The sequence below is a fragment of the Aquimarina callyspongiae genome (genome assembly GCF_034322225.1).
GTDB lineage: Bacteria > Bacteroidota > Bacteroidia > Flavobacteriales > Flavobacteriaceae > Aquimarina.
Map to the genome: position 1 here is coordinate 288358 of NZ_JAXLPA010000004.1, position 115343 is coordinate 403700.

Sequence of the window (115343 nt, forward strand, 5' to 3'; positions counted from 1 at the left end):
ATCTTTCTTAACCGCTCTTCAAGAACCTGAAAAGGTAAAATGGCTTGATTTGGACTGTAAAGAATTGACTGATTTATCTAGTAACATAAAAAAATTGCCAAATGTAAATTCTTTCTACCTGACTGATTGTAAGTTAAAAGAAGTCCCAGAAGGTATAGAGGGTTTAAAGAACCTAACGTTACTAAATCTTCAAGGAAATAATTTATCATCTTTACCTGATAGATTAGTAAAATTGCACAAGCTTTCTGTTATAAACATGCGTAATAACAGCTTTAGTACTTTACCCAAAATACTGACAAGTTTTTCTAATCTAAGAGAGATTGACTTAGCTGAAAACCATAAATTAGATTTTGAACAAGCCTGTAAGGTTTTATCAGAGGTGAAAAATTTAGATTTCCTATATCTGAGTAGAAATAAACTAACAGCACTTCCTTCTGGAATATCTACTTTAAAAAAATTAAAAGAACTTCATTTAGAAAACAATCCTGATCTTAACTTTGAACAAGCCTTTGAAGTTATGTCTCAAGTCAAATCATTACGGATTCTTGTAATCGCTGATAATAATTTGAATAAAATTCCTCAGAATATTGACTTTCTTCAACAAATTGAAGGTTTGGTACTTGACAATAATCCCAATATTCAAATAGAAGATTTAGCCCACCGGATTCAAAACTTAACAAATTTAAAAGTCCTTTTATATCGAAATAATAACGTAGAACATTTACCAGATAACTTGAGCAAGTTTTCATCTCTCAAATTACTAGAACTAAGTAATAACAAGTTTTCAGAAAAAGAAAAATCACGCATCATTAGCGGATTACCAGACACAAAAATAATATTCTAAAAACTGTGTGTAATTTGACCAAAAATGAATAAAGCAGAACAATTAATTCAAAAATTTAAATCAAAATTAGACATATTTAACCTGTTCCTTTCAGAAAGAGCTACTGACGAAGAAATAACAAAAGCAGAAAAAATAATTGGAATAACATTTCCTAAAACTCTAAAAGACTTATTAAGAATAACTAATGGTGAAGGAAATAAAAAGTATAAATACGGAATAGGTCTTGGGATTCTAGGGCTCTATTTTCTTTCTATTGATGAAATTATTATGGAATGGCAACGTTTTAAAGAATGGGATGATTATGAAAAAGAAGTTTACCAGGAACGATTACTAATAACAAATATTTATAACCCAAAACGAATTCCTTTTGCTTCAGATGGGTCAGGTCAATTGTTATGTATTGACTTTGATCCTAATACTCATGGAGATAAAGGACAAATTATATATTTACCTTGCGGAGAACCAGAGCCAACCTCGGTTATAGCCAAAAATTTTGATGACTATGTTGAGTTTATTATAAAAAGTATTGAAACTGAAAGAATAGTTTTAGTAGATGAACGAGAGGATTGGGACGAAGAAGATTGGGAAAATGCAGAACTCTATTTTGAAAAAACTTGGAAAGATGATTGGACAGATGTTGCAGATGAATATAACGCTAATATGAAATAAAAGCTATACACAACAATTATGTGTAATGAATATGCATCCATCGGGATGCAAAAGTATTATTCAAGAGATGTTGTGATACAGATAAAAACACATATAAAATTGAAAATAAGACAAGAAAATAGAAACGATTTTAAAGAAGTTTTTAGTCTAATTGAAAAAGCATTTAAATCAGAACAGTTTAGTGATCATAAAGAACAGTTTTTAGTAGAACGATTAAGAAAATCAAAAGCCTTTATTCCCGAATTGTCTATGATTGCTGAAACTGAAGGGAAAATTGTCGGACATGTTTTAGTAACTAAACTGAAAATTAAAAATGAGTTGAAAGAATTTGACTCCTTAGCACTTGCTCCAATTTCTGTTTTACCTGAATTTCAAAATAGAGGAATTGGAGGAAAACTAATAATTGAAGCACACCAAAAAGCAAAAGAATTAGGGTATACATCTATTGTTCTTCTTGGGCATGAAAAATATTATCCAAGATTTGGCTATGAACAAGCAGACAAGTATGAAATTAAATTACCTTTTGACGTTCCTAAAGAAAATTGCATGGTAATCGAACTGGTAGAAAATGGATTAAAAGGAGTCAGCGGAACCGTTGAGTATCCTAAGGAATTTAATGAGTAAGAAAAATATAGCACCACAACAATGTGTATATATTTGTAAAACGTTAGATATAGTTTGGGTATATATACTGTTACATATTCTTACGTTGTGGGTAATTTGAGAAAAATAAAACATATGAATAAACATCTTTGGGCTTTATTGGCTTTTTTTATAATTTCCAGTACATCAACAGCTCAAGAAAAAAAAGAAAAATTCTTAAATGAGCTAAAACAAGAGGTTCAAAAAGAAAAAATTCCAGGATGCGGAGTGGTCGTAATCAAAAATGGACAAGTAGTAATTTCCGAATCTCTTGGGATGTCTGATTTTGCTTTTTCCGTACCCGTTGACAGTACTACGATTTTTTCTATCAACTCACTTTCAAAAATATTTGCGGGTACAGCAATCATGCAATTAGTAGAAAATGAAAAAATAAACCTGTCAAACCCTATCTCAGATTATTTGGGTGACTTGCCTATAAAATGGCAAAAAATTACCCTTCGCCAACTATTGAGTCATACGTCAGGGCTACCTGATATCGAAGACACCAAAAATGGAGGTCTCATTGGAGGAAAAGGAGAAATATTTGCTTTGGAAAAAGTAAAAAATGAGAACATTCGATTTAAGGCAGGTGAAAAATTTGACTATATCCAGACAAATTATGTTTTGATTTTAAAACTGATCGAAAAAATAAGCGGAATGACGTACTTACAGTTTTTGCAAGAAAATCAGTTTGACAAAATTGGAATCAACAAAGAGATTGTTTTTGGTAGTTCTTTTGAGATTGTTCAAAATAAAAGTTCCACTTATAGCTATTACCAAAAAAACAAACTAACTAACAAATACGAAAAAGGAGAAAAATTATTCGAAATTTCAGAAGATTTCTCTCCACTTGTTTGGGCAGATGCTGGAGCTTTCGCAACAACTTACGCTTTGACCAAATGGATAATAGCTTTAGAAAATGAAGTATTCATAACAAAAAGAAGTATAGAAGAAATGTGGACCGCCGTACCATTAAATAGTAATCAATATGGCGGATTTGGTGGATTTCTCAACGGATATGGATATGGATGGCCTGTTATAATGCGAGAAAATCATTCAGCCGTTGCACCCATTGGAGGTGGGCGTGCATCTCTGATTGTATATCCCAAAGATAAGCTTACAATTATTCTTTTGACAAACTTAACAGGTAGTTCTCCACAAAAAATAATTGAGAAAATAGCTTACCATTATTGGGAATAGAAAAACTATCTGTAACGAGATGTATAAGTAATAAAATGAAAACTTTGATAGAAACAGAAAGATTATTGTTAAAGGAAATTACCTTGGATGATGTCGAGGAAATGTTTCTGTTGCATTCTAATGCTGACGTACAAAAGTATACAGGAGAACCTCTGGTTGAATCTATAGAAAAAATGGAACAGCTAATACAAACAAGAATTAAGAATTATGAGAAATATGGATACGGAAGATGGGCTACCTTTTTAAAAAAAGAGATGCAGTTTATTGGCTGGGCTGGTTTAGCATATCTGCCTGAATTTGATGAAATCGATCTTGGTTATAGATTCTTACCCAAATATTGGGGAATGGGTTTTGCAACAGAAGTATCACATGCAATTTTGAGATATGGATTTGATAAACTAGAATTAAAACGAATAATAGCAATTGCCATGAAGGAAAATAAAGCATCTATAAGAGTGATGGAAAAAGTTGGGATGCAATTTGACAAATTTGCACCCTATGAAACTGGAGGTGCAGATGTTGCTTGGTATTGGTGTAACAAAAAGCTTATAGCAAAAAATAAACACCGTTAAAAAAACACTTATTCAAGCTGTTAGCAGTAATTATCAAAAAACAGGAAAGGTTAAAAGTAACAAAAAGAGCCAATTCGAATATTCCGAACTAGTTTCATAATATACCGATAAACAACCTTTTACATATTAATTTATTACTCTAAACCTATAAAAATTCTCAAAAAACCTCTACCCCTATCCATCTCAAGAACTTTCATGTTCAGAAAAATTTCGTTTCTTTCTAAAATTCATTAATTACAAAATAATCGTAGATTATACGTCTATAAATGGTTAAATATAATTTGGGTATATCTTATAAAGTTAGATACTGTTTAAAACGAAAATTATGAAACCAATTACAAAATTGTACATAAAGACTTTTTTATTCACAGGGATACCATTTGGACTAATTATGTTGGGGTTTGATTTAATAGATGGAGATGGATTTAAATTATGGAAATATTTGTTTATGACTTTCTTTTTTGGAATTACTATGTCATTAATTTTGGTTTCTTTTCATAGGTTTAGGTTAAAAAAGAATGGAATTCAGGAAATTACTAATGAAAATGCAGGAGTAAATCAAACGAGGAATCTGAAAACGGAATTAAATAAATCCGACCTCATTGAAAAACTAAAAAAAGATCCGGTTATAGGAAAAATGAAGATAACAGAAATTGATAATGGAATCTTATTAAAAACTGGTACGACGTGGAAATCCTGGGGCGAAGAAATCAAAATTTCTCTAAAGTCTGCTAACAAAAATGATTTTGAATATACTGTTTCAAGTAGTCCAAAATTAAAAACAACATTATTTGATTATGGAAAAAATCTTGAAAATGTGACCAGAGTAGAAAACGTAATAAAAAACATTACCTAACAATATATAACAAATCATAGCTAACTTGGGTAATCCAAGCTAGTTATATGAGACGTTATGCCTAATTTGAAAAATACCCAAATAACAGGCAACCTTTTCTATAACTTTTTGCGTCTCTACTAATATTACATAATAGTAATTATTTAATATGAAACAAAATCCAATGAAAGCCCTAAGTACTTTCCTTCTAATTTTTCTTAGTTTTTGTAATACTTTTTCCCAGACTAATAACATTAATATCAAAAATACAATTGAATATTTTCATCAAAGAAATGAAGCTGTAAACTTGGTGAAGAATAAAAAATGGAAAGAGTCCGCTGTGATCTTAGAAAGTCTAACGGAGCAATATCAAAACGATGCCGATTTATTTTATTTATTAGGACTTTGCTATTATCAAATTGAACAGTATCAAAATGCTATTATCTCTTTAAAAAAAGCTCTAGACTTTGGAGGAACTATTTTACGAGGAATTCCTACAGGTTCTGCACCATCAAACGATATTATGATAAAAATTGCTAAAGCATATGCTAAGGATGGCGATAAGAATAATTCTATATTATGGTTACAAAAAGGATTTGCATCACGTTATGACGAAAAACCGTTCTTAAAAAACAATTCTACTTTTAAGGATTTTAAAGAAGACGCAACTTTTCTAAAGCTATTTGGAATTGATAATCAAGAAAATATAACCCGTAAAGAAGCCTGGATTAGAGATATTACTTATCTAGAAAAACGAATAAATGAGTTGCACTATAGTCCTAATCATACCATTTCTAAAAAAGATTTATCTAAAGAAATAACAGATATAAAATCCAAAATTGAATCGTTACCTAATGAACAGATTGTAGTAGAACTAATGAAATTGATTGGACGTTTAGGCAACGGACATAATTTAATTATCCCAACGTCTCCTAAAGAAGGGGCTTTAAAAAAATTACCTGTTCAATTTTATCAATTTAACGATGGTATATTTATTATTGATACTGAAAAAGGCTATGAGCAATGGCTTGGTTATAAAGTAGAATTAATTGAAAACACACCAATTGAAGAAGCTCTTAAAAAAACAAATACTGTAAATGCAAGAGATAATGATATGCAAACAATTTGGTTAGGTTCTTATTATTTAGGATTACCAGATGTATTGCAAGGTTTAGGAATCATTAAGAATACTAGTGAAGTAACAATTACTATAAGTGATACAAAAGGAAAACTTACTAAAGTAACCATGAATCCTATTGCCTGGAATTTTTCTGGCTTCCCCAAAATGCCAAAACTAAAAACTAAAAAACAACCACTATTCCTATCAGAAATTAAAAATCCATATTGGTATAAATTACTACCTGAAAATAATAGTATTTATGTTCAGTTTAATGTGGTCACACAAAAGAAAACACAGTCGTTAAAGGATTTCAATATAGAAATCCGCAGTCAAATTACTGAAAATAAGATTCAAAATTTGATTTTAGATTTAAGGCACAATCACGGTGGAAACGGTTCAATATTACCACCTATGCTAAAAACAGTCATCAATTTTGAAGTTATGAACCCTAAAGGGAAAATTTTTGTGATAATCGGATCACAAACTTTTTCTGCAGCACAAAACTTATTAACTGATATTACAAAATACACAAATTCAATTCTAGTAGGCGAACCTAGTGGTTCAAAACCAAATCACATTGGAGAGGCCGGTTGGTTTCAGTTACCATATTCAGGACTAATGGGAGTGATTTCCACACAATTTCATCAAACATCAAAAGCAGAAGATAATCGCAAATGGATTGCTCCACATATTCCTGTTAGTTTATCATCAACAGACTACTTTACTGGGAACGATAAGGCTTTGAATAGTATAATGGAAGCAATAAAAACTTCAGAAACAGGAAATAAAAACTAAACATAATATCGTATATAAATAATTGCTACATTTAGAACTTAAAAACAAAAACATAGTCCCACTTTCATCGGCTGACTTTTATACTGAAAATCATTCTCACAAAATCGCAATTATTCATTTACAAGACCATTGTATGACATCGAGCTTTTAGAATAGAATTTATGATATGAAAAGACTTTTGATTAGTTTATGTGTTATTATTTATGGATTTTCATCATTGATGGCTCAAGACATAATTGATAGTGGAGATATTACATTAATTAAAGAATTCCGGGTTGATAATGAAAAAAGGTTTTCTTTTGGTCAAGTTTACAAAAAAAATGATTTTGAAGATCTAACAAAATTTGTCAAGCGAATTCTGGATGACAAAAGTATCATTCACCATGGAGTATTTGAACTTAATGAATTTCGTAACTGTATCGTGTCGTTTGCTACTTATAAATTTCAGAAAACTTCAATCATCATTGGCTTACTACTTGAACCTACAAGTTCTAAAGACAAGTATAAACTCCTAAAAATCATGGAGATGAGTTCAGGTTGTGGAGAACAACCTGAAGTAGTATCAGTATTTCTTCATAATGCAGATCCTAATGCTATTGGACGAGAATTAATAATACACGCATCGGATTATTGTGGGAAACACGGAGAATACAATTATGTATTTGTATACAATGGTTTAATCTCAAATAACAAACTAGAGCTAAGCAACTATTTATCTGAACATTGTGATTATTCAGAAGAAAAAATAGATGGTAAATGGGATTATGACATGGGAAATGAAAATGCAGAAGAAAAAAGATATAATAAATGTAAATATTCTAATTTAAAGTCAATTAGAACTTATTTTAATAATTTGGTAAAAGAATGAACTGCATAAACGGCAAGTATTGCACATGTCTTATCAAACACATATCATATCTAAACCGTTCTCATCAATCAAAAAAACACAATCAAAAACAAAACTTTAGGATGAAATTGAAAAAACTGTTACTACTACTTTTTTTAAGTTATCTCCATAGTTTTCATATAGAAGCGCAATCTTTAAAATCAAGTGGATTAGATGTTTTAGAATATCATGTGCATCTAGAACCATTTTTTTCTAAGAATACAATAGAAGGTAGCGTATCCATAAAATTCAAAACATCAACACAAACAGAAAAAGTAGTATTTGACTCAGGAGAATTAACAGTTACCAAATTAGAAGGAAAGCATACTAAAGGATTTACCCAGAAAGGAAAAAAAACAACGATTTCATTATTTCCAAATGAAAACAATATTTATGAAATAAAGCTACATTATAATGGAAGCCCGAAGAAAGGTTTAGTCTTCTTAGATAATTCTCAAAAACTATATACGGTCTATTTTACAAGTGAATGGATGATATGTAACGCAGCTCCTGATGATAGAGCAACCATAAAACTTGATTTATTAGTACCAAAAGAAACAATAAGTGTAGCAAGTGGTAATTTAAAAGGTACTAATAAAATAGGGGATAAAATTAAATATTCATGGCATCAGAATTATGAGACTCCCGCATATACCTATGGATTTACGGTTGGCTCTTTTAATACGTTAGAGAAAGAGTATAATGGAATAGCCTTGAAATATTATTCAGCAGATTATAGCAAGGAAGAGCTTAAACAGATCTTTCAATACACAGAAAATATGATGAAATTTTTTGAGGAAAAGACAGGAATTACTTTTCCACAAAAAGCATATTCTCAAATTTTAATTGGCAATCATTATCAAGAAATGTCAGGGTTTGCCATATTAAGAAAATCATATGGCAAACTGGTCTTAAAGGACAGTACAGAAACAAACTTAATATCCCATGAATTGGCACATCAATGGTGGGGCAATATGATTACCTGTAAAAACTGGAAACACTTTTGGTTAAATGAGGGGTTTGCAACATTTATGTCTGCTGCTTATAATGAATATAAATTTGGAACCGTAAAATATCAAGCAGATATAAATTCATACAAAAGAGTTTATGAAAAAATAAAATCAAAAGGAAGAGATAAACCTTTAGTATTTAAGAGATGGTTAAATCCATCAGGAGATGATAGAAATATAGTATATTTTAAAGGAGCCTATGTCTTACATTTATTAAGAAAAGAACTTGGCGAAGAAGCATTTTGGAGTGCAATAAAATATTATACGCAAACCTATTATGGAAAATCAGTGACTACAAAAGATTTTCAGCTAGCAATGGAAAAATCTTCAGGAAGATCATTAGAGAATTTCTTTAAAAAATGGATATATTGAATGCTTATTTACTCTTAAAAAATGGTCTGATAAGGATATTTATATTAGTGTAAAATGCAATTGTGAATGGGAAGAAGAGCACGGACTTCAAATAGTTTTTAGATAACGTAAAATGATTACACGAATTAGTGGAATTGATGGACATATAACGGAAGCTGATGCGTATGAGAAAGATGAGATAGTGAAAATAATTTATTAAATGAATATAATAAAATCTATGGTTAACAAAAAATAAACTATATAGAAAAGCATTTTACATTATACCTTTGTCGCAATTAAAAAATGAATCCAAAAAATGAGAATAAGAACTAAAAAAGATATTGAAAAATTAGATAATAAAATAAAAGATGAACTTGGAGTAGATGTACAAAAATATAGGAATGAAGAAGTTGTAGAAAATTTTGTAGAACTATTGGTTTTTCCTAAATATATTATTAATTGGGTAATTAGACCAGTTTTAATTTCAATAGTAATTTTCATTATAGGATTCTTTATTTTCGATTTAGTCCATATCGAATATGTCATTTATGGAATTATTGGGCTTATCCTTTTTTTGGCAGCCGGAATCTTAAGTGGTTTGCTTTTTCTGATGTGGAAAATGAAATCGGATATGTGGGGAATTATAAATTATTCCCTAGAGATTATGAAATCAGCAGTTGCAGATATTAATCAAGTTAACAGCCAAGTAAATAAAGAAAATAGAAAGGATGTCCTTGGTCTACTTTTCAAAGGGATAATTCATATAGTTACAATTCCAATGATTTCAAAAGTAATATCGGGCAAAGTTCCATTTATTGGCGGAATTGTAAACAAAATAGTTAAAAAGATTTTAACGTTAGTTTCTGATAAAGTTAAATTTGATGAAGAAAAACTAAAACAAGAATTAAATAAAGGAGAAGGTGAACCTGACGCTTTAAAGGCTTATTTAAATTCAATCTCTTCGGCTACCAAAGGATTAGAAAAAATTATGAATTTCACCTTCGGTGTAGCACAGTTCCCTTTGAAAATAGGGTTTGTAATTACATTACTATTTCTTGTATTTTTCCTTTATCTGATAAACTAAATTAGAAAAGAAAACAGCAACTAACAAAGTGTATAAATATAGTAGCTTCGTCACAATAATTTCTAAAAGCAATGCTTTAGGAAGGCAAAAACAGATTACTCATGAAACTTCTAATTAATTTTACCTTATTCTTATCTTCCTTTACGATTCTAGGACAAAAGTTTCATACCGAGTTTAAGTACGCTGATTCTATACATAAAGGCATCTCAATTCAGAACAGTTATCCAAAAGGCGGACTAAAATATACAGACTTCTATGGCAAAGAATATGTTTATGTGATATTTTGGACTTCGGTGACTAATCAAACTGCCTCAGACATAGAACTAACCATTGATTTTCCGATTAATCTATTTACAATTTCCATCTCACAAGGCGCAACATTTCAATTATATGTACCAAAGGAAAAAATGACGCTCAAAAAACATACTTTGTTCGATTATGGTCTGGATATAAAATCATTTTTAGATGAGAACATAGATATACCATCTGCAATATCCACCACCATTTGTGCCAATGATTCTTATCATTTTTATGTCGTTGCACTTTCTAATCGAGGAGCTAATGGAGTGGTGAGAGCCGGATTCGAGTTACAAAAACAAGATCTGTTTTATAAATTTAACGATTACAAAATCCGTTGCGGACAAATTGTAACCATACATTAAAATGAATAATATATTTTTTAAAGTATGGTTTTGAATGTGGTTTGAATAGCAAATAATCATTGCTCAATATTATGCAAAGCTAGTTGCTCGTCAATAAAATTCTAGCGGAATTTTCTCTGGTTAGTTTCTGTTTGTTACTTTTAAGGTTTAACCTTACACTAAACAATTAGCATTAATCAAAAAAAGAACAAAATTGAAAAAAGATAAAATAATAGATTTTGGAGTTTTAGCACTACGCTGGTATTTAGCATTCTATATGATTAGTTATGGCTGGAGTAAATTGACATTAAGCCAGTTTGGGGTGTATGATCCCTCAATTTTAGAACAGCCGATTAAGGATATAGACAGTTTTTACGTGGCTTGGCATTTGTATGGGAGAAGTACATTTTTCAATATTTCGACTGGTGTTTTAGAAATTATAGGTGGCATACTACTGATTTTCAATAGAACTGTGTTAATTGGAGCTTTATTAGTGCTATCAATATTGGCTCAAATTTTAATCATAGACATTGCTTTTACTACAGGAATCCATGGATTTGCACTTCCGGTCAGAATTGGAGGAATGATTATAGCCGACCTACTCATTCTATACTATTATAGGCACAAAATCGTAATCGTCTGGAAAACCCTCACCAATGGAATATCTACAAAATTCAAATACAAATGGTGGGTATTTTTGATTTTACCAATCGTTGGTTTCTTAATGGATTTTGTATTGGGTATTTTAACTTTACCTGTAAAAATACTTTTAAATTGGATAACAAAATAAACCGAAAAGCAACAATTACTGTAGGTTCAACTATTTCTGAATTCGTTCAGAATTACAAAAGTCAGTTCTTAGCTAAAAAATTACTAACTTAAAATTTGTAACTTTTCATACAAACACATTGGTAGTAAGACAAGGCTTTTAGATTAAAGCACCAACCCTATAAGATATGAGCACAACACCAGAACACGATGAGAGAATTGCAAAAATAACGTTTGTATCTGTATATCCTCACTATGTTACAAAAATTGAGAAGAAGGGTCGCATAAAAGAACACTACAAAAACACACTACTACTAACACAACGTATACACTAGAATGTCTGCTATAGATCGCACTCTAGATATATACAGCACTTACAATAATTTGAATATAAGATGGATAACATACGTAATATCATTAAAAAAGCACAGGACGATTTATTTCCTGAGTTAGAAGCAAAAATCCGTTCAGAGTTGGAGAAGAAAGATAAAGATTGGCTTATAGACCAGATTATTTATCTTACTTGTGAGCGACACAGTTTGCAAGAACAACGGAATGATCTTGAAGATATAAAGAAGCGTTTGACTCGAATTAATAACACAGGTTACGATGATCAATCTGTAGTAGATTTTATAGATACCTATCAAAAAATGAACAGAGAGAACCTCGAAGCGTCTGGTTTTCTTATAAATCCACCTCATCTGGGCTTAGCAACTATTGAATCCCATCAAAGATCAAAAAAAGGAGAAAACCTGCTTGAAGAAGCTCAGGATATACTCTATGTGGCTTTATATGGTGATAAAACGATAAATGTTCATCTAACACGCGAACAAGAAGAAATTTTAACTATAACACTACCACAAAGTAAATCAGAAGTGCTGTCTTTTCTTAAAGCAGTAACAGAAGTAAATACTACAGGAACCTGGAAAGATCCAGAAGGAGTTTCAAACGATGATCATGCCAATAACGTCGGACTACAGGTCGAGTTTAGTAATAATAAAAAAGGTACTACGGGAACTGCAGTGTTTGTAGCATTAAACCTAATCAACCTCTTACAAGTAAATGAACAAATCCTTTATGCCCATATGGAAAAAGTAGAACGTAGCTCATTACAGTCGTTATAAGAAAAAAATACGTCAGTCAGAGGCGTCCAATAAAATTTTATCCAGTGAATCTATTGACGTTCCAAAGCAGAGCTTTGAAAACCTTTTTTCACCAGTATAAGATTTGTTTTGTGTTAAAAAATCTTGAAGCCTTGGAAAGATTTTAGCAAAACAAATCTGATTTTCAGTGAAACTGAAAAATACCTTGAAAAAAGCGCCTTTTCTTTTGATTCGTTTTCTTTGGGCGGGCAAAGAAAATGAATAGAAAGTTAAATCAAAGAAAATTAGATAAATTTTTAAGAATACTTAAGTCTATAAAAAACAAATTGTTATGAAATACGTCAATGGTAGTATTTTTGTGGTAGCAAATTAGCCTGTCCTCAACTTGATTGGGGATATCGAAAACTAGTGTTTTTTAACCCAACCTCGACCTAAGAAAATTTACGTCAGTCTGAGTGTCCTGAACTCATTTCAGGATATATCGAAGACTAGTAAATTTTCAATCAAAGCCTTCTTATGCTATGCCTACCCAAAAACACGTCAGTCAGAGGCGTCCAATAAAATTTTATCCAGTGAATCTATTGACGTTCCAAAGCAGAGCTTTGAAAACCTTTTTTCACCAGTATAAGATTTGTTTTGCGTTAAAAAATCTTGAAGCCTTGGAAAGATTTTAGCAAAACAAATCTGATTTTCAGTGAAACTGAAAAATACCTTACGACATAGCGTAAGCTGTGGGCGAGTTGGTGAGATGGAGCGCCTTTTCTTTTGATTCGTTTTCTTTGGGCGGGCAAAGAAAATGAATAGAAAGTTAAATCAAAGAAAATTAGATAAATTTTTAAGAATACTTAAGTCTATAAAAACAAATTGTTATGAAATACGTCAATGGTAGTATTTTTGTGGTAGCAAATTAGCCTGTCCTCAACTTGATTGGAGATATCGAAGACTAGTGTTTTTTTTACGCACTCCCCTATCATTCCTAACTTATCAAAATCTCTAATTCTCAAAAACCTTCACCCCTACTCACTCCCACAACTTTCATTTTCGGGAAAATTTCCTTTTCTTTAAAATTAGTTAATTACAAAATAATCGTAGATTATACGTGTATTATACATTTATAAATGATTAAATATAGTTTGGATATATGTAATGGTATGTATATCTCTAAGTTGGCGGTAATTTGACAAAAACGAAAAAATTGAATTTAAATATAAAACATATAACATTTGGACTTCTGGTAGTTGGGCTGATAAGTTGTAATTCAATACAGAAAGAAAATAATTCAAAAGAAGTAAAAACTTATCCTGACATTAAAGTTGTTGGGGCAATGAAAAATGTGATGTGGAAAGGAGAATTAGGCAGTAGTATCAGCATTGACACTATTTCGAACAAAACTGGACTTTTTGGACTTGGACCTGTAAGCTACTTAACAGGGGAATTGCTTATTAATGACGGAAAAAGTTATGCGTCTAAAGTAACTTCCGACACGACAATGACAGTGAAAAAAACATTTGATGTTTCTGCACCTTTCTTTGTCTACGGTAACGTGACTGAATGGAATGAAATTGAGCTACCAACAAATGTAAAGACCATTAAAGACATAGAAAAATTTATTGATAGCAAAACAATTGATTTCAAAAGACCTTTTACCTTCAAATTAATCGGTCAAGTTTCAAGTGCAATTATTCATATTCAAAATTTACCCGAAGGAACGAAAGTATCATCGCCTGATGAAGCACATCAAGGACAAACCAATTATGAATTAGAAAATGAAAATGTGGAAATAGTTGGATTTTTCTCAACAGAACACAAAGGAGTTTTTACACATCACGATTCGTTTCTACATATGCATTTGATAACAAAAGACGAAACCAAAATGGGGCATTTAGACGAGCTAAAAGTCGAAAAAATGAAATTGTATTTACCCAAAAAATAAAAACTACCGCCAACAAGATGTATAATTAATTACCTGATTAAGTGTCACTTGGTAAATCCTTCGGATTTTCCTAAGGTTCGGTTTCCTTTTGCTAAGTTAGTTGTGCGAGACTCGCAACTATCCATACACAAACGGTTGTATATCATTTAAATTATGAAAAATAAGATAGGATTTTATATCGGAATATTTTTTTTCATTTTGTTCCTTTTTTCCTGTAATTCAAAATCAAATGAATTAGAGGAATATATTATTATTTCGGAAATCATAAATCATTCTTACGGAAAGAAATCAGATGACGAAAATAGATTAGGTTGGATTGACTCAACAAAAACATATAATTCACTTCTTGTTCTTGACCATACAAATCTCAGAGAATTTGATCTTGAAACTCTTAATCAATATTTGATTTTTAATAATCTTAAAGATTTTTCAATTGAGGATTTCAAAGTAAAAAAGAAATGGGATATGACAAAAATCAAAGAATTCAATCGTTATAAACTCGAAGTAATGAACGGCCAATCCATTAAGAGCCCATATATTGGAATGATACAAATTTCTTCTATAAGCTTTAACAAAGAAATTAATAAAGCCATAGTTTATACTTCTTTCCTTTGTTCAGGAAATGCAGATTGCGGTGAAGGTCTAGTTTATCATTTAAAAAAAGGAAATAAATGGGAAGTCAAAAAAGTTGAAAGTTTATGGGAATCCTAAAATAAAAACAGTAAGCAACAATTTATATATTGCATATACCATAGGCAAACGCAACCTACACAAACCGTTGTCTTTAATATTGAAGATATCACTAAACTCCAAAATTTAGATTTTAGTTCAATGTCGTTTTAAGAAAAAAATTGAAAGTAATTATAGAATATTGTTATATAAAATCTGAATTCTTACTCAAACGTGAACTGAAAATCGATTTAAAAATAAGCGAATATTAGAATTTAATTATATGTTGCGCTTTTTTATTTATCATTAAAGAATGGTGTCATAGTACTGTCATATTTTTGTCATAGCTGTGTCCCATAACTTACGACATCAAAAAAAGTTTACTATTTAGCTTTGCATCATAATAATATTAAACGAACAAAAAATAATGGATTCTAATACAACTAGTTTAAGAGATATTAAAAAAATGAGATTAGAGCGACATTGGTCACAAGAACAATTAGCAGAAATGAGCGGGTTAAGTATAAGAACTATTCAACGAATTGAAAATGGAGAAAATGCAGGTTTAGAATCATTAAAAGCTTTAGCATCTGTTTTTGAAACTAATATTACAGATTCTAATAAGAAAGAAGAAATAGAACAAATTAGAAAAGAAGAAGAATATGTTGAAAAAGTAAAAGGGTTTTACAAACTTCTTGGGCTGGCTATATTCAGCTTGATTATATTCTTCATTCTTGCTGTTTTTAATTCAGAAGCTTGGTTTTTATTCTTTTATATGTTGATTTATTGGGCGCTTTTTCTGGGAATTTATTCTCTTAATTATTTTGATTTCTTTGGAGAAGAATGGAAGAGAAAAATTATCAATAAGAAGTTTAAAAAGAAAGAATGATTTTTAATTAGTAATAACGAATTACAAAGCTGATAAAAACACTAAAGACAACAACGTATAAAAATAATGGAAAAAATTCTGATAAAACAAAAGATAGTAACAACAATAAACTTTGGTTCAAGCTGAAAGGTTTGTGAGTAGAAGTTCGCTACTATTGATAGCCGGGTCGTTATCCGTAATTATAAATAAATCAAAAATGAAACGAATTTGTCTGATTACTCATTGTGAAGCCACACATACCGTAGACGGAAGAGTTGGTGGATGGTTCAACTCTGATCTGACAGAAAAAGGAAAACAGCAAGCATCTCAATTGCCAGGTAAGATCAGAGAATTAGGTTTTGATTTTCAAAATTTAACCGTTTATAGTTCAGACTTAAAAAGAGCTACCCAAACAGCTCAGATTTTGACAAGCGGGACAAATACACCACCCATTCTCGATCAAAGGCTTAGAGAAATGTCTTTTGGAACACACGGCGGAATGATACAAAGTGAGCATAATAAAATTATGATACCTGTTAGTCCCAATGGAAACAGACTAGATCATCAGATATGTAAAGGAGCAGAAAGCAGAAGAAATGTAGCAGAACGCATATGTCAATTTGTTGATGAGATCATGCAATTAGAAAAAGATAAAATAGTAGTAACACATGGATTTGCCGCAACTTTTTTTATCGCAGCTTTTCAAAAAATTGAAATTTCATCGATGGGTTATATCAATTACATGCTTAATCCTGGTAGTATTTCAATACTCGAAGAAGATAGTATATTTAGAAATAGAGTTGTCAAGCTTTTAAATGGGTAAAACCCACATAACAATATATATAAAATCATAGCCCCCATTCTATTGTTACACTTCACATACTAGCCAATAAACTAAATCACTGAACTTTAAAACAAACTGAATATCAATAGAAAAACAAAAAAACCTTAACTCAAAAAAACTAAAAATTAAGTGAGTAATAAAAGTTTTTTTAATCCAACCTCAGCTAAGAAAATTTACGTCAGTCAGAGTGTCCTCTACTCTATTCGGAATATCAAAAACTAGTGTTTTTTAACCCAACCTCAACCTAAGAAAATTTACGTCAGTCTGAGTGTTCTGAACTTGTTTCAGGATGTATCGAAGACTAATAAATTTTCAATCAAAGCCTTCTTGCTTTAAACTTACCTAAAAAAACACGTCAGTTTGAGTGTTTTTGTGATAGCAAATTAGCCTGTCCTCAACTTGATTGGGGATATCGAAGACTAGTGTTTTTTTCACGCACTCTCCTATCAATCTTAACTTATCAAAATCTCTAATTCTCAAAAACCTTCACTCCTATCCATCTCCACAACTTGCATTTTCGGGGAAATTTCCTTTTCTTTAAAATCGATTAAGTACAAAACAACCGTATATTATACGTGTATTATACGTGTATTATACGTTTGTAAACGGATAAAAATAGCTTGGATATATGTAATGGTATGTATATTCCTAAGTTGGGCATAATTTGACAAATGATTGAGAAAATTCAAATAACAAACATAAAGGGAATTGGTAATAACACATCTAATTCAACATTTGAATTCGAATTGCGGCCTAATAGACCGCATATTTTCGTTGCGCCAAATGGTTTTGGGAAAAGTTCTTTTGCTACTACATTTAAAAAGCTAAAGCCAACAAAAATTGTTTTAGAAAAAAATGATTTTTACAAGAAAAACGAAGCAAACAAACCACAAATTGAATTGACTTATTCTGATGGTGTGAATAGTTCTACAATTATCGCTAATGAAAATTCAAATCAGTTAAGAGCAAATTTTAGTTGGTTTGTAATTAATAATCAAATTTTTGCGAAAGCAAAAAAGAATAGAATTGGAGGAACAGTTATAGCTTCTGCTTCATTAGAAACACCACCTATAGTTCTATCCAGTTCAATACCCGAAAATTTGGCATTCTCATACTTAGTCAGCGACCAAAGAAACATTTTCGGAGCAAATGGAAAAGTTCTTAAGAATCTAACAGGATTATATGCAAATAGTGAATTCATAAAACAATTAAGTTCTCATTATACAACCCTTCAAAGAATTAATGGGCCAACTTTCCAGAATCGAATTAATGCTTTTAAAGATCGAGTAAATCAACAAAATGAAACAGCTGAAAACATTTTGAACTGGATAGAAGCTAATGAGATTGATTTTCTTAATGCTACAAATAATCTGTCCACACTTGCTAATTTCATTTCAACATTTGATTTAGGATATACAACAACAGCTGATAACTATTTAACTGCAATACAACTTTCAGTAGATTATAATCGCGACCCTAATCATTTTAAAAATGCTTGTACCAGAAAAATTTATGATTTAGAAAAATCTAAATACACAAAAGTATTTGAAGATTTCAACTCAAGTTGGCAGGATTTTAAACCAGAGGAAAAAGATGGAAAACTTATTATATCTATTCCAAAGACTGTACACATTTCTAACGGACAGCGTGATGTAATGTGCTTCATTGCATTATTGAAAAAAGCTGAATTAAGCCTCGAGAAAGATAATTGTATACTTATTATAGATGAGATTTTTGATTATTTAGATGATGCAAATTTGGTAGCAGTGCAATATTATGTTACCCAACTAATAATGAAAATGAAGGCTAAAGGCAAAAATTTGTATCCGATAATTTTAACTCATTTAAACCCACTCTTTTTTAAAAATTTTACTTTCAGTAAACAAAAAGTACATTTCATTGAAAAGAGAGAAGCAAAAATAAATGCTCATTTTAAAAAAATTCTTTTGAATAGAAGTCATGTATCTATTGAAGGTAATCTTTCTAAATATCATTTACATTATCAACCCAATCCCATAAACATTAGACCAGAGTTTGAAGCTCTGAATTTAAAACCAACTTGGGGCAATTCTTCTGTATTTGATGCTTACACTGAAGGTGAATTTGATAAATACTGTAATAAAGAGGATGAATATGATCCTTTTGCAGTCTGTTGTCAGATTCGTAAAAAAGTAGAATTATACGCTTATGATAAAATAGGTGACCCTGTTTTTAAACAAGAGTTTCTTGACACACACAGAACTTCAGAGAAATTAAAATATGCTGAAAGTAAGGGAATAGTAATTCCCGAAACATATTATCTATTAGGAGTAATATATAATGATGGAATGCATTATAAAAATAACGATGATGCTATTGCTGGAAAGCTGGAAAATTTAACCATAAGAAAAATGGTTAGTGAAATAAATTAAAAACTATGCCAAACAATGACTATTAACATTTATTGAAAATGGAAATCGAAGAAGCCATCTATAACTATTATCTGAGTCAAGAATCAGCAAGGTTTATTCCCGAATCTAAATGTGAAAAATTCGAAGTTTCCCTGAACAAATTTGAAGAGGTGTATATCGATACGGAGGAAAGACTAAAGATGAAATTGACAAATGGAAAGTGCAGTAGATTATTAAAAGAACAAATAACAAGACATAGATTGAACCTAGGAGAAAAATTTTCTCAAAAAATTGGTTTCTATAATGCCTCAGAAATCATAGATATAATTGGTCACCTAGAACAAGACGAACTGAGTGGTTCTGACTTTACAGGAGAAACCTTGATTGGTTTTTCTAAAGTACACCACGGAACTTATTCTGGAATTGGTTATTCTGTGATAAGGAACATAAAAGAGTACTGGTTTAAAAGAGGAAAAATAAAAGATAATCGAAGGAGAATATTCAATGACTTTCTTAAAAAATACGAACAGCATGGAATTGTATCTGTAGCGAATGCGATGCATACCCATGCCATGCACTCCAAAGACTTAAAGGGTGAATGGATAATTTACAAGAAAGTTGATGGAAAGAAATACTTTTTATGCTTAGCAACACATAAAGAAGGAGATGAAGTCATTTATGACAAGAAAATAAAAACATGCTTGGAAGAATTTCCAGAATTGAAAAAAAACGAATGCTAACAATTTTTATAGTTCATTTGCTCCCTTCTGGAAGCAAACGCACAATACAAGAGACGTTGTAGCACATTTAAAACAAAAAACTAAATTATGAAATACAAAACCGTAACCGTTCAAGTCTCTTCTACAATGAGTAGAGATTTAGATTTTAAAGAGTATGAATTTCCAAAAGTGAATGAATATTTAGAAACTGATTGGATGATTAAAGAAGTTATTCCATCAACAACAAATCAGAACGTTGGATTTTTATATTTGACATTTATTCTGAAAAAGGATTAAACTAAAAATGACTATCTACAACAGTAATGGGCGTCTCAAGTTTTATAGTCAAGATGCCATTCATCTTTACGTCTTCAATAGAGATCATTTAGATTGGTTTAATAATGGGAGATAAAGGACAGATAATATGTAATAGTAGATATATTTCTACTCTACAGATAATTAACAAGAAAATAAATATAAAAAGATGGATGCTATAACGAAGAGTTTTCTAAACGAATTCACAGATAGTAAAGGCTATGATTCATTAACCCAGAGTGAACAATTTGAAATGTTTACTAATTTTTGCATAGTTAATAAAGAGTACGATTCTGTTTCATTTGATGAGAAGGAAATTTCAACAGGGAAAAACACTCAGGGAATTGATGGAATTGGTATTATTGTAAATAATAAGCTTTGTAATTCAAGTAATGAAATTCAAGAGTTAATTGATTTAAATAGAACTTTAATCGTATCTTTTGTTTTGATTCAATCCAAAACATCATCTAAATTTGATGGTAAACAAATTGATAATTTCTTTAGGTGGACAAAATCATTTTTTAAAGATTCTCCTGACTTATTTGTTACTGACGAAATGAAGAATTTCATAGATATGAAAGAGTTTATTTATAGTAACTCTAAATATATGAAAGAAAGAAATCCTATTTGTAATCTTTATTTTTGTTCAACTGGCAAATGGGTAGAAGATTCAAATTTACTTGAAGTAATAAATGGAAACAAAGAAGAACTTGATAATTTAAATTTATTTGAAGACATTAACTTTACTCCTTGTGATTCAAAAAAGCTTCAATATCTTTATAGAAAAACCAAAGAACCTGTTGAAGCATCAATTAAATTTGAGAGAAAAGTAACTATTCCAACAATTTCAAATATCAAGGTTGCCTATTCCGGAATGATACCTTTTTCAGAATTTAGAAAAATTATAATTGATGACACTGGAAAAATGAAATCGGTTTTTAATGATAATATTAGAGATTATTTAGAACAAGAGAATAATGCAGTGAATTCAGATATTGCTCAGACTCTAAGAAATGGAGATTTAGATTCATTTTGCATCTTAAACAATGGAGTGACAATTGTTGCTGATGAAATATCAGGAGCAGGAGATAATATTACGATTACCAATTATCAAATAGTTAATGGTTGTCAAACAAGCAATGTTTTGTATGAAAATAGAAGTGTAGAAGGTATTGAAAAAATGCACGTTCCAATAAAAGTTATTGTAACCAACAAAAACGATATTAAAAGTCAAATTACAAGAGCTACAAATAATCAAACTGCTGTTGATGCGGTTGAACTTGAAGCTTTAACAGAATTTCAAAGAAATCTAGAATATTATTACAATGCTCTTCCTAATGATGACTTTAAGCTTTTTTATGAACGAAGAACCAATCAGTTTAAGAATTCTGACATTCCAATGAACAGGATTATCAATAGAGAAACTCAAATTAAAGTATTTTCATCAATGTTGCTAAATAAACCACATCTAGTTGCCGGTTATTATGGTAAGTTAATAAAAGAAATGGGGGAAGATATTTTTAATGCATCACATGATTATTTACCATATTATACAAGTGCTATGACATATTTTAAGCTAGAACAGTACTATAATCAAAACAAACTTGATAAGACATCTCGTAGATTTAGGTATCAAATCTTGATGATTTTTAGATTTATTGTTTCCCCTCAATCAGTACCTTCTTTAAAAGATAAAAAGAGAATAGATGCATTTTGTAATCAAATACTCGCAATTTTGAAAAATGAAAAATTAGCAATTGAAAAATTTAAAAAAGCTATTAACTTTCTGAGGAGTGAACAACTAGATCTGAATTTCAATGATAGAAAAACTGTTGAAAGAAAAAATACGACAGATATCATTGAATTCGGATTGAAAAATGAATATTTAGTGAATAATTAGATATAAATCTATAACAATTTATATGAAATTATAGCACGCTTAGGGATATAACAATTTATATATTAACTGTAACAAGTAATATAGAAAAGAAAAATGAAAATTCTTAATCTAATTTTTACTAGGCATTATAATATAGGAAATTGTAATTCAAAAGAATTACTTAAGATTATCGAAAGTATAAATCCTGACGTTATTTTTGAAGAACTTGAAAAAGCTACTTTTAACAGGATATATAAAGAGAATAAACAAACTACATTAGAAACTGATGCTATAAAGAAACATTTAAATAAACAAGATATTCCTCATATTCCTGTTGATACTTTACCTAGACCATTAAACTTCTACGAGAATTGTAAAAGAATGCGAAATAAAATATCCGGAGCAACATCTCGAGATGCATTTGATTATAGAAACTCTATAGATAATCTAATTTTAGTAACAAACAAATATGGATTTGATTTTCTAAACAGTGATACTAATGATAAATTACTTCAAGAAATAGACGTTGCAAAAGAAAAGGTATTGAAAACTATTGGAGACAAAAAATTACACCACATTTCTACGTTGGAAAATAAAATAAATGAGAAACGAGAAGATGAAATTCTTAATAATATTTATACTTATTGTAAGCATCGCACTTTTAATCAAGCAATAGTATTTATCGGTTCAGGTCACAGGAAATCTATACTTAAAAAAATTGAAGAACGAAGTAAGGTCGAAGACATAAAATTAAATTGGCAACTCTTAAAAAGGCAAAACCCCGAATAAACGGGGTTTTAATAATCAAAATCTAATTCTTTTAATTAGCCAAACTAGACATTAAGTCTTTGTCAAATATTATTCTTGATTTTTGAAAAGTATCATTTTTATCTCCTATAATCACTTGTATATCATATGCTTCTTTTTGCCAGATAAATGTAAGAGGTGATTCATCAAAGGTACATTCCTGTAATTCATAAGTCGTACTTGATGATTCAAAAAAATCAACTTTTACCGGTTCTCCTATTGATATAATTTCACCTTTTTTATACATACTATCAGGTTCTCCATATTCTTCTACCATACTATCGTAAAAGGGTCTGTCTATGATTTCATCAATATATATAGTAAAATTTATAATCAAATCATTCTTATCTGTAGCAATAAAAATCATTTGATACGGTTTGCCTAAAAAATCATTCACTACATCAAGCATATATATGTCTCTCTCAAGAGATTGTCCTTCTGTAGTAGAATATGCTTCAGGAATTTCACTGATATGTCTTCCAAGTAAATCTAATGGTATGTTATTGGTCATAAGTAAAAATAGTGAGTTAAACAGTTTTTATAAAGAAGTGGTTATTCTTAATGTATCCAATAGAGTATTAATCATACAAACTCAATGCTTCTTAAAAAAATTATTCTCCTCTTTTATTTCTTTGATTTCATGCAGCTTAACAAAACCGTCCTTACCATGAACACCATAAATCACTAAATGTCCCTCATTTATTTCTTTTATAGGCACCATCCACTTTCTATAGGTACGATCAGCATAATAAATAATAAAGTACGTTTTATCTAGTTTTTTTAATTTGTATTTGGGACAACTATCTTCTCCAGCAATAAGTTTAAATTGATCAGAACACATTAAATCGTCGAACCTAATATTATTATGCGGTCTTAAAAAAGTAGCACCATAAAAATGTTCATAGTTTTTATTTAATATTTTCTCAATAGGATGATTAATAATGGTTGGTAAGAGCTTAACATATTTATATGCTACAGTATCAGAAATCATCCCTTTATCTGTAACAACATTTACCTCGTCATATTCGGTTAAAAAAATATCATTTTTTAATTTATACCTACTCTCTGAGTATTCTTCATTTTCACCCTTTTTAAATACTTTATTTTTAGCATCAATCTTAAGTTTCGTTTTGGAGTACAAACTATCAAAACTATAAATTAAAAGCTCCTTTTTAGTAATTTCAATCACAACGCTTTCAGGAATAGAATAAGTACTATCATCATCTATTCGTGCCCATTTACCAAGTACATCTTGTCCCTGCATACAATACAGAGATAAAATGGATAAAAAGACTATTATAAAAATCTTACTCTTCATAATTAAAATAGATATTATAGGGAATCAAAGAATTCCCTATAATATTTTAGAAATATTGGTTAAAAAAGAAAGCATTAAACAAAGTAAACTTCCCAAATACAACGTCTTCAAAACTAACATCTTTAATAAGATGGTTATGCAATTCATCTTTTAATAATATAAAACTGTTTTTTTCAACAGTTTCATGAATTTTTTGAAGTGTTTCATTTAAAAAATCAATATCCAAATTAGTTGTTTTTTTTAAACTACTAAAAGGATTTACTTCCAATTGACTTATCTCACTTTCTCGGACAATTAACAAATAACATGGAATTAATACACTTGTGTATAAATTTATTTGATAATATTTATCCTCAAATTTTTTGCTGAGTTGAAGGTTATGAGACCTATCCAATGAAGTATAATAAGTCATATCAATAAATCTCATCTTTTCCTTTTCTGAAATCCTTGACACCAAATCTTTATGAATTCTATGAGTCTCCAATTCAGATGTTAATTTTTCATCAATTGTTTCTTTTAACAACTTAAATTCAGAAGTTTCTTTATAAAGTTCTTGATTATAAGCATCAATTTTTTTGGGATAATATTTGTATACTATTTCTTCTAATTCTTTTATTTCCATACATCTAATTTAATCGCAATTAAAAGGGTTTGGGTTCCATGTTGCTTTATATTCTGTAGGTTGCATAGTGCTGGTCATGTCATTAAAATTAATCCTTCCACCCCCAGTATAATCAGGATAGTTATTTCCTAGTAATTCTTGAAATTTAGTTCTCACAAAACTTGTACTAAGTTCTTGATTTCCATAAGTATTTCTAATTTGTTTCATCGTTTGATGAATTGCATTAGCTGTTATTGATGCAGCCATGCCAGGGCTTACCCTATTACCTAGTCTATCTACTGTAGGTACTCCAAATTTAATGCCTTGTGGAAATTTAATAGTGTGTAATACTTTTATCTTTATAGGAGCTGTTTGAACTAATGTAATTTTAAAATATAGCCCTTCTACTAAAGATTCTTGCCAAGAAACATTTTCTAGTTTTTGAAATTTAAAACTATCACAATCAGGAGGGATAGCACCTTCTGCTTCCGAGTCATTAGATAAAATTTCAGGAGGGTTACTTTCGATACTCTCTGCATTAGTATGAGTAGCGGGAGGTGTAGTTGTTGGACTACAATTTGTTACTTGTTGTACTGTCTGACCTCTGGATTCTCTGTGAGAATAAACTACATCAATGATTTGTCCCGTATTTTCATAATAGGTTACATCATAGAAATACTCCCAATGCTGTACTGTTACTGTACTGGTAGAGCAACCACCTGCTCCACTACAATTAACAGATTCTAAACCATCCAAAATAGCACATTTCGAAGGAGATCGAGGTAATAAAACCTGATTTATTCCATTCTCTACAGCTTTGATTTGTAGAGTACCATTTTCATATGTTTCTCTTGCTATTTTTTTTCCAGTAAGGTCTAAAACATATACCATTCCAGAATAATCCGATATATCCAGATAAGATAGATCCTTAGAAATATTTGTAGTAGTCGGCAACATTTCCGCCAAGAAATATTCGGGTTGATCATCGGCATTAAATCGAGCCAAAAGACGATAACTCATTTTTGATACATACCCCTCAATATTTAGTAATGAATTACTTTTATTAATTACAGAAAATTCATAGAATATTGAAGCATCAAGCTTCCTTGAGATAAAAGAAGACCAATCAATGGTTAAATCATCTTTTTGTAAAGCAGGCGAGTCCTTAAAATCCTCAAAAGTAAACGCTTGTTTAAATAATTGTTCCGGAGTTTGCTCTATTTGATGAGATTCTGTTTCACAACCAGATAGTGTAATCAAAAAAACAAGAAAATAAACAATTTTACTAAAGTGTCTCAAATTTAAGTTTGGTTTGTGTAGTAAATTTAGAAAAAAATTCATTTTTAATATAATTTGTGTATGCCTACTCTATTTATTATTTGGATTTTCGGCATATCTCCAACTTTCATAACAGGGTAGTCAGCCCTTTTTGACCAGTTTCCTTTATACTAAGTGTCAAGAATCGATGATTTGTTACTCCCAAAATAGAACATAAACACCTCTATCTATTGCAACTACGAGAAAAATAGGCCGGGAAAATTACCGCCTAACACCATTTTTACTTTAAAACGACACAGATAACTACAAGAGTCACCATCAAAAATGCTTGAACAACCATAAAAGACCAAAGAGTATCCACAATAAACTCATCAGTCATCCACAAAAATGTATAGTCAACCACAAAAAACGCTCCGGCAACCCTAAAAAACCGTTGAGTAAGCTCAAAATATGCTTGGGCAACATAAAAATGAACATAAGCACGTTAACAAATCTCCTATTCTGGACACATGCTAATAACAATAACTAAAACAGATAATTAGTATGGCTAACATTGCTAGAAAAACAGAAACCAACACGCTAGAACAATATCGTGTAGCATTAGAAAATGCAAAAAATCAATCAGACATCGCTACAGGCTTGGCAGAACTAAGCTATGACGCAAACAAAATTGCAGAAGGAGAACAACTCTATCAACAAACACGAGCCTCTTATGATTTAAAACAACAAGAAGATGGTGAGACCGTAGAAGCCTCTGCTACTTTTAAAAAAGAAAAAGAAACCCTCGAATCACAATACCGTTTACACCGTAAAAAAGCCAAAGCGATATTTCGTAAAACACCAGAAATACTAGCCAAACTAGGAGTCAACGGTACTATGCCCAAAGCACATACCAATTGGATAGAAACCATTCGTAAGTTTTATAACACTACCGATCAGGAAATTTTACAAAAACTAGAGACAGTTAAGGTCGTTGCAGAAGATTTTACTAATGGCATTGCACAAATCCAAATCGTAGAAACAGCAAGAGCAGAATACCTTAGAGAAGTAGGAGAATCAGAAGATGCCACCAAACAAAAAGATGCAGCCTTCGCAAAAATGGATAGCTGGATGCAAGAGTTTTATGCCATTGCAGACATCGCCCTCGAAGGACAACCACAACTTATGGAAGCACTAGGTAGAAAAAGAAAGAGTTAAAAACAGTATTTTGTTAGATAAAAATCTTATAATCCAACAATAACCTAATAATATCCAAAAGCAGGGTAACAATTTACCCTGCTATAACACATATACCTAACTGTATACAAAACAAAGCAATATGAGAAGAAAAGTATTTATAGTTTTTTTTACCGCTCTTTTTCTTTTATCATGTTCAAAAAGGGAAAACGTAAGTATAAAAAAAGTAGAACATTTCTATATCTCTTCAAATAATACATTAGATATTTTTAAAGTGCTCACAGAGCAATTTGGTTTACCCAAAGTATGGGAGTATCAAAATTGGGGAAACTTCACAAGCGGAGGCATAACACTAGGAAATGTTGTTATTGAGTTAATAGAAAAACCACCAGAAGAAATCATAACTCATTATGGAATCGCATTAGAACCCAGTCAACCACTAAAAAGAACCATATCTGTCCTAGATTCTGCCAATATCACACACGGAAGAGTAAGTAGAGCTTCTCAATGGAGTACGGTGTCCCTGACTAATCTACTTCCAGATAGCATTAATTTATTCTTATGTGATTATCACGACAGAGATTTCGTCACGCTTAATCGAAAAAAAGCAGTAGATAAATTAGTTAGTAACAAAGGAGGCAAACTAGGTATTCAGTTCTTAAAAGAAATAAGAATTAGTGCTGAAAACCCTGCTGAATTTGAAAACGAATTGGCAAAAATTCCGGGGATAGTTAAAAAGGAAAATGAATTCTATTTCTCTGAAGGACCGTACTTAAAATTGATAAAATCTGATACCTTTTTCCTTGCCTTATTAATAAAGGTGAAATCGATAGATAAAGCAAAATTAGAGTTAGAGAGATTAAACTTAAGAACAAAAGTTACTGAACAGGGAGTAGAGATTATCGATGAAATATTTTCAACCAGAATTACTTTAATAGAATAATAAGTTTCTACATAGCACTGTATAAACGATATTAAAACAGATTCCGACATTCACCTTATGTACAACTATACAAAACAGAATCCCATAAAAATATCAAATAATCAAAACTAATACTTCAAAAGGATTTTAAGCCAGAGGTTATTTATCTTTTAAGATTAGTACCGATTCAGATGCGAATTGCAGAGCTGATGGTAATACCAAGTCAAAAATAGTTGAGTTTCTTTTTCGAAAAAAAAATTTTAGCAGATTTGAAATTGACCAGCTCCAAAAACGAAGTTATTACCCAAAGTGAATTAATTAAAAACTATAATTTTCCAGAAGTTGATTTAGCCTTAATGGATATAGAAAATTATTAAAAAAAGGAATGCACAACAATTAGTATATTGCATACATACCTTGTGAGTTGCAAACGCACAGTGCAATAAACTTTGTACTTTATTATGACTAATCTCTAATCTATGATCAAATTCTTTAGAAAAATTAGACAAAATCTACTTTCAGAAGGTAAAACTGGAAAATATTTAAAATACGCTATTGGAGAAATTCTACTAGTGGTAATTGGAATATTGATTGCCGTTCAAGTAAATAACTTGAATGTAAAAAATCAAAATCAAAAAAAGGAAATCCTCTATCTTACTAGGCTTACAACCAATTTAGGCTACGATAAGAGACTTTATGAGACATTAATAAAAGAAGACAGTATATTAATTGATAAATTAAACAAAGTTGAAGAAGATTTATCGACATTCATTAAAAAAATAGACAACCCAATTGAAGACCTTAATTTTTTAGTAGCTGGATATAAGTTTACTTCAAATAAAACTACAATCAACAATCTTGTGTCTTCAGGCCAAATAGAAATATTAAGAAGCAATTACCTTATTGAAGATATTTTTCTCTATTACAGAACCACAGAATATATTGAAAAAGGAATTGATGAATCAATATTTAAACATAATAGAGAAAGGTTTAGTGATTTGATTATTGAATTCGATGAAAATGATGTCTTAGGCTATAACTATAGCAATAAATTAAAAAAATCAATCCAATTTAAAATCACCTTAATAAAAAAACAAATTGATTGGTATAATGATCAAAAGTCTCATGCTCAAAAGCTTATTGATAATATTAATAGTGAAATAAATTTTATTGAGGGAAAAAATAACTAAAGTACAACAATGACTATAAGTAGTTGCTTGTCCTCACCTACTCCTGGCTTTTATCCTATTTACCTCTTGCTTTAGAGAATGTAATATTAGACAACTTAAAGGAAACGAAATTGAAAACATTTTTGTGAACATCTACCAAGAAGATGAATTTGACTTCGTAACTGCTCTCAAACATGAAATAAATAATTCAAAAAGAAAATTGATTTTAAAGCTTAATCTATTTACAACATTATGTATTTGATTTAGAGAAACGAAAATGAAATTTAACAATCCCTCTACAAAAAAATCAAGAATTTTATATTTCTGTTTTAAAAATTGGAGAACATTCAGGCAACAATAAGAATTGAAAAACTATCACGGCAAAACCATGATAGATAGAATTATATAAAGAATAACCCCAAACTAAATAGTTTGGGGTTTAATTTATTCAATTGAAAGAATATGTTATTTCTTAACTATTTTGGACTTATATGATTTTTGACGATCATTAAGAATTACTATGGTATAAACTCCGTAACTTAAATCAGAAACATTAACTTCACGATTATCTAAGTTACCTTTTTGAACCGTTTGACCAATAGCATTAACTATTCTATAAGAAACTAAAGAGTTTCCTTTAATAGTAACAAAATCTGTAACAGGGTTTGGGTAGACGGTAATATTAGTATCATCTACTTGCCCGGTATTCGCGTATAAGTTTTCGTTCGAAGCAGACGAAGTAACATTAAGTGTATAATCCTCATTATCACTAAAATAAATAGCTCCGCAAGGAGTAGGATCATTTGAATAAGACGCTCTTACACGAAGCACAACTGTGCCTGAAGCTCCACTAGGTATGCTTACTGTACTGGTATAGGTTCTATTCGTTGCACTTCCTGAGCCATTAAGTACTTCTTCACCCGCATCATCAAAATCACCATCTCTATTCCAGTCTACCCAGGCTTTTGCCTTAGTTAACGGCCACGTAGCCTGAGCCGTAACCGATAAAGTGGTACTTCCATTAACGCTAGTACTTTGTGAAGTATAATCAGTATATCCATTAGTTCCAGCACCTGAATTGTTATTTATACTACCAATAGTAACATTAGTAATATGTTGTCCACTAGGATTTCCTGCTGAAGGAGTACAATAATCAGGAGTTGTATCTCCTCCTGTAGTAGTAGCAGTTACCGTATCACTTGCAGTTGATTTATTACCAGCAGCATCTATTGCAATAACATAAAAGGTATATGTTGTATTTGCACTTAAATTAAAAACTCTAGCCGTTGTATCACCATTTGTGGTTGTGCCCAAATTAATACCATCTCTATAAACTTCATATCCTGTCACTCCAACATTATCTGTTGAAGCAGTCCAGCTTAAATTTACTTCGGTATTTGTAACACTTGTAACAACTAAGTTGGTAGGTTTAGACGGTGCTTGAGTGTCACCAGTACCTCCGCCAACATTAATAGTATAATCTTCTACTTCTCCATAGGCACCTGCACCACATGCAATATTATCTCCTGCATTATAACCTACTCTTACGCGCATTCTTGTAGCTCCTGAAGCAGCTGTATTAGGAATAGTTATAGAAGAAGTTCCTACAGTACCACTAGATTTAGTTAAAGTAAATGCTTCTCCTGAATCCGAAAAATCACCATCTTGATTCCAATCAAACCAAGCATAAACTTCATTACTCGTTCCTCCTTGATATCCTATTATAGTAACCGTAAGAGTTTCACTTGCTCCTTTTGAAACATTTGTAGATATTGAAGTATGATCCTGGTAACCATTGGCTCCTCGGGTTGTGCTATTATTAATATTTCCAAAAGAGACATTCGAAATAGCATCGGGACCATTAGTAGCAGTAGCTGCACAATAATTAACATCAGTAGATGTGGTTGTAAAGTTTACAGATGAGCTGTAGTTAGAGTTCCCTGAAGTACATTTACTACGCACCTGAACTTCGTATTGGGTGGTAGCCGATAGTCCACTTAAAGTAGTGGTTGTACTAGAAACGGTATTAGTAGTCCAGGAAGAAGTTCCCGTTTGACGATACCTAACATCATAAGTAGCTCCAGATACCGCAGACCAGGAAATGGTAGCACCAGATCCTGTTATTGAAGAAGCTGTAACCCCACTAGGAACAGTAGGAGTACAAGTAGTTTGTGTATCAGTAACCCCTGTAACAATTAGAGAAAATGCCTGACTTCCACCAGTTAAGTTACCTTTATGTGTAACCGTAATAGTATATGTTCCTGAAGCTCCGGTAATATCAACTCGCTCATAAGGATCTACTCTGTTATCTCCCCTACCATTAGTAGTAACTCCCGTTAATCTCCAAGGAGAATATGTAGTTCCAGATTTTGAAACTCTAATATCTAAATCGTTTATCAGAACTGGAGTAGATACGTTTGCAGAATTATTGACCGTTCCTGCTCTATCCGTCCAGGAAATAGAAGCTAATAATGGATTTGTATTATCAGAATTTACTGTTATGGTATAGGTCTGACCAGAGTTCAGTGTTACTTCTTCGATTCTAGATTCATTTCCTTTTTGAGTTATAGTTTCTGCAGCTCGCTTTGTATTCATTAATCCCCAACCAAAAATAGGATCAGGACCATTAGCTCCAGCATCATCAGCAGTATGTAATGCTAAACCTTTTAATGTAGCAGCTTTCATAAAAGAACCCTGTGTATTTCTATGATGTTGTTGTAAAAGTAATAGAGAACCTGTTACATTAGGCGCAGACATTGACGTACCAGTATAATTCCCGTACGTATTATTTCTTAAACTTGAATATACATTTGTACCATTTCCTGTGATATCTGGTTTAATTCTTAAATCATCAGTTGGGCCTTGACTACTTCCGCTATTAATTGATACTGAAACTAAATTACCGCTGGAATCTATATTAGCATCTTGTGCATTAGCAACCGTTAAAGAGTTTTTTGCGGCTCCACGTCCCATCATTTTATCATAACCACTAACCCCACCAACTGGATTATTATTCACATTATTAGTACCATTATTACCAGCTGAAGTAACTACTAGATAGTTTGGAGCATTATACATAATTTGATCCCAATCTCGAGCTTCTGCAATATATGCCCCATAAGCAGATGCTGGCATACCTACTAGGCCATAAGAATGATTAGAAACTAACATTCCGTTAGAAGCAGAAGAAGTAGCTTCGGATAAATCACTATTCCAATCATAACCAATAGCTTTTGCGTGAGGTGCCATACCTTTTGCGCTAGCCGTAAAACCTGAAGCCATAATTGTACCTGTAACATGTGCTGCATGATCATCTGCAGAGCTTCCATCTCCAGGAGTGAATCTGTTACTTCCACCTGCACCGTCATACTCTTGGTGGTTTCTATCTGCAACACCCCCATCCCAAACATAAGCAGTCATATTTTGCCCCATAAGGTTTAGGCCTAAAGATCCACCGCTATTCAAATGATTTGCTCTGGTAGATCTGGCAGCGGCTACATTATGAGTACCATAGTAAATAGGTCTGCCGTTTTCAATTCTTTGGAGTTCCATGTAACTACCGTCAGGGTTGGTAACTTTTTCTTCCCACCCACGCTGTTTAGCAATCTTTAAAGCCTCTTGTTTTTCAGCTTTTGATTTTGTTAAAAAATCCTGTTCAATTTTTTGAAGTTTTGACAAATCGTATTTACTACGAATCTGTTGAACTTCTTTCTCGCTTTGTGCATTAACACTTATTGATAATGCCAAGAAAATCATAGGAAGAAGAATTCTTCCATCGAAGATGTTTGTGTTCATGTTAGTTATATTAAAATAAACACCTAATAAGTTAATAGATGTTTTTCTTAGTTAATTCACATAAATTTATATCTTTTCTTAAGGAAGAATCATTGTTTTAGTTAAAATTCGATGAATTTCATATTATTGGATAAGATAGAATGAACTTAAGAGAAAATAGTATTAAGTCGTTCATTTAGAATGACATAAAAATGAAAAGAAAATCACATAATGACATATGAGTCAGGTGAATATACACATTTATAAATGCTAAATCTTTTAAATTTAAAGTATGGTTCTAGACCAGCAGAAGAATTGATTGAAGAAATTGGAGAAAAGGTACTTCCTCTTTTTTCCTGACTTGTTTAAAAAAAGTGATTACCAGCAATGTGAATAAAATAATTTAGCAGTGGACTACATTGTTGCGAAGTTCAATTCTCTGAAAAAGGAAAACCTTGGAAAACGTTTCGTAATCTAAACGAATTTAAGAATTTCGTTAACGAAAGAGACGGGATAAGTCCTTAAAGGAAAAACTAATGTCAATAATGTTAAATTTAATACTTTATCAAAATCGCACTATTATTATAACAGTTTTAAAATTGATAAAAATATATTTACTTATTCCATCAACACAAGCTATAGTTAGGATTGCTAGATAATATAAGGGTAACTAAAATAAAAAATTAACATTATTCTTTTCAGGGTGGTATTGAGTTCGTAACTTTATGACACTCAAACCTTTTGAATCTTTACTGAAGACGGTTTATGGGGCCAGAATCATAACTAAGTAAAGGTTCAAATCTTAAAACCCAATAAAATGAAACAAATTCTAGTAATTGCGATTGCCCTTTTCTCGGCAATAAGTTTCGCACAAACTCAACAAAAACCAAGTGAATTAGTAGCCCAAGAGAAATCCCAGGGTGCTGATTTCAAAAACACCCAACTATTTACCAAAATTGACAAAAAAAGTGATCTTCAAGTCCCAAAAGGACTTCAGGATTACGTGTTATTTTCTGTTGATCAAGGTAAATTAAAGTCCTTGTACGGCAATTTTCCTAACACAATGAATCTGAGCATTCCAGGTCAGAAATCAACCATGTCATTGGATCTGGTAAAAGTGAACGTAGTAACCGATGATTTTTCGGCCATAGAAATGCCATCAGGCAAAGTGCTCAAGCGTAACAATGTAGCTCACTATCGAGGAATCGTAAAAAACCAACCTAATTCCTTGGTAGCAATCAGTTTTTACGATGATAAAGTCTCTGGTCTGATTAGTATCGGTGGGCAACAAGGAAACCTGGTTGTAGGACCGGTAGAAAACAGTAAAGATCATATCTTATATCAAGACAAAGAAATTAGTTATTTATATGACTTTGCCTGCCAGGCTGAGGATGATGTTACCAAAGGATATACTATCGAAGAGCTCGCTGATAATCCACAGAATAAAGCTGCTGCTAAGTGTGTAAAGGTATTCTTTGATATATGTACAGACATTGTTAATGATAAAGGAGGAGCTCAGTCAGCTTCTAATTATATCGAAGCTGTATTTAATCAGGTAGCTGCTTTATATGCCAATGATCAAATATCGCTCCAACTATCAGGAACCAAAGCCTGGGTGTCTAATCAGCCATTTAGTAATAATAACCTTGATAGCTATATAAACTATAGAAACAGCAATGGTCTTAATGGAGATTTAGGACATATGGTTAATTATAGTTTTGGAGGAGGACTCGCAGGCGGAATAGGAACGCTATGTAATTCTTCTAGAAAGTATGCCGTTTCTGGTATCAATGGTAGCTATAGTAATATCCCTACCTATTCTTTTGATGTATTCTTAATATCTCACGAGTTAGGTCATAATGTAGGATCACGACATACCCATGCCTGTGTATGGAATGGTAATAATACAGCCATCGATGGGTGTGCCGGATTTACAGAAGGAGGTTGCTCATTACCAGGAAACCCTTCTGGAGGAGGAACAATCATGAGTTATTGTCCTAATACCAGTGTAGGAGTTAATTTTAATAACGGTTTTGGTTCGCAACCAGCTAATGTAATCCGTAATTACATTGCCGGTTCAAGTTGTTTACAAACTTGTGATGGTGGTGGATGTAATACTGGAGATCCTATCGCTGTAACATTTACCAATAATTCAGATTGTACCTTACAGTATTATCAGAACAATACGTTGCAGGGATCTGCCAATGCAGGAGGATCTTATGCTGCCAATACCACAGTAGGTACTGCATGGCAAGCCAGAAAAACCTCAGGTGATACCTTTGATAATTTTACCATGACCTGTGGTCAAAATACTTACAACTCTACAGGAACATGTAGCAGTGGTGGTGGTAATTGTGATGGTGTAGCACCTTGGTCTCCAAATGTTAGTTATAGTATCGGTGATCGGGTAACCTATAATGGATATTTATATGAGTTAACTTCCAATGGATGGCAAAATCTTGGAGCTTGTACATCAAGTGATCCTTGTGCCGGAGTCGCACCATGGTCTTCGACTGTTAATTATAGTGTAGGTGATCGCGTAACCTATAATGGATCTTTATACGAAAGAACGGCAACAGGATGGACAAATCTTGGTCCTTGCGGAGCATCTTTTGCGGCCTTTGATGACAATGGACCAGCAGGAGAATTGAGATTTACTGCCTATCCTAACCCGGTAGAAGATATTCTAAATATAGAAATCAGTAACCTAAAATCTTCTTCACAGCAAATCAGTATCAAGGATATGAACGGAAGAACATTAGACATTATAGCACTGAAAACTGCTCCAGGAGGAGGAACAATTAAACAATCAATAGATGTTAGTAAATTTTCCAGCGGAGTTTATTTTGTGCAAATGACTACTGGCAGTAAAAATCTTACTCATAAGATTTTTGTAAAATAATTTTTTAATAATAATATTTTTTGGTCCCTTAAAAAGGTTGTCTTTTAAGACAGCCTTTTTTTATTGAACTAAAGTCTACACTTCACCACATCCAGTGCATGAGGAACGAACGCGTATCGAGATGTTTTTAAAATCGAAAAGATTATAAGTTAAATCAACAGGTAATAAAAATTTTAGATCCACAACAGGTCTCGATACAATTTTTCTTCATTTCTCTACAAAAAATTACTCGACTTTTTATATCAACACTTCGTCACATCGAGTGCGTAAGGAACGAATGCGTATCGAGATGCATTCAATACAAGAAGATCAATCTTTCTACTATTCTTTTTTTTAAAAATTTTTTAAATAAAAAAATAGGGTGTTTTTAGATTTAGCTGTATTAAGTACGGTACAACTATAAAAATTTTAAAAACCCCTTACTATGAGATTAATTTTTACACTACTATTTTTTATTTTAAGTATACAAATAAGTGCCCAACAGGCATACTTGGTAAAAGACATTAATACTCATTCAAATTCTGGTGCCGATGTCGATAACTTAGTAGAATTCCAAGGGCGTTTATTTTTCTCAGCTGAAGATGATCCGCATGGAGATGAACTTTGGGTGAGTGACGGAACTCCTGAAGGTACACATTTATTTGTTGATATAGAATCGGGAGCACCAGGTAGTTCTCCAACAGAATTAACAGTATTCGAAAATAAATTATACTTCAGTGCAAGGGATGCTGTTTATGGCCAGGAATTATGGGTTACAGATGGAACTCCTCTAGGAACAAAGCGTATTATCGATTTGAATCCTGGTCCTAACAGTTCGAGAATTGCAAATATTACTGTTTTTAATAACAAATTATATTTTTCTGCAGACGACGGTGTACACGGTACCGAGTTATGGGAAAGCGATGGAACCGTAGCCGGTACCAAAATAGTAAAAGATATTTATGTAGGGAACCAATTCAATAGTTCATATCCCAGGTATTTAACGGTGTACAATGGTAAACTATACTTCTCTGCCGATGATAGTAGCGAAAATGGAACTGAATTATGGGTAACCGATGGTACAGAAGTAGGAACGCAATTGGTTAAAAATATTAATCCCAACATGTATGGTTCAGGAAATCCTGTAGATATTACTGTTTTTAACAATAAACTATATTTTAGAGCTTTTGATGGTATACAAACAGAGTTATGGGAAAGTGATGGTACAGAAGCAGGAACAAAATTGGCTGTAGATATTTTTCCTGGCGGTGACTCCTACCCTTTTGATTTTATTGTGTTCAACAGCAAGTTATATTTTACAGCTAATAATGGTTCTTCAGGACTAGAATTGTTTGAAAGTGACGGAACTCCTTCCGGAACAAAACTGGTAGCTGATATCAATCCAGGTAACTCAGACTCAAGCCCAGAAGATTATATCGTTTTTCAGAATAAGCTTTTCTTTAAGGCCTATAACCCTTCAACCGGAGTTGAATTATGGGAAAGCGATGGTACTGAAACAGGAACACAATTAGTAAAAGATATTTATTCGGGAACTAATGGAGGTAATCCTCAAAACTTTTCAGTATTTAACAATCAACTTTTTTTCTCTGCTAAAGATACATCTGGAGCATCTCAACTATGGATAAGTGACGGTACCCAAACAGGAACAAAACAATTTCTAAAAATAAGAGAGAGTTCAACAGCATCCAACGCCAGATATTTTATTGATTATAATAATGAGGTTTATTTTAGAGCAAGAGACGGTATTCATGGTACTGAATTATGGAAAAGTGATGGTACCGAAGCTGGAACTGTAATGGTAATGGATAACAACCCTGGGAATGGGACTGGTGCCGACAATATGCTTGGAGTAATGAATGGTAAATTATATTACGAAGGAGATGATGGAATTCATGGCAATGAATTATGGGAAACAGATGGTACCGCTGGTGGAACCAAATTGGTAAAAGATATCAACCCAGGAAATGGGGAGTCATATCCAGACAAAGCTGTAGTATGGAACAATAAACTCTATTTTAGAGCAGAAGATCCTGCTTATGGTTCAGAATTGTGGGTAAGTGACGGAACAGCTGCAGGAACTCAACGTATTACAGACATAAATCCTGGAACGGGTCATAGCTTTATTACTGAATTGGTAGTGTTTAACAACAAACTATATTTTGGAGCAAATGATGGTGTTCATGGGACAGAGTTATGGGAAAGTGACGGAACTGAAGCAGGTACTCGATTACTAAATGATATCCTTACAGGAACCCATAGTTCTTTCCCTGAAAATTTCAAAGTTTACAACAACAAGCTATATTTTAATGCTTGGACCCCTACTTATGGTAATGAACTATGGGAAACTGATGGAACCGCTGCTGGAACCAAATTGGTAAAAGATATTTATCCTGGAAATTTAGGATCTAGCCCACAATGGATGGCTGTGTATCAAAACAAACTATATTTTAAGGCTAATGATGGTATTCACGGGGCAGAATTATGGGAAAGTGATGGAACCGAAGCAGGGACAAAATTAGCAGTAGATATTAGAGAAGGTAATAATGGTTCTTATGTTAGAGAATTAGTAGCATTCCAAAATCGTCTGTATTTTAGAGCCAGTGATGGGGTATTTGGGAGCGAATTATGGACAAGTGATGGAACTCCGGAAAGTACTTACTTAGTAGCTGATATGAGACCTGGTTCAGGTGGTTCTTCTTTGGACGATATAGTTGTTTCTAATGGTAAATTGTTCTTTAATGCTGATGATGGTATCTATCAAGAAGAAATTTGGGCATTTGAACCTTTTGATTGTAATGCGCTTACCTCAACCGTTCTTTATGTAAACTCAACAGGAACAGCAACGAATAGCGGGCGTTCCTGGACAGAAGCAACATCTTTACAACATGCCCTTAAACTGGCACAACAATGCCCTAATATTGAAGAAATTTGGGTGCAGCAAGGAACCTACCAACCTGGAAAGAATAGATTTGACACCTTTTCTATTCCTAGTAACCTTAAAATCTATGGAGGTTTCCAAGGCACAGAAACCAATGTTGCAGAAAGAGATTGGGTAACAAACCCTACCATCTTAAATGGAGACATCGGTATTCCTGAACAAATTTCAGGAAACACACTCACCTTATTAAGTTTACAAAACACGAATAATGTACATATCGATGGATTTATTATTGAAGAAGCAAATGCTGAATTTGATAACTACATAGATAATTTAGCAGATACTCGAGGAGGAGGTATTTATCTTAAAAATGCAAATAATAGCAGTATTGTCAATTGTATTTTTAGAAACAATTTTGGACAGGAAGGCGCTGCCGTATATCACACTTCAGGAAATAATACTAAAATTATTAATTGTTTATTTTACGAAAATGAAGCACAACAGACTAGTCCTATTTTTGTAGAAATGGATGCAGCAAGTTTTATCAACTGTACAATAATAAATAATACTTCTACTTCAGGAAATGGAATTTTAGGGACTAAAGATGCTACTATAACTTTTATCAATAGTATCCTAGATGGAAGTCAAACATTAAATTTCAATACTACAGGAACTGGAAGTTTAAGCTCAACGTATAGTTATTTAAAAGGAGAACATCCGTCAGGTACAGGAAACATAGATGGAACCACAATTACTGATGTTGTATTTAAAGATGTTATCAATAATGATTTTTCATTACAATTTATTTCGCCATTAGTAGATCAAGGTGATAATACTGCAAACACTACCTTAAAAGCTTTAGGAGGAAATGATCGTATAATCGATGGAGATTTGGATATAACCAATACTATTGATATTGGAGCTTATGAATACTCCAGGTTACCGCAAGTCATTACTTTCAACACTTTGTTGGATGTAACATATGGTGATCCCAATTTTGATTTAACCGCAACGGCCGATTCTGGATTAGCAATTACATATACTAGTTCTGATCCTAATGTAGCCACTGTTTCCGGCAACACAATAACAATTGTTGGAGTTGGAACAACGACCATTACAGCTAGCCAATCCGGAAATATCGAATACCTACCCGCATTGGATGTAATACAAACTTTAAAAGTAAATCCAAAACCTATCACAATTACAGCAGATACAGATCAAAATAAAATATTTGGAACAGTAGACCCGGTACTAACTCATACCATTACTAACGGAAACTTGGTGACAGGTGATATTCTAACAGGAAACCCAGAAAGAACTACTGGAGAAGATGTAGGAACTTACCCTATTAACCAGGGAACATTGAATAATACTAACTATGATATTACATTCGTATCTAATGATTTTGAAATTATCAAAGCAGATCAAACCATAACTTTTAACGCTTTGTCAGATGTTATTTATGGAGATCCTGCTTTTGATCTTAATGCAACAGCTTCTTCTGGATTAGCAGTTACGTATAGTAGCTCTGACACCAACATAGCAACCATATCTGGAAATACAGTGACCATAGTTGGTGTGGGTAGTACTACTATTACTGCCAGTCAGGAAGGAAATGGAAACTACAATGCCGCGACTGCTCATACTCAATCTTTAACTGTACTACCTAAAGGAATTACTGTAACTGCTGATGCTAGTCAATTCAAAGTACTTGGAGCCGCGGATCCAGCACTTACCTACTCCATCACCAACGGAAATCTGGTGGCTAGTGATAGCCTTAACGGAAGTCTGGAAAGAGTAACTGGAGAAGATGTAGGAACTTATCCGATTAACCAGGGAACACTAAATCATCCTAACTATAATATTACTTTTGAATCGAATGATTTTGAAATTATCAGAGGAACCCAGGTGATTACTTTCAATCCATTAACAGATGTTACATATGGAGATCCCACATTTAACCTAAATGCAACAGCCTCATCAGGATTACCTATTACTTATAACAGTTCTGATACCAATGTGGTAACCATATCCGACAACACTGTAACTATCGTTGGAGCGGGTACAGCAATCATAACAGCCAACCAGGAAGGAAATGATAGTTATAATACTGCTATATCAGTTTCTCAACCTTTAACTGTGCTACCCAAAGCTATTACGGTAACAGCAGATACTGGTCAAAGTAAAGTATACGGAACTGAAGACCCGGTATTAACTTACTCCATAACAGGAGGAAATATGGTAGCAAGTGATGTATTAACAGGAACACCTGAAAGGGTCTCTGGAGAAAATGTAGGCTTCTACTCTATCCATCAAGGAACACTTCATAACGCCAATTATAACATCACTTTTGAATCAAATAACTTTGAGATTACCAAAGCAACTCAAACCATAACATTTAATTCTTTATCAGATGTTGCTTTTGGAGATGATGCATTTTATTTAAATGCCACAGCTTCGTCAGGGTTAGCAATTACATACACCAGTTCTAATACCAATATAATAACGATCTCAGGAAATATGGCAACTATTGTTGGTGAAGGTGCTGTCATTATTTCGGCACACCAGCCAGGAAATGAAAATTATCTTACAGCTGATTTTGTAACCAGAGCTTTAACCGTACGACCTGGAAAAATTAATGAAGAGATTATAAAACTATATCCTAATCCAGTAGTAAATCAAATTCAGATTTCTGAAATTCCGACCAATACATTTTTATCCATTTATACAGAAGCTGGAAGGTTGGTTAAGCAAGTAAGTAATTATTCAAGCGAAGAAACTATTGATGTTGCAGCATTGCCTTCTGGGATTTATCTGATAAAAATCGTGTTTTTTGATTATAGAGGAGAAAAAGTAATAAAGAAATTTGTCAAACAATAATCTGTAAATAAGATTTTGGCGCATTTGTTTGTTTCACTATTAAAAACACTCGATGTGACATTAAAGTTTTATATCAAAACTATGTCACATCGAGTACACGAGAAACGAACGCGTATCAAGATACTTTCAAAAACGAAAAGATTATAGACTACTACACCTGACGGTAAAACTTCATATCAACACTACGTCACATCGAGTACACGAGGAACGAACGCGTATCGAGATGCTTTCAAAAACGAAAAGATTATAAGTTAAAGCAACAGGTAATAAAAATTCTAGATCCACACTAGGTCTCGATACAATTTTTCTCCGCTTCTCTACAAAAAATCACTCGACCTGACGGTAGAGAATCGCTACATTAAAAAACAAGACTTATCACCGTTCCTTTATCTTCAACACTATGAATCTGGATTTTTCCGTTATGAAGTAGCATAATCTGTTTACAAAGACTAAGTCCGATACCACTTCCGTTCTTTTTAGTAGTAAAAAAAGGGACAAATATTTTATCAGTGATCTCATCCGGGATTCCTTTTCCGTTATCGGATACTTTAATAATTGTATTTCCTTCAACATTCTTTTGAACCGATAAGGTAACATTAGGGTTTTCACTAGCCTGACAAGCCTCTACAGCATTAAGAATTAAGTTAATTAAAACTTGTTCTATCAGATATCGATCGATCTCAACTTCAAAATTAGTAGTATCTGCATTAAAATTAAGTTCGATATTTTTACTGTGTAATGAAGGTTGCATCAGGTTCTGGATATTTTCAAACAAATCTTTGATCAGAACTGTACTCAAATTAATACTGGTAATTTTATTAAGGCTTCGATATGTTTTTGCAAATTTCATCAGTCCTTCACTACGTTGTCTGATACTTTCGATCCCTGTTTTCAAATCATGTATTTCCAGCGGATGCTGTTCCTCATCTTTTATCGATAATTGTATATTAGTTTGCAAAGTATCTGCCAGTGATGAGATAGGCGCAATAGAATTCATAATCTCATGAGTCATCACACTTAATAACTTCTTCCACGCTTCTGATTCATTTTTATTTAAGGTAGTATCTATATTCTGGAGTACTACCAATTTAAACGAATCCTCATGCACTTGAAAAACAGAGCTCGAAACAAGCACTTTTAACTTATCATTATCCACATCTATGGTAATTGTATTACCTCCAGCATGATTCGTTTTAAAAATATCATTATACAGTGTAGGTTTTCTCTTCTCTATAAAACTTACATTCTTTAAGGAAGGAATACCTAGAATTTTCTCAAAAGAATCATTAGACCATAAAATATCACCGGTTTTAATATGGTAGGCAATAATCCCGGTATGAATCATTTCTAGTATCTTCTGGAGATAGATATATTGGGTTTCCTTTTTGTTATTAATCTCCTTAATCGTTTTATTAACTTCGTTAAACCCCTTATATAGTTGACGTAAATCCTCAGGTCCTGATTTTTCATTAAACCACCTGGAAAAATCTCTATACTTTACGGATTCAAAAAAATCATCTATTTCTGTAAATCTTCGTGTTAAATATTTATACAGGTTGTATAATAAATATACACTCAAAATAGCAGCAATAACAATATAATAGAGATGCTCAAATCGAATTGCAAAGGCTAGAGCTGCTAAAGAAAGAAATAAGATAACAACTCTAATAAAGATCGCTAATTTGTATTTTTTATAAGTCATACTTATTGAGTCTTCTATATAAAGCTGTTCGAGTAATCCCTAGTTCTTTGGCAGATTTAGAAATATTACCACTATTTTTTTCGATTACTTTTAAAATCGCATTTTTCTCTATCTCTTCAAGATTAAGATTTTTAGGCTCTTCTATTGTTTTATGGCTTTCGATAGGAGAAAACACCAGATCTTCCGCAGATAAAGTAGTAGAATCAATCATAATAACCGCTCTTTCTAATGCATATTGAAGCTCTCTTACATTACCAGGAAAATGATATGAACTTAGTTTCTTTTTAAAGCTATCATCCAATACTAAAGTTGATTTCATGTATTTATCAGAATACTGCTCTATAAAATGTTTTGCCAATAAAAGGATATCTCCTCCTCTATCTTTAAGCTTAGGCACCATTATTTCTACAGTATTAATACGATAGATAAGATCCTTTCTAAACTTGTTTTCATCTGCCAATGATGATAAACCTACATTGGTAGCACATATCAATCGTATATCAATAGATATAGGTTGATTAGATCCTAGAGGCGTTACTTGCCTGTTCTGTAATACTGTCAAAAGTCTTGCTTGCTGTTGCAGCGTGATATTACCTATTTCATCCAGAAACAATGTACCTCCTTGAGCAGCTTCAAACCTACCCTTTCGGTCTTCTCGCGCATCTGTAAATGCTCCTTTTTTATATCCAAATAACTCACTTTCGAATAAAGTTTCGGTCAATGCCCCCACATCAACTTTGACAAAAGGTTGATCTTTTCTTAGAGAGCTGTTATGAATTGCCTTTGCGATGAGATCCTTTCCTGTTCCATTCTCTCCAAGTATCAAAACATTAGCATCTGTAGGTGCTACTTTTTTAATCTTTAGGAAAACATCTTCCATTACCTTGCTCTCTCCTATAAACTCTTGCCCTTCAATTGCTGGATTCCACTTCTTAGAAATATTAGTCTTCTTTTTATTTAGAATATCTGAAATCGCTTCAACTAGCTTTTCGTTTTTCCAGGGTTTTACCAAAAAATCCGAAGCACCATCCTTAAGAGATCGTATTGCCAAATCCATATCTCCATAAGCAGTGATTAAAATTACATCAACCTCCTGATCAAACTCTTTAATCTTTTTTAGCCAATAAATCCCTTCATTACCAGTATTAATAAGACCATTAAAATTCATATCGAGAATTACAAGATCAAATTTGGTTTTACCTAATAACGATAATATGTGGTTAGGATTTTTTTCTGTAACCACCTCCTTTACAGATGATTTAAGAAGTAATCGTATTGCTGTTAATACATCAGTATCGTCATCAATAACTAATATGTTGGCATTTTTAAGTCGCATTCTTACAATATTACAATATTCTGATCCTGATCAAAAAAAAAGTTGCATCTAATTTACAAGAGTTACAAAATGTAACGATATCGCACAATAACTGTATCATAACCGAACACATCCCATAAAACCCAAAAACATAAACAACTAAAAAACAATAGGTTACATTTATGGCACGATAGTAACAATAGAAAAGTAAAAATCAATATTTATAATGGACGTACCAATCAAAAAAAAGAAATTCAACACATCTCGCATCGCTATTATGGCTGGAATACTGCTTTTTTTAGCACTCGTTATTTTTGTGTTCATTTCATCTACTGGTAAATCTAAATTAAAAGTAGATCTTGAACGTATCACAATTAGTGAGATTAAAGAAGGTACTTTTCAAGAAAATATCCCTGTTAACGGAGTTGTGTTACCAATCACCACCATTTATCTGGATGCACTCGAAGGAGGAAGAGTTGAAGAAAAATTCGTTGAAGATGGTGCAATTATGAAAAAAGGAGAACCTATTCTTCGACTATCCAATACAGACCTTGAACTTAGTCTTATCAATCAGGAAACATCAGTATATAATCTGCTTACTCAAATGCAGATCTCGCAGAATGCTGCCCGACAAAACACCATCAATCGATTAAATCAAAAAACAGATGTCGAAAGCGCATTCATCGAAGCAAAAAGAGTTTATAATCTTAATAAAAAGTTATACGATAAAAAAGTAATAGCCCGCCAGGATTTTGAAGAATCTGAGAACAACTATAACTACCAAAAACAACGCATGGAGTTGGCCAAAGAAATTGTAAAAGAAGACTCTATAGCCACTCAGCAAGAATTAAGACAAGGAAAAAGTTCGTATGCACGTACTCAGAGTGCTCTTGAACTAATGCGCAAAAAAGTGAGTGATCTTATTGTAAGAGCTCCTGTTGATGGGCAATTGACCTCTCTGGATGCAGAGTTTGGAGAATCCAAAAACAAAGGGGATCGACTTGGGCAGATCGATGTACTAAGCGGCTTTAAAGTAAGAGTAGATGTTGATGAGTACTATATCTCAAGAATTTATACGGGCCAGTATGGTACATTCACTTTTAATAATCAAACCTATAAATTGATTATTAAAAAGGTATACACTCAAGTTACCAATGGTCGTTTTCAGGTGGATATGGAATTCGAGAAAGATGTTCCTGAAGGAATCAGAAGAGGGCAAACGCTACAAATGAGAATTGCATTGAGTGAAGAAAAACAAAGTGTTTTAATTTCAAAAGGTGGTTTCTTTCAGCAAACAGGAGGTAATTGGATTTTTAAAGTTAGTGATAACGGAAAAACAGCATATAAAGTAGATACTCAATTAGGAAGTCAAAACACAGAGTATTATGAAGTATTACAAGGGTTACAGCCCGGAGATAAAGTAATCACTTCAAGTTATGATAATTACGGCGATATACAAGAACTTATTTTAGAACAATAATTATGATAAAAGTTACAGAACTAGAAAAATATTATGCTACCGAAGAGGTACAGACGATTGCTTTAAACAAGCTTTCTTTTGAAATCAAAGAGGGAGAATTTGTAGCAGTAATGGGACCCTCAGGATGTGGTAAATCTACATTATTAAACATTTTAGGGTTATTAGATGATCCTGATGGGGGTAGTTTTATTTTTAATGACATTGATGTCACAGATTTTAACGAACGTAAAAGAGCTAACCTACGTAAACACAACATCGGTTTTATATTTCAGAGTTTTAATCTGATCGATGAGCTCACTGTTTTTGAAAATGTAGAACTACCATTAATCTATACAGGAGTTAAGGTTGCAGATCGTAAAAAACGTGTACATGAAGTATTAGAAAAAATGCAAATCATGCATAGACGTAATCACTACCCACAACAACTATCAGGAGGACAACAACAGCGTGTAGCAGTTGCCAGAGCAGTAATCAATGATCCTAAACTCATATTAGCAGATGAGCCTACCGGTAATCTGGATAGTAGTAATGGTAATGAAGTAATGCAGTTACTTACAGAATTAAATGATCAGGGAACTACAATAATTATGGTAACGCATAGTGAGCATGATGCAAAATACGGACATCGGATTATCAGAATGCTCGACGGACAAAAAGTAACAGAAAACATCTTAGTATAAAAATTAGCAATCAAAAAATCGAACAGGAATGATCAGGAATTATATCAAAATAGCACTCCGTAATATCTGGAAAAGTAAAACCTATAGCTTCTTAAATCTATTTGGGTTAGCGATAGGGATTACCTGTGCATCTCTTATCTTTTTATGGGCAGAAGATGAGGTGAATTATAATTCAGAATTCGCTGGCAAAAATAGCATCTATAGGATCATTGAAAATCAACAATACGAAGGAGAATGGAGAACCTTCACCTCTACTCCTGGCCCAATGGCTAAAGCTATAACCGAAGAAATTCCGGGTATAGAATATGCTTCTCGAGTAAGAAATAGAAAACTCTTATTTAGCCTTAATGAAAAAAGAATTATTGAAAAAGGAGTGTACGCAGACCCTTCTTTCTTTACAATTTTTGATTTAGACTTTTTGCAAGGAAATCCAGAAAATGCATTTAATCAAGTTAACAGTATAGTTATATCTGAGAAAATGGCTAAACAATTCTTTGGAAATCAAAAAAACATTATAGGCAAAACTATTAAACTTGATAACAAAGAGAATTATACAATTACCGGGGTTATCAAAGACTTTCCTGACAATGTAACATTAAAGTTTGATTGGATATCAGCCTTTGAACCTTATGCAAAAAGTAGAGCTTGGTTACAAGACTGGGATAACAATTCTGTAGATACTTATATAAAAGTTGCTGAAAAAGCTAATGTAGCTGCAATTGACACAAAAATCAGAAGCTTTTTAGAAGAAAAAACTGGAGATCCTGGTACTTCTGCATTTTTATTCTCTATGAATGACTGGCATTTAAGAAGTCAGTTTGAAAGTGGAAAACAAACAGGAGGAAGAATCTTATATGTTCGTTTATTTATGATCATTGCTTGCATCATTCTATCCATTGCTTGCATAAATTTTATGAACCTGGCCACTGCAAGAAGTGAAAAAAGAGCCAATGAAGTTGGAGTAAGAAAGGTACTCGGAGCAGTAAGAAATCGATTAATCACCCAATTTATTACTGAAGCCATACTAATGGCTAGTTTGGCTGTTCTACTTAGTGTATTACTAACAATTTCTGTGTTACCTGCTTTTAATGTATTAGTAGAAAAACAATTAAGTATTGGATTTGGAAACCCTATACATCTTTCAGCATTATTACTCATTACACTCATCTGTGGATTATTTGCAGGTTGTTATCCAGCATTGTATTTATCCTCCTTTAAACCCATAGCTGTATTAAAAGGAATAAAATCAAAACAAGGTAGCGCTTCTCTTATTCGAAAAGGATTAGTCATAGCACAATTCACCGCCTCTATCGCACTTATCATTAGTACACTTGTTGTATATCAACAAATACAACACGTAAAAAACAGAGAATTGGGATATGAGAAGGAGCGTCTAATCACTATGAATGTGCGAGGTGATATGATTAAAAACTTTAATCGTATCAAACAAGATATGCTAAAAACCGGAACAATCGAAAATGTAGCTCTTAATAGCTATGAAACTCTTTCGGTTGGTAATAATGGATCTGGAATGACCTGGAAAGGCAAAGATGAAAGTAATGACCTGTTAATTTCTTATCGTTTTATCAGCCCCGAATTTATATCCACCGCAGGAATGGAAATTATTAACGGTCGTGATTTTCAGATTGGTTCTCCTGCCGATACTACCAATATTATTATAACCCAATCTCTGGCCAAAATAATGGGAGAAGAAACAGTTATCGGAAAAAATGTGCAATGGGGCGATTCACAATTAAAAGTAATGGGCGTTGTAAAAGACTTTTTATATGGTGATATGTATACCAGTAGTGACCCCGTTGTTTTCTTTAATGACCCCGAAGAAGCAAGATATATGTATGTAAAATTATCAGCAAATGGTAATACTGCAAGTACCTTGGGTAAAATTAAAGCTGTTATGCAGAAAAACAATCCTGCATATCCCTTTGAATATAGTTTTGTAGACGATGATTTTAATGCCAAATTCAAAAGTGAAAATCTTGTAAGTAAGCTATCCAGAATATTTGCTGTTTTGGCTATTCTAATTTCTTGCCTGGGATTATTTGGGTTAGCTGCCTATACTGCCGAACAAAGAAATAAAGAAATCGGGGTAAGAAAAGTACTGGGTGCAAGCGTAAGTCGCATAGTACGATTATTATCCAAAGATTTCTTAAAACTAGTTTTAATCGCCATTGTTATTGCAATACCTCTTGCCTGGTTCGTTATGAAGAACTGGTTGGATGGATTTGCATACAGAATTAATATTAATTGGTGGGTCTTCATAGTTGCTGGTCTTACAGCGGTAATGATCGCATTGTTTACCGTAAGTTTTCAAACAATTAAAGCCGCCATTGCTAATCCAATCAAAAGTTTACGAACAGAGTAATCATCATCAATCAAAAAACGAACAGTATGATCAGGAATTATTTTAAAATAGCATTTAGGAATTTAAAAAAACGAAAAGGTTTTACGCTAATTAATATTTTAGGGCTTGCACTAGGTTTTGGATGTTCTATTCTGATCTTTTCATATGTTAATTATCATCTTCAGTTTGACGACTTTCATAATAATGCCGACAGGGTTTATAGAATTGTTACCGAAGAACATAAAGACGATATAGAGTACGAAGCATCTGTACCGCCAGGTTTTGCAAAAGCCTTTATTTCTGATTATAATTATGCCGAAAAAGTTGCTAATTTATATATCAGAGATGGTTGGCAAATTAGTGACATTGATGGGGATGCCTCTCAACGCTTTCTTGAAGATATAGCCTTTTCTCAGCCTGATTTTTTCGAAATCTTAAACTTCCCACTTATAGATAAATTAGGAGATCGAACTCTGGATGAACCCAATGTAGCATATATAACCGAAAAACTATCTAAAAAGATGTTTGGTGATAAAAATGCACTGGGAAAAACCTTTGTACTAGAAAATACAGAAACCGTTCAAGTAATAGGAGTCCTTAAAGATATTCCTACCAAAACAACTATCAAAGGTGAAGCATTTATCTCTTTTGAAACCTTAAAAAGCTATAGTAACTTTATATACAGTGGCTCATGGGGAGGAATCAACGGAAGTCTAAGATGTTATACACTATTAAGACCTAATCAAAATATAGCTCAGATTGAGCAAACACTAATCCCATTAGTAAAAAAACATCGCCCTAAAAGTAAAAATGTACACCGTTATAAACTTCAGGCATTGGATGATATTCATTTTGATGCAAGGTATGATGGAATCAATGGCAACCTATTATGGGTATTTTCATTAATAGGTTTTTTCTTAATGGCAATTGCCTGTATCAATTTTATTAATATCTCTACCGTTCAGGCTTTTTCACGTTCAAGAGAAATCGGTATTCGCAAAGTATTGGGCGGTATCAAAAGTCATCTCTTCTGGCAATTTATTTCAGAAACATTTATTATCAGCTTTTTTGCCCTTATTATTGGATTTATAATAGCCATAATTGCATTGCCCCAATTTAATGAGCTCTTTCAATTACAACTTTCTATACAATCTTTGTTTAACCTAAAAGTGATTGGTTTTGTATGCCTTTTATTACTGATGGTTTCATTTTTTGCGGGTAGCTATCCCGGAATTATATTGGCTAGAATAATTCCTTCACTTGCACTTAAAGGAAAACTAACTCAAAACGATACAGGAGGACAACGAACTCGTAAAATTCTGGTAACCGCTCAATTTGTTATTTCTATTGTACTGATAATATCAACTATAATTATCGGACGCCAAATTAACTATGCCGTTACTCAAGATTTAGGTTTTGATAGAGAAGCTATGGTAATGGTAGAGATTCCTGAAGATATCGAAACCACAAAGCTAGAAGGTTTAAAACAAAGGATTGATCAGCTCTCTGGAGTTAAAAATAGTACAGCTTGCTTTTCAAGTCCGGGAGCATCAGAGAATAACTGGGGAACCAGCATAAAATATCATAACAGAGCTGATTATGAAGAATTTTCTATTTCTGTAAAAATTGCTGATGAAGACTATATAGACACTTTTGGTTTAAAATTAATTGCAGGACGTAATTTTTATGCATCTGATTCTATTACTGAAGTGGTCGTAAATGAAAAACTAGCCCAAAAATTAGGTCTTTCCTCCTATGAAGAATTGATCGGAAAACGTATTGATATCAACAGAAGTAATATCAAAGCATCGATTGTAGGTGTAATTGATAATTTTCACGATCAGAATTTCCACAAAGGTATTTCCCCTGTTTTTATAGCACCTCGAACCATTAATTATAATGAGATAGCTATCAAAATGCACGGGCAAAATATCAACACCACGTTGTCCGAAATTGAAAACCTATGGAAAGAAGTTTTCCCTAAATATATCTATCAGTATAACTTTCTGGATGAACGCATAGCTGGTCAATATGCTGACGAACAACGTTTTTTATCCATGTCCAGGCTATTTTCGGGATTGGCGATTTTTATAAGTTGCTTAGGACTTTATGGATTGATTTCTTTTCTCATAGCTCAAAAAACCAGAGAAATAGGAATCAGAAAAGTACTAGGTGGTAAAATAAGCGATATCTTATTATTAGTTACCCAGGATTTTCTGAAGCTCGTTCTAATCGCGGGAGCATTAGCTTCTCCATTAGCCTGGTATTTTATGAATAATTGGTTACAAAACTATACATATCGTACAGAAATAAGCTGGTGGATTTTTGCATTGGCGATAGGTGGATTATCAATTATCACTTTGGTTACAGTAAGTTATCAAGCTATAAAAGCAGCAGTAGCAAATCCTATAAATAGTTTACGAACAGAATAGTATATCATCATCAATCAAATCGAACAGTAATGATCAGGAATTATTTTAAAATAGCGTGGAGAAACATTGTAAAAGAAAAGATGTTTACAGCCATCAAAATAGGTGGGTTTGCCATTGGTATAACTGCTTGTTTATTAATCTCTCTTTTTATTAGAGATGAACTTAGTTATGATCAACATTATAAAAACACCGATAGAATATATCGCGTTGTTGCAGAATATAAAGTGAATGGAGAAGAACTCAAAAGTGTACATTTTCAATTACCATTTGCTGATGCTTTAGCTTCAGATTATCCAGAAATCCTAAAAGCAGGAAAATCTAATCCTAGTGAGCTTTTTGGAGCAGGAGCAAGAGCTTTTAACATCCAAGGTAAGGATCAAAGTATTTTTGAAGAAGGTTTTATATATGCAAATCAGGAATTACTAGATATTCTGGAAATCCCGATACTACAAGGTGATGCCGCTACCGCATTAAAAAAACCTTTCAGTATTGTAATATCAAAGTCCAAAGCTGATAAGTATTTCCCCAATGGTGATGCTATCGGAAAAACATTGGTTTTAGACAATGACACTTCCAAAACCTATATGATTACAGGAGTGATGGATAAACCATTAGGTAAATCGCACTTTGAGTATGATTTTTTAATGGAAATCGAAGACGAAAATATGAGTTGGACCAATAACAACTACTTTACTTATGTTTTAGTCGATGAAAAAGCAGACATCCAGCAATTAGAGAAAAAAATGCTTTCTGTTATAGATAAATATATCATCCCAGCCTATGGATCAAGAGGAAGAAGCAAAGAGTTTATGGATGTTATGAAAACCAGCAAACTCACCTTACAGCCAATAAGTGATATTCATCTTAAGTCTACAGTAAATATGAATGATGGCTTAAAACACGGTGATCTCAGGTTTGTATGGTTATTTGCAGCAATAGCTATATTTATTCTATTATTAGCTTGTATAAATTTTATTAATCTATCCACGGCAAAATCTGCAAATCGAGCTAAAGAAGTAGGCCTAAGAAAAACTATTGGAGCATTTAGAAAGAACCTTATTACTCAATTCATTACAGAATCTGTAGTTTTTAGTATTATCTCATTTATTCTTGGAGTAGCATTAGCCTGGTTATTATTACCAGCATTTAATTCTATTGCTGCTAAAGAATTAATGATTCCTTTAGGGCAATGGTGGTTTTTACCATTAATATTTATAGCATCTTTATTAATTGGAGTAATTGCAGGTTTGTATCCCGCATTTTATCTATCTGCTTTTAAGCCAGTAAGCGTATTAAAAGGAAACCTAAGAACTGGAAGTAAGAGTGGAAAATTGCGTAGCGGATTAGTGATTTTTCAGTTTACAACCTCTATTATTTTAATCATAGGAACTTTAATTATCTATCAACAAATGAATTATATCCTTAATAAGAAATTAGGATATAATAAAGAACAGGTACTCATTATTCAAGGAACAAATACTTTAGGAAATAAAGTTGCGACTTTTAAAAATCGTCTTAAGCAAATTCCTGATGTAAAACAGGTATCAGTTAGCGATTATTTACCCGTTGACGGAACAAAACAAAATGGTAATACTTTTCAAAAAGTTGGAGATAAAAACCTCAACAAAAGTGTTCCGGGACAGATATGGCGAGTAGATCACGATTATGTTAAAACACTTGGATTAACTATTACCAAAGGAAGAGATTTTTCTACAGAATTTGCATCCGATTCGATAAACTCAATTCTTATCAATAAAACCATGGCAAAAAGCCTAGGATTAAAAGATCCTGTTGGAAAACAAATAAGTAATGGAGAGAACTGGACTATTATCGGAGTCTTAGAAGATTTTCATTTTAAATCTCTAAAAGAAGATATAACACCATTAACATTGGTGGTTGGTAATAGCCCCGGAATGATTTCGGTAAAAATGGACACTGACGAAGTGAGCAATGTATTGGGATCTATCACAACGGTTTGGGATAATATGATGCCTAATCAATCATTTAGGTACACTTTTCTAGATCAAAAATTTGCCAACATGCATGATGATGTACAGCGTATGGGAGTCATATTTAACAGTTTTGCCATGTTTGCACTTCTAGTCGCTTGCCTTGGGTTATTCGCATTATCTGCATTTATGACCGAACAACGAAAAAAAGAAATCAGTATTCGCCTTGTACTGGGTGCATCTTTCAAAAGCATCTATAAAATATTAACAGTTAATTTTTTAAAACTAGTTGCGATTTCAATTCTAATCGCAGTGCCCATTGGATGGTATCTTATGCAAAAGTGGTTAGAAGATTTTGTCTATCGAATAGATATGAATTGGCAGGTCTTTGCAGCTTCAGGCCTACTAGTTTTAATCATAGCAGTGCTAACAGTGAGTTATCAATCTATCGGAGCAATATTAGTTAAACCTATTAAAAGCTTACGTACAGAGTAAATTTAATTAGCAATCTACTCACTAATTTATTGAGAGGTTAAACAAAGAGTTATGTTTAGAAATTATATCAAAATAGCCTGGAGAAATCTAGTAAAACAAAAAGTTTTCTCATTTATAAATATTATAAGTTTATCGATAGGTTTATCAGCTTCATTTATTATTGGGATGATGGTATATTACGATTTTACCTTTGATAAGTTTCATGAGGATGGGGATCGTATTTACAGAGTTGTAACCAATTTTGAATCTCCTCAAGAAAAAATTGGGATGTCTGTAACAGATGTTCAGTTTGTCGAAGATTTAAACTACGTTTCTGGCATAAATGTAATAGCACCATTTTATGAAGCTAATCTGGATAAAATCAAAAGCTCACAGAGAGGTGCGGAGTTTGAAAAACCCAAACATGTTATTTATACTGAGAAGGAATATTTTGAGTTGTTTCAATATACTTGGTTGGCAGGAGACCCATTAGATATTTTGGAAAGAACAAACGAAGTGGTGTTAAGTGAAAAAAGGGCCAATAAGTATTTCCCACAATTAAAGCCTTCTGAAATAATTGGTAAAACCATTACCTATAATGACTCTATAATAGTTCAAGTAACTGGTGTTGTCCAAAATTTTAAAAATAGAAGTGACCTAGTTTTTGAAGAATTTATTTCTAGCCCGACACTAAAAAATAATAATCCACCCGTTTATCAATCTCAACTATTTATTAAAATTGATAAAAACGTTGAAATAGCTACGATCCAAAAACAAGCAAACGCAATAGTTGAGAAATCTGGAAGAAAATACTTGAAAGTCTCTGGAATGGAAATGGAATTTGGTTTTCAACCATTACATGATATTCATTTTAATACTGAATACGAAATTTATGATAAAGGTAGAGCACGACCAGACAAATCGATTCTCCTGAGTTTGATATATATTGCTGTGTTTTTATTACTCTTAGGATGTATTAATTTTATTAATCTTAATACAGCCCAAGCAACTAAACGTAGCAAAGAGATAGGTATTAGAAAAACACTGGGAGGATCCAAAAAACAGTTAATCATTCAATTTTTGGGAGAAACCTTTTTATTAACGATACTTTCTTCTCTGATCTCTTTGATCATTACTGTAGGACTTTTAGAAGTATTTTCTGAGTTTATCCCCGGAGGTTTGGGAATCTCGGTTTTTATTGAACCTATAGCTATAGGTATTTTAATTAGTATTCTTTTTGGAGTAACACTATTGTCAGGTTTTTATCCTGCATTAGTACTTTCGGGATTCAAACCAATTTCGGTATTAAAAAATAAAGCTACTTCGGGAAAAAATAGTTCTTTTTTCAGAAGTTCATTAACGGTTTTTCAGTTTACCATAGCACAAATTTTTTTATTAGCTACTTTATTAGTAGGTAAACAAATCCATTTTATGTTAAACAAAAACATGGGATTTAGGTCTGAGGCAATTGCTTTTACATATTTTCCTTGGGAAGATAGTTCTTTAGACAAACGTAAACGTTTCACAGAAAAAATTAAATCTATTCCCGATGTAAAACTTGTAAGTTTTGGAGGTGAGCCTCCGGCTGGCATGCTTTTCCCAAGCTATACCACATATATTGATGGAGAAAAAGAAATTAAAATGCCTGTACATCTGTTAAATGGTGATCTTAATTATTTAGAGATATACGAAATCCCTTTACTGGCTGGGCGAAAACGTCTCAGTGATTCTAGTGAAGAATTTATTATTAATGAGACATATAGTAAACTTTTGGGCTTTAAAACTCCAGAAGAAGCTTTAGGAAAGTATCTTAAATCTTCAATTTCTAATAGTAATCCTTATCCTATAGTAGGTGTTATGAAAGATTTTAATCAACGGTCTTTAAAATCAAAAATTGAACCTATGGCTTTAAAAGGACGCCGAAGGTCTTCAACCTTCTCTGCAGTTCATTTCTCTTTGCATAGAAAAGAATCCGAAAACTGGTCAGATATCATTAAAAAAGTAGAAACTTTCTGGAAAGAAATATATCCTAATAAAGATTTTGAAGTACGTTTTATGGATGAAACCATCCAAAATTTTTATCAACAGGAATATCAGATATCTAAATTATTAAAATGGGCTACTGCTATAGTTATATTGATTAGTTGTTTAGGGTTACTTGGGCTTGTGATTCATACTACAGAAAAACGAACAAAAGAAATAAGTGTAAGAAAAGTTCTGGGAGCTCCTATCACTAGGTTGATAGTTTTGATTTGTTCTGAGTTTTTAAAACTACTGATTGTAGCATTTCTAATAGCTATACCTATTGCCGTTTGGTGGTCAAAGAATTGGCTGCAAGAATTTGCATACAGAACATCCATAAGCCTCTGGATCTTTTTAATAAGCGGACTAGGAATGTTTATAGTCGCTATACTAATAATGGGAACAAGAGTTTTTAAAACAGCAACTCTTAACCCAATAAAAAATTTAAGAGCAGAGTAAAAAAATATCATCAAATCATATCTGTCTTTGGCAGAATAAAACGAACAATAATGATCAGAAATTATTTAAGAATCGCCTGGAGAAATGCCATAAAGCAAAAACAGTTTACTATTCTTAACATACTAGGGTTAACAATAGGAATTACTACTTGTTTTATAATAGGATTATATATCCATAGTGAGATGACTTTCGATACTTTTCACGATAAAGGGGATCGTATCTACAGAGTGAATCAACCTAACATTTGGGGAGATTGGAGCTCAATATCTGCTAATACAGGGCCTAATGTGGCAACCGCCTTAAAAGAGGATGCTCCAGAGTTTGAACAAGTAACACGATTATTAAATACAAATTCAAGAGTTGTACGAACTCAGAACAATGAAGAAAGTAGTCTATTTAATGAAACTAATTATTTTGCTGCAGAAGAAAATTTCTTTGATGTCTTTTCGTTTAACTTTATAAACGGTAATCCAAAATCTGCTCTAAAGTCTCCAAATAGTATGGTGATAACCAAAGAGACTGCTACTCGATATTTTGGAGATAAAAATCCACTTGGAGAAATTGTTGAAGTTAAAGATTATGATGGTTCCTGGAAAGGGTATACGATCAAAGGTGTATTAGAAAATGTACCTCACGAATCTCATTTGCAATTTGATATCCTGGTATCTCTAAGTAGTTTTAAAGAGAATATGGATAGAGATGGTTGGAAATGGATATGGACTGCCTTTTCTACTTATGGATTAGTAAAAGAAGGAACAGATATCAAAGCTTTAGAGGATAAATTACAGGCTATCCCTCCAAAATGGGCACCTCCCACTACCGAAAAAATATTCAATCAGTCTTTTACAGAGTTTACCGATGGTAACCCCTGGAAACTATACCTTCAACCATTGAGAGAAATTTATAGTTCTGGAGATCCTGACCTTCATTCCTTTGGTCCTACAGGAAATCCTCAATTTGTGAGCATATTTGGTGCTATTGGGATTTTGGTACTTGTACTATCAAGTATAAATTTTATGAACCTTTCAACAGCCAGATCCTCAAAAAGAGCAAGAGAAATAGGAGTAAGAAAAGTATTAGGTTCTAAAAGAAATGGATTAATCAAACAGTTTGTAGTCGAGTCCACTTTTTACGTAGTCATCAGTACTATTTTAGGACTGTTTTTGGTATATTTTTTACTAGATGGATTCAATACCATTGCAAGAAAAGATATTGATTTAGTGCCGTACCTCAACAATCCTATATTTATTGGTGTAGTGATAATCTTTATGCTGCTATTAGGATTGATAGCAGGTAGTTACCCTGCTTTTTATTTATCATCATTTAAACCTATTGAAACGCTTAAAGGCAAAATAATTACTGGTTTTAAAGGAAAAGCTATTAGAAATGGGTTAGTTGTATTTCAATTCACTATTTCTATAGCACTTATTATATGTACATTTTTTGTACAAAAACAATTATCATATGCTTCATCTCTGGATATCGGGTTTGCAAAAGATAATATCTTGCAAATTCATAATATAGAACAAATAGGATTTGATACAGAAACCCTTAAAAATAAATTTCTTTCTAAACCTGCCTTTACTAAAGTAGGCAAATCCTTCGGAATCCCTCCAAACATCTGGTCAGGAGATCGATATAAAGCAGACGGTCCTGAGAGTTCTGTGGTTCAATTACGAAATGTGCGTACAGAAGAAGATTATCTCAACGTATTAGGAGTAGAGTTTTTGGCAGGTCAAAATTTTGATATATCCAGAGCTAATGATAAATATAAGGTGATCCTAAATGAAGAAGCTGTAAAAGTTCTGGGTTGGGGTACTCCAGAGACGTATCAAACCAATTCTCCTATAGGAAAAATTGTTGCCTTGGCTTCTGGTAGTGAAGATGAATTTGAAGTAATGGGAGTTGTTAAAAACTTTAATTTCAATAGTGTTAAAGAAAGAATAGCACCATTAGTTATCATTCATCATCAAAATGATAAAGTATGGGATTATGGAGGTGGCTTATCGTTTTATTCGATGCGCTTAAATCCAAATGTGATCAAAACTGCTTCGGATCTGCAATTGATTATAGAAGATGTCAAAAAAGAAGTTGCACAAATAGATGCATCGGTTCCTTTTGAATACAGTTTTATGGATCAGGATTTTGAGAATACTTTCAGGTCAGAACAACGTATGAGTACGGTATTAAACATATTTACCCTTATGGCAATGATTATTGCTTGCTTAGGATTATTTGGATTAGCAGCTTTTTCTGCAGAACAACGCATTAAAGAACTAGGTATTAGAAAAGTGCTAGGCGCTAAGGTTTCTCAGCTTACCCTGTTGTTTTCGTCAGAGTTCACAAAACTGATATTAATATCCATCCTTTTGTCAATGCCAATTGCTTATTTCTTAGTAAATGAATGGCTTAAAGATTTTGCATATAGAACTCCTATAGATATTTGGGTATTTGTACTGGCAGCAGTTTTTGCCTTTATAATTACAATACTAACAGTAAGTTTTCAGGCTATTAAAGCATCTATAGCAAACCCTATTAATAGTTTAAGAACAGAATAAAAAGTATATCATCAATCAATCTGTTTCTGGCAGATCAAAAACAAACAGTTATGATCAGGAATTATATTAAAATAGCTTGGAGAAACTTATTAAAAAACAAGATGTTTTCATTCATCAACATTTTTGGATTATCTATAGGTTTAGCTACTTGTTTCCTTCTTCTATTATATGTTTTTAATGAGCTTAGTTATGATAAACATCATAAAGATGTAAATTCAATTTACAGGATAGCTTTAGAGACAAAAGATGAAAAATGGGCAGCAACACCTGCTCCAGTTGCACAGGCTTTAAAAACAGATTTTAATGAAATCGAAGAAGTCACTAGAGTATTAAATTTTCCAACTGTTGATAGACTTTTATTAAAGAACGAAAAAGATGATACTCAGTTTTATGAAACTAACGGTTATTATGCTGATGCGTCATTTTTTAAAGTTTTTACTTATAATTTTAAATTTGGAGATTCTAACACAGCATTAGAAAAACCAAATACGGTAGTAATTTCTGAATCAATTGCTACCAAAATGTTTGGAGATCAAAACCCCATTGATAAAACAATCAGTATTGGTATCCCTTATGGAACTTTTGATTATACAATAAAAGGTGTTTTTAAAGATGTTTATAAATCACATGTAAACCCCAACCTTGTATTATCCATGCAAAATGGGGATTTAGGACAATGGGTAAAAAATCAAACCAATTGGGCTAATAACAATATATTTTATACATATTTAAAATTTAAAAAAGATACCAAACTACCTTCTTTTACACAAAAAATCCCCGCTTTTTTAGATCGTAATGGTGGTGCCGATTTGGAAACAATAAATACTTCAAAAAGCCTTTTTCTACAGCCTATTAAAGATATTTATCTTAAATCTTCTATTGGCAATGAAATCTCGAGTAACGGAAGTATGAAGTACATATACATATTTAGTTCAATAGCTGCTTTTTTATTATTGATTGCCTGCATCAATTTTATGAACCTCTCCACTGCTCGATCAGAAAAAAGAGCCAAAGAAGTGGGTGTTCGTAAAGTAATGGGAGCGAATAAAAAGACATTGATTATGCAGTTCTTAGGAGAATCTCTTTTGATGTGTTTTATAGCACTTACTATTGCATTATTAATCATATTACTTTTCTTACCAGTTTTTAATGCGTTAACTCAAAAAGAACTTGACCTTTTTCAAAACCCAATGCTCATCTATTGGATTATTGGTCTTACTATAATCACGGGGTTATTATCTGGTATGTATCCTGCTTTTTACCTATCGTCCTTTAAACCAATTACTGTGTTAAAAGGAAAATTGATTAATAGTATTTCTGCAAGCAGTATTCGCAAAGGGCTTGTAGTGTTTCAATTTACAATCTCTGTATCACTAATATTAGTAGCTATAGTGATCTGGAAACAAATGAATTATCTCCAAAATCAGGATTTAGGATTTAAAAAAGATCAACAAATTATAGTTCCCTTTCGTAATCCTAATGTAGTTAAAAACTATGATGCTTTAAAAAATGAAATCCTAAAAAATCCTAAAATTGCTTCAGTATCTGCAGGAACCACGTATCCAGGTTTTCAACTTGTTCAAGACAAACTTTTCTATTCCGAAGGAAAGACCATGGAAGATAAAGTAGATATTCATTTTGCCCAGGTATATGATGATTATATAGAAACATTAGGGTATAAATTGCTACAAGGAAGATCTTTTACCACTCAATTTCCAGCTAATAACAATAGTATAATTCTTAATGAAACAGCAGTTGCTCAATTGGGGTATACTACAGAAAATGCTGTTGGAAAGAAGATATATTATGAATATGAGCAGGAAAGGTTTGACATGGAGATTGTAGGAGTAGTTAAAGATTTTAATTATCAAAGTTTACACCAAGCAATTACTCCATATGGAATAGTTCGACTCGAACAAGAACAACCAAATTATCTTATTGCCAATGTTAAAGAAGGTGACTTTACAACCATTGTAGCTGGCATTAATACTATCTGGAACAAAATAAACTCAGGAACTCCATTTGAATTTTCTTTTTTGGATCAGGATTTTCAGAGAAACTATAACCGAGAAAAAAGAACATCTGATATTATCACCTATTTTACAGCAATCACCGTATTTATAGCTTGTCTGGGATTATTAGGACTAGCATCGTTTAGCACGGAGCAAAGAAGAAAAGAAGTTGGTATTCGTAGAGTTTTGGGAGCGTCAATTACTAGTATAACAGCTTTGCTTTCTAAAGACTTTTTAAAACTAGTGATTATAGCTATCCTTATCGCTTGTCCTATTTCTTATTATCTAGGGTATACCTGGCTTCAGGACTTTGCATATCGCATCAATATAAACTGGTGGTTATTTCTTGCTGGTGGTATTATAGCAATATGTGTAGCTCTTGCAACGGTAAGTTTTCAGGTTATTAAAACGGCAATTATAAGTCCAGTAAGAAGTTTACGAACAGAATAAAAATCAATCTAATTGCCTTCAGGCAAATAAAAACAATAGTTATGTTATTCAATCATTTTAAATCAAACCCTAAGAAAAAAGCCAAAAAAGCTGGTTTTGGTATCCTCATACCAACTCTTATTATGGCATTGCTTTTTAATCCAGAAAATAAAAGAGCGCAATCCAAAACTATAGCGGTAGACCATTTTGAAAAAGTAATCGTAAGTCCTCATATTCAGGTTACTTTTAAAGAAGGTAATGAAGAATCTGTTACTATAGAAAATGCAAAACTTCCATTAGAAAAAATAAATATGGTCGTTTCTGGAAAAACACTTCATATTTATCTGGATGGTGCTAAAACTGTGACCAAAACTAAAACTGTTCAAAAAAATGGTTGGAAACAAAAAGTTCCGATTTACAAAAACACCATGGTTACCGCAGTAGTTACCTACAAAAAACTTCAAGACCTGTCTTTAAGAGGAGAAGAAACTTTTGTTTGTGAAAGTCTGATAAAAGCAGACAAGTTTAAACTAAAAATTTACGGAGAATCCCAGGTGTATTTAAACAATGTACAATTCAATAGTCTTAGCTCTTCTATCTATGGAGAAAGCTATCTTGAAATTAAAAAAGGAACCATCGGTAAGCAAAGATTTATTGCATATGGTGAGAGTCGGATCAATACATTAGGAGTAGATAATCAAATTACCAAAATCACTTCTTATGGTGACGGTAGCTTTAGGTTTAATGTATCTGAAAATTTAAACATTACTGCTTTTGGTGAAGCTAATGTAGCTTTTGAAGGTGATCCAAAAATAAAAAAAGGACTTGTATTTGGAGAAGCCACTGTTAGAAAAATTAATTAAACGCACATCTCTTCTATTATAAATTATAATAGACGATCGTTGATAACCAGGGACAAACTAATAATCATATACTATGTATAATTTATATTTAAAAATTGCCATTCGTTATTTAAGAAAGAACAAACTCTATTCTTTTATAAATATAGCAGGATTAGTTATAGGAATGTTTTCTTTTATATTGATATCCTTATATGTAAATAATGAGCTTAGTTATGACAAATTCGACAATTCAGAAAATGTATATCGCGTATACATGGATTATCTTGAAGGGGATAACTTTGTTCCTGGAGATGCGCAAACCTATAATTTAACTGGTCCTTCCTTAAAAAAGGAGTTTCCTGAGATACAAGAATACACCCGAACACATCGTTTTGACAAAGTCACTTTTACTTTTGGAGATAAAACTATAGAAGAAACCAAAGGTTGTTTAGCAGATCAGTCCTATTTTGATATCTTTAAATACCCTTTGTTAAAAGGTAACCCTGATATTGTTTTAAAAGATCCCTATTCCATTGTTCTTACAGAGTCTTTATCAGAGAAGATTTTTGGGACAGAAAATCCTATAGGTAAAACACTCTCTGTGTATTATGCACGAGAAGAAGCTGTTGTTAAAGTTACTGGAATTGCTAAAGATACTCCTGAAAATACCCACGCCAAAACAAATTTCTTTATCTCCTTTAACACTTTAATAACCTGGGATGCTTTCTTAGGGCAGCAAAAACCCAATTGGAGTCAAAACAACTTTTTTACCTACATCAAGGTAGATAAAAACACAAATATTGCTCTTCTGAAAGAAAAGATTATGAATAGTAATCTTGATGGAAAAGATGCAGAAAGACATAATATAGAACCTCTGGAGGACATACATTTATATTCAAATAAACCATATGAGGCAGAAACAAATGGCAGTATTAGCAGGGTACGATTTTTATCTGCAATTGCGTTTATTATATTAATACTTTCCTGGTTTAATTACATCAACCTCTCCTCTACTAAATCCTTAGAAAGAGCAAAAGAAATTGGCATCAGAAAAGTAGTAGGAGCGCAAAAGAAACAACTCATTATTCAATTATTATTAGAATCAATACTAATTAATTTTCTGGCCATTGGGATAGCCATTGTATTGTCTTTTATTTTGCTGCCTGTTTTTAATAATTATACCGGTAAATCCTTATTCTTACAACTATCAGATGTAAAAAGGCTATTGCCTATAGTCGGATTTATTGTAGTAGGAATTTTGCTTGCTGGTTTATATCCTGCATTACTAGTAAGTAACTATAATCCTACAAAAGCATTAAAAGGTAAAATAAGAACTTCTGCAAAAGGCTTAAATGTTAGAAAAGGTCTCGTTATTGCCCAGTTTATGGCTACTATAACGTTGCTCATCGGTACCATTGTTGTAACAAAACAAATCAATTTCTTAGAAAAACAACCAATTGGTACAAATCTTAATCAGGTGATTGCTTTACATGGAGAAATTATTAGTAAAAAGGAAGAGGATTTACTAAAAGCAGATTTTAACATTTTAAGAACCGAGTTAGAAAAATTCTCATTCATAAAACAGACTTCAACAGCAGAAACGTTTCCAGGAGATGGTTATGATCTCCTGTCTTCCTTTATTGGTATTACGTATCCTAATGGTATTAAGGATGACAAAAAAATGTATCATCAATACCAGGTACATCCGGATTATTTTGATCTATTAGATATTAAGTTTATGGCTGGAAAAGCATTTTCATTAGACGGTCAGAATCCTAATTATAAAATTGTAGTAAACGAAAAGTTTATACAGGAAATAGGAATCCCAGAAGCATCAAATGCCATTGATAAAAAAGTCAAATTCTTTGGGAAAGAATGGACCATTTCTGGAGTTATGAGGAACTACCATCATTTTAGTCTTAAAAATGTAAAAAAACCAATGATCATTCGATATGGCAATGCCAACAGTAATCTTTTAGTAAAATTGGACGATCAGATCGTATCAACTTCAGGAATACAAAATACCATAGTTGAATTAAAAAATGCTTGGAACGGAGTTTTTCCTCAAAGTACATTTAAATATACTTTTCTTGATCAAAAATTTAAAGCTCAATATCTTGATGATGCTAAATTTGGAGATGCTTTTAAGATTTTTACAATATTGGCTATATGTATTGCAGTGTTAGGGTTATTTGGCCTTACTTCATATACCTGTATTCAACGAAAAAAAGAAATAGGTATTCGCAAAGTAAGTGGAGCAACGGTTTTTAAAATTTTAGCGTTACTTAACAAAGATTTCCTAAAATGGATATTAATTGCCTTTATACTTTCCATTCCTCTTTCCTGGTATGTTATGAACATCTGGTTAGAAAATTTTGCTCTAAAAACACCTATTAGTTGGTGGATATTTGCTACGGCTGGTATCGCGGTATTACTGATTACTTTACTTACAGTAAGTGCTCAGGCATTCAAAACAGCAATTGCTAATCCTATATATAGTTTACGAACAGAATAAATTCAAAACGTATGATTAAGAATTATTTCAAAACGGCCTGGAGAACTTTTTTAAAGAATAAAGTAAACACGAGTATCAATATACTTGGGCTTTCAATTGGTATCACTTGTTGTATCATCGTACTTATTTTTGTAAAATATGAATCTAATTTTGATGATTTTCATCCTTATTCAGAGCAAACTTATAGAGTAGTTCAACATACAGAATTTGCAGAACAAACTATGTATTGGAATACTACGGCATATCCATTAGCAGAAGCCCTAAGAAACGATTTACCCGATATTGAAATTGTTACGCAAACAGCAGGGCCTGTAAAAAGGTTCATAAGCATTGAAGATCAGAATAAAAAGGTTCTTCGCTTTGAGGATGACTATATCCTATTTGCTGATTCTTTCTTTCCAAAAGTTTTTCAATTGGATTGGATTATAGGGAATCCCGATACTGCTTTACAAAATCCATCGTCTATTGTATTAACAGAAGATTTAGCTAAAAAATACTTTGGTAAAGATGCCATATCCGATCAATCTATTATTGGAAGAATTGTCAAAATGAACGGTAAAGATCCTCTTACTGTAACAGGTATCATAAAAAATGCGCCTGGTAACACTACGCTACGATACAATATGCTAATTCCATACGAGTTTTTCAAAATGCACAATCGGTATTTTGCTGAAAATTGGTCTGGAAACTACCAAGGAACCACCTTTGTAACATTGGATAAAAAAATTGATAAAACAATAATTGAATCCAAAATTGCTACCTGGAAGAAAAAATACTTAAAACCAGAGGATGATAATCGCATTTCATATTTTCTACAACCATTAAAAGAAATTCATACACAAACCTTATACGGAAGCAGTCCTGGAGGATATATCATGCCTCAGAAAGTAATTAATACAGCCTATATAGTTGCTCTCTTTATTCTTATTGTGGCTATTATTAATTTTGTAAATCTTATTACTGCACAATCCAGCATTAGATCCAAAGAGGTTGGTGTAAGAAAAGTTATAGGTGGTTCACGTTATCATCTGATATCTCAATTCATCCTGGAAAATGTTGCACTTATTATAATTACAATATGTTTTGCTCTGTTCTTTATTCAGTTTTTATTAGAACAAATCAATCAATACTTAACGATTATCAACCTGCAACTTCTGTTGCGTTGGGAAGATATAGGATTGATTATTGCAATTGGTGGTGTTACCATCCTTTTGGCAGCGATTTATCCAGCTTTTGTTCTTTCTTCATTTAATCCCATACGGGCTTTAAAAAGTAAGATCATATCTGGAAATGGTCGAAAAATTGGGTTTCGAAAAGTATTAATTGTATTTCAATTTATCATTGTACAATTGTTTGTCATTGCTGCGATTGTTATTGCAACTCAAATAGATTATTTCAGAAATAAAGAAACTGGATTTTCATCAGATGCTGTTGTCACTATGCCTGCGCCGGATTTTGATAAATTACAAGTATTTAGAACATCCTTATTACAAAATAAAAATATCGCAAAAGTAGCCTTTGGTTCTGGTCCACCAATGGCAGTAGAAAGATTAAGATACGGAACAACTTTTAGACTTCCGCAACAATCAGAAGAAGAAAGACAGGAAACAGAAATGAAAGTAGCCGGTATTAATTATCTTGATTTTTATGATTTACAATTAATTGCAGGAAGAAATTTTATAACCACCAAAAGGAGGTTTGATGAATTTATTGTTAACGAAAAATTGATACAATCTAAAGGATGGACTCCACAAGAAGCCATAGGAAAAAAACTTGTGATTAACGAAGGAGAAGCTACTATTGTTGGAGTGGTAAAAGATTATCACAATTCTTCTTTACAATCAGAAATTACTCCTTGTATTCTCATCAACTGGAACTCTATTCAGAATCAAGTTTTTGTGAAAATTAAAAATGGTAATTATAAATCATTAGAACAGATTGAAGAGATATGGAATGATACTTTCACTTCTGCGGTGTATACCTATAATTTCCTGAATGATTCTATCGAAAAAGAATACCTATTAGAACGACTTATTTTTAATGGTGTTACGCTACTCTCTATTCTTGCAATTAGTATAGGATGTATGGGATTACTTAGTTTAATGTCTTTTATCACCATGAGAAAGAGAAAAGAAGTAGGAATTCGCAAAGTACTTGGAGCTTCAGCTATGCAAATAGTTTCTTTCTTTTCACGAGAATTTATGGTATTAATAATCATTGCATTCTTAATAACTGTGCCTGTGATATATTATATCCTGAATTTATGGCTTGAAAGTTTTACGTATCGTATAGAATTATCTATCTGGATGTTTTTGAGTGGAGGTTTATTAACCCTAATCATCGCTATTATCACTTCTGGATTTCAATCTGTAAAAGCAGCCATCGCCAATCCTATTAATAGTCTAAGAACCGAATAAAAAAATAAAATATGCTTATTAATTATTTAAAAATAGCCTGGAGAAACCTATTAAAGAACAAAGTGTTTTCTTTTATAAATATTATTAGCTTATCCATAGGTCTTAGTGCCTCGTTTGTAATTGGTTTAATGGTGTATTATGATTTTACTTTTGATCAATTTCACGAAGGCGGAGATAGGATTTATAGAATCACAAGTGAGTTTACTTCTCCTCAAGGAAATTTTTATAATTCTGGTGTTCCGGTTCCTTTATCGCAAGCCTTAAGAGATCAGGTGTCTGGATTAGAAACCATAACTCCATTCATTACTTCTTCGCCTTTAAATGTAAAAAATGATATTACTGATCAAACCTTTAAGAACACTCGAAGAATTATTTATACGGATAAAAATTATTTCGGTTTATTTAGATATGAATGGTTAGCTGGATCTCCTCAAAATACATTATCCAACCCTAACGAAGTAGTTCTAACAGAAAGTCGGTTAAAAAAATACTTCCCTTCTTTAACTCCACAGCAAGCGATTGGCAAAACCTTGACTTATAATGAAAAAACAATTGTAAAAATAATCGGGGTCGTTGCAAATTTTAAAGAGCGTAGTGATTTTATTTTTGAAGAGTTTATTTCTATCAAAACAGCCGATCAGATAGATACAAGATCTATTGCATCCAATACTAATTGGGGTAATACTAATTCTAGTTCTCAGTTATTTATTAAGGTTAAAAAAAATGTAGCATTAACAATTGTCCAAAATCAGTTGGATGCTCTGGCCAAAAAACATGAAGATAAAGAAATGGCTTCAATGGGACAGCATAAAAAATTTCAATTACAACCGCTATCAGATTTACACTTTAGTCCTAAGTATGCCGCGTATGATTTTAGTTCTGCACAAGCAAGTAAATCGGCGCTTATAAGTATCATTTATGTTGCAGTATTTTTACTTCTTTTGGGGTGTATTAATTTTATTAACCTAAATACGGCTCAAGCAGCTCAACGTAATAAAGAAATTGGAATTCGGAAAACTCTGGGAGGCTCCAAGAAACAACTTATTTTTCAGTTTTTAAGTGAAACTTTCTTACTAACCCTTTTTGCTACCTTAATATCACTATTACTTTCTGTCTGGTTATTAGAAGTATTTTCTGATTTTATTCCAAAAGGAATAAGTATTGAACTTCTTCTAAGTCCGGGAATGCTTTTATTTTTAGGAATTCTTATACTAGTAGTTACTTTTTTATCAGGTTTCTACCCTGCTCTTATATTATCGCAATTCAATCCTATCTCTGTATTAAAGAATCGTGTACTCCCAAAAAGTAATAAATCTACTTTAAGAAAATCACTAACTGTATTTCAGTTCGTAGTAGCTCAGGTATTTATCATAGCTACTATTCTGGTCGGTAAACAAATTAACTATCTGGTCAATAAAGATATGGGGTTTAAAACAGAAGCTATCGCTTATATAGGTACTCCCTGGAAAAACAATACGGTACAAAAACGTGAAATATTTAATCGAGAAATACAAAAACTTCCTCAAATAACAACCACCAGCTTAGCAGGAAGCCCACCAGCATCACCAAGTTATAATACAAGTGCTGTTACCTATTTTGATGGTAAAAAAGAAATTTATACCGATCTACAATTACTTTATGGAGATCAACACTATTTAGATTTGTATAACATCCAATTATTAGCAGGTCGAAAACAATTAAATGATACGATAAGAGAATATGTTATTAATGAAACTTATATGAATCTACTAGGCATTAAAACACCAGAAGAAGCTATTGGTAAGTTCTTAAAAAACGGTAAAAACACATATCCGATAGTGGGTGTCATGAAAGATTTTAATCAACGTTCATTACGATCAGAAATTAAACCTATGGCATTGGTTGGAGATTGGTATCGAAATCAATATCCTCAGTTTGATACTCTTCATTTTTTATTGCAAAAACAACAAGATGAAAATTGGTCTGAAACAATTGCCAGTATAGAGGATGTTTGGAAAACCATATATCCTGATGCTCGTTTTGAAGTTAAATTCATGGACGAAACGGTAGAAAAATTTTATAAGCAAGAATATAGAATATCCATGCTATTAAATTGGGCAACCGGATTATCCATCATTATAAGCTGTTTAGGATTGTTTGGATTAGTATTATACACAACTCAAAGGCGTACCAAAGAAATAGGAATTAGAAAAATACTTGGAGCTTCGCTTATGAAAATTAATATGCTGCTATGTTCTGAGTTTGTGATATTATTGGGTATCGCCTTTATTATTGCAATCCCTATCGCATGGTACGGATTACATAATTGGTTGCAAGAGTTTGCCTATAAAACCAGTATCAGTTGGTGGATATTTGTGTTTAGTGGTGCCGCAATGCTCACTGTAGCACTTGTGATTATGAGTATAAAAACAATTGCTGCTGCTATGAGCAATCCTATAAAAAGTTTGCGCACAGAATAGTACGCATCAAAATCAAAAATTATTAATTAAAAATATATACAATGAGCAATACGCTTTTACAATTAAATAACCTTTCTAAATGGGTAAATTCTGGAGGAAATAAAATTCATTTATTAAAAGATATTAATTTTACTGTTAATGAAGGAGAATTTATATCCATTATGGGGCCTTCGGGATCTGGAAAATCTACATTATTACATATTTTAGGAATGTTGGATGATTTCAATGAAGGTGAATATAACTTTCTTGAAGAATCGGTTCATAAATTAAAAGAGAAACATCGTTCTAATCTATACAAAGAGTATATCGGATTTGTGTTTCAGGCATATCACTTAATTGATGAGTTAAATGTTTATGAGAATATAGAAACTCCACTTTTGTATAAGAAAATCTCTTCTTCAGAAAGAAAGGCATTGGTAGCGGATACCCTTGATCGTTTTAATATTGTGGGTAAGAAAAACCTTTTCCCTACACAACTTAGTGGCGGTCAGCAGCAATTAGTGGGTATTGCCAGAGCATTGATAACTACCCCAAAATTGATCTTGGCTGATGAACCTACTGGTAATCTTAATTCTAAGCAAGGTGAAGAAATTATGGAACTTTTTAAAGAACTAAATAATGAAGGAGTAACGATCATCCAAGTAACTCACTCAGAAAAAAATGCTGCATACGGATCCCGAATTGTAGAATTACTTGACGGAGGAGTCATTCAAAACTGATATCAAAAAGAATATATAATAAGCGATTTAAGGTATTCTTAGATCAATAGTTATAGTAAAAAGCCTGAATAATATATAATTCAGGCTTTTTTAAAGTTTACAATTAAATAGCTTTTTGAGGTCCTACAGGTGGAGTACCTGCTACAAACGACGCCGTTACTTGTAACCCTCCTTTGGTAGATATACTTGTTGTTTTTACTAAGATACCTCCAGAACAAATCCATATAGAACCACTTGATGAATTAGCCCTGTTTATGGTCCACGTACCTATAAGGCCTATTTCTGCACTACCACTTTTACAATTATTATACACTTCCTGGCAAGCAGTTGCATATGATGTAGATGTTGATTTGTTTAAGGCAGCATCTAATACTAATGCTGCTCTTTTCTCTACATCTGAAGGAGAGGTATCCCTAGCCTTTGCTAAATAATTAAAAGTAGGATCTGGCGACGTAACTTTCTCTGATAATTTTCTTTTTTCCTCTGTAGAATAGGTATATTCTTGGGTAGTTGAAATACTCATAGCTTATAGATTTTAAGATTAATATTCATTAAAGTTAAATGAAAAATCATCTTAAAATATTTCATAATATTTCACAAGAAAAGCAATGTAGACGATTGAAAAGGTTACAAAATGTTCTTTGTTATTGGGGTAAACCTTTGATTAAAGTTTAAAAAAATGGTGTAATTAGTATAGCTTTCTAAAATCTTCTATTTTTTTGCGCCGTAACGGCTATTATAAGTCCCTTCATCTTCGTTAAATACGAAATCTTTGGTGTGCCAATCTAAAAATGTGAAATATGTAACTATAAGTGTAATTACAAATAGAGCTATGTAAATGATTAATTCGAGTGTCATGGTTTCTTGGTTTTAAGTACAAGACAAAAGTCGCTAAAAATCAATCATTTAATCGAGTCATGTCGCCGAGATGCAATTTAGTTTCGTCGAATGGTAATTTACTTATGTTGAGCACTACGGTATTTTATAATTCGGGAGCAGATAACACCAAAGCTGGTAAGCAATATAAAAATCATCACTTCTTTAAAATAGATACCTGAATGAGGTGGTTTTGTGTTATATATCCAAACTAAAAAAATAAAAACTGGAATATAAGGTAGGGTATTACGTACTATAAAATTCATTTTGATATGGGGTGGTATTACTTTATAAATTTTACACTAGAATTACACTAGTACAAATTAACAAGTTGGTTATCAGTAATGTAATATAAAAAATATTTTACAAATTATTGATTAAACCTGTATTTGATGTAGGTGATTTTACATTATTCAGAATGATTTTAGTTAAAAAACGTATCAAAAACAAGTGAATTTTCTTACAAAAAGCTACTGATCATTATATTTAGATTTTTTGACTCTCGTTATTTAGCTCTGTAGCGTATTTAAAAATAGCAGGTAACCCACCTGTATGCCAAAACATCACATTAGAATTTGTAGGAATTCTTTTTTTCTTTAAGAAATCTAACATTCCATAAAACGCTCTCCCTGTATAAACAGGATCTAATAAAATGCCTTCTTTTCTTGCCAATTCATTCAAGGCATTGATTTCGTTATTAGTGACTATACCATACCCATCCTTATCATAGTCTCTATTTAATTCTATGTCCGAAAATTGAATATTTTTATTGACATTCAATTTTTTCTTACCTTCTTTTACGATGTCAAAAACAACTTCTTCAAGAGAAAGACCATTTGTTTCGTCTTTATCAATACTTATAGGGATTAATTTTGAATCTAATCTATACATTTCTTTCCCAAGCGTTAGTCCTGCCTGCATTCCTCCAGAACTAGATGCAAAGAAGATATAATCTATTTTTAAGTTTTGCTGTGTCGATTGCTCTTTTAATTCTTTGGCCGCATTAACAAATCCCATAGCACCAGTAAAATTTGAACCTCCATATGGGATTACAAAACAAGTATTGCCTTGTTTTTCAAGTTTGTTTTTAAGTGCTTCTCTATCTTCTCCTTTTCGGTTCTCACCAGTAAAATGTATCTCTGCGCCAAGTATTGAGGATAGCAATAAGTTCCCGTCATATATTTCTGGTTTTTCTCCACCCAAAAGTAAATGACATTTTAATCCCGCTATTGAACAAGCTGCAGCTGTTTGTCTACAATGGTTAGATTGTTGTGCTCCCGCAGTAATAACAGTATCACAACCTTCATCAATAGCCTGTTTAATCAAATATTCTAATTTTCTGGTTTTATTCCCTCCAGAAGCCAGCCCTGTATTATCATCTCTTTTAATGAAAATGTTATAATCAGGATAATCTTCTGATAATCTTCTTAACTCTTGTATAGGAGTTGGAAAAAACCCTAAATCAAATTTCTTATCAATCATAATGGTTATACTGTTAGTTGTTGTTGAGAATAAGAAGTATTCTTTAACCAAAGATAAGTATGATTAGTCAGGCTATACTAACGAATATGTATATATTCTATTGAATCTAATTACAGTTTCTAGATATCTTCATTCTTTAATATTCTTGCCAAAAATGGTAATAGGGATATTTATCTAATCTAGACTAACATTTTCTTTTTCATATATGTGCTAACACTATATCTAAACGATCTTTTAAATGCTGATTATACATAGCTAGTTCATGTTGTCTATTCTATTAATTGGCTCAATTCTTTTGAAAAATTTTGTCTATCACTAAGGTTTTTAAAGAATATTTCGTTCGCTTTTTCTTTAATCTCAATTGCCCTTTGTAGTATTTCAACCCCCTTCTCTGTCAATAAAACACATTTTGCTCTGGTATCAGTTTTATGCTCCTTTCTAACAATCAGTCCTTTTTTTTCGAGGGTTCGTAAGATTTTGGAAACCATCATTCTATCGGTTTTGCTATTATCAGCAATTTCCTTTTGAGTAACAGTTTGCGAGGAACGAGATAACCAGGCTAAAGCCATTAAAATCGCAAATTGTGTAGAAGTTAACCCTACCTCATCCAATGCTCTATTTGCCTGCCTTTGCCACTGCATTGAGGCTTGCCATAAAAGGTACCCCAATTTCTCTTCGGGCTTTTCAAAATTAAAATTAATCTTCTTGCTCATTGAGCATAAGATATGAAATTAACTTAAAATCACGCTCATTAATTTGTAGAATCCCCCAACGAAAAGGGTAGCCCCATTTTTGTTTGTTAATAATGAATTCTAAGTCATTGATTAGAGGTAATATCGAAATATCTTTTGAATCATAGAACTCAATATCCAAACGTGATGGACAAAAATCTGGAGATATTTCCAATTGATATACCTCATCATTTTTTACTTTTCCAATCGCCGTGAACTCTTGACACTTGTCACTTTTGTCAAAATATTCTTTGCTGGAATAGTAAATAACATAATCGCCTGTTTTCATTTTTTTTAATGGTGTTGATTTACCATGACAAGCTTGCGCAAAGCCACCTGTTACTCCATTTTTTACGTGTTCTTTAGAGGCTGTTATTATCCAATATTTGGTTTCTCTCTTATTCATTACTTAGAAAGGTTAATTTATATCCATCAAGATCTTTGATATGAAATGCCTTTCCAAAAGGCGTTTCCATAATTAAACCCAAAACTTTTATATTGTTTTGCTCGAACCGTGTTTTTAAATCTTCAATTTTTTCATCAACAGTAAACCAAATAGATACGCCATTCCCCAGCTCTTTGTTTTCTAAATTTTCAAGAGGTTTTCTAATAGCAAAGCTTGCCTCTCCTTTATTGTATTTAAAAATAACAGCTTCTGGATGTTTCATTTCAGATAATTCAAACCCGAGTTTATTTGTATAAAAATCTTTTGAAGCTTGAAGATCATTTACTTGAAGAGAGATAAATTCTAGTCGTTTCATAATATTATTTATTTGTTGTCACAAATATAATATACACGACAACTAAATACAAATAATTTTAACCTCAATTTTTAAAATCAAAATCATTCTTATTATTTGTAATGTTTCTCAAGATCTAAAAAAATCAAAAAAATAACAGATGTATTGATAAGCTAATCATCAACAATTCAGCACATCCAGGTTACACATCTACCCTTTTTTGGAGCATTCCTACCTTTTCTAAAGAATTGAGTTAAAATACCTTTGCATAGTTGAAAATATGAGTTCTAGAAATATGAGGACAGTAATAATAAGTTTGATATTAATCTCAGGTTTAATCGCCTGTAAACAAAACAATATGCAATTAACAAAAAAAGAAAAAGCAGTAGCTTTTATTAAATCATTTGAGACAGGAAGTAGTAAAGTTTTAGATTTTTTAGATCAAAATATAAAAAGCCATAATTATGGTTTGCCAGATGGAAAAAGTACCTATGAAGGATATTTTATTGATGAACCATCAGGAGCAACAGTAGGAAATATTCGTGTTTTTGAGGATAATGAATTTGTAGTTATGCATAACCACTACGAAAATGTAGAAGGTTATCCTGAACGAATCGTAACATTTGATATAGTTCGATTTAAGGATGAGAAAATCATAGAACATTGGGATAATGTAATGGAGGTACATCCAAAAAACCCGAGTGGGCATACACAAATTGATGGACCAAAAGAGCCAACAGGTTTAGATAAAACCGAAATCAACAAAGCAGTTGTTTCAGATTTTGTTTCTACAATCTTAGTGAAAGGAGAAATAGATAAACTTGAGAATTATATTGATCCAGGTGAAGAAAATTATATTCAACATAATCCAAATATTGCTGACGGATTATCAGGTTTGGAAAAAGCATTTGAAGAAATGAAAAAACAAGGTAATTCTATGGTGTATTCTAAAACCCATAAAATACTTGGAGAAGGGAATTTTGTACTAGCAATAAGTGAAGGCACTCTTACAGGAAAGGCGACATCATTTTATGATTTGTTCAGAGTAGAAAATGGAAAAATTGTAGAACATTGGGATATTATAGAAACAATTGCCCCAAAATCTGAATGGCAAAATGCTAATGAGAAGTTCAATTTTAAATAATAAACTATCACCTATAGTACTACCAACCTTATAATTATTGATAGAAAGGTCATTAACAATCAAGTATTATGAAAAATACAATTTTAGTTTTAGTATTAATTGTGGCATTCGTATCCTGCAAAACAGAAAAAAAGGAAGAAGCCATAAATAATGAATTAAAAAAAGAGAAAACAGATGTAATAGCACCTGTTTTAAAAGTTCAAACTGCCTCTTCTGGTTCACCACAAAAACCTATAGGTGAACGTCCTCTCCAAATGAAAGATTTTGATTTTCTCATAGGTAACTGGGCTTTAGAGAGTACACGTTTTCTTCCTGACGGAACGGTAAAGGGGGAATATAAAGGAAAATGGGAAGCTCAATTATTAGATGATGGCAGAATGATTTTCGACACTGTTACCTGGTATAATTCCGATGGTACAATAGAATCTTTCTATCCTACTTTACGCACATTCAGCCCAAAAACTAATCAATGGGAAATGACCTATATGGCCTCTCTTAGTTATATGCACTCTGAATCTTTTCGTGGGAAGTTTATTGATGGAGAAGGACATTTTGATGCAGTGGTTAGCATAGCTCCTGGAGAATTAATCAACGCAAAAATACGTTTTTATGATATCAAAAAAGATACTATAAAATGGTCCATGCAAATTAGTGCCGACGGTGGTGAAAACTGGTTTATAGCGGAGAGAATTAGTGCTAAGCGAGTTCATTAGATCATTATTAAAACAATTTATCAGTCTTTTACCGAGAAGAAAGAACTATCAATAAAGAATTATGATAGCCGTAAAAAACAAAATATTTACCGAAATAGAAATAAATGCATCAACGGAGCAAGTATGGTCTGTACTCACGGACTGGAATAAGTTAAAAGAATGGAGTTCTTCATTTGTAGGGATTTCAACAGATAATCTTGCAAAAGGGATGCACTCCATTTCATATTATATAAACCCAATAACTGGAAAAATCATGAATGTTGAACATGAGATAGTTGATTACGAAGAAGGAAGTAAATTTGGTTGGTCGGGTAAGATCATAGGAAAAGTAAAAGATCATCATATATTTAGTCTTGAAAAAACTAATAGAGGAACTACTATTTTTAAACAAGAAGATGGGTTTCATAGTAAAAATTCGCTTAGTACAATAATGAATTTCTTAATGCGTAATTTTATGACATCTTCTTATAATAAGTTTAATAAAGAACTAAAAGAAAGAGTCGAGTTTTTATATTCAAAAAAAAGCATTTAACAAAAAAGTATATTTCTTTACATTGATAAAAGTTATTCTAAATGATAATTAAAAATATTTATGCAGGTTTTTATTTAGAAATGAACCCTTATTAAAATCGTTTTTATGAATGAGATTATTCCCGATTTATATTGTGTTAGTAGTAAATTTGATGAATTTCAAATTTACATAGGTTCTCTAAAAAGTATCCATGATTCTGAAGAAACCACTAACTCTATATACAATTTTCATCGTTTTGGGTATTATACTATGTTGCTAATTACTGAGGGAGAGGGTTCACATTTTATTGATTATAAAAACTACTTTTTAAAAAAAGGCTCCTTTATATTCATTGCTAAAAATCAAGTTCAAAAATATGAAGAGAATTCTAAATTGAAAGGAATCGTTATTTTGTTTACTGATAACTTTCTTCAAAAGAATTTAAACCACTTACATCTTAAAAATCACATAAACATTTTTAATTATCATTTATATGCTCCTTTACTTGAATTAGAGGAAACGAATTACAAAGATCTTCTTGGATTAATTGAACGTATTAATTTTGAATATGATCTCGATCATGACGAAATGAAAGGAAAAATTATTGGGACTTTTCTAAATGCTTTACTCCTAAAAACAGAAAGAATTTCTAGCCATAAACGTACTTCGTTTGAGCAACATAAGTACTATGATAAGTTTAAAGAATTTAGTGATTTATTAGAAAAAGATTTACTACATAGTAAAGATGCTAAATTTTATGCTGAGGCAATGAATATTAGTTATAAACATTTAAATGAGGTATGTAAATCAATAAGCTCTAGAACTGCAAAGGAATTTATTTCTAATTTTTTAGTTTTGGAGATCAAACGATATTTAAGCGCAACTAATATGTCTGTAAAAGAAATAGCCTATATGTTTGGATTTGAAGAGCCTACTAATCTTCATAAAATATTTAAACGTGAAACAGGTAAGACTGCATTAGAGTTTAGACAAATGATTTTAAAGAAATAATTTTTTGTTCTAAAAGTTAATGAAGGATTCCTATATTCAAAAGGATCTGCACCTGGAAGATCTCACATATCTATTAGCTGTTTGTCTTTTTTATATACATAACCTCAAGCAAGCTTGTTAAAGGATAAACTAGGCTAATTGAGTGAATGAATTTTCCATAGGTGACGATAGGACGCATTTTTTTTCGTCCATACTAGGGTTAAATTCATAGAGAGTCGTTTAGTAACTTTTTCAAGTAAATGAATAGGAGTACTTTCCAAGTATTTCAGCTCCTAATTTATTATACCACACATAATCAATATAATCTTCATCCACTTTTAACACATTTTTTTCTTGAACTCCATCGATAAATCGAACCATATCCCTTTTGATATATCATTCATTTCTTGTACTTATTCTTTCTTACATACTCATTTAACCAAGATCCTGCTATCAATAATCCTATGAATATTAATATATGCCACCATTCGTGTACATCTCTTAAATTTTCAAAAAAAATAAGGAATTTTAATTTTATACAATTTTAAAATCTAGGAATACTTCAATTTCGAAAAATAATATTTCATCAAAGAAAATTATACTGCAACTACGGCTTTATCCATTACATCTAATGAACAAACTCAATAAATTGGATTAATATTGAATCTTATAACTTAAAATAAATAAAATGAAAACATTACACAAATTTAAAACAAGTGAAATTACTAGAAACAAACCAAAGCATTTTAAAGGAATCACCGGATCAGCATTAACCTATAGATTAATTAAAAACATATTTTTTTTACTTTTTATTTTCATTGCCGTATCCTGTGAGAAAGGTGATATTGAGGAAAACGATTTAAATACCTTAAATCAAATAGCAAAAGATTTTGAAGCCAAAATAGAAAATACTTTTGCTAGAGTAGATTTATTACCATCGGGAGATGTTGTTTTAGCAACTAATACCAACAAAAAAGAATTTGATGATAGGGTCTATAAAGAAGTAATAATTTTAGCAGGAAGACCTAATTCTTCACCAATACAAGAATCCTTAGGAGAAGTGTATTTAGTTAATTTGAAAAACATAATAATAATTCAAAAAAGCCCTACCGAATTTCTAAACTTAATTGTAAATGCTGATTATATTTCTAATGAATTAGGGAGATTACAGAAAAATCATGATATAAAAATTGATGATGATAACTCGTACGTAGGATATGGATTATCCAGAATCAAAGGTGAATGGAGTATACCAGATGATATTTCTAAATTTTACAGAGATGGGCATGAAGCCATACATTACTACAATATTCTTCAAACAAATAATCCAAAAGATTATGAAAAAACAACCTGTTCTTCAGGTGGTCCTGGAGCAACCACTTGTACAATAACTGAAGAGTATTGGGGTGCTAAACAAGGTTGTACTGTTACTTGTGGACCTGGTTATTATGCTTGTTGTAATGCTTCTAGTTTCCCAACTTGTCCTTGTATAGCTAATGCTTCTTCAGGTGGAGGTGGGGACGAATGTAACTTTGTGATTTGTATCGTTCCTTCTGGAAATTAAAATAAAATGAATAAAAACCATACTCTTAATATGAGTATGGTTTTTAATTAGATAAGAATTATATTTTATGTATTAACCAGTTGGATTAAATCTTTTACTTTTAATTCTTCCATACTTAATAATTTAGATCAGTCCAGTGAATAATCTTTCCTGAAAAACCCGTAACTAGAATTGATATTTAAACCTTGGAAATACCAATAATTTTCTAATTTCACATCTATAATATTGACATTTAATAAATATGAAAAATTAAAAAAAAATAGAAGAAATTCAGTTAATCAAAAAAGCTGATCAAAAAAATATATTTGGTGGAAGAGAGACATCAATGAAGCTAAGTTGTAGTTGTACTAAAGGTTTAGGAACTTGGACAGGTGACTATACTAATCTAGATGATGCAAAGAAGGATATAGAAAGATATTGCGCTGAAAAAAGTGGTATATGTAAACCAGCAAGTGACTCAATTACTCCTCCTGCCAACTAAGACATCATAAACAATACGTCTGATAATAGTATTCTTTGCCAGAGATAGTAGTAAAGAATACTGTTTTTTATTTTATTTCTTCAATCCTAAGTTCATCTATTGTAAATCTAAAAAAAATACTTGATATATCACATCTTACGAAATTACTCAAGGTAAGTACAATTAGTTTATTGTTTCACTTTCTGTACTCACATCCCAATTCCCTTTATCATTTCTTCGTTTTGATATTTTTTTAACTAACATTTTTTTATTGTATTTATATTTTCCTTACTCTGTTGTAAGTTTTTCGAATATACCGCACTCAAATTTATCCTTAATCGTTTCAAAAGAGGTTAGTGCTCAAGCAAGCTTATTAAAGGATTAACTACGTTGATACTCAAAAAGGGAATGCTGCTCAAGAACATCCAATATAGGCTATCGCCTATTTGGATTTTTTTATACGCTTAACCTCAAGCAAGCTTGGGTTAAGCGTATAAAAAAATCCAATACCTCAGTATTGGATCTTCTTGGTCGGGTAGAGAGGATTCGAACCTCCGATCTCTGGTCCCCCAGACCAGCACTTTAACCGGACTAAGCTACTACCCGAAACATATTTTAAACACTGACTTTAAGCATTTTATGATTAAATATTTCAAACTTACAAATAGACAGTTTTTTATAAATTAGTTCATTTTCAAACAATTTATATCAAAAAATAGTACATTTGTTTGAAAATTGTTTGAAAATTATTTCGATTTAAAACTATGATTAAGGCACAATTAATAATTGATTCCAGAAGAGCTACTACTAAAGGTTATCCTATCAAAATCGAAATATATTCAGGGCGCAAATATAAATATTTAGGTTTAAATAAATATCAAAAAACCAAAAAGTTAAAGCTCACTTCAGATCTAATAAAAAGGATGTCTTCATTAGAAGAAGAAGTGAGTTACTGCAATGCTAATAATCTTTCTCTGGAGGATTCTATAAAAGTTATTAAGAATGGTGTTAATGATAAAGAATTAGAAATCTTCTTACTTAAGAAGAGACTTAATGAACTTCGGAAAGAAACTGGAATTGGTATACTAGAGTTTATGGAATTACGGATCCAAGAATTAAAAGATATTAAGAGGTCTACTGAAGCTTATGAAAGAACCAAAACTCAAATTTCTTATTTTATTGGAGATGATCAAGACGTAAGGATTAACGATATTGACTATGAATGGCTTCAGGAGTTTATACGCTATAAAACCAAGTTTGGTAAAGGGAAAGGTAATGTAACCTTTCTGCTCAAAACTTTACGAGCTACATATAAGGAGGCACAACGAAGAGATTCATTAAATATAAAAAAAGGAAATCCTTTTACTGGATTAATTGTAAATAGCAAATCTTCCATTGCTCCAGATATTACTGTTGAAGATTTTAAAAAATTATTGCAATTTGAACCTAAGCCATATTCTACTCGGAAAAGTATATTTGTGACCAAAAGACATATAAATTTAACTTTATTTCAATTCTCCATTGGTGGGCACGATTATGCAGATATAGCGTGTTTAAAATGGTCTAATATAAAGAATGGTAGAATAAAGTTTAAGAGGTACAAGAATAAAAGTAAGCCCGATGGAGGTTCTTTAGTAGATAATAAATTATCTGATTTTGCCCTATCCATGATTGAAGAATACGGAGATAAAAATAATGAAAGGATATTTTCTCACATTCCCCACCCCACAGCTCCCAATTATAAAAAACGTCGAGATAATGCTAATGAGTCATTGTCCAGAGTATGCGTAGGATTAAAACTTACAGAGAAAATTAAAACTAAAACACCAAGATATTTGTTCAGATCGTTTGCTGGAGAGCTATTAATTGACACACTAGTCATAATGCAATTACAAGGTCACAAACCTGATGGAGTAACATATAAGTATCAACGAAAACTATCACATGAAGTTATTGATAAAGAACATCAAAAAGTTCTCGACTTAATCTTCGCTAAGTCCATTTAAGGGAAATTTACGCTTCAACTGAGTGTTTATCAATCAATATATACATATATTTGAGATTAGTAATTCTCGTACTCTTCCTAAACTCGAATATAAAATGATAAATAACGTTCTCAGTTCCATTAAAGGTTATATATCCCAAAAAACTACCAATCCTTTTCTTGCTACATTTCTAGTGGTTTGGATATATAGAAATTGGGAATTTTCGTACTCTATTTTTAATTTCGATGATACTATGTTGCTACAGGATAAGGTAGACAAAATAAAATCATTACTTTTTAATTATAGTTTTCTGGATTTGCTTGAAACAATTGGATTAACTTTTTGGGTTTTAGTATTAACATATACGGTTTTAAATTTTTCTAGGTTAATTGTTAATTTTTATGATAAAACTATTACTCCTTTCGTATACTTTATAACTGATAGATCTAGTATAGTATTAAAAACTGAGCTTGACAAAAAACAACAAGAAGTTGATAGGCTTGAAAAAAGATTTCGTGATGAAAAAGCTCTTAGATTTGAAACTCAAGAAGAAAATGAAAAATTAGAAAGAAGATTAAACGAAATTAGTGAAAATAAAGTATCAATATTTGATGACCTTAGAACCTCTGACACTGATAAGTCAAAAACACAAGAAGAAGATTCTGAATATGTGCCGGTTGGAGATCCAGTAGATGTTGAATTATCAGAATTAGAAAAAGATTCCGAGTCATTTTTAAAAAATGTAGAAATGCAAGAGGAATTCGTGAAAATACAGAAAGACCTCAAAAAGAAAGTACTTTATAATCAATTGGAGCAGGTTATCATAAAAACACTAAAACAGGATAATACCGAAATAAATAAATTAGGCCTGAATAAGAGTTTAATGCGTATTTATGAATTTTGGGGAATATTAGCATCCAAAACTAAAACACCCATTTTCTTCAGCCATTATACAGTCACTCAAAAAGGTCTTGATTTTTATCGATACACTCTTCAACAAAAAATGAGCTAAATCAATTCTTATCATAGGGAAAATGTTAAGTAAATTTTTCATTAAGAATTATTTATATCAAATTAGCTTTAAACGAGTTTTGACTATCCATAATACAGTTCCACAAACAAGAATAATCCAAAACCATCCCCAAATCCCAAAAGAACTATCTCGGTCCAAAGTTGTAGTTTTAGTGGTTTTCTTTTCATCCTTTTTAATTACTGAATTATCCGAGTGATTAGATGTAATAACAGTTACTGTTTTACTAGAGTCTGTTACTTTACTTAATTCTTTTATGATTACACTATTAGTTGATTCTATACCATCTACAAGCATTACCTGTGTATGATCAATAGGTTTAAAAATAATCCTGTCTGTTTCTCTTACGATAAATGTATTTGCTACTATATCAATTTTATCATTTTTAACTACATCTTTTCTCTCAATTGATTGTAAGTGAGAAATCTGTTTAGACATCACTCTCTTACGCGTCCCACAGCTATATAAAACAGTTGATAAGGTTATTATGAAAATGAATTTATGGGTTTTTAGTATGAATGCTAACATAACGTTCTAAATTGTAATACTCTGTTTTTGGGATATGCTTTTATATTCACTCGATTATTTTGATTTCCTCCAAGCACATAAACAAAATCCTTAGTTTCTCGAATGAAAAAGGCTACATGACCTTTCCAACTATTTTTATTTTCTCTCCAAAACACAGCTATATCACCTAATTTTGGAAGTGTAGTTTCGTTTCCGATGTTAAGCCAGCTTCTAGCATTTAATTTGCCAGAATATGGATAACCAGTAGTTTTACAGCACCAGTTTACAAAAGCAGAACACCAGGCAGTTTCATCCTTTAGTTTTTCTCCATCGAATCCTAATTCATTGAAATACTTCAACACTTCAGGATTGTCATTCTCTCCAGTTATTTCTTTAATCCCAAATTGAGATAACGCTTTATCGAAGTAATCCATTTTTCTATTTTTTTACGAATTAGTAATCTCTTCCAGTAAAATGCTAATGTGGTAGCAATAAGTAAAGATCCTGTAGTCATTAAAGTCTTTAGAACAAACTCTTCAATTAGACTACCAGACAATGCAGCTACTGAAATCAGTATAAGATCTAGGGGCTTATTCATTTGATTTGTCATTTTTAGCGAGTTTTCTTTTAATGTATGCTCTTACAGCTTCGATAGCAATTAATACTGCCACGCATCCTACGATTACATATCCATCGTTAGTATCTAGGTATATCTTTCCTACGGTTAATTTTTTATGTGCTATATCGAACAGATATACTAGCAGTATTGCTGCTGCTATGATTCGTAAAAAGTTTCTAATGTGTTGTTGTTTAAAATCCATATCCAATTTAATTTACATTTATCCCTCTTCCTTCTAATTCTAACTCTAAATCATTTATATGTTGAATGATTTCCGCTTCTGTCATATAGCCATCTGTATATATCATTCCTGATACGGTCACAGGGTTAAAATATGATGATGCAAAGTATCCGTTACCTATAGCTATATTCCTACCTGTATTGGCTACAGAGGAAGCTGCTACTGTTGCAGATGTATCTACTCCAGAATCTCTTTTAACATAATGCCTTATAGTACCATCAGTATCGATGGAAATAGCTACTATTGTATATCCTCCAGATGTAGTGCCTAATGTTCCACTATTAAAACCACTTCCATCGTGAAGTTCTCGCATTGAATCTCCACCAGAATTATGATATAACATTCTTCCAGTATTATCACTGGCATAGGTACCAACAAGTACTTTGTTTAATGCTTCGTAGTTTTGCACTGCAATGATCCAAGTCTCAGATTCTCCGGCATTAGCTTCTGAATACGGTAAGACTAAAGCGTTATTTGCTGAAGTAGTTGGAAGCGTTACGCTATTTGATGTTGTAGTTGGTGTTTCCCCTAAAACAGTCAAAGGATTTCCGGTAATACTAGAATTGTGATTAGGATTATCACTTCCAAAAATCCATTTGTCAAAAACTCCATCAAAAGTCGTGACTGAAACCACTGGAGAGTATGTACTAACTCCATTTGAATTTCTGGATGCTACTCTATATTCGATGCTAGCTCCAAGTGTAAATCCGGTATGCGTATCATTAGTCACTGCTAGGGTTCCCCCTTCTGCTTCTGTTGGTGCAATGGATTCCCATCCCGCACTATTAATATTATATTGTATATCGTATTCTGTAGCCCCAGAAACCGCATCCCAACTCAAATCGACATTTGGAGAATTGAAGTTCGCAGTTAGATTGGTCGGAGCTGCAGGAGCATTTGAAAGACTGGCCGTATTATTAGACACAGCAGATAAATAAGCAGTATATGATCGTTGTCCTCTTATCTCATTTCCATTGGCATTTGCATGCGTTGTATCCAATCTCTCTAACAGAGTCGGAAATCTCGAAGAAACAACTGCCGTATTACTTATAACATTAGGAGTATTTAAAGTTACATTTACCACATTTGGTATTGCTTCCGGATTGTTCTCTGAAAATCGTGATATCGTTTCAAATAGAACTATTGGAGTTGAACTATTAGCGACTGTTATATCTGTTCTTATATTATTTAGGAACGTATGTAAATCATTCTGATAGGTTAAGCTCTGAGCATCGAACTCTCCCTGATTCCAAAATATCCCTTTAAAGTCATAATTCGAATTATCAACAAATACCTGGTTAGCTCTATTAACCGCATCTTGATAAAGATCTCCTGTTTGTAACCATCTCCCACCAGTAAATCCAGTACTAAAAATTGCAGAAGGTATAAAGCAGATATCTACGTATGGATTAGCTGCCTTATAATCAATTGCAAACCTCTTTTCAAATCCGTGATAATAATATCCTGTAGAATCTCCGTGAGCCATATCACCGATCAGTTGACCAGATCCATCAACCAAATCGACTACCAAACCATCATTAGCTCCACCTCTAGCTACTTGCTTGGTACCTATTGGAAATAATGTAGATTCAAAAGATTGTGAACTCGCATCGGTTGGATGAGGGTTAGACATTCCACTTTGACCAAGCAATGCAAAAACGTGCGTCTCATATACTTCAACCGTTCTTATTACCTCTGTTGCCGGATTACCTGATCCATCAACAGCATTATATCTTATTGAATAGCTTCCTGCAGCATCAACAAATGCACTAGCATCTATCGTTACAGATGATCCATCATTGGTAGTTGCACCTAGTTCCGTGTATCCTTGACCTTTATCAAGCCTAATCGTACTAGCTCCATTTAAGGTGATTGTGGGACCTCCAACATCGATAATATAATAAGACACTGCAATTTTTAGTTCTCCATCTAAGGTCTCTGATGTTCCACTAGCCTGTCTTATGTTTAATGCTGTATTATCAAAGTAAGAAGTTCTTCTCTCTTCTCCAGTTAGCCCTTCCTGAAAGAAACTTGTTGTATTTCCAGTTAAAGCAACAATACCTCCTCCCAGATCATTACCATCAGACCCATAGAAAAAATCTAAATCAATATTTTGAGATGGCCCGTTATTTAAACTGGATATAACCGTAGCCTTTAACGGCACTATGATATTTCCAATTCCCTGAGCTGGTATTATCTCTATATTGTTATTATCAATTACCGGATCCGTTAGCGTTTTTTTAGCAATAGAAATATTACCGGATAAGAGTGATTGAACACTTGTATTAACTTCGTCAATAGCAGAATTAACATTATTGGAAGATAATCCTGAGGTGCTTGTAAAAGGTACTTCACTAGCTACTTGATCATCTTTTGCATTAGCTTCAACGGTATCTAATTTTGATTTATCACCAGGTATCATCAGTGAAGCATTAACAGTTGAACCTGCAATTATTGTTGCATTCGTTCCTGTATCACTTTCAATGACTCCATTTGTTGATGATGCTGTAAAGGTTAGATTAGTTGCTGTAGCATCCGAGCCTACAAGAACATCCTGAGGGCGTAAGGTTAATGTGAAATTAACCAGTTCGGGATTATTAAATGTAACAGGTCCTAACGTTGAAGGAAATCTGGCTGTATTGGTTAAATCAAAAGGTTTAGGTGTACTGCCTTTAGCCTCAAAATAACAATTATTAAACGTTGTTGTTCCTAAATGTTCCAGGTTCATCAACCTATGAGCTGTAGAAGTAGTTGCGTAATCTACTTCAATAATGAACTTGCAGTTATCAAATACAAAATTTACATTCCTATCTGCAGTTGTTACTATATTACTTCCTGTGTTGGCCCAGTTAAATACTCCTTCTTCTATTAGAATCGTTGTATTTCTAATAGTTATGGTTTCTGCTGTTGCCGGATCCGCCACTGAAGCATACTGGTTAAGATCAAATTCAATCCAACCTTTAACCAGGCCTAATTCCATATCATAAGAATCGGGAAGGCCATTTCTAAATTCTAATGATGTATTAAACTCTCCTGCTTTATAATTTGTTAATGGAAAATATGCTCCTCCAGAACTATAATCACGAGAGTCAACAGCAGGTCTTGTTCCTGTGAAAGTGTTGTTTTCCCAAAACCCACCATAATTATTGGTTGCATTTTGACGAAGGAATAACAAATCATTTCCGTTTGCTCCTAATTCAATAACAATTGAGGCAGGATCAACAAGGTTAGACCAGTCTGATATATTATTATAATCGAATACATTGCTTTTAAAGGTAGCTTTGTTTTCCTGATCAATTATCCAAGTATCACTTATTGAAACATTATAAAGAAATATATTATCCTCAAACAATGTGGGATATCCAATTCGATCTCCTGAAGTATTTCCAATACCTCTTAACTTAATGTTTAAGAAATAGTTGTCTTTTACAATGTTGTTATTGGCGGTATAACTAATAATACCAATACCCTTCATTTTGTTCCCAATGAACTTATCTTGCCTATCAAGAGAAACTGATTTGCCGTATATCTCATTACCTTCGATTAATACATTACGCCCATCATCTGAGCTAATAGCTGTATGTATATCCACAGTTGGAGCTTCTGGAAGTAAAATCGTATTTGGTAATAAGTAATTCTTATAGATGTTTACGTTTTCAGTACCAACAAGAGATATATCACCCCAGTTGTTACGAAAACTACAATTGCGAATAGTCAAATTTCTACAACCGCGCCTACGATCCTCCGCATTGAATCCGTAACCAGGACCCGCATCCAATCCACCGATATTATAAAAATATACACCATCGACAGTGGTATTATCCGGTGGGTTTGAAAATCCATCTCTTCCACAATTGTGTATTTGCCCACCTGTAACAAAAAGACCATCAGCATTTAGGGAAGGGCGTAATTGCAATTCGACTGCAGCAATATCTGTGGGTGCATCTATTTCTAGTTCCACATAATTCCAGTTATCCTCTATTTCTACTCTATCATAAAAATGAAGAACATCGGATACAGCAATCGGTGTTGTATCCGTATCATTTACATAATAAAATGCCCTGTAATAAGGTGTTGTTAGACCTCCCCATCCGGAAAGACTCCCTGCTGTAAGTTTATACCAAGCTTTACCACCAAGTTCCTTTGCATTATTGAATTGTGATGTATTAAGAGGTAGTTTGGTAAGCGTATAAATCTTACTAGTATTACCCGTATCCTTGGTACCATCATTATTTATTGAACCTACGGCCACCTGTGAATCTGTAGAACCATCAACAAAACTACTCCCATCAATTTGATTCATAAATTGCAAATCCGCTGTGGAAATCATCCCATCCCCATAGTAATAGGATATATCCGGATTCTCTACTCTCCCATCGATAGCAAGCGTCCCGAAATTAATAGCGTGATTATGCTCAATCTTACCGATACCTTCAGTTGGATGTAACTCATAATCTCCTTTTAACTTAGGATTGATAATTTTATAATTCTTGGTTTTATAAACTGTTAGTGAATAGGTCCTATCAAAATCGTGTGGTATAAGCTGAAACGATCCTCCTAAGAATTCAAGAGTAATATCATTGATTCCATCTCCTAAACGCCATCCCGAAGGTGGTACACTAGAAACATTAGATTGTTGTACTGCACTATGATAGAAAGTTTTATTAGGAACATATAATATACCTGGTTTCTGATTTCTTAAAGTGAGTGCATTGTTTATAGCATTCCAATCATCATAGGCAATGATTGTATTTGTATTAGTCACGGTTGCAAGTGCATTTGTACTAATCGTTATTGTATTTGAATCAGTTACGCTGGAAATTGTAGTTGTTAACACAGCACCATTTGCAGGCGTAGTATTAGCTCCAACAATAGCAATCGTTTTTCCTATATCACTACTTGTAAAACCTGCTGATGAAGATGTAAATTCATTGGTCCCAATAGTTATATTACCATCAGAAATAATTCTCCCTTCACCTTTTGCTCCAATATTTGTGATATAAAAATCTTTAGGTGTATTCCAGGATCCTTGTAACTGTCCATCAAAAAAATCCAAGAATATCTTATCACCATTAAATACAATTCCTGAATTAGAACCTATTAGATTAAAACCACCCGATAATATCCTACCTCCAGCATCTTTTAGAGTAATTCCATCGGCTAAAGTCACATCCTGTGTTAATATGATTTCGTTTTGTATCAGTAATGTTTTATTGGTATTAACCGGATTAGATAAATCCAATTCAGATAAGACTACTACCTCGTTTGGGTTACTAGATCCTCCACTACCTGAAGGAAGTAAAACAGTATTTCCTCCAGATATGCTTAGTTGCTGTCCAGAAATAGAAAGGTTCTGATTATCCGTATTATCTAAAAAATCTGATAAATCAATAGGAGTACCGCCATTTTCAAGAGTTAATACATTACCCGATCGTGTTAATTGCTGATCATCCGTACCGGATCCTCCACCGCTTAATGAAGATAAGTCAACCGTTTGTATTACATCATTTGAAAGTTGTAATGTCAGTAGGTTACTCCCCGTATCAAATGAAAATGTTTGAACAACCTGATCCTGACCTCCAAGGATTGGTGTAAGATCAACAGAGCCTCCATTCTCCAGTGAAATTACATTTCCTGTTAAACTCAATTGCTGGTTATCCGTTCCTCCACTGGTTATGATATCGTTTATCCACACAGCTAAAGAATCCACAGTAGCTTGTTTGAGTCTTCCGGTTAAGGAATCTCGCATTACTAAATAATCATCTCTCTCCCCTTGTGGTAATGGTTTTGAGTATTTCTGTGCATTCCCCAATACACAAAAAAGCATTCCAATTACTAAAATTACCTTCTTCATTTTTCCCTAATTATAAATCAACTCTTGAGATATAATCACCCCAAGAACTTAAGTTTTTAATTGGCGTTCCACCATTATAAACGCCATAAGAAGCATACGAAGCATTTAAAGCTACTGGTGATACACTATCGTCATTAAGCCAACCTGATTTAAGTACATCTCCTACTTCAGGATTTAAATAATTCGTATTACCCTCTTTTTTTTCTATAGTAAGGCCATCAACTTTAATCGTTAATCCTTCTATATTACTTGAACCAGTTTCTGTATCGTATACTCTTACAATCATTTCCCTTAGTTTTTAATACGCACTATCGTTTAATCCCACATTTAATACTATCTGTCTTTGTCCGGTACCATAGCCAAAGAACTCTCCATACACTATATCAAAAGACTCTCTTATAGCTGAAATATCTAATTCCATATATAGACTATTGTCTTCTTTTCTAACTATACCGTTACCTAATGTCTGTTCTAAAAATTTGGATTTTTTTGTCTTGTTATAGGACCATATCATCTTACAATCATCATTGTATGGAATGGTATTAGAAAGAAGGTCAAATTTTAAAACTTGTCCCCTGGAAGCTGATATTGGTTGAACTTCTGTTTTATCTATTATGATGATTTCATTATCCATATTACCCCTTAAATATTATTCCCGATAATTCTATAGTGGTGCCTGTATTAAATCCCGCTCCATCTAGCGGCGTGTTGATTGATTGATCTAAGGTGGTCTGAACAAATAGAGTTACTCCATTGTTAGTTAGTCTAGCATTAATTGAATAGCAGTTGAATCCCAAATTTGTCATTAAGCCACAACTCAATGATCCATTCTCTGTTATTGGAAATGGAAATCCTTGAATTCTTACTGTTCCTGATGGTGTGTCTGTTACGGTAATGGATGATATTTCTAATGTTACTATATAATAACCAGGATGTTCAATATAATGACCTGTCGCAGTTGCTGCAGTAAATGTTGCTCCTCCTCCGTTATCGATTATAGTCGGTATAAATGATTGCTTAATAATAGAGCCTAGATTTTCTTCAAATATCCTTTTGGGTATAGGAGTATCCATTTGTAGATCACTTAACCCCATTATAGAATCTATTCCTAGTCTATGATTCAGTTTTTTGGATAGGTCATCTTTTAACCAATTCAGTTTCCAATCATTATTTATAAGGTTTATTGCTGCATCTACATCAACTATTCCATAACCATCAAACATATTCCAAAATGCACTATTCTTTTGAGCTGTTTGTCTTGCAGCTTTACGAATAAGATTCCAACTAACTCCGGTAAGATCTTTGATTTTTTTGAACTTAGCAGCTACAAATGCTGCTGCAGGTGATTGTGCGTGAATTGCATTTGAAGTAATCGAAGAAATTGAAGTAGTATCTCCAGGTATATCATCTAATCTTGATGGTTCTACAAATTCAACCCCAAATCCATATGAACTAGTAGCTGTAGTTGTATTCTCTGCTAAATTTCCACCTCTAACAATGATCGTATTTAAAAAGAAATCTGTAGAGTTCAATACTAAATCTTGTCTTTCGTTTGTATTACTATAATGTGCAGAAACTAAAAGAATACCCGGTTCAGTTCTCCTATCTCTTTCTAAGTTAGAACCTATTCCATCAAATATTAAGTGTGCTTCTAGTTTTTTAGGTAATGCTGAAAAATTAATGTCTTGAAGACTCGATACTGCAGTGCTATCAGAAGGATTTTTTATAACATCATTTCCTGAAGAGAATTCAGGGTATTTAAAATTGAAAAAATCAATCATCTGATCCCGATGATTAGTATCAATATCTGAAATAATTACGTTAGTACCTTGAGTGTATCCAGAAGACTTATAACCTGTATTTAGATTATCAATATCCGAAGCTTGATTGTTAGAAAAATCTTGTATATAACATTCCGATTCAACCTTTATAAAACCGATATCCGTATTAGGGCTTATCAGGCCATCTTCATCAGCAACTAAGAAATGATCTAATAAATCATATTGTGAAGTAACAATATCTTTTTCCGGTATTGCAATGGATCCTGAAACACACACATCTCCATAATTAGTAGACGCTTGTATTTTGGTGTTTTTGAAGTAAGCATTTCTAAATCTTAATCCTGAATTATACGATTCTAAAGTACTATCTAAAGGTAAAGGTTGAATTTTCAGGAACGACTTATCAAATTCAAGTTCGTAAGATTTTACAGTCTGTCTAAAAAAGTACTTTTGATTACTATTTTTGATCTGACAATAAAAATTGGTTAGATTACTCTCTTTAAGATAATCAAGATTGATGTTGAATCGTTCAAACTCGAAAATAAGATTGATTACAACACTATTGGAAAACTTTACATTACCGATTATATCATTTTGAAGATTAAATTCACCTTCAAACTGCTTACTAGTTTTTATTTCTGCTAATGTCTGCAAACCAGTTATCCCAGTATCTACATTATAAATAGCATATTTATCAGTGCTTTTAAGTATCAAATACGATAGATCTTCGATATCTTCTTCGTAATCCACATAACCAACTTGAAAATTAGTAAACCCTGAAAGTACTTCCACATAAATAGGAAACCACTCATTTTTATTTAAGTTATACTGATAATAGGATATAAATTCAGATTGTCCTGATATCACAACTGAATCTACTTTAGCTATCTCTCCATTATTAGGTTGTTGAGAAAAGAGGTCGTTATACTGAGTAACAGTAATTGTATTAGTGGGTACACCAAAAACGTTATCCACTGCAGCAGTATCCACAACACCTTTATCTTTTACTAATAAGGTTATATCTAGTGGATTGATGTTTAAGCTTTGAAAAGAATAGTTCGTCTTAAACTTAAATGATTTCGCATTAATTAGATAACTATTTAAAGCTGTAACTACGTAAAAACCTGGTTCATCTATATCACTGAGCAATCCAACGTTTTTAACCTCAAAGAAATTTTTGATTTCTGGAGCATTCAATAAATCTGAATATTGCCCAGTCCGCCCTACCTTACTAACTGTTAGTTTTGCAACATCATTCTGCTTGACAATAACAGAGTTCCCAGAACTCTCAAATGTAATACCCCCGGTAGCTAGCAATGATTGAAGGCTATTGTATGTTATTACTCCAGATTTACCGGTTGAAGTGGTGAACAAATAAATTAGATCATTTGCCTGTAGATTGGTAACTTCGGTTATTTCATTTCCCGATTTACCCGCTGCAACTATTCCTTCTAGTCTTGATAATCTCTCCTCCACCGTTTGCATATTCAAAAATACTTATTTTTATTTAGACTAAATAAATATTAATATAAAAAATTAATTATCGTGCCTTATAAAGCCTTCACCTTGTGCAACTTCTATAAAGCCTCCTGTATCTAAATTGGATACTACTCTAAGATTACTATTAGTTTGAAATTGTTCATTTGAAGGTGTTAACTCCACCGTGACATCGTATAAATTAGTATTACCGAGTTTTTCTGAATCAATGTCGGGATCTGTATATCCAATACCATTTATAAACGGCCTGTCTAACACTACCATTCTAGCAATCTTCTTGACAATTGCACCAGGAACAAAACAGAATTCAAATCTTACCCTGTCCGTAACCATTCCTCGTAGATGTGATATCTTAGTATCACTCCTATTTGTTTCAACTTCAATATTTGGATTGATTTCGCGATTAGTGATATAAGGAAGTCTTAAAAGGTGCGTAATCCCAGTTTGATAATTGATTTCATTATTTTCCGTATTGCTGCATTTTAATTCATGCGTATTTGGATGTTCTACTCTGACATCTATGATTTCACTTAGATATGTCACAATTTCATTATCGTTTGAAGCTTGTAATTGTATTTGATAACAAGCTTCTAACGATGTAAAATCCGGAGTAAATTCATACACCTCGTAATTCAACTGGTTGTAATTAACCGTTAATATGATCGGATCTGAAGTGACAGAACCTGCTATATAATTGGTACCAGCTACCCAAGCTTGCAATGTTTCATCATAGAATACACTGGTTATTTGATACCAACCCAGAATTCCAAGTTTTATAAACCTACCAATGGTATAAAATGACGGTATCCTTTTTATAATAGTATTCTGGCCCGTTACATCATTAGTAATCGGATCGTATACATTCCCTCCATTTAAGAATACACCCACGAAGTTATCCTCCAATAATGTTAGATACCCATCTCTCGAATCAAAGATGTTGATATTATTACTCTTTTTGACTACATCTAAAACAGTCTCATTATCATTTACATCAATGAGCTTACAGTTATGTATGTCGTAATTACTTCTGAACTGTATAGGAATGATATCATCTTGCTGAACAAGATGTCTAAAATTATGATAGTTTAATCCTGACTCTTCATAACTTAAAGTGTTGTTGAAGTTCTCAAATTTCTTGTCATCCTGTAAAGCAAAATGAAAGCTATTAAGTTTGCTTATCTCAAAGTATGGATCTAATCGTTCTACGCTGGATTGATCATCAACAATGGTATAGTTAATTTGTTTTTTACACCCATAAGGATCTCTTACACGAATAATATAATCGTCAGGGATTAATCCTGTAAAACTTGAAGATAATTGCCAATTAACATCATCTAAACTATACTCAAGTTCATTAATAATCTGATTATTCAATGAATTATCAGCAGTAATGTCAACTGTTAGATTATAGCCATTCGGAGTAAGATTTTGATCCACTCTATTTATAAAAAACTGAGTTGGTGGATAAAAAGTTTGAACGTGTTCTTCCAATCCAACGTAGAAGTAAATCTTATAAATCAAACCTCTATCAAGTTCTAAAGTAAATGGATTGGTATTGATGTTAATTACATTACCAGAAAAACGTACAAAATCTATTTGAGCTGTGGTAGTTAGACTAAGATTAATCTTAGTACAAGGATTAATAGCATTCTCCTGATATTCAAACGAAGTAACCGACAACGGCACTAGATCAGGACTATTGGTTATACTTACTATTGTAATATCTCCACCTGTAAAGTCTGTTGCATTATTAAAGAAGTTTTGACCTCCATTATATTTTATTCTTAACCTATCAAAACCGCTAGTTCCAGGTATGCTCGCCTCATCGGTAAGTTCAAATTCATTAAATACATTAAAATCAGTATCAAATGCGAATCTGAATTGACTACGTTGTGACACATTGTTTATACCTATAGTAACTTGATTAAAACCTGTTCTTTGTGTTTTAAAAGAGGGAAATATATTACCTAATGATGGGTGTTGACCTAAGGCAATGCCCTCATCAATGCTTGGTAAATTATTGAACTGTAGTAGAATTTCACTAGGCATTATATAAGTGCTTTAATAAGTTTAAAATTCGCTTGTCTGGTTAACTCTGCTTTTAAGATCCATCCGTATTGCGCTTCTTTATTTTTATAGGTATATCTTGCTAAACAATATACATTTGGGACTTTCCTACCCTTTATTGTAGTTGAACCCAATATTTGTTTTCTAAGATTATATGTTAGTTTAGTGCTGCATTCTATGGATTTAGAGCTAATTCTAGGAGTATCGAATTCTTTAATCTGAATATTACCATCTTCCGATCTTTCTGGTTTATCAGGATATTTTGTGATCATTCCTGAATATCCCGTACTACTTTTATATCTAACATAGTCCTCTGGATATTTGTATAAACTTGATCCAAAAAACCAACTCCATCTTAACATTGATTGTAATGGTGAGAGCCTAAAATTACCTGCGCTATCAGGATCATACAATTTTGTTGGTTTCGATTCAAGATCATCTTGCCATACCCTAGGCGTGTATACGTTATTGATAATCTTAGAATCAAATATGAAGTTTTCCTTATCATAAGGCGTATCTTCAGTAGGAGCTATTTCTATATTTTTCCTTCTTAAAAACTCTACTGCTATTAAATCGCTTCTTAACTTACTGATCCCGTCAAATATCTCCTCAACTTTAGTAGTAGGAAATCCATAGGCGTTTTTGGCATTAGTTTCAAACAACCCGAATTGCTCTTCATACTCTCCTGCTTTATCATTCCCAAACTCAGCTCCACCCCATAGATAATCTTTGTTTAGTGTTTCTTTATAATCATATACCTCTCCTAGATCGATAGTTATAACATTTTGAAAGAAATATCTTAAATCTTCTACTACAACTCTATCACCAAAATCTGTTTTTTCAACTCCATATCCCGAAGCTAAATAACCATCTATGGTCATAAGATCTTTTAGTGAGATTGTTAGACTCTCTAATTTATCTAAAGGTTCTTGATCTTCATTAAGTTTAGGGATATTTCGAATCATCTTACCACCAGCAATTACTAGGTCCTTGAATATCCCATTTGTAAAGAAATCAGATATTACTAAACCTTTTTTTCCTGTAATAATCTCAGTTATTCGATCTATCGCATCTTTAAATCTAAGACAGTTATTTGTTGTGGCAGGGAATTCGCTATCCTCTTCTATAAATATTTTAATGCTCTTCTTATTAACCGAATATGTGCTAGGTCCATTGGCTTGTGCTGATAGATTGGTAACAAAGGCAAGTACTTCATCCTTTTTTAAATTAACTATGATTTCTTCCTTAAAGGAAAAATTAGATTCGGATCCGTTAAACTGTTTTATGACTATATGATCTTGCGTGAAACCAGCATATTCTCCAGGGTTTCCTTCTTTTGCAATAACTAAATAATGAGTTAGAGATCTTCCACTCGAATTGGTTCCAAAGCTGACAGTTGGATCAATAGCTGTAAATGTTATTTTTAAAGTTCTTGTTCTATCACTGGGACCATAGAAAAACTGACCGTTAGTTAATAACCAATTACCATTAAAAAGTACCTTTCTTCCTCCTTCAATCCCATCAAATCCAATAACTGAATGTACTGAATCATCACTCTCATAGATGATATTATGATCACTGATGAAATTAGTAGTATTTATACCCAGTGCTGGCTCACTCTCCGCTATATGGGTGAAGGATTCTTTATTTTCTAAAAAACTACGATTAAAAAGCCTCCTTCCAGGCAACGCAAGTGTTTGATACTCTAAGTCACTTATTTCATTACCATCTATATCAGTAGGTGTTGTGAATTCTCCATCTTTGAAAGTAGTTCTGTCAAGCTCATATTTTTCGTTGAGTTGAGCATCTATTTGTTCTTGTAATCCACCGGATATTATTTTAACTGTTACCTTTTCATCTACATCCTCAAACTCTTGCATGTTGATATCTTCAATAAAATCAACTTCGAAAATATCTGTAATAGGATTTCTTATAGCTACTTCTAAAAATATTCTTCCATTAGGTGCATATTGATCGAAGTACCTTCTTAGATATGAAGCTCCTTCTTTTATAAAAGTTAATTGCTCGATATAGGTAGTCATAAAGGACAACACATTTCTACCTCGTTCTATGGTTCTGGGGATATCAAACCAATTCAAAGCACCACCATCATTTGATATAGGATCATTAGATAGTACTAATTCACCATACTCCTCTGAAATCAACTTATATCTTACTCTATCATCAAACATTATTTCACCCTTCTTCTAGTTGAATCATCAATTTTTATATCAGGAGCATAATAGGTGCTATTTATTTTAACCTTCCTTATTGCTCTTGAAACTTCTTTTTCTAGTTGACCTGAATACTTATGTAATAATCTATCTAAGATGATATTGGTATCATAACTATTAACCCCATTAGAATACATATTTGTCATCAATGAAGCTCTATCAATATCTTCAAAACTCATACTTCGATTAAATGCATTTATCGACGGATATATAATATCATCTTTCTTAACATTGGTTAGAGTTGGTTTGTTAGGAGAAACCTCAATTCTACCTGTATTTGGGTTATATTTAACCTCTCTTCTTTTTTCCCCCCAAATAGCATTTCCCTCATAATTATCAGATGTAGGTTTACCAAATTCATATTGTGGGATAGGAGTAGCAATTACGGCTGCAGTTTGTGCTAAACCTAATCCAATTGTAGCAGCAATTAAAAAAGGTTTATCAAGTACTTTTGAAACGGCCACTGCAGTATTAATAGCAATTTTGGAAATAGCCAATGCCTTTTCAAATATAGCTTGCCTTCTTTCTTCCTGAATTTTCCTCTTCCGTATTTGCTCTTCTTTTGCCTCTCGTTGTGCTTCTATTTGAGATCGTTCTTCTTCCGAAAATCTTTCGCTTGCCAGGACATTAGCATAGAATTCATTATTCTTCTGAATTTCATCATCATATCTCTGTAGTTTGGCCTGTGCGAAACTCCTAAAGATGGGAACAATTTGATTTATATAATTAACCGCATCTTTAGCTATTTCTTCAAATGTAGCCTTATTAGAGGCCTTTAGATCATCAAGTTGTCCCTTAAGCTTTTTGTTAACGTTATCTAGAAGTTGTACTATTTCATTATCCTCAGGAACTTCGAAATCTATTGGTATAGAAATTATCTTTTCATCTTCTAAAATCCCCAATTGAAGGTTTTCTATATCCTTCCTGAGTTCTTTTATTTTTTGAATTGCATTCTCAACTTCCTGTACAGTTGAACTTTCGTTAAACAATACATTGTTTTTCTGAGCTTTAATCAGGTTCTCATAGGTATCTATGAGTTCATTAATGACTCCTACTTCATCTTTTCTAATCTTGTTAGCCTTTTTACCCCCTTTTTCTAAACCTTTTAAACCATCTTCTAACTCGAATGATTTTTGTAAATATTCTTTAACCTTATCATTTACAGCTGTTAGAAACTTCTGCTCTGAATCTAATCCTTCACTACGTCTTTTAGAAGCTCTTTCAAATGCTCCTGTTGAAGCTAATACACCGTTACCATAATTGTTAACCGCAGATAATACGAAATCATACCATTTAGCTTCATCTTGAAGTGAAGCAGCTTTTCTTCGAATTATTTCCGCTTCCGTTTCAGCAGCCAATTGTGCAAATGCATCTGCCTTCGCTCTAGCTTCAGTAGCTTCAATATACTGATCAGTCAATGAAATTATTTTTTCCATAGCACCTGCCTGATCCAACTCTACATCCCTAAGCTCAACCACAGTATCTTTAAGTTGTGTTAAGGCTCCTTCTCTTGCTTTTTCAGATGCTGTCGTATCAGTAACTATGGATTTCAAAGTTCTTAACTCAGCACTAGCATTTTTAGCTTCTGCGTTTCCTTTCGCTACAGCCTCATTAAGTTTTTGTTGTCTTTTCTCGGCTTCTGATAAACCGAAAGCCATTTCAACTAATTCTGCTCCGTAAACCGTTAGCAGTGTAATTCCAATGGAGATTGCGGTTTGCCAACTAAATATCGCTGAGCCTAATTGAGTAAGTACATTTTTAGTTGGTTTTCCTTCAGAAGCTAAAGCCTTATTAGCTGATCTCAGTCGATTTATTTCATCGACAAGAGTGGGAATATTATTAGAAATAGCAAGAAAACCAGTCTGAGCAGAATTAGTAAATGCAGGCAATTCCCTGGTTAATTGATTTACAGAGTTTCCCAATCCATCGAAACCAGATTTATAATTACCAACATTTTTACTAAAATTACCTGTGCGCTCATCGGCTTTAACCAAAGCACCTCTGTATTTATCAATCCTTTTTTCAAGAAGCTGTAATCTTCTCTCTTCCTTCTCTGATATGTTGTTAAAAAGCTGTTTTTTTAAAGATATCTCCTTGTACTCTTCTGCAGTTTTTTTAAGCTTTATAGAAATTCGACCATACAAAGACTCTTCTCTTCGAATATTACGTCTATTTTCAGAAGATCGTTGTTGATTTCTAATTATCTGTCTTTCAACATCACTATATGACTGTTTTAACTTGATCTGTGAACGTTCAAGTCTTTTTAATTGTCTTTCTTCTTCGGTAGCAGCTTTACCCGAACCCGTGCGTGCTTTTTTAAGTGCATCAACTTGTTTCTTAAGTTGATTGATCGTGATTTGTTGCTTCTGATATATTGTGGTTAACTCCTCACTAAGTTTTTTACTATTTTGAAGTTGTGCAGAAAGATCTTTAGGAGATTTGATGCTTGTGACACTCTTACCTGCTTTTAGGGAGGAATCTGATAATGATAAAACTCTAGCTTCTAAACTCTCTACTTCACCTTCAAGTTTATTAACTAATGCTATCGCTTCATTTATTGCTTTTATCTCGTTCCCCACGCTTCGATTCTTTTATAATCTCAGCAGCTTCATTAAACATTTCTACCCATTCAGTAACAGGAGTTTTTCTTAAGTCAATTTGCATTGTTAGAACCCTCTGTAGCTTAATTTTCTGTCTAAAAACATTTATATCCTTACTAGCTGCATCATCAATTAAACTTTTCAACTCATTTTCTTTTCTAGTAATGGCTATTTTAGAGGACTGATGTTGTTTTGTGAGTTTTTCTAACTCTGTTTTGAGAGGTTGACTTGAATCGATATAATATCGCCATCTTCTTAGATGGTCAATAAATTTAGGTTTGTTTTTCGCACTTACACTATTTGAAATTAGCGGACCTAACAATGCAAATACAATTTCAAACCTACGTTTTAAGTAATCTATTTCGGCTTCCAGCCAAATTATTTGCATTGAAGCCTGATTATTACTTAGTTTAAAGAACTCATTTCTTAGATTTTCCCAAATCTTTTCACATTCTGGTACATCAATCTGGCCATCATACTTAGAGTAACCATCATAATCGTAAATTAACCAGTTATAATCCTGGCACTTTACCATTTCATTAAAATTCCAAACAGGAATCTCATTGCAACTTCTATAATATCTTAGCTTATTAACTGGTTGTATACCCATTCTATCAATTTTGGAAAGATTATTTCATCATTAATTTTGTCGTTATTCTCTTTGGTAAGTTCGTATACTCTACCGCCATTATTTAGATTAAGGTATTCACCTAAATCAAATCCATTCTTGGCTCTTGTATTACTAAGAATTTCTAGAGTTTTTTTACGAACTTCAGTATAAAAGTTTTGATAGTGTTTCCCTGTTTGAAAATGCGTTCTTCGATCTGAAGGCAAACCCGTCTTGCGTTTTAGCCTTTTTGTCGACTCCACATACGGCTTCATTTTCTTACCGGTTCCATCAATTCCCTTATCGAATAACTGATCGTATCTAAGATAATTTAATATTTCCCTTTCGTTCTCTTTTATGATACGTTCAGCTTCTATAAATATACCACTTTTTATACTTTTTATGGTGTCTAAATATGGAGAAACTGCAGTTATCATGAAAGAAAATTTCCCCCGATAAACATCAGGGGTTTTATTATACAACTGTTGCTGTTAATAGAGCCGATTTATATAAATAATCATCCAGTTTTATTACATCTTTTGATGTGGATGAATTATGTATTTTTAAATCTATTAGATCATCTGTTGATACAGCAGTCACCGTTGCCGTATATACTCCAGGTATACTTGTTGCAACAGGTGTCACAGCCTGAGCAGTACCACCGTTTCTAAATCGAATAACATTAGCAATATCCAATCCTGTTACCGGAGTCTTTTGATCCTGATCTAATACCGCTTTAAATGTAATAGTCGTATCGGTATTTGAAGGTGTATTAACCAAACTCAAACTAACCTGAGATATTCCTTCAAGAAGAGTATAATCTCCATTAAACTCACATTCTGGAATGAATACATAATTCCTATCAAATTCAAAACGATCTAACCATTGAAACATTATTTTTGATTCCTCTCCCGCTTGAGTAGTTCCAAAAACGTACTTTCCATTTTTGATCTGGCCAGTTCTATATCCTTTGGCTCCTCCAGAGTTAGATTTGGTCAATAACCAATTACCTTCTCTATCAATGAAGGCTGTTGCATACTTTCCAAAACCTTGAAGAGATTCTAATTGTCTATTTCGATATATCCCTTGATTAAAACCTAATTCAAATTTGTACTTCCCTTCGTTAGTTACGATCTGAGTATCATCGGTTTTAGTATCCGTGTTATCATCGTTTCCAACCTCTGCAAAATTCTGTATCCCATCCACAACAAGAACTTTCCCATCAATTTGTAATTCTTGAAAGTATGCAGCATCAAATTCTCTACTTGGATCTAATTCGGTACCTGGAGTAAAAAACAATGCTTTATCCGCCTTAACCAAAACCTGTAAAGCTCCTCGTTTTAAATTCATTCCCAATGCACCAGATCCAGCAGAACAAACTTTATTTATAACTTCCCCAACTGTCGCCATTATTTAATCTTTTTTTGTTTTAACAATATTCCAGCCTGCTTATCATTAAGCATTATTTTATCAAATGGCTTATATGATTTTTTAGCAGTCCCGTTTTTATTTGAACCTAAATTGATAATCGAAATACAGGTGTATTCCTTTTTATCCTCTATAGGTTTTTCACTTTTTTTAGTCATTACATTTCTTTGTTAAGTAATACTCTATTTCTCCATTAACTGAAAACATATGATATGGTTGAGTATCTAAGAATTTATATTGTTTATAATCGTAGCCAGCAAATATTCCTCGATGTCCTTTTTGAATTTCATTTATCTTGAAAAATTGTTTAGAACATCTCTCAACTGTATTTTTAAATAATTGCTGTAAGTAAGAATCATTTCTATTATTAGTTAAAACTGATAAATTAGAAATACAAACTATTTTAATCTTAGCCTTAAACAACCTACTATCAACTGTAGAATGATTATCAGAATCCAATATGAAAGTAATAAGATCTCTATCATTCAAATGTGGTGTTTTATATTCCCCACCTCCTACATATACTTGAGGAATAATTTTTTCATTATTATCGAGGTTTTTATAACACCGATCATAAATCTTGATATTACCAATCGAACTTAGACTCTTTGATAACTCATTATTTATTACTGAAATTGGTTTATCAATACCATATATTTCACTTTTCAATCCTACCATAACTCTATAGAATTCACAATAACACCATCAAACCCTACAATACACTCTGAAGTCTTTTTTAAAGCTTTTTCATATTTATGAATCAGACCTTCAGATACAACTCTTCCATTATCATATATACCATTCAATTGGATCATCATTTCATCATAAATATCCAAAATCTGTGATTTATAAACGTTTTGTCGTTGACTACTAATCATCATATTTAAACATCTAACGGCCATCCCGTAACCCATAGCATCATCAAAAGAATCTGGATATGATTCAATCACCATATTTCGATCCTTAATTGAACAACTTCTACTATTATAATTGAATGATCCTGATAGTACATCTTGAACAACGGCTTCATTGAGTTGCTTTAATTTTAAATTGAAGAGGCTTTCATTTAAGAGAGCCTCTTCAACACAACTATATATATTATGAATAGTAATTAATTGACTGAAATCCTCGAAGTATCTTCCAGAGTCACTTTTGCGATTCTCGTCATTGACAATACCATTGAGTTTATCAGATTCAGAATTTCTCCAACCAATTCTATTAAATAAAGCCTGTATGTTCTCAGCACTATACATTATACAGCTACAATATTTGCTTCGAATGTTTCGATTTGTTTATCTGATAAAGCATTTATTTTATCCAATAATTCTTCATCAGTGTTTTCAACTGTAGCCTTGGATTTCTTACTTGCTAAATTAAGAGCATCAATAACACTTGATCTAGTATAAACGGCTGTTACTCCTCCAGTAGTGGTATAATCGAAATTAGCATCCCCCTCGGTTTGCACATCAGTTGCTGCCTCTTCAACATCTAAATAAAATATAGCATCAACATCTTGAAGAATTGGTGCTACAATAGCTTGTCCAGATGTTTGATGACTAACAGGGTCTGTTTTACCAGACATAGATAAAAGAATGTAATCATTGGGCTTAGCGTAAACCACACCTTCAACTGGCAAAAACTCTTCTGCGCATGTGGACCAAAATAATTTTCCTAAATCTTTACTTGGAGTAAATACCACCTGATTAGGTTCCCAACCTTCAACGACTGTACGTTTACCGTTCTTCTCTTTTGTAAAACTTCTATCTATAACATTTAAGTTAACCTTTAAAACAGAAGAAAATAATAATATTAATTGCTCCTCAAGAAGATTTGGAACATTAGCACCTACAAAATTTTGTGTAAAAGCATAATTATCCCTAACCTGTTGGTTACTTAGTAATGTTTCCATAGTATAAACATCCATCCATATTTCACGAAGAATGACACCTTTATCTCTAGCAGCTCTGATAATTCTTTTTATATCACTTATTGGCTTAGCATCTGAACCAGACCATTTATCCACTGCTCCGAATACGTTGTCTTTATTCACATCATAAGACAATCTTACTGCAGTACCAGTATTACCTTCTTCTGGAATAAGCATTGCTTGTGAAGAAATCGAACTCAATAGCATCTGATCTAAAAGCTCCTTAATACCATAAATACAATTCTCACTATCATTAAAAATTTTGGCAGCAAGTTGTGATTTAGTTTTAGGAGTCATAGAAAGAATTCGCAAATTATTCATTTGCTTTTCATTCATTGTGAATTTTAAACCAAGTTTTGGTATATCCCCTGCAGCACTTTTAATACTAGATCTCTTTTTTATTGGTAAAGGAGAATCAAATGAAACTACATCAGCAGTTACTCTTGAAAACTCACCACTCAGTGATTCATATGTCATATCCACTGAGTATTCAGGAGTTAAAAGTGCATCATGTAAATAAACTGGAACTTCTCGATCTCCATTTATCTTTTCATACAGAACTTCACTAGCATCCTGTAAATTTTCTTTTATAATATCTTCTATTAATGCCATTAGTCTTCTTGATTATGTACGCCTAAACCCTTTAATGCAGTAATAGAAGCAGCATTAAAAGGATATTTAGCAGCAGCACTGTTAATAGTTCCGTGAGTCATAAGTCCAGAGCTTGGATGAGATTTTAGAGTTGTGGATCTTGCTACACCAACTAATAGTGAACTTTGTGAACCATCAACAGGTTGTGGTTTGAAATCCGAACCATCCTTTATAATTCCGTGACCTTCAAAAACCACATCATCTGGAAAACCTGTAAAATCTAAAACAACCCCGCCTTCTTTACCATGTACATAGTTTTTAATTACAATACCATCAAAGGCCTCATAATCATTTTTTGTAGTGGTTAAATCTAACACCATGAGTAATAAATTTTAAACATTAATTAATTAAGTGCCTTTTTGAGTTCGTCTTTACTCATTCCAGGCTTTACTTTTGATCCAGTTGGCGGATTTCCTCCCAATTCTTTACTATCTGCAAATGATTGTGTTAAGGATTCATATTCCTTAGACAACCCGCTCACCTGATCTTCTAATGGAGTTTCAGAATTTATATCTATACGATTTAACCAAGATTCTTTTAGATTATCAGGCAATTTGGACTTGTTAAGTAATATTTTAGCTTGATCAAATTTTGACTTTTCTATTGTTCCTTTTTTTAAGTCTTTAATTTCTTGAGCCTGATCGTCAATTTTCTTAATTAAACCATCTAACCATTCTGGTTTATCTCCTTTAACTTCATTAGGGTTTGGTGGTGTTGGATTACTGCCTTTCTCTAGCTTTTTCTTTTGAGTATCTAAAGCTTTAGTAATTCTTCTGTCTAGCTCTCCTTGATTGTTAGGATCTTTCAGAAAATCATCAAAAGAAACAGACTTAGGTTTTAAAGTATCAAGCAACCCTTCCCATTTATCCTTTTCAATGCCCGAAAGTACCTCTTCAGAAAGCCCTAACTTTAATAGTTCTTCTTTAAGTTCCTTTTTATTCATTGTTTGAAATTATTTTGTTATGCAATTTACTATTTTTATTTAGACTAAATAAATATAATGACAAAAAAATAAACTAACCCTCTGTTTTTAAAGACTTTTGATCATTTTCATCTTTTATATTATCAATCTCTTTCTGATTGTTACTAGTTAATTTTAGTGTTTTAACTGCTGTTTCTGTAGACAAAACCTTACCGACTACTCCTTGACTCATTGTCTCTATCATTTCCTGTAGATTATTCGGTAATACAGAGTTAAATTCTATATCGTACTTTAAATTTTCTAATTGACTCTTAGAGGAAGTTTTTAAGGTCGTTACAATACCCGATAAAATTACATTGATGCATCTCTGTACCGTTGTCCGGTTATCACCTTCATTCAAATAAGCTTTTAATTTAGCATCTAAAAACATAAGTTCCATAGAATGACTTGCAATATTCCCAATTCCTTTTAGATTACTAAATGAAACATCTGGAGTACTTGTCATCGAATAAATAAGATTCTCCAAGGTATCAAGTTCCATTCTAACAGATTCAGGAGCATTATCGTGAGTCAAAAATTTAGCATCTCCGGAATGTTCCTTTCCATCACTATCAATAGTAATAGGTGCAGCCAGCAATTTACCATCATCATCTTTCTCAGGCATTCCCTCTACTTTTCCCTTAAGAAATAACATAGGATGTCCAGTATAATCATTGGAATTACCTAGTTTACTGATTGCAACTTCATAACGATCAATCATCTGTTTTACATCGAAATATTCTACTTCATCTTGACTAACGTACACTACTGGTATTTTATCGAAACCGTGCTCAACTTCATCAATCAGTTCATATGAATTTTCGGTTTCTTTAATCTGGTATATTTTATCCTTGTCATATATCCAATAGTTGGTTATAGATTTATCACCGTCTTTTTCAGTGAAGATCCATAAGAAGAATGTCATATCTTCATCTTCATTGAAATATGGTATCATCTTTCCATCAGATGAATTAAGTACTTTACATTTCATCTTACGGTTTTCCCCATTGGTGATGTAGAAAATTATACACGATTCCGTTTCTGTTTTCTTATTAATGGATAACCTTTGTAATTTACTATCCATCCTTAAATACTTCCAGTTTGATAACAATTCCTTTGAAAGCTGTTCTTCATTTTCAAACTTGATTGTTACTGGCTTACCAAATTCAAAGGCTGTGGAGGTAGTTATTATCTTCTTAGCAAAAGGAATAGGTACCCTAACTTTTTTTACAATTTTAGACCCATTATCTTTTTTAATAGTTTTATCTAAGATTATGTTATCTAACTGGGTAGTTCTTAATTTACGATTAAGCTCATAAACCTCTTTTCTATGATTATCAATTAGTTTGCTATCCTTTTCGTGTACTCTTAATTCTGTAATAGCCTTTTGTAAATCCTGGCCTTCTCCTTCTACAATTAAACTTAGTAATTCTTCCATTATATCAATAACTTATTCCCATCTCTGAGAGTGACTTTTCTGTTTTTAAAACTTGCGCATTAGATAATTCAAATACCTCATTCATTGCTAGACTATCAAGTAAATCAGTACTAGTACCATTTAAGTATTTGGATTTCATTTCATCTTTAGATATTAATCGAGTTGATTCCTCGTCTTTCTTAGGTTTTAGCTTAATAGCTTTCCTTTCAAAATTTAACCTTTGACGGACAGTCATCTTATTATCATACATCGTATTCGCCACTTTCTCAGATATATATATCTGTCCTTTTTTAGCTTTTTCACCAGAGAAAACAAAACATTGAGTTTTTAGATTAAAGAATATTCTTTTGTCTTCTGTTTTATATGCCTTACCACCATTATGAAATGCGAAAGCATTCGGTATGAATGCATTTCCTTGACCACCAATAAAACCACCTACTCCATCCGCGTCATATACAATTCTAGAGTTTCTTACTTGGTAAATTCTTTGCAACTGTTTAATTTCATCTATAACATCTTTACCTGAAGATTTTGGGATTACTTTAATATCTTCCCACCTATCACCATTAAAATAATTAATAATAAGTTTGTCCTGACCTTCTAATGCAACATCTACTGTGATCTTTCTTTCTCCTTGACATACAAAATCATTATTATACATATCCTGAAAAGCGTAATACTCATAAACATCTAGAGGATTGATTGCTACTTTCCAGTTACCTTCTAATAACTGATTTCTTGTATCTTCATCTTGTGCAGCTAAATTTCCCAGATATCCTGGATCAACTTTTAGTAGCTCTTTATTATCATAAATTGAACCTCCAATAAAAGTAAGAGACTTTATAAAATCTTCTTTTTTTGCTTCTCCATTAGAAGCCTTGATAAACTCATCTATAATGTATCTAGCTTGTTTATAAACTTCATCTATTGTATCTCCCCAGATAAATGTATCACCATCTCGAAAAAACCATCTTACTTTACCTTGTCTTTCCGCAATAGGAAAACCATCTTCACCAATCCACCAATCTATTAAAGAGGCAACCCAACTATCAGGATCCGGGTTACACGTAGCTCGAACATAAGGTTTAACTCCACAAGTTGATCTGTTTCTACTTAGTAAATAAAAAAACATCTTTTGTGTAAAGTGTGTTAACTCATCAAAACAAATAAGAGGTATTTCGGATCCTTGCCAATCATAAATATTCTTTTCGTACTCTAAGTGTGAGAATTTGATACTTTGAGATTTATCAAAGATCCATTGTAGGGTTGATTCTTTTGGGGTTGCATTACTTACCATAGAATAAAGTTTCTGGCTAGAATCCCATAAACCTCCTTCAGCTCGTATTTGTGGTGAAGTTCTTCTAAAAAATACTGCTCCAAAATTTGGAATGTGTATATTTCGTAAAGGCTCTAAAAGTAGTGAAAACGTCTTACCGACTCCGGCAGCACCTCCTCCAATCACTATATCAGCTGGAGAAGAAAGGGCCATCATTTGATAACCATCCTGAGGTCTAATGATTTTAGTTTTTTCTCTCAACTCAAATTGTTTTAATCTCTTTTATTATCAGGTAGTTCAAAAATGGTTAGAGATGATTTCCTCTGATTATTGTCCTTTTCGTAAAACCCAATATGTTTTGCTATTTTCTCAATGGTCCAGTCTTTCCCGTGTAACTTAAGTTCTATACCGTTTCTCCCTTGTTTAATTGATTCTATACACATCAATTGTTCTCCTGTTAGCTTATCAAAGTCTTTGAAGGTTAACTTATTGTTTTTAAATTCTACATACTCATCAATACGACTATTGCGAAATATGTTCAGCTGATTTAGAATTTCTTTGGAATCAATTTTGAATTCTTTTTCTGCAACTTCTGCAGCAATAGCCTGTAATTCTCGGACCCTTGCGGTTATCTTGGGGTTTTTCAATAACTTAGAAGCACACTCATTAATCGTTTTACTGGTCATTTTAGATGCACTATAAGCCTTTCTATAAGCTGCCGATGCATCACCTAGCTTTACAAATTCTGTAGCGAATAACTTTTGCTTTTTAGTTAGCTTCCTCATTAACCATTATTTAATGCACTGTTTTCTCCTTACTAATCTCTACTTCATAGCATTCAGATTCTCCATCTTTATTACTTACCAGGTAGGTTAATATGTTGTTAGGCCTGTGTACAATTCCTGTTACAACTCTAGGCTCTTGGACCTCGTCTGTTATATGATATACTATGCTTCCAATATCGAACATATCTTCTTGTGATTAATTCAGTAAATCTTTATTGAATATTAAAGCGATATCATCCCTATCTGAAACTTTACTTATAATAAGTCCTGTATTGAATAATATGTCTTCGTGATCGTATTCTGGTTTAACCTGTAGACATTGGAAGTGTTCGGTAAGTGCCTTGGCTATATTCTCGAAATTATCCGAGTTATTGCCTGGTATAGATTCCAAAGTAATTTGAATACCTGAAGATGTTACTAATATCCTTTTCATAATCAAAAAAGAAGAACCAATAAATATCTAATTGGTTCTTCTTTATTCTAAATAACAACTTGTTTACAACTAAATATTACATATCAAATATACGATATTATTTTTATTTAGTCTAATTTAATATAAAATACATTGTTATAAAGACAAGGCTGGCATAATATATCTTATCAAGTGTTAAGCTTAGTTAATTAATACTTTCAGTTAACAGTATTTCCCATAATTCAATAACTCTATTAGCAAAATGAAGTATCTCAAAAGTTCTACCAGATTCTAGTTGAATCTCATAAGTCAAAGAATTAACTCTTACGGGTGAACCAGCTGTATAGGCCATACTGCTAGCTCGAATCCCTGAAGGTTCAACAGTTTTTATATGATCATCATCCTGTCTACGACTAGTTAATACTTTATGCTTAGCTCCATTACATAGATCCGCGCAAATTCTCAACTCAATATTATCATTAATATAATTCTCGACTTCAGAGTATCCCTCTCTTTTCAGCCAATCTTTAATGCTATAACTATTTAAAACGAAATTCATTACCGAATCTTTCAGTAAAGGCTGTTCTTGTAAAATAATAGCATTTTTAAGTGTTTCTCTGTCTCTCTTAATTTTACCAAGTAATTCAATGGAGCTATCGAAACCAATATTAAATAAACCGCTCATATATAACTATTTTTAGTATTTTAAAATGGAATTGTTTTGCTAAATACTACCCTGAGTTTATTTAAGGTAGTTTTAATATATCATCTGTAACGTGTTTGAAAATTATTTTCATTACATCCATGCTTATTAGTTGAGATAATCCTAAATCAATTATTTTACCTTTAAATAGTTGTCCCCAATTCTTCTTATTTAAAGTTGGAAATAGATCTCTTAATTCTTCCAGTTCTTGATATATAATTTGTTGTCCAAATCCTAACTTTTCAAGTTCATCATATATTTCATTTAATTTTTTATCAATGATTTCTATATCATCACTAATTGATTCATAATCCGGTTTGGTTGCTTTCCTTTTTTCTTCAATATAAAGTTTCCCATCTAAAGTTAATTGAGCATCTGCTTGTCTTGAGATATTGCTACTCTGAACATATCCTTGGTCTTCTAATAATTTTACATATTCGAACTCTTCTCTATGCCTTTTTAGTTTAATTCCGTTTCCTACAAGAATAGGTAGTATCGGATACAGATTATCATCATACAGGTTATATAGTTTTTCCAAAATCAATTCTAGAATATCCTCTGAGGTATAATTTTCTCTTTGAACTAAATCAATTCTAGAAGGATCTGTAATTAAATCAGAAACCCTGAGTATACTTTTATTACAATCTAAATAATGAATTTCATTTCTTAAATCTTGTTTTAATTCTCTTAAAATATTTTGAGAATTTTCTTGTTGTCCCAGAAAACCAAATTTGTTGTTATTCTTATATTTAAATTCTCTAGTCAATTGGTTATTTTCTCCGAAAGAATGATCTAAAAAACTAATTGTAGTGTCTTTCCATTCATTATAATTTTTAACAAAACTTTCTTCTTGAATTGAATCTGTTAACTTAGAATTCAAAATTGTTTTTCCATTTTTACTTAAGGAGTCAATTTTTCTATCAAATTCCTCCCATTTTATTTTAAGTTCTACCATTTCTTATTATGTTCTAAATATTGAATATTTATTAATATTCTTTAGGCTTTACATTAAACTATTGGAAACACAAAAAGCTCCTAAAAGAAGCTTCTTATTCATAATATTTTTGTGTCTTTCAAGTAGTTAAATTTAAGTCGGAGTAGCAAATTAATAAAACTTATCTGATTATCGTTTCTTACATAAAATTTTAACTATTTTGGTTGAATATTCCCCGCAACTCCCATACTAGCACGAAACTTAAACACAATCCAATTACGTTAAAACCATAAATAATATGGAATAATTCCGTAATTTTGGAAAGTTTCCAGCTAAATAACTACAACCATGTACAAATCTGAGTTAGCTCCACAAGTGGATGATCACTTTATTGATAACAAAATAGAAAGGGCCTATCACGGTATTTCATACATTAAAGTGAAAAATACCGGTAAGTTTTATGCTAATCTTAAGGGAAAAGAATATTCTTTTTCAAATGCATTACAAAACTATAGAGGTACACGCACATTAAAGGCAGCTAAATCTATATTTAAAGGTTTAATTAGTAAATACCAATGCTTTGAAAGTGACGGTATCTATTATCATATCAATGTAAACACTGGAAAGTGGATGTGGTCAGAAATTTAGAATACTCCCTTTAAATCAGGATGCTCTACATATTCTTTTATATCACTTCTATTACTGTCAATTGATCTGGAGAATATATCTCGGCTTACAGGATGTGCAGTCAATAACTCATCATCGTACTGAACATTAAAAAGCTCTTCAATGTGTTTCTCATTTAAATCATCTCTAAGCCATTCTTTTTCTAGTTCTTTATCCAGTAATACTATTTGTCTATACTGACCATCCCTATTTTTGCTATTATGTATTTTAGAGAAGAAAGGACTGGCTTCTTTAGTAAACATTGTAAAGGTTACAGCTCCATCTCTGGTTAAAGAATAGATTCCTGCCACTGATAATAGATCCTCATCCTTTGCACCAAAATAAAAGGGATATGGTGTACCATTATGTTTATGTGGCTCAAAAAAACCAGAAAGAGGAATTATACATCTTCTTTCCATTATGCTGTGCTTGTAGATAAAATGATCAAAAGCACTTTCACACTTAGCATTCAACCCTCCTCCCACACGGGCGATCTCTTTGTAGTATTCGTTTTGCTTGGATGCTAATTGATTATGTGGCATTATACCCCACATACCAGGTATTAGTTCTTCCTTACTCTCCTGAGGTATGAATAACATATCTGGATGCGCAAACCCGTTAAAATGATGAGCTGTACAATCATCATCTCTTATGTCAAATAGATCTGTTCTTTTTACATTGTATCTACGTTCAAGAATACGAACGTTTCTTGCCTGAGCAGCGTGATAACACATAGTTGTACTGTAATTGTTTTCCTACTGTAAGATAAAACAATTTTAACAGTTTCAAAAACTAAAATCCTTCCAAACGAATGTATTTGGCATATTTCTGCAAGAGATCACCCTCTTTAAACGATTTATATCCAGTGATTTTATTATCTGAATTGTTGTACTCTACTTCTACGAAAAAACGATCTATAGCATATAAAGCATATCTTAGATTACCTTCATTAATAGAATGAATGAATTTTCCATAGGTAACTATAGAACGCATCTTTTTATCATCTGTACAAAGGTTGAATTCGTATAAGGTCATTTAGCAACTTTTTGTAGTAAGTGTATTGGTATACTCCCTAACATTTCAGCACCTAATTTATTATACCAAATACAATCAGCATAATCTTCATCGACTTTTAACACAGTCTTTTCCTTAATTCCATCTATAAACCGAACCTTATCACCTTCTGATATATTACTCATTTCTTGTACTTATTCTTTCTTTCATATTCATTTAACCAGGATCCTGCTATCCATAATACAATGAATATAAGTATGTGCCACCATTCGAATTGATAATTATTCATTTAAATCATTTTTATTTATTCTTGGCTACTTCTTTTACTGTATCTAAAGCTTTTTCATATAGCGAAACAGGAGTTTTTCCTATTTCTAATGCATTAGGTGATAAATTGTTTAAAAAACTTTGTGCCAATTTAGAATCTCCATTGGACGCTATTAGAGCTGTTGCCTGCGATGCATACAATTCTGATAATCTCGAATAATAACGAATAAACATTATCATAATTTGGATTAATAAAACTGCAAAAGCAACTATTCCAAGACTGAAAATACTTGTTCTTATGGCATTAACTAATTCTGAAGAATCTTCCTCTTTTTTATTCTCAGCTTTCCATACATCATTAACGTTTTGATAAATCTTCAATGTTTCCGAAAGATCTTGTCTTAAATTGTTGACAACTGAGTCCTTTGATTTAGAAACTAATTCTCCACTCAAGTGATTATTAATTGATGAATTTATATATTCCAACTGTCTAAGAACAGGGTATTTAGTAGCTTCATTAAACGTAGGAGGTCTATCTTTTTGAGAATATCTAATTGATTCTATAGGCATACGTATTTCAGTAAATAATCCAGAAACAACCCCTATGAATAGATAAGAAAACGTTAATACAGTCAATACCAACATTAAGAATATTATTCTTGAAGAATTCCTAGATTTTCTCGATCTACTTTCAAGATTATCTATTGTTTTTGTAAAATCTATAATTATTAAATCTTCTTCTCTATCTATATTATTTTCTTCGGTCCCCATAAGTTATTAAGTTATATTTGAAATCATCCGTTACCGGCACCTCCTACACCATCGCTTATTCGATAATCCAAGCTTTTGAGTTCATTCAAATATATTGAAAAACCATCTTCTTTGGGGTTTTTGTTAGAAGGTCTTACATAAATACGCCAGTCTTGAATATTATCTTTATCAATATGTTCATATCTATCTACAACAAAATACCTGTCTAATGCAGGTGCGTACAATTCGTGACCTACTTTCAGATCATTTACATCGTTAATAGTTTTCATTTCGTTGGTTTTGGTTATTAATTTATTTTAATGTAATAGTATACTGCTCTGTTTTTCGGTCTGGTTTCTTTTATTAATATTGAATCTTCTGTTACATTATAATTCGGTAAAGACATCACGTGTTTCCCCCTTTCGTCTGAAATTGCCCTAAAAGAGGAACTTCCTCCTTTTACCCTATGTTTATGATTTTTAATAATGTCTTCTTGAAAATGTCCGACCTTTCTATTATCTCCATAGGGATCCAATTGATTAGGGTGTTTCGGTTTATTATTATAAATCGGATCAAAATCGTTAAGGCCTCTCAAAAAAACTCCTCTCAAATCAGGAACTTCTATTTTTTCTACATCCTGATAATATTTTGAATACTCAACTTTCCTTCCGTCTGCAGGGCTCCATTTTGAATGTTTCGCATTAAAATTAGTAACCTTTACACCTTCAACTTGTTTATAAAACTCCTTCCAGCTCAAAACCGATGGGATTATAGTTCCAATCGGTATAGGTTCATATATACGTATTATTTTCTTTCCTTCTATAGTATCGACTGAGCTATTACTTAACTCCTCAACAACTAAAGAAATTACCTTATTTTCTTGTGCTGATGTTATTAAACCACCAAATTGTGTTATAACTACTGTGATTATAGAAACTAATGCCCCTATTAAAGCAATTACTTTAGCTTGATTAGCTGAAATTTTTGCAATTTGTACTTCAGAACTTTCTTTATTTTTTTTGTTCGATTCATTGTTACTTTCGTTGGAATCCATAGCCCCTGAATTTTAGTTAAACTATTATTTTTAACAAAATAACCCCATATCCAAAACTATTGGACACAGGGTTATCTATCTTTTACGTTGTCAGAAAGTTACAAAATATATTTTTGCTAATACTTGAAATCTGTCCAGTGAATAATCTTTCCTTTGAAATCTTCATTAAACCACCA

At 32.3% G+C, this 115343-nt stretch carries 97 protein-coding genes, 1 tRNA gene and 1 pseudogene (2 of these 99 only partly in view); 51 read left to right on the top strand and 48 right to left on the bottom strand.

Translation table 11 applies throughout. The annotated features are described in order from the left end of the window. The 24 genes and pseudogenes from U0D62_RS17820 to U0D62_RS17930 form a co-directional block, all read left to right on the top strand. On the top strand, positions 1-844 hold the 3' portion of the coding sequence (locus U0D62_RS17820) for a leucine-rich repeat domain-containing protein (protein ID WP_322288684.1). 74 nt of this gene lie to the left of the window's left edge; 844 of the gene's 918 nt are visible here — the last part of the coding sequence; the start codon falls outside the window, past its left edge; it ends in the stop codon at positions 842-844. Positions 845-868: 24 nt separating this feature from the next. Then, entirely contained in the window at positions 869-1513 is a 645-nt protein-coding gene (locus tag U0D62_RS17825; RefSeq protein ID WP_322288685.1) for an SMI1/KNR4 family protein, read from the top strand. Between the two features lie 93 nt (positions 1514-1606). Further along, positions 1607-2137 (top strand): GNAT family N-acetyltransferase, encoded by a 531-nt coding sequence (locus tag U0D62_RS17830; RefSeq protein ID WP_322289104.1) that lies wholly within the window; start codon positions 1607-1609, stop codon positions 2135-2137. Between the two features lie 114 nt (positions 2138-2251). Then, positions 2252-3355, top strand: a complete 1104-nt coding sequence (locus U0D62_RS17835) for a serine hydrolase domain-containing protein (RefSeq protein ID WP_322288686.1) — start codon at positions 2252-2254, stop codon at positions 3353-3355. A 35-nt stretch (positions 3356-3390) separates the two neighbouring features. Next, positions 3391-3927 carry a GNAT family N-acetyltransferase gene (locus U0D62_RS17840; protein WP_322288687.1) on the top strand — a complete coding sequence of 179 codons (537 nt, stop codon included), beginning with the start codon at positions 3391-3393 and terminating at the stop codon, positions 3925-3927. Between the two features lie 325 nt (positions 3928-4252). Further along, a complete protein-coding gene (locus U0D62_RS17845) occupies positions 4253-4783 on the top strand; it encodes a hypothetical protein (protein WP_322288688.1) in 531 nt (176 codons plus the stop codon). Positions 4784-4931: 148 nt separating this feature from the next. Next, on the top strand, positions 4932-6677 hold the full coding sequence (locus U0D62_RS17850) for a S41 family peptidase (RefSeq protein ID WP_322288689.1): 1746 nt from the start codon (positions 4932-4934) through the stop codon (positions 6675-6677). A gap of 166 nt (positions 6678-6843) precedes the next feature. Next, the gene (locus U0D62_RS17855; protein ID WP_322288690.1) at positions 6844-7545 is read left to right on the top strand and encodes a hypothetical protein; all 702 of its coding nucleotides are present in this window, start codon (positions 6844-6846) and stop codon (positions 7543-7545) included. A 101-nt stretch (positions 7546-7646) separates the two neighbouring features. After that, positions 7647-8945, top strand: a complete 1299-nt coding sequence (locus U0D62_RS17860; protein WP_322288691.1) for a M1 family aminopeptidase — start codon at positions 7647-7649, stop codon at positions 8943-8945. Positions 8946-8988: 43 nt separating this feature from the next. Continuing rightward, positions 8989-9051, top strand: coding sequence for a DUF6985 domain-containing protein (locus U0D62_RS25545; RefSeq protein WP_416135553.1), 63 nt, complete (start codon positions 8989-8991; stop codon positions 9049-9051). 189 nt (positions 9052-9240) lie between these two features. Further along, positions 9241-10008 carry a hypothetical protein gene (locus U0D62_RS17865; protein WP_322288692.1) on the top strand — a complete coding sequence of 256 codons (768 nt, stop codon included), beginning with the start codon at positions 9241-9243 and terminating at the stop codon, positions 10006-10008. A gap of 101 nt (positions 10009-10109) precedes the next feature. Beyond that, positions 10110-10670 carry a hypothetical protein gene (locus tag U0D62_RS17870; RefSeq protein WP_322288693.1) on the top strand — a complete coding sequence of 187 codons (561 nt, stop codon included), beginning with the start codon at positions 10110-10112 and terminating at the stop codon, positions 10668-10670. A gap of 193 nt (positions 10671-10863) precedes the next feature. Continuing rightward, a complete protein-coding gene (locus U0D62_RS17875; RefSeq protein WP_322288694.1) occupies positions 10864-11439 on the top strand; it encodes a DoxX family membrane protein in 576 nt (191 codons plus the stop codon). 166 nt (positions 11440-11605) lie between these two features. Then, a pseudogene (locus U0D62_RS17880) lies at positions 11606-11710 on the top strand (DUF2200 family protein); the annotation flags it as partial. Between the two features lie 102 nt (positions 11711-11812). Continuing rightward, positions 11813-12541 carry a hypothetical protein gene (locus tag U0D62_RS17885; RefSeq protein ID WP_322288695.1) on the top strand — a complete coding sequence of 243 codons (729 nt, stop codon included), beginning with the start codon at positions 11813-11815 and terminating at the stop codon, positions 12539-12541. Positions 12542-13715: 1174 nt separating this feature from the next. Further along, entirely contained in the window at positions 13716-14453 is a 738-nt protein-coding gene (locus tag U0D62_RS17890) for an acetolactate decarboxylase (RefSeq protein ID WP_322288696.1), read from the top strand. Positions 14454-14606: 153 nt separating this feature from the next. Beyond that, positions 14607-15164 (top strand): hypothetical protein, encoded by a 558-nt coding sequence (locus tag U0D62_RS17895; RefSeq protein ID WP_322288697.1) that lies wholly within the window; start codon positions 14607-14609, stop codon positions 15162-15164. Positions 15165-15549: 385 nt separating this feature from the next. Beyond that, positions 15550-16011, top strand: coding sequence for a helix-turn-helix domain-containing protein (locus U0D62_RS17900; protein WP_322288698.1), 462 nt, complete (start codon positions 15550-15552; stop codon positions 16009-16011). 196 nt (positions 16012-16207) lie between these two features. Beyond that, complete coding sequence (locus U0D62_RS17905) at positions 16208-16813, top strand: histidine phosphatase family protein (RefSeq protein WP_322288699.1); 606 nt, start codon at positions 16208-16210, stop codon at positions 16811-16813. Between the two features lie 692 nt (positions 16814-17505). Beyond that, positions 17506-19245, top strand: a complete 1740-nt coding sequence (locus tag U0D62_RS17910; RefSeq protein ID WP_322288700.1) for a hypothetical protein — start codon at positions 17506-17508, stop codon at positions 19243-19245. A gap of 38 nt (positions 19246-19283) precedes the next feature. Continuing rightward, a complete protein-coding gene (locus tag U0D62_RS17915; protein ID WP_322288701.1) occupies positions 19284-19964 on the top strand; it encodes a hypothetical protein in 681 nt (226 codons plus the stop codon). A gap of 87 nt (positions 19965-20051) precedes the next feature. Continuing rightward, on the top strand, positions 20052-20240 hold the full coding sequence (locus tag U0D62_RS17920; RefSeq protein WP_322288702.1) for a hypothetical protein: 189 nt from the start codon (positions 20052-20054) through the stop codon (positions 20238-20240). A 187-nt stretch (positions 20241-20427) separates the two neighbouring features. Then, positions 20428-22158, top strand: coding sequence for an AIPR family protein (locus tag U0D62_RS17925; RefSeq protein ID WP_322288703.1), 1731 nt, complete (start codon positions 20428-20430; stop codon positions 22156-22158). Positions 22159-22251: 93 nt separating this feature from the next. Next, complete coding sequence (locus tag U0D62_RS17930) at positions 22252-22926, top strand: hypothetical protein (RefSeq protein ID WP_322288704.1); 675 nt, start codon at positions 22252-22254, stop codon at positions 22924-22926. Positions 22927-22957: 31 nt separating this feature from the next. On the opposite strand, the gene U0D62_RS17935 is transcribed toward U0D62_RS17930, so the two are convergent. The 4 genes from U0D62_RS17935 to U0D62_RS17950 form a co-directional block, all read right to left on the bottom strand. Next, positions 22958-23455 carry a hypothetical protein gene (locus U0D62_RS17935; protein WP_322288705.1) on the bottom strand — a complete coding sequence of 166 codons (498 nt, stop codon included), beginning with the start codon at positions 23453-23455 and terminating at the stop codon, positions 22958-22960. 81 nt (positions 23456-23536) lie between these two features. Beyond that, the gene (locus U0D62_RS17940) at positions 23537-24262 is read right to left on the bottom strand and encodes a hypothetical protein (RefSeq protein WP_322288706.1); all 726 of its coding nucleotides are present in this window, start codon (positions 24260-24262) and stop codon (positions 23537-23539) included. 46 nt (positions 24263-24308) lie between these two features. After that, a complete protein-coding gene (locus U0D62_RS17945; RefSeq protein ID WP_322288707.1) occupies positions 24309-24884 on the bottom strand; it encodes a hypothetical protein in 576 nt (191 codons plus the stop codon). Positions 24885-24893: 9 nt separating this feature from the next. Next, on the bottom strand, positions 24894-26123 hold the full coding sequence (locus U0D62_RS17950) for a hypothetical protein (RefSeq protein WP_322288708.1): 1230 nt from the start codon (positions 26121-26123) through the stop codon (positions 24894-24896). A 561-nt stretch (positions 26124-26684) separates the two neighbouring features. Here U0D62_RS17950 and U0D62_RS17955 point away from each other — a divergent pair. The 3 genes from U0D62_RS17955 (at position 26685) to U0D62_RS17965 (ending at position 29429) form a co-directional block, all read left to right on the top strand. Beyond that, positions 26685-27338: a PQLLE family protein gene (locus U0D62_RS17955; protein ID WP_322288709.1), complete on the top strand. Its 654-nt coding sequence runs from the start codon at positions 26685-26687 to the stop codon at positions 27336-27338. A gap of 121 nt (positions 27339-27459) precedes the next feature. Further along, complete coding sequence (locus U0D62_RS17960) at positions 27460-28260, top strand: hypothetical protein (RefSeq protein ID WP_322288710.1); 801 nt, start codon at positions 27460-27462, stop codon at positions 28258-28260. A gap of 458 nt (positions 28261-28718) precedes the next feature. Further along, on the top strand, positions 28719-29429 hold the full coding sequence (locus U0D62_RS17965; protein WP_322288711.1) for a DUF6090 family protein: 711 nt from the start codon (positions 28719-28721) through the stop codon (positions 29427-29429). A 444-nt stretch (positions 29430-29873) separates the two neighbouring features. Here the strand turns inward: U0D62_RS17965 and U0D62_RS17970 are convergent, their stop codons facing one another. Further along, on the bottom strand, positions 29874-33203 hold the full coding sequence (locus U0D62_RS17970) for a GEVED domain-containing protein (protein ID WP_322288712.1): 3330 nt from the start codon (positions 33201-33203) through the stop codon (positions 29874-29876). Positions 33204-33999: 796 nt separating this feature from the next. Here U0D62_RS17970 and U0D62_RS17975 point away from each other — a divergent pair. Beyond that, positions 34000-36084, top strand: coding sequence for a T9SS type A sorting domain-containing protein (locus U0D62_RS17975; protein WP_322288713.1), 2085 nt, complete (start codon positions 34000-34002; stop codon positions 36082-36084). A gap of 424 nt (positions 36085-36508) precedes the next feature. Further along, complete coding sequence (locus U0D62_RS17980) at positions 36509-41842, top strand: ELWxxDGT repeat protein (protein ID WP_322288714.1); 5334 nt, start codon at positions 36509-36511, stop codon at positions 41840-41842. A 358-nt stretch (positions 41843-42200) separates the two neighbouring features. Here U0D62_RS17980 and U0D62_RS17985 read toward each other — a convergent pair whose 3' ends face one another. Next, positions 42201-43544: a sensor histidine kinase gene (locus U0D62_RS17985; protein ID WP_322288715.1), complete on the bottom strand. Its 1344-nt coding sequence runs from the start codon at positions 43542-43544 to the stop codon at positions 42201-42203. Then, on the bottom strand, positions 43534-44880 hold the full coding sequence (locus U0D62_RS17990) for a sigma-54-dependent transcriptional regulator (protein WP_322288716.1): 1347 nt from the start codon (positions 44878-44880) through the stop codon (positions 43534-43536). The genes U0D62_RS17985 and U0D62_RS17990 overlap by 11 nt, the downstream gene beginning before the upstream one ends. A gap of 205 nt (positions 44881-45085) precedes the next feature. Here U0D62_RS17990 and U0D62_RS17995 point away from each other — a divergent pair, with 205 nt between their 5' ends. From U0D62_RS17995 to U0D62_RS18055, 13 genes are all read left to right on the top strand, one after another. Further along, on the top strand, positions 45086-46339 hold the full coding sequence (locus U0D62_RS17995; protein WP_322288717.1) for an efflux RND transporter periplasmic adaptor subunit: 1254 nt from the start codon (positions 45086-45088) through the stop codon (positions 46337-46339). A 2-nt stretch (positions 46340-46341) separates the two neighbouring features. Further along, positions 46342-47019 (top strand): ABC transporter ATP-binding protein, encoded by a 678-nt coding sequence (locus U0D62_RS18000; protein WP_322288718.1) that lies wholly within the window; start codon positions 46342-46344, stop codon positions 47017-47019. 28 nt (positions 47020-47047) lie between these two features. Continuing rightward, on the top strand, positions 47048-49402 hold the full coding sequence (locus U0D62_RS18005) for an ABC transporter permease (protein WP_322288719.1): 2355 nt from the start codon (positions 47048-47050) through the stop codon (positions 49400-49402). 26 nt (positions 49403-49428) lie between these two features. Further along, positions 49429-51813, top strand: a complete 2385-nt coding sequence (locus tag U0D62_RS18010) for an ABC transporter permease (RefSeq protein ID WP_322288720.1) — start codon at positions 49429-49431, stop codon at positions 51811-51813. Positions 51814-51842: 29 nt separating this feature from the next. Then, positions 51843-54257: an ABC transporter permease gene (locus tag U0D62_RS18015; protein ID WP_322288721.1), complete on the top strand. Its 2415-nt coding sequence runs from the start codon at positions 51843-51845 to the stop codon at positions 54255-54257. A 51-nt stretch (positions 54258-54308) separates the two neighbouring features. Beyond that, entirely contained in the window at positions 54309-56717 is a 2409-nt protein-coding gene (locus U0D62_RS18020) for an ABC transporter permease (RefSeq protein WP_322288722.1), read from the top strand. A gap of 50 nt (positions 56718-56767) precedes the next feature. Next, a complete protein-coding gene (locus U0D62_RS18025; protein WP_322288723.1) occupies positions 56768-59275 on the top strand; it encodes an ABC transporter permease in 2508 nt (835 codons plus the stop codon). 50 nt (positions 59276-59325) lie between these two features. Further along, positions 59326-61737 (top strand): ABC transporter permease, encoded by a 2412-nt coding sequence (locus U0D62_RS18030; protein WP_322288724.1) that lies wholly within the window; start codon positions 59326-59328, stop codon positions 61735-61737. A gap of 41 nt (positions 61738-61778) precedes the next feature. Continuing rightward, positions 61779-62579, top strand: a complete 801-nt coding sequence (locus U0D62_RS18035; protein ID WP_322288725.1) for a head GIN domain-containing protein — start codon at positions 61779-61781, stop codon at positions 62577-62579. A gap of 73 nt (positions 62580-62652) precedes the next feature. After that, positions 62653-65073: an ABC transporter permease gene (locus U0D62_RS18040; protein ID WP_322288726.1), complete on the top strand. Its 2421-nt coding sequence runs from the start codon at positions 62653-62655 to the stop codon at positions 65071-65073. Between the two features lie 11 nt (positions 65074-65084). Then, positions 65085-67490, top strand: coding sequence for an ABC transporter permease (locus U0D62_RS18045; protein WP_322288727.1), 2406 nt, complete (start codon positions 65085-65087; stop codon positions 67488-67490). A gap of 11 nt (positions 67491-67501) precedes the next feature. Continuing rightward, positions 67502-69949: an ABC transporter permease gene (locus U0D62_RS18050; protein ID WP_322288728.1), complete on the top strand. Its 2448-nt coding sequence runs from the start codon at positions 67502-67504 to the stop codon at positions 69947-69949. A 41-nt stretch (positions 69950-69990) separates the two neighbouring features. Further along, positions 69991-70668, top strand: coding sequence for an ABC transporter ATP-binding protein (locus U0D62_RS18055; protein ID WP_322288729.1), 678 nt, complete (start codon positions 69991-69993; stop codon positions 70666-70668). A gap of 103 nt (positions 70669-70771) precedes the next feature. On the opposite strand, the gene U0D62_RS18060 is transcribed toward U0D62_RS18055, so the two are convergent. The 5 genes from U0D62_RS18060 to U0D62_RS18080 all read right to left on the bottom strand — a co-directional run bounded on the left by U0D62_RS18060 (position 70772) and on the right by U0D62_RS18080 (position 74518). Next, positions 70772-71191, bottom strand: coding sequence for a hypothetical protein (locus U0D62_RS18060; RefSeq protein ID WP_322288730.1), 420 nt, complete (start codon positions 71189-71191; stop codon positions 70772-70774). An 839-nt stretch (positions 71192-72030) separates the two neighbouring features. Then, on the bottom strand, positions 72031-73026 hold the full coding sequence (locus tag U0D62_RS18065; RefSeq protein WP_322288731.1) for a D-cysteine desulfhydrase family protein: 996 nt from the start codon (positions 73024-73026) through the stop codon (positions 72031-72033). 269 nt (positions 73027-73295) lie between these two features. Continuing rightward, on the bottom strand, positions 73296-73739 hold the full coding sequence (locus tag U0D62_RS18070; protein WP_322288732.1) for a MarR family winged helix-turn-helix transcriptional regulator: 444 nt from the start codon (positions 73737-73739) through the stop codon (positions 73296-73298). Beyond that, positions 73723-74163, bottom strand: a complete 441-nt coding sequence (locus U0D62_RS18075) for an EVE domain-containing protein (RefSeq protein WP_322288733.1) — start codon at positions 74161-74163, stop codon at positions 73723-73725. Before U0D62_RS18075 ends, U0D62_RS18070 begins: the two co-directional genes overlap by 17 nt. Continuing rightward, the gene (locus tag U0D62_RS18080) at positions 74156-74518 is read right to left on the bottom strand and encodes a VOC family protein (protein WP_322288734.1); all 363 of its coding nucleotides are present in this window, start codon (positions 74516-74518) and stop codon (positions 74156-74158) included. Before U0D62_RS18080 ends, U0D62_RS18075 begins: the two co-directional genes overlap by 8 nt. 337 nt (positions 74519-74855) lie before the next feature. Between U0D62_RS18080 and U0D62_RS18085 the strand changes: the two genes are divergently transcribed. From U0D62_RS18085 to U0D62_RS18100, 4 genes are all read left to right on the top strand, one after another. After that, positions 74856-75641, top strand: a complete 786-nt coding sequence (locus tag U0D62_RS18085) for a nuclear transport factor 2 family protein (RefSeq protein WP_322288735.1) — start codon at positions 74856-74858, stop codon at positions 75639-75641. A gap of 68 nt (positions 75642-75709) precedes the next feature. After that, entirely contained in the window at positions 75710-76354 is a 645-nt protein-coding gene (locus tag U0D62_RS18090; protein ID WP_322288736.1) for a hypothetical protein, read from the top strand. A gap of 61 nt (positions 76355-76415) precedes the next feature. After that, complete coding sequence (locus U0D62_RS18095; RefSeq protein WP_322288737.1) at positions 76416-76886, top strand: SRPBCC domain-containing protein; 471 nt, start codon at positions 76416-76418, stop codon at positions 76884-76886. A gap of 105 nt (positions 76887-76991) precedes the next feature. Continuing rightward, positions 76992-77876 carry a helix-turn-helix transcriptional regulator gene (locus tag U0D62_RS18100; protein ID WP_322288738.1) on the top strand — a complete coding sequence of 295 codons (885 nt, stop codon included), beginning with the start codon at positions 76992-76994 and terminating at the stop codon, positions 77874-77876. Between the two features lie 231 nt (positions 77877-78107). Here the strand turns inward: U0D62_RS18100 and U0D62_RS18105 are convergent, their stop codons facing one another. Then, positions 78108-78236 (bottom strand): hypothetical protein, encoded by a 129-nt coding sequence (locus tag U0D62_RS18105; RefSeq protein WP_322288739.1) that lies wholly within the window; start codon positions 78234-78236, stop codon positions 78108-78110. 307 nt (positions 78237-78543) lie between these two features. On the opposite strand from U0D62_RS18105, the gene U0D62_RS18110 reads away from it, so the two are divergent. Both U0D62_RS18110 and U0D62_RS18115 read left to right on the top strand, forming a co-directional pair. After that, entirely contained in the window at positions 78544-79419 is an 876-nt protein-coding gene (locus U0D62_RS18110; protein WP_322288740.1) for a hypothetical protein, read from the top strand. Positions 79420-79744: 325 nt separating this feature from the next. Further along, complete coding sequence (locus U0D62_RS18115; protein ID WP_322288741.1) at positions 79745-79900, top strand: hypothetical protein; 156 nt, start codon at positions 79745-79747, stop codon at positions 79898-79900. 507 nt (positions 79901-80407) lie between these two features. Here the strand turns inward: U0D62_RS18115 and U0D62_RS18120 are convergent. Continuing rightward, positions 80408-80485, bottom strand: a tRNA-Pro gene (locus U0D62_RS18120). A 158-nt stretch (positions 80486-80643) separates the two neighbouring features. On the opposite strand from U0D62_RS18120, the gene U0D62_RS18125 reads away from it, so the two are divergent. Beyond that, positions 80644-81885, top strand: coding sequence for a phage integrase SAM-like domain-containing protein (locus U0D62_RS18125; protein WP_322288742.1), 1242 nt, complete (start codon positions 80644-80646; stop codon positions 81883-81885). A 295-nt stretch (positions 81886-82180) separates the two neighbouring features. Continuing rightward, the gene (locus U0D62_RS18130) at positions 82181-82876 is read left to right on the top strand and encodes a hypothetical protein (protein WP_322288743.1); all 696 of its coding nucleotides are present in this window, start codon (positions 82181-82183) and stop codon (positions 82874-82876) included. A 57-nt stretch (positions 82877-82933) separates the two neighbouring features. Here U0D62_RS18130 and U0D62_RS18135 read toward each other — a convergent pair whose 3' ends face one another. From U0D62_RS18135 to U0D62_RS18265, 27 genes are all read right to left on the bottom strand, one after another. After that, positions 82934-83332, bottom strand: coding sequence for a hypothetical protein (locus U0D62_RS18135; protein ID WP_322288744.1), 399 nt, complete (start codon positions 83330-83332; stop codon positions 82934-82936). 83 nt (positions 83333-83415) lie between these two features. Then, positions 83416-83835, bottom strand: a complete 420-nt coding sequence (locus tag U0D62_RS18140) for a TIGR02594 family protein (protein ID WP_322288745.1) — start codon at positions 83833-83835, stop codon at positions 83416-83418. Next, entirely contained in the window at positions 83787-83999 is a 213-nt protein-coding gene (locus U0D62_RS18145) for a hypothetical protein (protein WP_322288746.1), read from the bottom strand. The genes U0D62_RS18140 and U0D62_RS18145 overlap by 49 nt, the downstream gene beginning before the upstream one ends. Next, a complete protein-coding gene (locus U0D62_RS18150; RefSeq protein ID WP_322288747.1) occupies positions 83992-84222 on the bottom strand; it encodes a hypothetical protein in 231 nt (76 codons plus the stop codon). The genes U0D62_RS18145 and U0D62_RS18150 overlap by 8 nt, the downstream gene beginning before the upstream one ends. 7 nt (positions 84223-84229) lie before the next feature. After that, positions 84230-90115, bottom strand: a complete 5886-nt coding sequence (locus U0D62_RS18155; protein ID WP_322288748.1) for a sialate O-acetylesterase — start codon at positions 90113-90115, stop codon at positions 84230-84232. Between the two features lie 10 nt (positions 90116-90125). Continuing rightward, positions 90126-90401, bottom strand: a complete 276-nt coding sequence (locus tag U0D62_RS18160; protein ID WP_322288749.1) for a hypothetical protein — start codon at positions 90399-90401, stop codon at positions 90126-90128. Between the two features lie 12 nt (positions 90402-90413). Beyond that, entirely contained in the window at positions 90414-90749 is a 336-nt protein-coding gene (locus tag U0D62_RS18165; protein WP_322288750.1) for a hypothetical protein, read from the bottom strand. A gap of 1 nt (position 90750) precedes the next feature. Then, on the bottom strand, positions 90751-93381 hold the full coding sequence (locus tag U0D62_RS18170) for a hypothetical protein (RefSeq protein WP_322288751.1): 2631 nt from the start codon (positions 93379-93381) through the stop codon (positions 90751-90753). A 51-nt stretch (positions 93382-93432) separates the two neighbouring features. After that, on the bottom strand, positions 93433-95442 hold the full coding sequence (locus U0D62_RS18175; RefSeq protein WP_322288752.1) for a hypothetical protein: 2010 nt from the start codon (positions 95440-95442) through the stop codon (positions 93433-93435). Next, positions 95442-97652, bottom strand: coding sequence for a hypothetical protein (locus U0D62_RS18180; RefSeq protein ID WP_322288753.1), 2211 nt, complete (start codon positions 97650-97652; stop codon positions 95442-95444). Before U0D62_RS18180 ends, U0D62_RS18175 begins: the two co-directional genes overlap by 1 nt. Further along, entirely contained in the window at positions 97652-100273 is a 2622-nt protein-coding gene (locus U0D62_RS18185) for a coiled-coil domain-containing protein (protein ID WP_322288754.1), read from the bottom strand. The genes U0D62_RS18180 and U0D62_RS18185 overlap by 1 nt, the downstream gene beginning before the upstream one ends. After that, entirely contained in the window at positions 100245-100904 is a 660-nt protein-coding gene (locus tag U0D62_RS18190) for a hypothetical protein (protein WP_322288755.1), read from the bottom strand. Before U0D62_RS18190 ends, U0D62_RS18185 begins: the two co-directional genes overlap by 29 nt. Then, positions 100877-101338 carry a hypothetical protein gene (locus U0D62_RS18195; protein WP_322288756.1) on the bottom strand — a complete coding sequence of 154 codons (462 nt, stop codon included), beginning with the start codon at positions 101336-101338 and terminating at the stop codon, positions 100877-100879. The genes U0D62_RS18190 and U0D62_RS18195 overlap by 28 nt, the downstream gene beginning before the upstream one ends. A 37-nt stretch (positions 101339-101375) precedes the next feature. Further along, positions 101376-102311, bottom strand: coding sequence for a hypothetical protein (locus U0D62_RS18200; RefSeq protein ID WP_322288757.1), 936 nt, complete (start codon positions 102309-102311; stop codon positions 101376-101378). Then, positions 102311-102487, bottom strand: a complete 177-nt coding sequence (locus U0D62_RS18205) for a hypothetical protein (protein WP_322288758.1) — start codon at positions 102485-102487, stop codon at positions 102311-102313. The genes U0D62_RS18200 and U0D62_RS18205 overlap by 1 nt, the downstream gene beginning before the upstream one ends. Further along, positions 102480-103007, bottom strand: a complete 528-nt coding sequence (locus tag U0D62_RS18210; protein WP_322288759.1) for a hypothetical protein — start codon at positions 103005-103007, stop codon at positions 102480-102482. Before U0D62_RS18210 ends, U0D62_RS18205 begins: the two co-directional genes overlap by 8 nt. Then, positions 103001-103582: a hypothetical protein gene (locus U0D62_RS18215; RefSeq protein WP_322288760.1), complete on the bottom strand. Its 582-nt coding sequence runs from the start codon at positions 103580-103582 to the stop codon at positions 103001-103003. The genes U0D62_RS18210 and U0D62_RS18215 overlap by 7 nt, the downstream gene beginning before the upstream one ends. Beyond that, entirely contained in the window at positions 103582-104868 is a 1287-nt protein-coding gene (locus U0D62_RS18220) for a major capsid protein (protein WP_322288761.1), read from the bottom strand. Before U0D62_RS18220 ends, U0D62_RS18215 begins: the two co-directional genes overlap by 1 nt. Further along, a complete protein-coding gene (locus tag U0D62_RS18225; RefSeq protein WP_322288762.1) occupies positions 104868-105227 on the bottom strand; it encodes a hypothetical protein in 360 nt (119 codons plus the stop codon). Before U0D62_RS18225 ends, U0D62_RS18220 begins: the two co-directional genes overlap by 1 nt. Positions 105228-105250: 23 nt before the next feature. Continuing rightward, positions 105251-105850: a hypothetical protein gene (locus U0D62_RS18230; protein WP_322288763.1), complete on the bottom strand. Its 600-nt coding sequence runs from the start codon at positions 105848-105850 to the stop codon at positions 105251-105253. A 73-nt stretch (positions 105851-105923) separates the two neighbouring features. Beyond that, entirely contained in the window at positions 105924-107306 is a 1383-nt protein-coding gene (locus U0D62_RS18235; RefSeq protein ID WP_322288764.1) for a phage portal protein, read from the bottom strand. A gap of 4 nt (positions 107307-107310) precedes the next feature. Next, positions 107311-108843 carry a terminase large subunit domain-containing protein gene (locus U0D62_RS18240; RefSeq protein WP_322288765.1) on the bottom strand — a complete coding sequence of 511 codons (1533 nt, stop codon included), beginning with the start codon at positions 108841-108843 and terminating at the stop codon, positions 107311-107313. Between the two features lie 11 nt (positions 108844-108854). After that, complete coding sequence (locus U0D62_RS18245; protein WP_322288766.1) at positions 108855-109367, bottom strand: terminase small subunit; 513 nt, start codon at positions 109365-109367, stop codon at positions 108855-108857. A 10-nt stretch (positions 109368-109377) separates the two neighbouring features. Then, positions 109378-109551 carry a hypothetical protein gene (locus U0D62_RS18250; RefSeq protein WP_322288767.1) on the bottom strand — a complete coding sequence of 58 codons (174 nt, stop codon included), beginning with the start codon at positions 109549-109551 and terminating at the stop codon, positions 109378-109380. 12 nt (positions 109552-109563) lie between these two features. Continuing rightward, complete coding sequence (locus U0D62_RS18255; RefSeq protein WP_322288768.1) at positions 109564-109800, bottom strand: hypothetical protein; 237 nt, start codon at positions 109798-109800, stop codon at positions 109564-109566. A 184-nt stretch (positions 109801-109984) separates the two neighbouring features. Further along, positions 109985-110464, bottom strand: coding sequence for a hypothetical protein (locus tag U0D62_RS18260; protein ID WP_322288769.1), 480 nt, complete (start codon positions 110462-110464; stop codon positions 109985-109987). Positions 110465-110525: 61 nt separating this feature from the next. Beyond that, entirely contained in the window at positions 110526-111437 is a 912-nt protein-coding gene (locus U0D62_RS18265; protein ID WP_322288770.1) for a hypothetical protein, read from the bottom strand. 327 nt (positions 111438-111764) lie between these two features. Between U0D62_RS18265 and U0D62_RS18270 the strand changes: the two genes are divergently transcribed. Then, a complete protein-coding gene (locus U0D62_RS18270) occupies positions 111765-112064 on the top strand; it encodes a hypothetical protein (RefSeq protein WP_322288771.1) in 300 nt (99 codons plus the stop codon). On the opposite strand, the gene U0D62_RS18275 is transcribed toward U0D62_RS18270, so the two are convergent. From U0D62_RS18275 to U0D62_RS18305, 7 genes are all read right to left on the bottom strand, one after another. Beyond that, a complete protein-coding gene (locus U0D62_RS18275) occupies positions 112061-112816 on the bottom strand; it encodes an SOS response-associated peptidase (protein WP_322288772.1) in 756 nt (251 codons plus the stop codon). The genes U0D62_RS18270 and U0D62_RS18275 overlap by 4 nt on opposite strands. Before the next feature lie 58 nt (positions 112817-112874). After that, the gene (locus tag U0D62_RS18280) at positions 112875-113117 is read right to left on the bottom strand and encodes a hypothetical protein (protein WP_322288773.1); all 243 of its coding nucleotides are present in this window, start codon (positions 113115-113117) and stop codon (positions 112875-112877) included. Next, on the bottom strand, positions 113114-113281 hold the full coding sequence (locus tag U0D62_RS18285; RefSeq protein ID WP_322288774.1) for a hypothetical protein: 168 nt from the start codon (positions 113279-113281) through the stop codon (positions 113114-113116). Before U0D62_RS18285 ends, U0D62_RS18280 begins: the two co-directional genes overlap by 4 nt. Before the next feature lie 115 nt (positions 113282-113396). Beyond that, complete coding sequence (locus U0D62_RS18290) at positions 113397-114134, bottom strand: hypothetical protein (RefSeq protein ID WP_322288775.1); 738 nt, start codon at positions 114132-114134, stop codon at positions 113397-113399. A gap of 23 nt (positions 114135-114157) precedes the next feature. Continuing rightward, the gene (locus U0D62_RS18295) at positions 114158-114403 is read right to left on the bottom strand and encodes a hypothetical protein (protein WP_322288776.1); all 246 of its coding nucleotides are present in this window, start codon (positions 114401-114403) and stop codon (positions 114158-114160) included. A gap of 17 nt (positions 114404-114420) precedes the next feature. Next, positions 114421-115167 carry a hypothetical protein gene (locus tag U0D62_RS18300; protein ID WP_322288777.1) on the bottom strand — a complete coding sequence of 249 codons (747 nt, stop codon included), beginning with the start codon at positions 115165-115167 and terminating at the stop codon, positions 114421-114423. Positions 115168-115283: 116 nt separating this feature from the next. Continuing rightward, on the bottom strand, positions 115284-115343 hold the final stretch of the coding sequence (locus U0D62_RS18305) for a hypothetical protein (RefSeq protein ID WP_322288778.1). It continues 474 nt past the right edge of the window; the window shows 60 of its 534 coding nt (coding positions 475-534); the start codon falls outside the window, past its right edge; it ends in the stop codon at positions 115284-115286.

Excerpts from the sequence above, each read along its gene's own strand:
- U0D62_RS17825 (WP_322288685.1), top strand. The coding sequence starts at position 869 with ATGAATAAAGCAGAACAATTAATTCAAAAATTTAAATCAAAATTAGAC.
- U0D62_RS17835 (WP_322288686.1), top strand. The coding sequence starts at position 2,252 with ATGAATAAACATCTTTGGGCTTTATTGGCTTTTTTTATAATTTCCAGT.
- U0D62_RS17840 (WP_322288687.1), top strand. The coding sequence starts at position 3,391 with ATGAAAACTTTGATAGAAACAGAAAGATTATTGTTAAAGGAAATTACC.
- U0D62_RS17845 (WP_322288688.1), top strand. The coding sequence starts at position 4,253 with ATGAAACCAATTACAAAATTGTACATAAAGACTTTTTTATTCACAGGG.
- U0D62_RS17850 (WP_322288689.1), top strand. The coding sequence starts at position 4,932 with ATGAAACAAAATCCAATGAAAGCCCTAAGTACTTTCCTTCTAATTTTT.
- U0D62_RS17855 (WP_322288690.1), top strand. The coding sequence starts at position 6,844 with ATGAAAAGACTTTTGATTAGTTTATGTGTTATTATTTATGGATTTTCA.
- U0D62_RS17860 (WP_322288691.1), top strand. The coding sequence starts at position 7,647 with ATGAAATTGAAAAAACTGTTACTACTACTTTTTTTAAGTTATCTCCAT.
- U0D62_RS17865 (WP_322288692.1), top strand. The coding sequence starts at position 9,241 with ATGAGAATAAGAACTAAAAAAGATATTGAAAAATTAGATAATAAAATA.
- U0D62_RS17870 (WP_322288693.1), top strand. The coding sequence starts at position 10,110 with ATGAAACTTCTAATTAATTTTACCTTATTCTTATCTTCCTTTACGATT.
- U0D62_RS17885 (WP_322288695.1), top strand. The coding sequence starts at position 11,813 with ATGGATAACATACGTAATATCATTAAAAAAGCACAGGACGATTTATTT.
- U0D62_RS17895 (WP_322288697.1), top strand. The coding sequence starts at position 14,607 with ATGAAAAATAAGATAGGATTTTATATCGGAATATTTTTTTTCATTTTG.
- U0D62_RS17900 (WP_322288698.1), top strand. The coding sequence starts at position 15,550 with ATGGATTCTAATACAACTAGTTTAAGAGATATTAAAAAAATGAGATTA.
- U0D62_RS17905 (WP_322288699.1), top strand. The coding sequence starts at position 16,208 with ATGAAACGAATTTGTCTGATTACTCATTGTGAAGCCACACATACCGTA.
- U0D62_RS17910 (WP_322288700.1), top strand. The coding sequence starts at position 17,506 with ATGATTGAGAAAATTCAAATAACAAACATAAAGGGAATTGGTAATAAC.
- U0D62_RS17915 (WP_322288701.1), top strand. The coding sequence starts at position 19,284 with ATGGAAATCGAAGAAGCCATCTATAACTATTATCTGAGTCAAGAATCA.
- U0D62_RS17920 (WP_322288702.1), top strand. The coding sequence starts at position 20,052 with ATGAAATACAAAACCGTAACCGTTCAAGTCTCTTCTACAATGAGTAGA.
- U0D62_RS17925 (WP_322288703.1), top strand. The coding sequence starts at position 20,428 with ATGGATGCTATAACGAAGAGTTTTCTAAACGAATTCACAGATAGTAAA.
- U0D62_RS17930 (WP_322288704.1), top strand. The coding sequence starts at position 22,252 with ATGAAAATTCTTAATCTAATTTTTACTAGGCATTATAATATAGGAAAT.
- U0D62_RS17935 (WP_322288705.1), bottom strand. The coding sequence starts at position 23,455 with ATGACCAATAACATACCATTAGATTTACTTGGAAGACATATCAGTGAA.
- U0D62_RS17940 (WP_322288706.1), bottom strand. The coding sequence starts at position 24,262 with ATGAAGAGTAAGATTTTTATAATAGTCTTTTTATCCATTTTATCTCTG.
- U0D62_RS17945 (WP_322288707.1), bottom strand. The coding sequence starts at position 24,884 with ATGGAAATAAAAGAATTAGAAGAAATAGTATACAAATATTATCCCAAA.
- U0D62_RS17955 (WP_322288709.1), top strand. The coding sequence starts at position 26,685 with ATGGCTAACATTGCTAGAAAAACAGAAACCAACACGCTAGAACAATAT.
- U0D62_RS17960 (WP_322288710.1), top strand. The coding sequence starts at position 27,460 with ATGAGAAGAAAAGTATTTATAGTTTTTTTTACCGCTCTTTTTCTTTTA.
- U0D62_RS17965 (WP_322288711.1), top strand. The coding sequence starts at position 28,719 with ATGATCAAATTCTTTAGAAAAATTAGACAAAATCTACTTTCAGAAGGT.
- U0D62_RS17970 (WP_322288712.1), bottom strand. The coding sequence starts at position 33,203 with ATGAACACAAACATCTTCGATGGAAGAATTCTTCTTCCTATGATTTTC.
- U0D62_RS17975 (WP_322288713.1), top strand. The coding sequence starts at position 34,000 with ATGAAACAAATTCTAGTAATTGCGATTGCCCTTTTCTCGGCAATAAGT.
- U0D62_RS17980 (WP_322288714.1), top strand. The coding sequence starts at position 36,509 with ATGAGATTAATTTTTACACTACTATTTTTTATTTTAAGTATACAAATA.
- U0D62_RS17985 (WP_322288715.1), bottom strand. The coding sequence starts at position 43,544 with ATGACTTATAAAAAATACAAATTAGCGATCTTTATTAGAGTTGTTATC.
- U0D62_RS17990 (WP_322288716.1), bottom strand. The coding sequence starts at position 44,880 with ATGCGACTTAAAAATGCCAACATATTAGTTATTGATGACGATACTGAT.
- U0D62_RS17995 (WP_322288717.1), top strand. The coding sequence starts at position 45,086 with ATGGACGTACCAATCAAAAAAAAGAAATTCAACACATCTCGCATCGCT.
- U0D62_RS18000 (WP_322288718.1), top strand. The coding sequence starts at position 46,342 with ATGATAAAAGTTACAGAACTAGAAAAATATTATGCTACCGAAGAGGTA.
- U0D62_RS18005 (WP_322288719.1), top strand. The coding sequence starts at position 47,048 with ATGATCAGGAATTATATCAAAATAGCACTCCGTAATATCTGGAAAAGT.
- U0D62_RS18010 (WP_322288720.1), top strand. The coding sequence starts at position 49,429 with ATGATCAGGAATTATTTTAAAATAGCATTTAGGAATTTAAAAAAACGA.
- U0D62_RS18015 (WP_322288721.1), top strand. The coding sequence starts at position 51,843 with ATGATCAGGAATTATTTTAAAATAGCGTGGAGAAACATTGTAAAAGAA.
- U0D62_RS18020 (WP_322288722.1), top strand. The coding sequence starts at position 54,309 with ATGTTTAGAAATTATATCAAAATAGCCTGGAGAAATCTAGTAAAACAA.
- U0D62_RS18025 (WP_322288723.1), top strand. The coding sequence starts at position 56,768 with ATGATCAGAAATTATTTAAGAATCGCCTGGAGAAATGCCATAAAGCAA.
- U0D62_RS18030 (WP_322288724.1), top strand. The coding sequence starts at position 59,326 with ATGATCAGGAATTATATTAAAATAGCTTGGAGAAACTTATTAAAAAAC.
- U0D62_RS18035 (WP_322288725.1), top strand. The coding sequence starts at position 61,779 with ATGTTATTCAATCATTTTAAATCAAACCCTAAGAAAAAAGCCAAAAAA.
- U0D62_RS18040 (WP_322288726.1), top strand. The coding sequence starts at position 62,653 with ATGTATAATTTATATTTAAAAATTGCCATTCGTTATTTAAGAAAGAAC.
- U0D62_RS18045 (WP_322288727.1), top strand. The coding sequence starts at position 65,085 with ATGATTAAGAATTATTTCAAAACGGCCTGGAGAACTTTTTTAAAGAAT.
- U0D62_RS18050 (WP_322288728.1), top strand. The coding sequence starts at position 67,502 with ATGCTTATTAATTATTTAAAAATAGCCTGGAGAAACCTATTAAAGAAC.
- U0D62_RS18055 (WP_322288729.1), top strand. The coding sequence starts at position 69,991 with ATGAGCAATACGCTTTTACAATTAAATAACCTTTCTAAATGGGTAAAT.
- U0D62_RS18060 (WP_322288730.1), bottom strand. The coding sequence starts at position 71,191 with ATGAGTATTTCAACTACCCAAGAATATACCTATTCTACAGAGGAAAAA.
- U0D62_RS18065 (WP_322288731.1), bottom strand. The coding sequence starts at position 73,026 with ATGATTGATAAGAAATTTGATTTAGGGTTTTTTCCAACTCCTATACAA.
- U0D62_RS18070 (WP_322288732.1), bottom strand. The coding sequence starts at position 73,739 with ATGAGCAAGAAGATTAATTTTAATTTTGAAAAGCCCGAAGAGAAATTG.
- U0D62_RS18075 (WP_322288733.1), bottom strand. The coding sequence starts at position 74,163 with ATGAATAAGAGAGAAACCAAATATTGGATAATAACAGCCTCTAAAGAA.
- U0D62_RS18080 (WP_322288734.1), bottom strand. The coding sequence starts at position 74,518 with ATGAAACGACTAGAATTTATCTCTCTTCAAGTAAATGATCTTCAAGCT.
- U0D62_RS18085 (WP_322288735.1), top strand. The coding sequence starts at position 74,856 with ATGCAATTAACAAAAAAAGAAAAAGCAGTAGCTTTTATTAAATCATTT.
- U0D62_RS18090 (WP_322288736.1), top strand. The coding sequence starts at position 75,710 with ATGAAAAATACAATTTTAGTTTTAGTATTAATTGTGGCATTCGTATCC.
- U0D62_RS18095 (WP_322288737.1), top strand. The coding sequence starts at position 76,416 with ATGATAGCCGTAAAAAACAAAATATTTACCGAAATAGAAATAAATGCA.
- U0D62_RS18100 (WP_322288738.1), top strand. The coding sequence starts at position 76,992 with ATGAATGAGATTATTCCCGATTTATATTGTGTTAGTAGTAAATTTGAT.
- U0D62_RS18105 (WP_322288739.1), bottom strand. The coding sequence starts at position 78,236 with ATGGTTCGATTTATCGATGGAGTTCAAGAAAAAAATGTGTTAAAAGTG.
- U0D62_RS18110 (WP_322288740.1), top strand. The coding sequence starts at position 78,544 with ATGAAAACATTACACAAATTTAAAACAAGTGAAATTACTAGAAACAAA.
- U0D62_RS18115 (WP_322288741.1), top strand. The coding sequence starts at position 79,745 with ATGAAGCTAAGTTGTAGTTGTACTAAAGGTTTAGGAACTTGGACAGGT.
- U0D62_RS18125 (WP_322288742.1), top strand. The coding sequence starts at position 80,644 with ATGATTAAGGCACAATTAATAATTGATTCCAGAAGAGCTACTACTAAA.
- U0D62_RS18135 (WP_322288744.1), bottom strand. The coding sequence starts at position 83,332 with ATGTCTAAACAGATTTCTCACTTACAATCAATTGAGAGAAAAGATGTA.
- U0D62_RS18140 (WP_322288745.1), bottom strand. The coding sequence starts at position 83,835 with ATGGATTACTTCGATAAAGCGTTATCTCAATTTGGGATTAAAGAAATA.
- U0D62_RS18145 (WP_322288746.1), bottom strand. The coding sequence starts at position 83,999 with ATGAATAAGCCCCTAGATCTTATACTGATTTCAGTAGCTGCATTGTCT.
- U0D62_RS18150 (WP_322288747.1), bottom strand. The coding sequence starts at position 84,222 with ATGGATTTTAAACAACAACACATTAGAAACTTTTTACGAATCATAGCA.
- U0D62_RS18155 (WP_322288748.1), bottom strand. The coding sequence starts at position 90,115 with ATGAAGAAGGTAATTTTAGTAATTGGAATGCTTTTTTGTGTATTGGGG.
- U0D62_RS18160 (WP_322288749.1), bottom strand. The coding sequence starts at position 90,401 with ATGATTGTAAGAGTATACGATACAGAAACTGGTTCAAGTAATATAGAA.
- U0D62_RS18165 (WP_322288750.1), bottom strand. The coding sequence starts at position 90,749 with ATGGATAATGAAATCATCATAATAGATAAAACAGAAGTTCAACCAATA.
- U0D62_RS18170 (WP_322288751.1), bottom strand. The coding sequence starts at position 93,381 with ATGCAAACGGTGGAGGAGAGATTATCAAGACTAGAAGGAATAGTTGCA.
- U0D62_RS18175 (WP_322288752.1), bottom strand. The coding sequence starts at position 95,442 with ATGCCTAGTGAAATTCTACTACAGTTCAATAATTTACCAAGCATTGAT.
- U0D62_RS18180 (WP_322288753.1), bottom strand. The coding sequence starts at position 97,652 with ATGTTTGATGATAGAGTAAGATATAAGTTGATTTCAGAGGAGTATGGT.
- U0D62_RS18190 (WP_322288755.1), bottom strand. The coding sequence starts at position 100,904 with ATGGGTATACAACCAGTTAATAAGCTAAGATATTATAGAAGTTGCAAT.
- U0D62_RS18195 (WP_322288756.1), bottom strand. The coding sequence starts at position 101,338 with ATGATAACTGCAGTTTCTCCATATTTAGACACCATAAAAAGTATAAAA.
- U0D62_RS18200 (WP_322288757.1), bottom strand. The coding sequence starts at position 102,311 with ATGGCGACAGTTGGGGAAGTTATAAATAAAGTTTGTTCTGCTGGATCT.
- U0D62_RS18205 (WP_322288758.1), bottom strand. The coding sequence starts at position 102,487 with ATGACTAAAAAAAGTGAAAAACCTATAGAGGATAAAAAGGAATACACC.
- U0D62_RS18210 (WP_322288759.1), bottom strand. The coding sequence starts at position 103,007 with ATGGTAGGATTGAAAAGTGAAATATATGGTATTGATAAACCAATTTCA.
- U0D62_RS18215 (WP_322288760.1), bottom strand. The coding sequence starts at position 103,582 with ATGTATAGTGCTGAGAACATACAGGCTTTATTTAATAGAATTGGTTGG.
- U0D62_RS18220 (WP_322288761.1), bottom strand. The coding sequence starts at position 104,868 with ATGGCATTAATAGAAGATATTATAAAAGAAAATTTACAGGATGCTAGT.
- U0D62_RS18225 (WP_322288762.1), bottom strand. The coding sequence starts at position 105,227 with ATGGTGTTAGATTTAACCACTACAAAAAATGATTATGAGGCCTTTGAT.
- U0D62_RS18230 (WP_322288763.1), bottom strand. The coding sequence starts at position 105,850 with ATGAATAAAAAGGAACTTAAAGAAGAACTATTAAAGTTAGGGCTTTCT.
- U0D62_RS18235 (WP_322288764.1), bottom strand. The coding sequence starts at position 107,306 with ATGGAAGAATTACTAAGTTTAATTGTAGAAGGAGAAGGCCAGGATTTA.
- U0D62_RS18245 (WP_322288766.1), bottom strand. The coding sequence starts at position 109,367 with ATGAGGAAGCTAACTAAAAAGCAAAAGTTATTCGCTACAGAATTTGTA.
- U0D62_RS18250 (WP_322288767.1), bottom strand. The coding sequence starts at position 109,551 with ATGTTCGATATTGGAAGCATAGTATATCATATAACAGACGAGGTCCAA.
- U0D62_RS18255 (WP_322288768.1), bottom strand. The coding sequence starts at position 109,800 with ATGAAAAGGATATTAGTAACATCTTCAGGTATTCAAATTACTTTGGAA.
- U0D62_RS18260 (WP_322288769.1), bottom strand. The coding sequence starts at position 110,464 with ATGAGCGGTTTATTTAATATTGGTTTCGATAGCTCCATTGAATTACTT.
- U0D62_RS18265 (WP_322288770.1), bottom strand. The coding sequence starts at position 111,437 with ATGGTAGAACTTAAAATAAAATGGGAGGAATTTGATAGAAAAATTGAC.
- U0D62_RS18270 (WP_322288771.1), top strand. The coding sequence starts at position 111,765 with ATGTACAAATCTGAGTTAGCTCCACAAGTGGATGATCACTTTATTGAT.
- U0D62_RS18275 (WP_322288772.1), bottom strand. The coding sequence starts at position 112,816 with ATGTGTTATCACGCTGCTCAGGCAAGAAACGTTCGTATTCTTGAACGT.
- U0D62_RS18280 (WP_322288773.1), bottom strand. The coding sequence starts at position 113,117 with ATGACCTTATACGAATTCAACCTTTGTACAGATGATAAAAAGATGCGT.
- U0D62_RS18285 (WP_322288774.1), bottom strand. The coding sequence starts at position 113,281 with ATGAGTAATATATCAGAAGGTGATAAGGTTCGGTTTATAGATGGAATT.
- U0D62_RS18290 (WP_322288775.1), bottom strand. The coding sequence starts at position 114,134 with ATGGGGACCGAAGAAAATAATATAGATAGAGAAGAAGATTTAATAATT.
- U0D62_RS18295 (WP_322288776.1), bottom strand. The coding sequence starts at position 114,403 with ATGAAAACTATTAACGATGTAAATGATCTGAAAGTAGGTCACGAATTG.
- U0D62_RS18300 (WP_322288777.1), bottom strand. The coding sequence starts at position 115,167 with ATGGATTCCAACGAAAGTAACAATGAATCGAACAAAAAAAATAAAGAA.